The organism is Actinomyces lilanjuaniae (assembly GCF_003606385.1).
In the GTDB taxonomy this organism is placed as follows: domain Bacteria; phylum Actinomycetota; class Actinomycetes; order Actinomycetales; family Actinomycetaceae; genus Actinomyces; species Actinomyces lilanjuaniae.
On the sequence record NZ_CP032514.1, the window covers coordinates 2,299,873 to 2,415,215 of the forward strand.

General features: G+C 69.6%; 91 protein-coding genes, 3 tRNA genes and 3 pseudogenes (2 of these 97 only partly in view). 29 read left to right on the forward strand and 68 right to left on the reverse strand.

The features are described 5' to 3' along the window. The 6 genes in view from D5R93_RS09860 to D5R93_RS09885 are tightly spaced (at most 18 nt apart) and all read left to right on the forward strand, a layout consistent with a single transcriptional unit that may run on beyond the window. Nucleotides 1-838, forward strand: partial view of a DUF7847 domain-containing protein gene (locus tag D5R93_RS09860; protein WP_119836579.1) — the 3' portion only. Its footprint begins 344 nt before the window's first position; the window shows 838 of its 1,182 coding nt (coding positions 345-1,182); the start codon falls outside the window, past its left edge; the stop codon is at nt 836-838. Between the two features lie 3 nt (nt 839-841). After that, complete coding sequence (locus tag D5R93_RS09865) at nt 842-1,636, forward strand: DUF4129 domain-containing protein (protein WP_243106707.1); 795 nt, start codon at nt 842-844, stop codon at nt 1,634-1,636. Continuing rightward, nucleotides 1,633-2,421 (forward strand): DUF4350 domain-containing protein, encoded by a 789-nt coding sequence (locus D5R93_RS09870; protein WP_120204986.1) that lies wholly within the window; start codon nt 1,633-1,635, stop codon nt 2,419-2,421. The genes D5R93_RS09865 and D5R93_RS09870 overlap by 4 nt, the downstream gene beginning before the upstream one ends. A 5-nt stretch (nt 2,422-2,426) precedes the next feature. Then, nucleotides 2,427-2,786, forward strand: coding sequence for a hypothetical protein (locus D5R93_RS09875; protein ID WP_120204988.1), 360 nt, complete (start codon nt 2,427-2,429; stop codon nt 2,784-2,786). After that, complete coding sequence (locus D5R93_RS09880) at nt 2,783-3,796, forward strand: AAA family ATPase (RefSeq protein WP_119836581.1); 1,014 nt, start codon at nt 2,783-2,785, stop codon at nt 3,794-3,796. The genes D5R93_RS09875 and D5R93_RS09880 overlap by 4 nt, the downstream gene beginning before the upstream one ends. An 18-nt stretch (nt 3,797-3,814) precedes the next feature. Continuing rightward, entirely contained in the window at nt 3,815-5,107 is a 1,293-nt protein-coding gene (locus D5R93_RS09885) for a DUF58 domain-containing protein (protein ID WP_120204991.1), read from the forward strand. A 110-nt stretch (nt 5,108-5,217) separates the two neighbouring features. Here D5R93_RS09885 and D5R93_RS09890 read toward each other — a convergent pair whose 3' ends face one another. After that, nucleotides 5,218-6,213, reverse strand: coding sequence for a stage II sporulation protein M (locus D5R93_RS09890; RefSeq protein WP_120204992.1), 996 nt, complete (start codon nt 6,211-6,213; stop codon nt 5,218-5,220). 143 nt (nt 6,214-6,356) lie between these two features. Here D5R93_RS09890 and D5R93_RS09895 point away from each other — a divergent pair, with 143 nt between their 5' ends. After that, a complete protein-coding gene (locus D5R93_RS09895) occupies nt 6,357-7,184 on the forward strand; it encodes an RDD family protein (RefSeq protein ID WP_243107078.1) in 828 nt (275 codons plus the stop codon). Nucleotides 7,185-7,290: 106 nt separating this feature from the next. Here D5R93_RS09895 and D5R93_RS09900 read toward each other — a convergent pair whose 3' ends face one another. Further along, nucleotides 7,291-7,731 carry a DUF3499 domain-containing protein gene (locus D5R93_RS09900; RefSeq protein ID WP_120204994.1) on the reverse strand — a complete coding sequence of 147 codons (441 nt, stop codon included), beginning with the start codon at nt 7,729-7,731 and terminating at the stop codon, nt 7,291-7,293. 59 nt (nt 7,732-7,790) lie between these two features. Here D5R93_RS09900 and D5R93_RS09905 point away from each other — a divergent pair, with 59 nt between their 5' ends. Continuing rightward, the gene (locus D5R93_RS09905) at nt 7,791-8,249 is read left to right on the forward strand and encodes a metallopeptidase family protein (RefSeq protein WP_119836586.1); all 459 of its coding nucleotides are present in this window, start codon (nt 7,791-7,793) and stop codon (nt 8,247-8,249) included. Between the two features lie 141 nt (nt 8,250-8,390). Here the strand turns inward: D5R93_RS09905 and D5R93_RS09910 are convergent, their stop codons facing one another. From D5R93_RS09910 to D5R93_RS09920, 3 genes are read right to left on the reverse strand one after another with little or no spacing between them, the layout of a single operon-like run. After that, nucleotides 8,391-10,118, reverse strand: a complete 1,728-nt coding sequence (locus D5R93_RS09910; protein WP_120204996.1) for a DUF5719 family protein — start codon at nt 10,116-10,118, stop codon at nt 8,391-8,393. Continuing rightward, on the reverse strand, nt 10,115-14,056 hold the full coding sequence (locus tag D5R93_RS15045) for a glycosyltransferase (protein ID WP_120204998.1): 3,942 nt from the start codon (nt 14,054-14,056) through the stop codon (nt 10,115-10,117). The genes D5R93_RS09910 and D5R93_RS15045 overlap by 4 nt, the downstream gene beginning before the upstream one ends. Next, a complete protein-coding gene (locus tag D5R93_RS09920; RefSeq protein ID WP_119836589.1) occupies nt 14,053-14,373 on the reverse strand; it encodes a WhiB family transcriptional regulator in 321 nt (106 codons plus the stop codon). The genes D5R93_RS15045 and D5R93_RS09920 overlap by 4 nt, the downstream gene beginning before the upstream one ends. A 337-nt stretch (nt 14,374-14,710) precedes the next feature. On the opposite strand from D5R93_RS09920, the gene D5R93_RS09925 reads away from it, so the two are divergent. Beyond that, nucleotides 14,711-15,496, forward strand: a complete 786-nt coding sequence (locus D5R93_RS09925) for a TIGR03089 family protein (protein ID WP_120205001.1) — start codon at nt 14,711-14,713, stop codon at nt 15,494-15,496. Between the two features lie 10 nt (nt 15,497-15,506). Here D5R93_RS09925 and manA read toward each other — a convergent pair whose 3' ends face one another. Further along, nucleotides 15,507-16,697: a mannose-6-phosphate isomerase, class I gene (manA, locus tag D5R93_RS09930; RefSeq protein ID WP_119836591.1), complete on the reverse strand. Its 1,191-nt coding sequence runs from the start codon at nt 16,695-16,697 to the stop codon at nt 15,507-15,509. 194 nt (nt 16,698-16,891) lie between these two features. Here manA and rfbA point away from each other — a divergent pair, with 194 nt between their 5' ends. Further along, a complete protein-coding gene (gene rfbA / locus D5R93_RS09935; RefSeq protein WP_120205004.1) occupies nt 16,892-17,767 on the forward strand; it encodes a glucose-1-phosphate thymidylyltransferase RfbA in 876 nt (291 codons plus the stop codon). Nucleotides 17,768-17,897: 130 nt separating this feature from the next. On the opposite strand, the gene D5R93_RS09940 is transcribed toward rfbA, so the two are convergent. From D5R93_RS09940 to D5R93_RS09950, 3 genes are all read right to left on the reverse strand, one after another. Then, the gene (locus D5R93_RS09940; protein ID WP_119836593.1) at nt 17,898-19,424 is read right to left on the reverse strand and encodes a sugar nucleotide-binding protein; all 1,527 of its coding nucleotides are present in this window, start codon (nt 19,422-19,424) and stop codon (nt 17,898-17,900) included. A 137-nt stretch (nt 19,425-19,561) separates the two neighbouring features. Beyond that, nucleotides 19,562-20,974, reverse strand: coding sequence for a glycosyltransferase family 2 protein (locus tag D5R93_RS09945; RefSeq protein ID WP_120205007.1), 1,413 nt, complete (start codon nt 20,972-20,974; stop codon nt 19,562-19,564). Nucleotides 20,975-20,978: 4 nt separating this feature from the next. Continuing rightward, complete coding sequence (locus D5R93_RS09950; RefSeq protein ID WP_120205009.1) at nt 20,979-21,395, reverse strand: hypothetical protein; 417 nt, start codon at nt 21,393-21,395, stop codon at nt 20,979-20,981. A 120-nt stretch (nt 21,396-21,515) separates the two neighbouring features. Between D5R93_RS09950 and D5R93_RS09955 the strand changes: the two genes are divergently transcribed. The 3 genes from D5R93_RS09955 to D5R93_RS09965 all read left to right on the forward strand — a co-directional run bounded on the left by D5R93_RS09955 (nt 21,516) and on the right by D5R93_RS09965 (nt 26,196). Continuing rightward, nucleotides 21,516-24,203, forward strand: coding sequence for a glycosyltransferase (locus D5R93_RS09955; protein ID WP_162933916.1), 2,688 nt, complete (start codon nt 21,516-21,518; stop codon nt 24,201-24,203). 436 nt (nt 24,204-24,639) lie between these two features. Next, nucleotides 24,640-25,365: a DNA-methyltransferase gene (locus tag D5R93_RS09960; protein ID WP_205570039.1), complete on the forward strand. Its 726-nt coding sequence runs from the start codon at nt 24,640-24,642 to the stop codon at nt 25,363-25,365. A 3-nt stretch (nt 25,366-25,368) separates the two neighbouring features. Beyond that, entirely contained in the window at nt 25,369-26,196 is an 828-nt protein-coding gene (locus D5R93_RS09965; protein ID WP_120205014.1) for a hypothetical protein, read from the forward strand. A gap of 52 nt (nt 26,197-26,248) precedes the next feature. Here the strand turns inward: D5R93_RS09965 and D5R93_RS09970 are convergent, their stop codons facing one another. Genes D5R93_RS09970 through D5R93_RS09985 form a run of 4 tightly spaced genes read right to left on the reverse strand, consistent with a single transcriptional unit; the run spans nt 26,249 to nt 30,719 of the window. Further along, nucleotides 26,249-27,202 carry a glycosyltransferase family 2 protein gene (locus tag D5R93_RS09970; RefSeq protein WP_119836687.1) on the reverse strand — a complete coding sequence of 318 codons (954 nt, stop codon included), beginning with the start codon at nt 27,200-27,202 and terminating at the stop codon, nt 26,249-26,251. Further along, on the reverse strand, nt 27,199-28,623 hold the full coding sequence (locus D5R93_RS09975) for a glycosyltransferase (protein WP_119836599.1): 1,425 nt from the start codon (nt 28,621-28,623) through the stop codon (nt 27,199-27,201). The genes D5R93_RS09970 and D5R93_RS09975 overlap by 4 nt, the downstream gene beginning before the upstream one ends. Further along, nucleotides 28,613-29,887 carry an ABC transporter ATP-binding protein gene (locus tag D5R93_RS09980; RefSeq protein ID WP_119836600.1) on the reverse strand — a complete coding sequence of 425 codons (1,275 nt, stop codon included), beginning with the start codon at nt 29,885-29,887 and terminating at the stop codon, nt 28,613-28,615. Before D5R93_RS09980 ends, D5R93_RS09975 begins: the two co-directional genes overlap by 11 nt. A gap of 1 nt (nt 29,888) precedes the next feature. Beyond that, nucleotides 29,889-30,719: an ABC transporter permease gene (locus tag D5R93_RS09985; protein WP_119836601.1), complete on the reverse strand. Its 831-nt coding sequence runs from the start codon at nt 30,717-30,719 to the stop codon at nt 29,889-29,891. Between the two features lie 365 nt (nt 30,720-31,084). Between D5R93_RS09985 and D5R93_RS09990 the strand changes: the two genes are divergently transcribed. The 3 genes from D5R93_RS09990 to D5R93_RS10000 all read left to right on the forward strand — a co-directional run bounded on the left by D5R93_RS09990 (nt 31,085) and on the right by D5R93_RS10000 (nt 34,461). After that, nucleotides 31,085-32,287 (forward strand): glycosyltransferase family 2 protein, encoded by a 1,203-nt coding sequence (locus tag D5R93_RS09990; RefSeq protein WP_120205017.1) that lies wholly within the window; start codon nt 31,085-31,087, stop codon nt 32,285-32,287. A gap of 93 nt (nt 32,288-32,380) precedes the next feature. Continuing rightward, a complete protein-coding gene (locus tag D5R93_RS09995; RefSeq protein WP_205570040.1) occupies nt 32,381-33,517 on the forward strand; it encodes a glycosyltransferase family 4 protein in 1,137 nt (378 codons plus the stop codon). Further along, complete coding sequence (locus D5R93_RS10000) at nt 33,514-34,461, forward strand: lysylphosphatidylglycerol synthase domain-containing protein (RefSeq protein ID WP_119836604.1); 948 nt, start codon at nt 33,514-33,516, stop codon at nt 34,459-34,461. The genes D5R93_RS09995 and D5R93_RS10000 overlap by 4 nt, the downstream gene beginning before the upstream one ends. On the opposite strand, the gene D5R93_RS10005 is transcribed toward D5R93_RS10000, so the two are convergent. The 4 genes from D5R93_RS10005 to D5R93_RS14175 all read right to left on the reverse strand — a co-directional run bounded on the left by D5R93_RS10005 (nt 34,357) and on the right by D5R93_RS14175 (nt 39,383). After that, on the reverse strand, nt 34,357-37,284 hold the full coding sequence (locus D5R93_RS10005; RefSeq protein ID WP_120205021.1) for a YfhO family protein: 2,928 nt from the start codon (nt 37,282-37,284) through the stop codon (nt 34,357-34,359). The genes D5R93_RS10000 and D5R93_RS10005 overlap by 105 nt on opposite strands. 86 nt (nt 37,285-37,370) lie before the next feature. Next, nucleotides 37,371-37,652, reverse strand: a complete 282-nt coding sequence (locus tag D5R93_RS10010; RefSeq protein ID WP_120205024.1) for a hypothetical protein — start codon at nt 37,650-37,652, stop codon at nt 37,371-37,373. 94 nt (nt 37,653-37,746) lie between these two features. Next, nucleotides 37,747-38,703: an N-acetylmuramoyl-L-alanine amidase gene (locus D5R93_RS14170; RefSeq protein ID WP_243106708.1), complete on the reverse strand. Its 957-nt coding sequence runs from the start codon at nt 38,701-38,703 to the stop codon at nt 37,747-37,749. Continuing rightward, the gene (locus D5R93_RS14175; RefSeq protein WP_243106709.1) at nt 38,685-39,383 is read right to left on the reverse strand and encodes a hypothetical protein; all 699 of its coding nucleotides are present in this window, start codon (nt 39,381-39,383) and stop codon (nt 38,685-38,687) included. The genes D5R93_RS14170 and D5R93_RS14175 overlap by 19 nt, the downstream gene beginning before the upstream one ends. A gap of 534 nt (nt 39,384-39,917) precedes the next feature. Between D5R93_RS14175 and rfbB the strand changes: the two genes are divergently transcribed. Continuing rightward, nucleotides 39,918-40,913 carry a dTDP-glucose 4,6-dehydratase gene (gene rfbB / locus D5R93_RS10020; protein WP_119836607.1) on the forward strand — a complete coding sequence of 332 codons (996 nt, stop codon included), beginning with the start codon at nt 39,918-39,920 and terminating at the stop codon, nt 40,911-40,913. Between the two features lie 173 nt (nt 40,914-41,086). Here rfbB and D5R93_RS10025 read toward each other — a convergent pair whose 3' ends face one another. The 12 genes from D5R93_RS10025 to D5R93_RS10080 form a co-directional block, all read right to left on the reverse strand. Further along, nucleotides 41,087-43,000 (reverse strand): DUF6541 family protein, encoded by a 1,914-nt coding sequence (locus D5R93_RS10025; protein WP_162933917.1) that lies wholly within the window; start codon nt 42,998-43,000, stop codon nt 41,087-41,089. Nucleotides 43,001-43,161: 161 nt separating this feature from the next. Continuing rightward, on the reverse strand, nt 43,162-45,354 hold the full coding sequence (locus D5R93_RS10030; protein ID WP_162933918.1) for a DUF6541 family protein: 2,193 nt from the start codon (nt 45,352-45,354) through the stop codon (nt 43,162-43,164). Beyond that, nucleotides 45,351-47,339, reverse strand: coding sequence for a DUF6541 family protein (locus D5R93_RS10035; RefSeq protein ID WP_310732079.1), 1,989 nt, complete (start codon nt 47,337-47,339; stop codon nt 45,351-45,353). Before D5R93_RS10035 ends, D5R93_RS10030 begins: the two co-directional genes overlap by 4 nt. Before the next feature lie 223 nt (nt 47,340-47,562). Then, nucleotides 47,563-49,257: a glycosyltransferase gene (locus tag D5R93_RS10040; protein WP_162933919.1), complete on the reverse strand. Its 1,695-nt coding sequence runs from the start codon at nt 49,255-49,257 to the stop codon at nt 47,563-47,565. A gap of 487 nt (nt 49,258-49,744) precedes the next feature. Continuing rightward, nucleotides 49,745-52,519, reverse strand: coding sequence for a glycosyltransferase (locus D5R93_RS10045; RefSeq protein ID WP_120205034.1), 2,775 nt, complete (start codon nt 52,517-52,519; stop codon nt 49,745-49,747). Further along, a complete protein-coding gene (locus tag D5R93_RS10050) occupies nt 52,516-54,432 on the reverse strand; it encodes an ABC transporter ATP-binding protein (RefSeq protein ID WP_119836613.1) in 1,917 nt (638 codons plus the stop codon). The genes D5R93_RS10045 and D5R93_RS10050 overlap by 4 nt, the downstream gene beginning before the upstream one ends. Before the next feature lie 91 nt (nt 54,433-54,523). Next, on the reverse strand, nt 54,524-55,840 hold the full coding sequence (locus tag D5R93_RS10055) for a nucleotide sugar dehydrogenase (RefSeq protein ID WP_119836614.1): 1,317 nt from the start codon (nt 55,838-55,840) through the stop codon (nt 54,524-54,526). A 184-nt stretch (nt 55,841-56,024) separates the two neighbouring features. After that, the gene (locus D5R93_RS10060) at nt 56,025-57,425 is read right to left on the reverse strand and encodes a glycosyltransferase (RefSeq protein ID WP_120205036.1); all 1,401 of its coding nucleotides are present in this window, start codon (nt 57,423-57,425) and stop codon (nt 56,025-56,027) included. Further along, the gene (locus D5R93_RS10065) at nt 57,422-58,645 is read right to left on the reverse strand and encodes a glycosyltransferase (RefSeq protein ID WP_243106710.1); all 1,224 of its coding nucleotides are present in this window, start codon (nt 58,643-58,645) and stop codon (nt 57,422-57,424) included. The genes D5R93_RS10060 and D5R93_RS10065 overlap by 4 nt, the downstream gene beginning before the upstream one ends. Before the next feature lie 84 nt (nt 58,646-58,729). Then, on the reverse strand, nt 58,730-59,038 hold the full coding sequence (locus tag D5R93_RS13360; RefSeq protein ID WP_139738509.1) for a hypothetical protein: 309 nt from the start codon (nt 59,036-59,038) through the stop codon (nt 58,730-58,732). A gap of 614 nt (nt 59,039-59,652) precedes the next feature. Beyond that, entirely contained in the window at nt 59,653-59,964 is a 312-nt protein-coding gene (locus D5R93_RS10075; protein WP_119836617.1) for a hypothetical protein, read from the reverse strand. A gap of 85 nt (nt 59,965-60,049) precedes the next feature. Further along, complete coding sequence (locus tag D5R93_RS10080) at nt 60,050-61,180, reverse strand: glycosyltransferase family 4 protein (protein WP_119836689.1); 1,131 nt, start codon at nt 61,178-61,180, stop codon at nt 60,050-60,052. A gap of 127 nt (nt 61,181-61,307) precedes the next feature. Here D5R93_RS10080 and wecB point away from each other — a divergent pair, with 127 nt between their 5' ends. After that, entirely contained in the window at nt 61,308-62,393 is a 1,086-nt protein-coding gene (gene wecB / locus D5R93_RS10085) for a non-hydrolyzing UDP-N-acetylglucosamine 2-epimerase (protein WP_120205041.1), read from the forward strand. Nucleotides 62,394-62,426: 33 nt separating this feature from the next. On the opposite strand, the gene D5R93_RS10090 is transcribed toward wecB, so the two are convergent. The 3 genes from D5R93_RS10090 to D5R93_RS10100 are packed head-to-tail and all read right to left on the reverse strand — an operon-like array spanning nt 62,427 to nt 65,225. Continuing rightward, nucleotides 62,427-63,470 (reverse strand): Gfo/Idh/MocA family protein, encoded by a 1,044-nt coding sequence (locus tag D5R93_RS10090; protein WP_120205043.1) that lies wholly within the window; start codon nt 63,468-63,470, stop codon nt 62,427-62,429. Between the two features lies 1 nt (nt 63,471). Next, the gene (locus D5R93_RS10095) at nt 63,472-64,593 is read right to left on the reverse strand and encodes a DegT/DnrJ/EryC1/StrS family aminotransferase (RefSeq protein WP_119836620.1); all 1,122 of its coding nucleotides are present in this window, start codon (nt 64,591-64,593) and stop codon (nt 63,472-63,474) included. Beyond that, entirely contained in the window at nt 64,593-65,225 is a 633-nt protein-coding gene (locus tag D5R93_RS10100) for an acyltransferase (RefSeq protein ID WP_119836621.1), read from the reverse strand. The genes D5R93_RS10095 and D5R93_RS10100 overlap by 1 nt, the downstream gene beginning before the upstream one ends. Before the next feature lie 155 nt (nt 65,226-65,380). Between D5R93_RS10100 and D5R93_RS10105 the strand changes: the two genes are divergently transcribed. Together D5R93_RS10105 and D5R93_RS10110 are read left to right on the forward strand one after the other, a co-directional pair. Further along, entirely contained in the window at nt 65,381-66,109 is a 729-nt protein-coding gene (locus tag D5R93_RS10105) for a glycosyltransferase family 2 protein (protein WP_119836622.1), read from the forward strand. A gap of 29 nt (nt 66,110-66,138) precedes the next feature. Continuing rightward, complete coding sequence (locus D5R93_RS10110; protein WP_120205046.1) at nt 66,139-66,549, forward strand: DUF2304 domain-containing protein; 411 nt, start codon at nt 66,139-66,141, stop codon at nt 66,547-66,549. A 21-nt stretch (nt 66,550-66,570) separates the two neighbouring features. Here D5R93_RS10110 and D5R93_RS10115 read toward each other — a convergent pair. Beyond that, nucleotides 66,571-67,595: pseudogene (locus D5R93_RS10115) on the reverse strand (glycosyltransferase). 112 nt (nt 67,596-67,707) lie between these two features. Here D5R93_RS10115 and D5R93_RS10120 point away from each other — a divergent pair. Together D5R93_RS10120 and D5R93_RS10130 are read left to right on the forward strand one after the other, a co-directional pair. Beyond that, a complete protein-coding gene (locus D5R93_RS10120) occupies nt 67,708-69,024 on the forward strand; it encodes an LCP family protein (protein WP_243106711.1) in 1,317 nt (438 codons plus the stop codon). Nucleotides 69,025-69,039: 15 nt separating this feature from the next. Next, a complete protein-coding gene (locus D5R93_RS10130; protein ID WP_243106712.1) occupies nt 69,040-70,521 on the forward strand; it encodes an LCP family protein in 1,482 nt (493 codons plus the stop codon). Between the two features lie 111 nt (nt 70,522-70,632). On the opposite strand, the gene galE is transcribed toward D5R93_RS10130, so the two are convergent. From galE to D5R93_RS10145, 3 genes are all read right to left on the reverse strand, one after another. Further along, a complete protein-coding gene (galE, locus tag D5R93_RS10135) occupies nt 70,633-71,622 on the reverse strand; it encodes a UDP-glucose 4-epimerase GalE (RefSeq protein ID WP_119836626.1) in 990 nt (329 codons plus the stop codon). Nucleotides 71,623-71,666: 44 nt separating this feature from the next. Continuing rightward, nucleotides 71,667-72,155 carry a 5-(carboxyamino)imidazole ribonucleotide mutase gene (gene purE / locus D5R93_RS10140; RefSeq protein WP_120206001.1) on the reverse strand — a complete coding sequence of 163 codons (489 nt, stop codon included), beginning with the start codon at nt 72,153-72,155 and terminating at the stop codon, nt 71,667-71,669. Nucleotides 72,156-72,430: 275 nt separating this feature from the next. Next, a complete protein-coding gene (locus D5R93_RS10145) occupies nt 72,431-73,804 on the reverse strand; it encodes a 5-(carboxyamino)imidazole ribonucleotide synthase (RefSeq protein ID WP_119836627.1) in 1,374 nt (457 codons plus the stop codon). A gap of 30 nt (nt 73,805-73,834) precedes the next feature. Here D5R93_RS10145 and D5R93_RS10150 point away from each other — a divergent pair, with 30 nt between their 5' ends. Next, nucleotides 73,835-75,136, forward strand: a complete 1,302-nt coding sequence (locus D5R93_RS10150) for a hypothetical protein (protein ID WP_423243298.1) — start codon at nt 73,835-73,837, stop codon at nt 75,134-75,136. 117 nt (nt 75,137-75,253) lie between these two features. Next, nucleotides 75,254-75,847 carry a GtrA family protein gene (locus D5R93_RS10155; protein ID WP_396027238.1) on the forward strand — a complete coding sequence of 198 codons (594 nt, stop codon included), beginning with the start codon at nt 75,254-75,256 and terminating at the stop codon, nt 75,845-75,847. Between the two features lie 130 nt (nt 75,848-75,977). Here the strand turns inward: D5R93_RS10155 and D5R93_RS10160 are convergent, their stop codons facing one another. From D5R93_RS10160 to D5R93_RS10175, 4 genes are all read right to left on the reverse strand, one after another. Beyond that, nucleotides 75,978-77,057, reverse strand: coding sequence for a sensor histidine kinase (locus D5R93_RS10160; RefSeq protein ID WP_119836629.1), 1,080 nt, complete (start codon nt 77,055-77,057; stop codon nt 75,978-75,980). A 140-nt stretch (nt 77,058-77,197) separates the two neighbouring features. Continuing rightward, entirely contained in the window at nt 77,198-77,869 is a 672-nt protein-coding gene (locus D5R93_RS10165) for a response regulator transcription factor (RefSeq protein WP_120205051.1), read from the reverse strand. A gap of 187 nt (nt 77,870-78,056) precedes the next feature. Further along, nucleotides 78,057-79,121 (reverse strand): adenylate/guanylate cyclase domain-containing protein, encoded by a 1,065-nt coding sequence (locus D5R93_RS10170; RefSeq protein WP_396027239.1) that lies wholly within the window; start codon nt 79,119-79,121, stop codon nt 78,057-78,059. Between the two features lie 85 nt (nt 79,122-79,206). Further along, nucleotides 79,207-80,142 carry a biotin--[acetyl-CoA-carboxylase] ligase gene (locus D5R93_RS10175; protein WP_120205054.1) on the reverse strand — a complete coding sequence of 312 codons (936 nt, stop codon included), beginning with the start codon at nt 80,140-80,142 and terminating at the stop codon, nt 79,207-79,209. A gap of 102 nt (nt 80,143-80,244) precedes the next feature. Between D5R93_RS10175 and D5R93_RS10180 the strand changes: the two genes are divergently transcribed. Beyond that, nucleotides 80,245-80,886, forward strand: a complete 642-nt coding sequence (locus D5R93_RS10180; protein ID WP_120206005.1) for a Maf family protein — start codon at nt 80,245-80,247, stop codon at nt 80,884-80,886. Next, nucleotides 80,883-81,476, forward strand: a complete 594-nt coding sequence (locus D5R93_RS10185; RefSeq protein ID WP_119836694.1) for an NUDIX domain-containing protein — start codon at nt 80,883-80,885, stop codon at nt 81,474-81,476. Before D5R93_RS10180 ends, D5R93_RS10185 begins: the two co-directional genes overlap by 4 nt. Before the next feature lie 100 nt (nt 81,477-81,576). On the opposite strand, the gene D5R93_RS10190 is transcribed toward D5R93_RS10185, so the two are convergent. The 5 genes from D5R93_RS10190 to D5R93_RS10210 all read right to left on the reverse strand — a co-directional run bounded on the left by D5R93_RS10190 (nt 81,577) and on the right by D5R93_RS10210 (nt 83,020). Further along, nucleotides 81,577-82,152: a MarR family winged helix-turn-helix transcriptional regulator gene (locus D5R93_RS10190; RefSeq protein ID WP_243106713.1), complete on the reverse strand. Its 576-nt coding sequence runs from the start codon at nt 82,150-82,152 to the stop codon at nt 81,577-81,579. 260 nt (nt 82,153-82,412) lie between these two features. Next, on the reverse strand, nt 82,413-82,583 hold the full coding sequence (gene rpmG / locus D5R93_RS10195) for a 50S ribosomal protein L33 (protein ID WP_119836633.1): 171 nt from the start codon (nt 82,581-82,583) through the stop codon (nt 82,413-82,415). A 55-nt stretch (nt 82,584-82,638) separates the two neighbouring features. Continuing rightward, nucleotides 82,639-82,712 (reverse strand) — tRNA-Met (locus D5R93_RS10200). A 40-nt stretch (nt 82,713-82,752) separates the two neighbouring features. Beyond that, nucleotides 82,753-82,825, reverse strand: a tRNA-Thr gene (locus D5R93_RS10205). A 113-nt stretch (nt 82,826-82,938) separates the two neighbouring features. Next, a tRNA-Tyr gene (locus D5R93_RS10210) sits at nt 82,939-83,020 on the reverse strand. Nucleotides 83,021-83,243: 223 nt separating this feature from the next. On the opposite strand from D5R93_RS10210, the gene D5R93_RS10215 reads away from it, so the two are divergent. Continuing rightward, on the forward strand, nt 83,244-83,741 hold the full coding sequence (locus D5R93_RS10215; RefSeq protein WP_120205057.1) for a YajQ family cyclic di-GMP-binding protein: 498 nt from the start codon (nt 83,244-83,246) through the stop codon (nt 83,739-83,741). A gap of 132 nt (nt 83,742-83,873) precedes the next feature. After that, nucleotides 83,874-84,569 carry a hypothetical protein gene (locus D5R93_RS10220; protein WP_162933920.1) on the forward strand — a complete coding sequence of 232 codons (696 nt, stop codon included), beginning with the start codon at nt 83,874-83,876 and terminating at the stop codon, nt 84,567-84,569. 181 nt (nt 84,570-84,750) lie between these two features. Here the strand turns inward: D5R93_RS10220 and D5R93_RS10225 are convergent, their stop codons facing one another. From D5R93_RS10225 to D5R93_RS10330, 21 genes and pseudogenes are all read right to left on the reverse strand, one after another. Further along, nucleotides 84,751-85,908: a phosphotransferase gene (locus D5R93_RS10225; RefSeq protein ID WP_243106714.1), complete on the reverse strand. Its 1,158-nt coding sequence runs from the start codon at nt 85,906-85,908 to the stop codon at nt 84,751-84,753. A 93-nt stretch (nt 85,909-86,001) separates the two neighbouring features. Then, nucleotides 86,002-86,871 (reverse strand): zinc metalloprotease HtpX, encoded by an 870-nt coding sequence (gene htpX / locus D5R93_RS10230; RefSeq protein WP_119836636.1) that lies wholly within the window; start codon nt 86,869-86,871, stop codon nt 86,002-86,004. A gap of 199 nt (nt 86,872-87,070) precedes the next feature. Beyond that, on the reverse strand, nt 87,071-88,336 hold the full coding sequence (locus D5R93_RS10235; RefSeq protein WP_120205061.1) for a TrpB-like pyridoxal phosphate-dependent enzyme: 1,266 nt from the start codon (nt 88,334-88,336) through the stop codon (nt 87,071-87,073). Nucleotides 88,337-88,405: 69 nt separating this feature from the next. Continuing rightward, nucleotides 88,406-89,536, reverse strand: coding sequence for an alanine dehydrogenase (gene ald, locus D5R93_RS10240; protein WP_120205064.1), 1,131 nt, complete (start codon nt 89,534-89,536; stop codon nt 88,406-88,408). A 108-nt stretch (nt 89,537-89,644) separates the two neighbouring features. Continuing rightward, nucleotides 89,645-91,159 carry an FAD-dependent oxidoreductase gene (locus D5R93_RS10245; protein WP_120205066.1) on the reverse strand — a complete coding sequence of 505 codons (1,515 nt, stop codon included), beginning with the start codon at nt 91,157-91,159 and terminating at the stop codon, nt 89,645-89,647. 375 nt (nt 91,160-91,534) lie between these two features. Beyond that, entirely contained in the window at nt 91,535-92,644 is a 1,110-nt protein-coding gene (locus tag D5R93_RS10255; RefSeq protein WP_120205071.1) for a polyprenyl synthetase family protein, read from the reverse strand. A gap of 17 nt (nt 92,645-92,661) precedes the next feature. Continuing rightward, nucleotides 92,662-94,212, reverse strand: a complete 1,551-nt coding sequence (nuoN, locus tag D5R93_RS10260) for an NADH-quinone oxidoreductase subunit NuoN (protein ID WP_120205074.1) — start codon at nt 94,210-94,212, stop codon at nt 92,662-92,664. A 1-nt stretch (nt 94,213) separates the two neighbouring features. Continuing rightward, nucleotides 94,214-95,788 carry an NADH-quinone oxidoreductase subunit M gene (locus tag D5R93_RS10265; RefSeq protein WP_120205076.1) on the reverse strand — a complete coding sequence of 525 codons (1,575 nt, stop codon included), beginning with the start codon at nt 95,786-95,788 and terminating at the stop codon, nt 94,214-94,216. 14 nt (nt 95,789-95,802) lie between these two features. Beyond that, nucleotides 95,803-97,881, reverse strand: coding sequence for an NADH-quinone oxidoreductase subunit L (gene nuoL / locus D5R93_RS10270; protein WP_120205078.1), 2,079 nt, complete (start codon nt 97,879-97,881; stop codon nt 95,803-95,805). Between the two features lie 19 nt (nt 97,882-97,900). Next, nucleotides 97,901-98,206 (reverse strand): NADH-quinone oxidoreductase subunit NuoK, encoded by a 306-nt coding sequence (gene nuoK, locus D5R93_RS10275; protein ID WP_119836644.1) that lies wholly within the window; start codon nt 98,204-98,206, stop codon nt 97,901-97,903. Then, on the reverse strand, nt 98,203-99,369 hold the full coding sequence (locus tag D5R93_RS10280; RefSeq protein WP_120205080.1) for an NADH-quinone oxidoreductase subunit J: 1,167 nt from the start codon (nt 99,367-99,369) through the stop codon (nt 98,203-98,205). The genes nuoK and D5R93_RS10280 overlap by 4 nt, the downstream gene beginning before the upstream one ends. Further along, a complete protein-coding gene (gene nuoI, locus D5R93_RS10285; RefSeq protein WP_119836646.1) occupies nt 99,366-100,097 on the reverse strand; it encodes an NADH-quinone oxidoreductase subunit NuoI in 732 nt (243 codons plus the stop codon). The genes D5R93_RS10280 and nuoI overlap by 4 nt, the downstream gene beginning before the upstream one ends. Beyond that, nucleotides 100,090-101,550, reverse strand: a complete 1,461-nt coding sequence (gene nuoH, locus D5R93_RS10290) for an NADH-quinone oxidoreductase subunit NuoH (RefSeq protein WP_119836647.1) — start codon at nt 101,548-101,550, stop codon at nt 100,090-100,092. The genes nuoI and nuoH overlap by 8 nt, the downstream gene beginning before the upstream one ends. Further along, entirely contained in the window at nt 101,547-104,369 is a 2,823-nt protein-coding gene (locus D5R93_RS10295) for an NADH-quinone oxidoreductase subunit G (protein ID WP_120205083.1), read from the reverse strand. The genes nuoH and D5R93_RS10295 overlap by 4 nt, the downstream gene beginning before the upstream one ends. A 3-nt stretch (nt 104,370-104,372) precedes the next feature. Then, nucleotides 104,373-105,697, reverse strand: a pseudogene (nuoF, locus tag D5R93_RS10300) (NADH-quinone oxidoreductase subunit NuoF). A gap of 32 nt (nt 105,698-105,729) precedes the next feature. After that, nucleotides 105,730-106,524, reverse strand: a complete 795-nt coding sequence (nuoE, locus tag D5R93_RS10305; protein ID WP_120205085.1) for an NADH-quinone oxidoreductase subunit NuoE — start codon at nt 106,522-106,524, stop codon at nt 105,730-105,732. Then, a complete protein-coding gene (locus D5R93_RS10310; protein ID WP_119836651.1) occupies nt 106,524-107,906 on the reverse strand; it encodes an NADH-quinone oxidoreductase subunit D in 1,383 nt (460 codons plus the stop codon). Before D5R93_RS10310 ends, nuoE begins: the two co-directional genes overlap by 1 nt. After that, nucleotides 107,906-108,702: pseudogene (locus D5R93_RS10315) on the reverse strand (NADH-quinone oxidoreductase subunit C). Before D5R93_RS10315 ends, D5R93_RS10310 begins: the two are co-directional and overlap by 1 nt. Next, nucleotides 108,699-109,313, reverse strand: coding sequence for an NADH-quinone oxidoreductase subunit B (locus D5R93_RS10320; RefSeq protein WP_396027240.1), 615 nt, complete (start codon nt 109,311-109,313; stop codon nt 108,699-108,701). The pseudogene D5R93_RS10315 and the gene D5R93_RS10320 overlap by 4 nt, the downstream one beginning before the upstream one ends. Before the next feature lie 21 nt (nt 109,314-109,334). Then, a complete protein-coding gene (ndhC, locus tag D5R93_RS10325; RefSeq protein WP_119836654.1) occupies nt 109,335-109,694 on the reverse strand; it encodes an NADH-quinone oxidoreductase subunit A in 360 nt (119 codons plus the stop codon). Then, entirely contained in the window at nt 109,691-111,061 is a 1,371-nt protein-coding gene (locus D5R93_RS10330) for a geranylgeranyl reductase family protein (protein ID WP_120205087.1), read from the reverse strand. The genes ndhC and D5R93_RS10330 overlap by 4 nt, the downstream gene beginning before the upstream one ends. Before the next feature lie 295 nt (nt 111,062-111,356). Between D5R93_RS10330 and D5R93_RS10335 the strand changes: the two genes are divergently transcribed. Next, the gene (locus D5R93_RS10335) at nt 111,357-112,076 is read left to right on the forward strand and encodes a demethylmenaquinone methyltransferase (protein WP_119836656.1); all 720 of its coding nucleotides are present in this window, start codon (nt 111,357-111,359) and stop codon (nt 112,074-112,076) included. 64 nt (nt 112,077-112,140) lie between these two features. Here the strand turns inward: D5R93_RS10335 and D5R93_RS10340 are convergent, their stop codons facing one another. Next, nucleotides 112,141-113,976, reverse strand: coding sequence for a S1C family serine protease (locus D5R93_RS10340; protein ID WP_120205089.1), 1,836 nt, complete (start codon nt 113,974-113,976; stop codon nt 112,141-112,143). Between the two features lie 438 nt (nt 113,977-114,414). After that, nucleotides 114,415-115,343, reverse strand: the 3' portion of a protein-coding gene (locus D5R93_RS10345; RefSeq protein ID WP_243106715.1) for a hypothetical protein. It continues 37 nt past the right edge of the window; 929 of the gene's 966 nt are visible here — the last part of the coding sequence; its start codon lies off the right edge, out of view; it ends in the stop codon at nt 114,415-114,417.

The window sequence follows — 115,343 nt, forward strand, 5'->3', positions numbered from 1 at the left end:
GAGCGTCATCGGAGTCCTCACCGCCGTCATCGGCGTCCTGGCGGTACAGGAGCTCGACCTGCTCGCCCTGGAGGAGGAGAGCGCGGCAAGTGCCACCGGCTACCTGTCCGGGTACATGTACGGCACCACCTTGAGGAGTGTGCCGGTGAACCTGCTGAGCTACCTAGCAACCATAGTCCTCAACGGGCTGCTCATCGTGCCGGTGTCACGTATGGTCCTGGGGCATGTGATCACCCCTGCGGAGCTGTGGCGGCGCACCAGGGGAAGGATCTGGGCGCTGATCGGGCAGAGCCTCTTGATCACCGCCGTCATCGGCGCCTGCGGCCTCCTGGCCGTCGCGCTCGTGGGAGGCCTGACCTACGTGGTGGTCTCAGCCGCAGGCGGTACCAGCCTCCCGGTGACCCTGCTGGCCGCAGCCGCCACCGCCCTGGTCGCCCTGTTCCTCCTTCTCCTCGTCCCGGCGCTGGCCGTCATGCTGTCCCTGGCCCCGGCCGCCCTCGTCCTGGAGAACGCCGGCGTGGTGGAGAGCCTGCGCCGCTCCTGGAGGCTGGTCCGCAGCAACTTCTGGCGCGTCGCGGGCATCCTGGTGCTCACCCTGCTCATCATGACGGTGGTCACCAGTGTGGTCTCGGTACTGCTCGGCCTGGTGTCAAGCCTGGTCATCGGGCTGGCCCCGCAGGCGCTGACCGTGCTCACCGCGGTGATGGGACTGGTCAACGCCCTGATCAACGCAGTCATCATCCCCTTCTCCGCAGCAGTGGTCGCCGTGACCTACACCGACCTGCGCATGCGGGCCGAGGGGCTAGACGTCGAGCTGCGCCGGGCTACAGGGGCCTGAGCCGTGCCACCACCCCACCTGACCGAGACTCCCAGCACCGTCCCGGCTTCCCCGCTCCTCCTGCCGTCCCCGCTCCGCCCGGCCCGCTGGTCCCCGTCGGTGGCCCTCGCCGCGGGCCAGGCCGTCATGAGCGGTGCGCCGGCGACGCCGGATGCTGAGGAGGCGCGACGGGCCGCCCAGGAGGAGCTGTCCCGCCGGGTCTACGACAACCACCCAGGTCTTGCTGAGAGGCTGTGGACATGGGTGAGCACCCGCCTGGACGTGACAGCGGTGGTGCCCGGGGCACCACCGTGGGTGTCAGTGGCTGTCGTCGTACTGTGCGCCACGGCTGCCGCCTGCTCCCTGCTACTTCTCCTACGCCGCGTCGCCGTGGTACGCCGGGTCCACGGGCTGGAGGACGCTGTCCTCAACGACGACCGGGACTCAGCCGCCCTGGCCCAGGCTGCTGACCAGGCCGCCACACAGGCCGACTATGCTACCGCCGTCGTCGAGCGGTTCCGTGCCGTGGTCCGCTGCCTGAGCGAGGTCGGCATGCTTGAGGAGTACCCGGGAATGACTGCAGCCGAGGCTGCTCGCGCAGCCAGCACCTCCCTGGGCAGGCTGGACAGGCACCCGGCAGGCGGCACGGACGCCAGCCGCCTGCACAGGGCGGCCAGCCTCTTCGACGGCGTCTTCTACGGCGACATCACTCCCACCCCCAGCCAGGACACCTGGATGCGGCAGCTGGCGGCCGACGTGGCAGACCTGGTCGGCAGCACGCGGACGCGCACAGCCTCCCTGGTGAGGGAGGAGTCATGACCACCGTCACCTCCCGGGAGAGCCATGTGGAGGACGTCGGTGCCCGGCTCCGGCAGTGGCGCCCCCTCGTCCTGGCAGCCAGCCTGCTCCTGGTCGTCACGCTGGCCGTCATCTGGCTGCGCCCTTCCCAGTCCGAGGTCACCCGCGCACCGGACAACCCCGAGGCAGAGGGAGCCATGGCGCTGGCGGAGCTCCTCCGCGCCGAGGGGATCGAGGTCGCCAGGGCGGGCACGCTCGCCCAGGCCCTGGATGAGGTCCACGACGGGGCCACCGCTGTTGTGGTCAGCCCGGGAAGGCTGACCACCGCCCAGCGGGAGTCCCTGGCACAGGCGGGAGGAGACGTCGTCGTCATCGGCGACCTGGAGGACGGCCTTGAGGGGCTGACCAGCGCCCGCGCCGATACCTCCGCATCCACGGCGTCCATCCTGGCCCCGGGGTGCGGGGAGGAGGACGCGGCCGTCGCCGGGTCCCTGGCCAGGTCCGCCACCTCCATCGACCTGTCCAAGGCACCGCAGGCCACCGGCTGCTTCCCTGTGGCCCAGGACCGGTTCGCCTACGCGACCGAGCCGTTGCCCAGCGGGGGGACGCTGCGTCTGGTCGCCGACGGGTCCCTGGCAACCAACGCCCACCTGGCCGAGGCCGGGCACGCCGCCCTGGCGGTGCGTGCCGCAGGCCGTCACGAGCACGTCACCTGGATCGACGACCAGACCGCCACCTCCCCGGGGCCTGGGACTCACCCGCCCTGCCTCCCTGGCTGCCTCTCCTCACGCTGGACCTCGTCCTGATCACGGTGGTGCTGGCGCTGGTGCGAGGACGGCGCCTGGGTGCCATCGTCACCGAGGACCTGCCAGTCGTGGTCTCCTCCACCGAGACCACCCTGGCCCGGGGGCGCCTCTACCGGCGCGCGGCAGACCGGCAGCGCTCCGCCGCGGCCCTGCGGGCGGGCACGGCGAGACGTCTGGGGCGTACTCTCCAAGTGCCTCCGGAGGCAGGGCGGGAGCACCTGCTCGACGCACTGGAGGGGCTGGCTGGTGTTGACCGCCGACAGGCGGACATGCTGCTCTACGGCCCTGTGCCCCCTGACGACAAGGCTCTGGCCTCCCTGGCCATACGGCTTGACCACCTTGAGAGCGAGGTTCGTTCCAGATGAGTATTGTCGACCCGCCCGCCGTGACGGGCTCCTCCCCCGCAGCACCGGTGGAGGACACCACCGCAGACCCGCGCGAGCGCCTGGTGGCGGTACGCACCCAGGTAGCAAAGGCCGTCGTGGGGCAGGACGCGGCAGTGACCGGACTGGTCATCGCCATGCTCGTCGGCGGCCACGTCCTGCTGGAGGGCGTGCCGGGAGTAGCCAAGACGCTCCTGGTACGCACCCTGGCCACCACCCTGACACTGGGTACCAAGAGGGTCCAGTTCACTCCGGACCTCATGCCCGGAGACGTGACCGGCTCCCTGGTCTACGACTCCCGTTCCGCACGGTTCTCCTTCCGCGAGGGCCCGGTCTTCACCAACCTCCTGCTGGCTGACGAGGTCAACCGGACGCCACCCAAGACCCAGGCAGCGCTGCTGGAGGCCATGGAGGAGCGACAGGTCTCCGTCGACGGCGAGTCCCGCGCCCTGCCGGAGCCGTTCATGGTCGTCGCCACCCAGAACCCTGTGGAGTACGAGGGCACCTACCCGCTGCCCGAGGCCCAGCTGGACCGCTTCCTGCTCAACCTCGTCCTGCCCAGGCCCGACCGCTCCCAGGAGATTGAGGTCCTGTCGCGCCACGCCGCCGGCTTCGACCCGCGCAACCTGCCAGAGGCCGGGGTCCAGGCGGTCGCAAGCGGACAGGACCTGGTTGCAGCACAGGAGCAGGTGCACACCGTGGGGGTGACACCGGAGGTACTGGGCTACATCGTGGACCTGGTCAGGGCCACTCGCGCCATGCCCTCGGTGGCCCTGGGCGTGTCCCCGCGCGGTGCCACAGCCCTCCTGGCAGCCTCACGCGCCTGGGCGTGGCTAGCCGGACGCTCCTTCGTCACCCCCGACGACGTCAAGGCCCTGGCTGTCCCGGCCCTGCGACACCGCATCCTGCTGCGCGCCGAGGCGGAGATGGAAGGGACTACCACCCGGGCCGTGGTCGACTCCGTCCTGCGATCAGTACCTGTCCCCCGCTGAGGAGCCCTGAGGAGCCAGATGTTCCTGACGATGCGCACGCTGTGGGCAATGGTCCCCAGTATCGTGGTCGTGGTGCTCCTGCCCCGCCCGGCACTGCTGGCTGCCTGGACCGGCGTGGTGACGCTTCTGGTGGCCGCCGACGTGGCAGCGACACCGTCGACACGGCACCTGAGCGCGCAGCGGCGCACAGCGCGGGCGATCCGCCTAGGAGCGTCAACAACCTCCACCGTGACCGTCACCAACAGCGGCCCGCGCGCTGTCACACTGTCCCTACGAGACGCCTGGCCACCCAGCGCCGGAGCCAGCAAGGAGTACGGGGACCTGACCGTCCCGGCCGGGCAGCACCGGCAGCACGTCACCACGCTCACCCCCTGGCGCCGGGGCTACCGTCAGGCAGGCCCGCTCACCGTACGCTCGACAGGACCGCTGGGGCTGGCCGGCCGACAGACCTCCTTGCAGGCAGAAGCGACACTGCGTGTCCTTCCCGCCTTCAGCTCCCGGCGACACCTGGCCTCCCGCCAGGCGCGCCTGCGTGAGATGGATGGACGCAGCGCGGTCATCACCAGGGGGGAGGGCACTGAGTTCGACTCTCTACGAGGCTACGTGGTCGGGGACGACGCGCGCTCTATCGACTGGCGCTCCTCCGCCAGGCGCAGCGAGGTGGTGGTACGCACGTGGCGCCCCGAGCGAGACCGGAGAGTCCTCGTCCTGCTGAGCACCGGTCGGACGTCCGCCGTGCGCCTCGGGGACGAGCCCCGGCTTGACCTCCAGATCGAGGCTGCCCTGCTCCTGGCCGCTCTCGCCTCCCACGCCGGGGACAGGGTCGAGGTGGCCGCACTGGACAGTGCTGTCCGTCTTCAGGTCCGAGGCGAGTCAGGACCGGCACTGATGAGCACCCTGGCTAACGGCCTGGCCCCCGTGGAGGCACGGCTGGTGGAGCCGAACTGGCCTCTCATGGCCTCGGTGGCCCGCTCCTCGCTCAGCCAGCGTGCCCTGGTCGTGGTGCTGGCAGCGCTGGACGGTGCCGGTGCTGATGCAGGGATGCTGCAGGCACTGTCCGCCCTGGCACACCAGCACACGGTCGTCCTCGCCTCCGCCACAGACCCCTCCCTGGAGGAGCTACGGGCCCGGCGTGACGACACCGAGGCGGTGTACACCGCCTCCGCCGCGGAGATGGACCTCATCGAGCACGACGCGGTGCGACGGTACCTGCACAGAGCCGGTGTCGTCGTGGTCGAGGCCAGCGGGAGCAGGCTGGCTCCCGACCTGGCCGACACCTACCTGGACCTAAAGATCGCAGGACGCCTGTGAGCAGTCAGAACCCACCACAGCTACCGGAGTCACCGGAGTCACCGCCCTCCTGCGGTCAGCCCCCCTCCCGCGGAGCCTCCAGTCTCCCGGACCGTTCAGGCCCCCACGAGCTACCCGGCCTCCGGGGCGGAGTAGCCCGCCTCCTGAGGTCCCAGGTCACCTGTGATATCAGCCTTGACGGCACGGCGTCCCAGGACAACCGTATAGACCCACAGGAGCGCCACCGCCCCGAGACCTACGGCGATCTTGAGCACCCACGGGATGGGAGCAGGGGTCACGAACGCCTCGATCAGGCCCGCCACCACCAGTGCCATGGTCAGCCCCACAGCAGCTGTCACCAGCACGCGGCCCTCGACTGCCAGGGCGTTGGCCCGCGACCGCCTGCCCGGAACCAGCAGCGTCCAGAACAGACGCAGCCCGGCTCCGCCCGCAGTCAGCACGCAGGTCAGCTCCAGCAGGCCGTGCGGGAGGACCAGGGCGAGGAACTGCCCCAGCAGGCCGTGGTCGGCCATGACCGCGCCTGCCTGTCCCAGGGCTACGGCGTTGACCCACAGCACGAGGGCCGGAAGCACGCCGGTGACGCCTCCGGCCACGCAGACAGCCGCGAGACGGGCGTTGGATGTCCACACCTGGGCGGCGAACTCCACCGGGGCGTACGCGGTGTAGTAGGCCTCAAAAGCCTCGTGGGCGTAGGCGTGACGCTGGCTCGGGGTCCCCAGCAGGCTCATCGCCTCCGGGCTACGCAGCGTCCAGACCCCTACGACAAGGACCAGCGCCACCTCTGCCACCGTGACACCCAGCGTCCACCAGCGAACGCGGTACAGGGCAGCGGGAACAGCCTGGAGCACAAAGCTCCTGGCCGTGCTCAAAGTCACCTCACGCGTTCCAGCCAGGCGCTCACGTGCTGCCGTTACACGCACGGACAGCTCGGCGACCAGCTGTGGGTCCGGGGCTGCCGAGCGCACCTGGGACAGGTGACGGGCGCACATTCGGTAGAGCATGACAAGCTCGTCAGCCTGCGCCCCTGTCAGTCGTCTGCTGGAGACGAGCCGGTCAAGGCGGTCCCACTGGTCACGGTGTGCCGCAGCAAAGGCGTCAAGATCCACAACGGGAGTCTGCCATGACAGCCACGCCAACAACGACAAACGCGACCACCACGGCAGCACTGTCCTCATATCCTGACCAGTCCGGGCGCCCCGGGACCGCAGGCGACATCACAGGCGACATCGCAGGTGACATCGCAAGCGACATGGTCGTCACCGCCGAGGCCGTCGCCCTGGAGGCACTGCCCGCGACCGCCGTCTCACGACTGCTGTCAGGTGCTGTCGACTACGGCATCTACGCCGTGGGAGCGTTACTGACTCTTACCACCATCGGCCGTCTCTCCGCTGCCCGCATACTGCCCTCTCCCTCCGGCGCCCTCCTCAGCGTCAGCCTGTCCCTGACCGCCTTCACCTGGATCGTCGTGGTTCCGATAGCGGTCGAGATCCTCTCTCGTGGCCGCAGCGCGGGCCGCCTGGTCACAGGGGCTCGAGTGGTACGCGACGACGGCGGCGCTGTCAGGCTGCGGCACAGCCTCGTCAGGGCGCTAGTCGGTGCCGTCGAAATCTGGGGCACCGGGGCGCTCCTGGCACTGGTCAGCTGCGTGGTGACCAGGCGAGGCAAGCGCCTGGGAGACCTGCTCGCGGGCACCTACGTGGTGCGCGACCACTACGACAGCCTTCACAGGGCACCGCTGCTCATGCCTCCCGAGCTGGCGGCGTGGGCAGCTGGTGCCGACCTGGGAAGGCTTCCTGGCAACGTGACGCTGGTAGCCCGCACCTTTCTTCAGCGCTCTGCCGGGCTGCGGGAGCCCTACCGGCAGCAGCTAGGCACGCACCTGGCCACCCAGGTCAGCGAGTACGTCTCTCCTCCCCCGCCGCCAGGCACCCACCCGGAGCGCTTCCTGGCTGCGGTACTGGTGCAGCGGCGCGACCGGGAGCTGGCCCTGGAGCTGGAAAGACGTCACCTGGAGGAGACAGTACGTCACAGCATGGCACGGCTACCTTTTGAGGTCGGCAGCGGCGACGCCCGGTGACGCCCGGGCAGGGTGACGCCCGGGCAGAAGACTCCCGCGAGCCCAACAGGCAGCAACTGCTCCGAAGCCCCCTCTCCTCGCCCCTCCTGGGCTCCTCAGCCTCCTCCTAGTCCTCAGCCTCCTCCTTCTCGCCACGCAGGACCCTCAGGTGGCCGCGACGCAGGATCTCTCCCTCAGCCACCTCCGGCAGCGGAGGCAGCGGAGCCGTCACAGGCCCGGGTATCACCCCGCCCGGACGAGGACGACGCTCAGCGGGCGGAGGAGCCGGGCGGGGAGCACGCGAGGCCTCCCGCACCGCGTCCGCCAGCGCCAGCAGGTCGTCCTCGCTCGGTGGGGCGGGCGTGAAGTCGGTCGCCAGCCGAATCACCTGCCAGCCTCGGGGTGCGGTAAAGGAGGACACGTGCTTCTCGCACAGGTCGTAGGCCTCGGGCTGCGCCTCAGTTGCCAACGGCCCCAGGACGATCGTGGAGTCCGCATACACGGAGGTCAAGGTGGCCACGGCGGGACGCTCGCAGCCGGGCCTGCGGCAGTGTCGGACTCTTCTCACGCACGCAGGCTACCGTGCCGCTGCCCCTGACGGGGAGGAATCCCGCATACGCTGGCGACGTGACCTCCCCGTTCTCCCCCGTCGCCACCTCGTCGCACTACCCCGGCAGGCGGCGCAGACGCGACCGGCACGGACGGGGACAGCGCGGGCCGCTGCTCCCACCGAGCCTGCCAGCGTGGCGGACGCGCGCTGAGCGGTTTGACGAGCTGGTCATCGCCGCTGCGCGGGACCTGGCCACCCGGTGGCCCCAGGTCAAGGATATCCAGTTCGCGGTGGAGGAGGTCCCGCCCTCCGACCCCGCCCCCTGGGAACGGTCGGTAGTCCTCGGGAGAGGGTTCACGGCGGAGCCACGAGCGGGCCTGCCTGCACGCGTCATCATCTACCGGCGCCCAGTGGCCTCGCGTGTGGTCGCGAGCCAGGCGGGACCCACGGCGCTGGCCGAGCTGGTACGCCAGGTGGTCGTCGAGCAGGTGGCTCTCATGCTGGGGCGCCGTCCCGAGGAGATCGACCCCGGCTGAGACAGGGGCCGCCGACCCCCACCAGCAGCCCTCACCAGCCCTCCCGTCCGCACCCCAATCGTCACTCAGTCCTCGCACAGCCCTTGCTCGAGGAAACCCACGGGGTTACGCCGGAGAACGCGGCTCACGTGCGCACAGCCCTTAGCTGAGGAGGATCCTGTGCGCAGCCGCTGCCGCTGCGTCAGGCTCGGCCGGGACGACGGAGAGCAGGACTCCTGCGGCGTCCCCGGACACACGAGCAGCTACCACGGTCGCAGCAGCCACCGCGCCCCTCTCCCCCGAGGTAGTCAGAGTCACAGCCGCAACCTCATCGGGGACATCGACCCTGATCGCCCCTCCGGCGGGAACCGCTACCTCCTCCTGCCACGACCCGTCAGCGCTGGCAAGAGCGACAGAGGTCTCCCGGCCCCCGTTGGCCAGGGTGACCACGGAGTTCAGGCCCTCGCCCCGGGGAACCGCCAGGACGCTGGCAGCCAGCGCGTCCTGGCGGCTGGCCTGAATCCATGCCTTGTCATGCACGAGGGCACCCGAGCGCTCCGGGTACTCCCCGCCGCTTCGCACCAGCTGTACCGCCGCCGCGACGGGCAGGTCCGAGGTCACCTGCAGGCCGTAAGTACCCGGCGAGACTCCCTCCAGGGAGACGTCGAAGACGCTGCCCGGGTCAATGACGACGCCCTCGGCTCCCGGAAGCGGTACGGACCCCTCCTCGCCGAGCATGGCCACGTTGACCGACGCGGGCTCGTTGCCTGGATTGACCACTCTTACGACAGGCGAGTCGGAGGAGACCGCCCCCGTGGAGTCCTGTGCCACCTCACCCTGCTCCTCGGGGCTGGCAACCTGGACCCCGGGGACCACGAGGTCCGTGGCTGGGGCGGCACCACCCGTAAGGACGTCGGTTCCCGCCGCCGTCTCCCCGTCAAGCTCCTCAGTGACCAGCGCCACGGCAAGGCTGCCTCCCTCCGCTTCGACCGACACCGCCAGGCGAGGGTCGTTGGCACTGGCGGCTTCCAGGAGCAGGGACGTGTCGGAACCAGCCGGGACCGTGACCTGGCCGTTACTGGGAAGATCGAGCTGTCCTGTGGACCCGTAGACTGCGACGTTTGCTGTCACGTTGGTGACTCCGGGATTCTCCAGCCGCAGCTGTGCAGAGGCTCCCGGCGCCGTAGAGCCTCCCACAATCCAGGATGTCGCGGAAGGCTGGACACAGGGGGCGGCAGTCAGGCCCCGAAGGTCTCCGCCGGAGGCCAGGGTCGTGACAAAGGCCGCAGCAGACGCGACCTGCCCTTCCTGCCCAGGCTCGACCACAACAACGCCGCCTTCCGCGCTGTCCATGGTCGTGGCCGAGTCCTCCCGGAGGGGCTCGTCAGCGTAGGAGAGCGAAGCGCTCTCTCCAACCGGCACCACAGTCGTGGACGTCGTCATCGACGCCACCTCCACGGCCTGCAGCGTGTTCGTGGGTGAGCTGGGGCACACGTACACGCTCTGGGCCCCGCCCTGGGTCACGGTCACGGGGGCCAGCCGGGGCGTGGCTGCCAGAGGGTGGACCTGTCCCCACCACGTCACGCCGCCAACGGCACAGGCCAGGACCAGCGCGCACACCAGCGCCGCCCCACGTCGCGCGACACCACGCCACGACCGCCGCGCAGGACGCGGTGTCGACGCTCCAGAGGCTCCCGACGTCTGGGCAGGAGGCTGCGGACGGGCTGCCTCCTGCGTCTGAACAGCGTCTGCGTCAGCCTCTGCGTCGGTCCCTGCATCAGTCTGAGCAGGCTCTCGGTGCTGACGGCCCTCCGCCTGCCGACTTCCAGGACCGTCCCCGGGGTCTCCTGCCCCCTGAGAGGACGAGGCCGTGCTCTCCAGCTCGCTCACACCGTCTCCCTTCCGCGTCGCAGGGGTAGGGCGGCCACAGCCGTCACCACCCATGCACCCCAGATCCCATAGGTCAGCAGGGTCGGGACGAGCCCGCCCCTATAGGTGATCTCCAGGATCCCCTCGTCGGCGGGTAGCACAAAGGCCTGCCTCCACTCTCCGCCCTCGCCGGGCAGGGTCGTGGGCTCCAGCGGCGTCCCGTCCAAGGAGGCGCTCCAAGAGCTGCTAGCGCGCTCAGCCAGGACCAGGGTGCGTCCGTCCTGGCCCCGGGGCAGGCGCGCACTCGCGGCAACCTCGCCACCGTCAGAGGACAGCGGCACGCTGCGACCGTCGGCATCCACGACCGTCAGCCGTGAGGCCTCCTGGCCCTGCTGCGGTGCCACACGCCAGGCGGTACCGGAAGCAGTCTGCGCCAGCTGGTCCAGTCCCGGGGTCGATGCCAGGCCGGAACGTGTCTCAGCAGTCAGCTCGTCTCCTGGAGTCTCGGCCAGGACGACGACAGCGATCCCGTGCGCCGCCAGCTCGGCAGCAGCCTCCTCGTCCTGCCCGGAGACGGCCCGGGCGACCAGGTCGGCCAGGGCGAGGTCCGCGTCGTCGCCCAGCACCATGGGGACGTCATCGGGAAGAGCTCCCTCAGCCGCGACCAGCCCATGGTCCCAGACGTCCGGCACCCGGGTACGCAGCTGGGCGCTGAGCACCTCTGGCAGGACGTCGGTCACCTGGGTACCAGCATGCCGCCAGATGGTGACCTGCAGGCCCGCGGGAGAGGCTGCCAGGTGCAGGACCCGGCCCTGGGTACCAGAGGACTGGAGCTGGGCAGCAATCAGCGGAACCTGCTGCCCAGCGCTGCGCAGGGCCACGGCCTGCTCGGACCCCGCACGAGCCCGCCAGGCCCAGGCCGCACCCGCTGTCAGAGGACCGGCTGCCACGACGAGGCACAGGACCGCCACTACCCACGGCCGCCAGCCACGCGCCCCTGCCCTCAGGACCGCGTCCGCATCCAGGAGGGCGAGGCAGGCGTCGCCAGCAACCAGGCCTGCCAGGACAAAGCCAGCCAGGGCCACGGACAGCCCGGCCCCGGCCCACCCGGTGACAAGCACGCTGGTGTCCTCACCTGGGCTGGTCCCGACAGCGGTGACAGTGCGGGAGGACAGGGCCGCCAGCGCCAGGCCGCCAAGCGCCAGGAGGACACCGGTCCGTGCCCTGGCTCCCTGCCGCCCGGACACCAGCAGGCTCGCTAGCGCCGCGGCCGGAACGACAGCCAGAAGGATCTTGCCAACCAGGGCCAGGGCGCCGTCAGCCAGGACAAGGTCCAGGTCCGTGGGCGAGCCCAGGAGCAGGTCCACCCCGCTGGGGGAGCCGACTGCGGTCGGCACGCCGGTGTCAGTTAGCAGCAGGCGCAGCCCCTGCGACCAGGTCGTGGTCGAGCCCACCTGCCAGGCGCGCCACCAGGCCGGGGCGGCTGTCAGCACCAGCGGCACCAGCGTGAGAAGCAGTCGGTAGCCCCGTGAGGACCTCAGGGCCAGCACACCGATCACAAGAAGCAGGAGCGGAGCCGTCGCCGCGGACGCAGCCACCACCACCGAGGCGAGGAGGCCAGCCGTGGCCGCAGCAGCCGCCGAGCCGGGGCCGTACCGCACGGGCATCGGCACCCGGTGAGACGACGTACCGGCCACGCCGCCTACCGCCCCTTCCGTGTCCGGGCCGCTGGGGTTCAGGTCCTGGGCAGGAGGGTGGTCCTGCACGCCTGTACCATCCTCGTCCTGGGAGCCGGGGCTGTCCTGGCTGCCCCGGTCGCCCTCCTGGCTATCCTCTCGGCCTGCCTCACTGCCCTGAGCGCTCTCCTGCTCCTGGCCGTCCTGGTGTCGACCGTCCTGAACGTCCTCTGGCATCCCGGAGCCAGCCACGGGGTCTACCACGGGCTGGAGATCCTCACCGGGCGCGTCCTGGTCAAGATGCGCCAGGTCCTCGACGCGTTCCTGGGAGAAGAGGTCCAGCTCCTGACGCTCCCTGTCTGTGAGCAGGTGCGCACCCACAAGACCGGAGACAACCACATCGCGACGGTCCGCCCCCAGCGCACGGGCCACGGCAAGAAGCATCCAGGGCAGGGCCAGGTGGACCAGGACAGCCGTCAGGCGCCCCTGCCCCACTGCCGTGAGGAGGTTCGGAGTGAGCGCCCACACGAGCCCGGCCGCCCAGCGCAGCCCCACCCGACGCGTCACCGTCCCGGCAGCGAACCAAGCCCCCAGGGCGGCCAGAGGCACAGCAGCCAGAAGAAGAGCATGGACCCCTACGTCACCGTCAACCCCGACCAGGCCACCCAACGCCATCGGCAGCGCCATCACCGCCAGAAGAGGCGAGGGCCCACCGGGGTAGCCGTCGCCAGAGGGGATCCAGGCGGCCCAGGCAGTCTCCCACATCTCACGCCAGCTGGTGGAGAGGAAGGCGGAGGCACCACCGCTGACAGAGCGGGTCAGCACCACGCCCGACAGCCCGGCAGCCGTCACAACGAGGACAGGTAGCACCAGGGCGACCAGCACCCTCCTCCTGGTGCGGGCCAGGGCGGCCAGCTCACGCACCTCCAGCTCGCTGGGCGCTCTGGAGCGCGCCGAGCGCTCCCGCTCCTGGCGCACCTGGTCCCTACGCGCCGCACGAATCCGGGATGCCGGAACGTAGAGCCTTCCCAGGGCGGAGCGCGGCACCTGTGCGTACCGAGACAGACGACGACGACCTGTCCTGATACGACCGGCATGCCTGAGGACCTCACAGGCGGCAGCCACCTCGTCGCGGGCGAGCGCAGGAACCTTGGAGACCAGCCGCCACAACCCGCGAGCCAGCCCCAGAAGCAGGAACCACCCTAGCAGCAGGACCACGGGACGAGAGGAGAAAGCACCCCAGTTGGTCAGCTGGGCGACCCGACGCTCCCGAAAGGAGCGCTCAGGGGCAGGATCCGGCAGGTCGGTGACCGGAGCGTCACTCTCCCGGCGAACGGCCTGCCGAGCGGGCCGCAGGCCAAGGTAGGAGGCACGACGATGACGCAGGACGGCCTGGGGCTCGACGACAACCCGGTAGCCGCACAGTCGGGCAGCACGCGACAGCTCCAGACCGTCCCCGAAAGGTCCCAGCCACGGTGCGATGCCACCGACCTCGTCCCACACGGTACGCGCTACCAGGGCACCGGCTGTCCCCACCGCGAGTACGTCGCTGCGGTCGTCGTACTGGCCCTGGTCCACCTCACCGGGGACAATGGCGTTGTCCCTGCGCGCCGAGGCCGTCGTGCCCAGCCCGACCTCCAGAAGCTGGTCGGGATGGTCCCAGGAGACCTGCTTGGGGCCGACGACACCCACGGACCGCGCGTTGGCCGCCGCCGCCAGCAGCGCGCGCAGGCAGCCTGGCTGCGGTGCGGAGTCGTCATGAAGCAGCCACAGCCACAGCCTTCGTGACTGCTGCTCCTCGGGATCAGGGACGATCAGACGTCGCTCCTGCCGGGTCACCGGGGACAGCGCCCCGACGACCGGGTCAGGAGCCACCCCTCCGGAGTGCGCCCCCTCAGGCACGTCCCGGCTCCCACCGGATCGACCACGGCGACGCCCCCCTGAGGCCACGAGGTCGGTATAGGCGGCAAGCCCCGAGGCGATCGCGGCTCCGAAGGTAGCCACCTCCCCGGCACGTACGATGCGCACCGCGCTGGAGGCATCAAGCCCGCAGGCCTCCACGACCTCCTCAATCGGCGTGCCGTCCCCCAGCCCGTTAGCCCGAGAGGCGACGTCAACAACAAGGACGATCTCCGCCTGACGCACCTGGGACGCCAGGCCGCTGAGCGTCTCAGCCAGAAACGGGGTGTTCCCGGCCGTCACGACGACGGCCAGGACACCCGCGTCAGCCTCCGGCTGCGACCTGTCCCTCGCGGTCCCGTCGTCAGGGCCCGCTGGCGTCATACCGCGCGACGCTTGAGCTTGCGGCGTTCACGCTCAGACAGTCCGCCCCAGATACCAAAGCGCTCGTCGTTGGCGAGAGCGTACTCAAGACACTCCTCACGCACCTCACAGGTCGCACAGACGCGCTTGGCCTCACGGGTGGAGCCGCCCTTCTCGGGGAAGAAGGCCTCAGGGTCCGTCTGGGCGCACAGAGCACGCTCCTGCCACGCCAGGGGACCCTCATCAAGATCATCACCACCGCCGAAAAGGAACAGCAACGCCTCGGTGTCAGGCTCCTCTGGGCGCGTCAGTGGCCCGTCGCCGAGGATGTTCCACATATTCGGCCTCCCTTCAACTTACTTGCTTGCCAGTAAGAATTACATGCGCGCCGGACCGGGCGAGTCAAGCCCGAGAAGGAAACTACACCCTCTCGTGACCATCGACACCGCTCGTTGACAATCCGCGAACCGCCTCGCACTGCGGGTACTATATGGCGACTTCCTACAAGACACCTGAGAAGAGACCAGGGCTACGCTGACAGTACCTTCGTACCAAGTTTCTGGCGGAATCGCGGGCAGTGGCGCAGCCCGCGGCACTGCCTCACCGCGCCGCGATACCGTGATAATATCCCACAACCGCGCCACCACCTCAGTAGGTCTGACTCAATTCTCCAACATGTATACGCAACTTCTTGAGACCCTTCCCGCCGCCCACGACTCAGACCGGCCGTGGCTGGTTTGTTATGGCCTTGACCAGCGAATCGAGCTCACCGGGCGCGTGCTGTCTATGTGGCACGCCAAGGTGGCGGGACTGATTACTAATGAGGTGTTTTCCGGAGATGGAATTCACATAGGAACCGGGGTGCACTGGCGAGGGGTGATATGGGCCTGTGGAGCGTGGCTCGCGGGTCAGCACGTCCTGGTCGGCACAGCGGACACAGTCCGGGCAGCGGGCCTGTCGCCAGGCCTCAGCGTTGCCCTGGATGATGAGCAGCTGTGCCCCGACGCTGAGGTCCAGGTGCTGGCACCGCCCCAGTCACTGGCGCTGCGGTGGCCCGCACAGCTGCCACCACTGGTGCTCGACGGCGCCGCCGACCTCATGGCCTACCCGGACCACTACGCCCCGGTCTCCGAGGCGAGCACCTCATCCGTGCCCCTGACTGAGCTGGACCGACAGGGCAGACACACCTACTGGTCTGAGGACGACCTCCTGGGTGCCCTCTACCACCCGGGCAGCCGCCCTGCCGGGGACAGAGTCGGCGCTCAGGCGCCAGGTCCAGAAGCGACAGCACGGTCTGCTGAGGGTCAGCAGGCCGTGCTGGTACACGAGAACGGCCTGGCACCGGCACTGCGCGGCGTCCTGACCACCTGGCGAGCAGGTCGCACGGCAGTGCTGCTCATGGAAGGAGCGGGAGAGGACGTCGCGCAAGCAGCCGCACGCCAGGAGGGGGCGACCTGGTAGGCCGCAAGGGTCAGGGGACGTCCGCCTGGACCAAGGTCCCCTCTCCTTCCACCGAGAGGGTCCGCTCGTCGGCACCGACGAAGACAGCCTGTCCACGGGCGAGCCCCAGCTGTCCCGCTGCCGTTGTCAGTGTCGTGGAGCCCTGGACCGCCAGCACGACCCGCGGTCCCCGACCAGGTATCTGAAGGCGACCGTCTGCTGGCACGACAGAGGTGACCATGAGCTCGAAGTCGTCCACGGGAGCGTAGTAGGCGCGGGTCGCGCGCGACAGGTACTCGGGAGCGGGGCGTACTGGCGGTGCAGCCACGTAGCTCACGCAGGCCAGGACCCCGGCGACGTCCACGTGCTTGGCAGTCAGACCAGCCCGCAGCACGTTGTCGGAGGAGGCCATGACCTCCACCCCCAGGCCGCTGACATAGGCGTGGACGCTGCCCGCAGGGACGAACAGCGCCTCCCCGGGCTGAAGAGTCACAGGGTTGAGCAGGAGCGCCGCAGCGATACCCGGGTCACCCGGAAAGCTGCGGGACATCTCCAGCACGTTAGAGTCCACCCTGGGGGACGGGGAGGCTCCGGCCTCTACCCGCTCGGAGATCTCCTCGACAAGAGCAGCGACCGCCTCTTCCTGGGGCCGAGTACCGGCCGAGACCAGGTCCGTAAAGACCTGGCGGATGCCGAAGCGGGTGGGATTGAGCCTCAGCGTGCGCCGCATGCGCCGCGCCAAGGGGCTGTCCAGGTCGGCAAGGACCTCAGCGGCACGCCGAGGCGCCCGAAACCCTGCCACCGCCTCAAACTGCGTCAGCGCCAGCACCATCTCCGGCTTGTGGTTGGGGTCCTTGTAGTTACGATCCGGACTGTCCATTGCCACGCCAGCCTCCTCCTCCAGGGCGTAGCCCTCAGCCGCCTGCTCCTGGCTCGGGTGGACCTGGAGGGACAGGACCCGGGCCGGGGCGATGAGCTTGACGAGGAAAGGCAGCTGGGCGCCGAACCTGCGGATGACGTCATCACCCAGCAGCCGGACGGGCTCACGCCCGAGGACCTCTGCCAGGGGGTGTCCTCCTGCCACCAGCGTCGGTCCCGCCGCGTGGGCGCCGTACCACGCCTCAGCCCAGGGACAGCCGTCAGAGGGCACACCGAGCAACCTGGGAATGGCTGTGGCAGAGCCCCAGCCATAACGCTGCCGGGCAGCCTCGAGACGCATCATAGGGGGCACCGTACCGGCGGCAGCGCACAGCTGGCTACACGACGTCCTTGCGACGCCTCACAGGCCGGGGCCAGCCGGAGCTCCCGGTGTGCTGCGTGGTCGCAGCCGCACGCACCCGTACCTGATCCGCAACGTCCACGACAAATCAGCCCCGTCGCCCCGCCAACTCGTGCTCGGTAGGTCAGACTACGTGCATGCGAGGCATCATCCTGGCCGGAGGCTCCGGTACACGACTCAACCCGATCACCCTGGGCACCTCCAAGCAGCTGGTTCCGGTCTACGACAAGCCGATGATCTACTACCCGCTGAGCACCCTCATGCTTGCGGGCATCCAGGACGTGCTTGTCATCACAACACCTCACGACGCCCCCGGTTTCCACCGCCTGCTGGGTGACGGCTCACAACTAGGCGTCAGCCTCTCCTACACGGTGCAGGAGGTTCCCAACGGGCTGGCACAGGCCTTCGTCCTGGGAGCAGAGTTCATCGGCGAGGACAGCGCCGCACTGGTCCTGGGTGACAACATCTTCTACGGCCCAGGCATGGGGACCCAGCTGCGTCGCCACACCAGCCCGGAGGGCGGGGTCGTCTACGCCTACCAGGTAGCCGACCCCTCCGCCTATGGCGTCGTGGAGTTCGACCAGGACCTCAGAGCACTGTCCATCGAGGAGAAGCCACCGCACCCGAAGTCGGACTACGCCGTGCCCGGACTGTACTTCTACGACAACGACGTGGTGGAGATCGCACGCAGCCTCAGGCCCTCGGCACGCGGAGAGTACGAGATCACCGACATCAACCGCACCTACCTCGAGGCCGGTCGTCTCAGCGTCGAGGTCCTGCCACGGGGCACAGCGTGGCTGGACACCGGGACCTTTGACTCCCTGGCAGACGCCACGGCCTTCGTACGCACTGTCGAGGCGCGCCAGGGAATGAAGGTCGGCGCCCCTGAGGAGGTCGCCTGGCGCATGGGCTTTATCGATGACGAGGGGCTGCGCCAACGTGCTGAGCCGCTGGTGAAGTCCGGCTACGGGCAGTACCTGCTGGACCTGCTGGAGCGTGAGCGTCGCGGCTAGGCGCAGAGGCCGCGACGGCTACGCCAGCACCGGAGCGCACCTGCGGCAGATATACGGCAGGCACTCATGCGGCAGGTACTCAGACCTGCACACCACAAAGCCAGAAAAGCCAGAGCAGGCCTACCCAGGCCTACAGGGACCGGACGTAGTCCTCCAGGCGCTGCATCGAGTCGGCGGGGACAAAGCCTGTTGACTCGATCTTGGTCAGGTCCAGTACGGACACGAGGGGGCGAGGTGCCACGTCCTGGTCCGCGAAGTACTCCTCCGTGGTCACCGGGGTGACCTCCTGGGCGCTGTGCCCGGTCAGCTCGTAGACCCTCCTGGCCACGTCAGCCCAGGAGACCACCGCCCCCTCGCCAGAGAGGTTGTAGGTCCCGTAGGGTGCCCCCGTCTCCAGGAGGTGGATGATGCCCGCCGCCAGGTCGGTGGTGAAGGTCAGGCGTCCTACCTGGTCGGCCACGACCTTAGGCTGCACCCCCTGGGCGGCCAGCCGGGCCATCGTGCGCACGAAGTTGCCACCCTCACCCACCACCCAGGAGGTACGCACCAGGTAGTGGCGCGTGGTGGCAGCCACGGCAGCGTCACCGCCGGCCTTGGACTGCCCGTAGACGCCCAGGGGGCTGGCAGGCTCGTCCTCTGCGTGGACCTGGGCCGTCCCGTCAAAGACGTACTCGCTGGAGACGTGCACCAGTACCAGCCCGTGAGCGGTGGCGGCCCTGGCCAGGTTGGCCGGACCGGTGGCGTTGGCCCTCCAGGACTGCCTACGCCCCTCAGAGGTCTCGGCGCCGTCCACGTTCGTCCACGCCGCAGCATTGACGACGACGTCGTAGTCACCCCACGGGAAGCCCTCCAGGGCAGAGGCGTCAGAGATGTCCACCTCGGGAAGGTCCACGCCCGTGGCCTCGTACCCGGCCTCAGGCAGCTGACGCATGAGCTCACGACCGAGCTGGCCGTGCGCACCGGTCACCAGGACCCGACGACCCTGCCTGCTCCCGCCGTGAGGACCGGAGACGTGCGGCTCGTCCCCGGGTGCCGTGGCACCGTCGCTGTGCGCACCACGGGTGAGGGGAGCGGCTCCTGGCAGCGACGCCCCCGGCGCCGGAAAGGGAGACACCTCCTCCAGCGGCGGGTGCGAGCGGTCCTTGTCCGACAGCACCGCCTTCTCCAAGGGGATCGGCCAGGGAACGGCCACCGAGCTGTCGGCAAGGTTGAGGAAGGTGTAGCGGGCGTCGGGCAGCCAGTGGTCGTTGACCAGGTAGGTGTAGGCGGTGGCAGGCTCCAGGGTCTGGTAGGCGTTGCCGACGCCGCGAGGCACGTAGACCGCCACGGAGGGATCGATCTCACAGGTGTAGAGCGTCCCAAAGGTCGGCCCCTCACGCAGGTCCACCCAGGCCCCGAAGACGCGTCCTGAGGCCACCGAGACGTACTTGTCCCACGGCTCCGCGTGGATACCCCGGGTCACCCCCACTTCGTGGTTGAAGGAGATGTTGTTCTGCACCGGGCCAAAGTCCGGCAGCCCCAGGGCAAGCATCTTCTCACGCTGCCAGTTCTCCTTGAACCAGCCTCTGTTGTCCCCGTGCACAGGCAGGTCTATCCGCAGGAAACCAGGAATCGGTGTGGTCTCGACCCGCAGGGGCCTGGAGGTCTCAGAAGTCATGGGCTCACCTATCTGGAGAAGTCGCAGTCCGGAGGAGTCAGGATACGCAGGAGAAGTATGTCGTAGAGCGGCCCCGTGCCGTCGGGTCGACGTCCCGGGGACGCCCGGGCCGTCCCCGCACTACCGAGGCACCGGGGTCAGCCCCAGTACTCGATGTGGGGGTCCGTAGCCGTCAGCGGGTACCAGCCCTCCACAGCCGCCCTCTCCTCCGGGAGGATCTGGGGACGGCGGGTCGAGGACTCGCGGTGGACCATTCTCACACTGTTGACGCACACGACGCTGCCGCCCCGGGCCACCATGCGCAGGCACAGGTCGATGTCGTTGAAGTTCAGCGGTAGCCTCTCGTCCATGCCGCCCACGGCCTCAAAGTCCTCGCGGCGGCACATGAGGCAGGCGCCGGTCACCGCCAGGTACTCCACGTCCGCCTGGGCCATGGGATGGGAGGTCCTGTCCTCTTCGAAGACCCGAGGATGCATCGGCAGCTCCCCGGGGGGACACACCACTCCAAGGTGCTGGATCCTGCCGTCTCCCAGCAGCAGGCGGGCGCCGACCACGGCGGTGCCCGGACGTTCCAGGACCCCCAGCATCTGGTCCAGCCAGCCGCCGTGGCACGGCTCGACGTCGTCGTTGAGCAGAAGGAGGACATCCCCGCGCGAGGCAGCAGCACCAGCGTTGACAGCCGCGGAGAAGCTGAAGGGTCCCCGGGTGGTCACGACCCGCAGCGTCCCCGGCCACAGGCTCCGGCAGCGTTCCACCGACCGGGAGTCGGCCTGGTCATCCACGACCAGGACCACCTCGCAGCGCTGGGGGCCGACAGTGACCAGGACCCCCGTCAACAGGCACTCCACGAGTGTGCGTACGGTACCGTCCTCCAGCTCGCGACGGGAAAAGGCGGTCGGGACGATGACAGAGACCAGGCTGGCCTCCGTTGTGCGGGCACGTACCTGCGGCATACCTGTCGGACCCGCGCTGGCCACCTCGGCGCTCCTGCCTGTGCGGGCGAGGTGGGCCTGGACGCTAGTGACCCGGTCTGCCAGGCCCCCGGCACGCACCGGGGTGGCCTGGTTGACCGCCACGACCGGGCAGTGGTCGGCACCAGCCGCCGCGTCAACCAGACGCAGCTGCATGTCCCACTCACTGAGCGGCTCCTGAAGGGCGGTGGACACCACCTGGGCCAGCACCGGGGCCTCCACCAGCATGAGGCGCCCAGTGTAGGGGAACTGCTCGAACAGGGTCGGGGACCAGCGCTGGCAACGACGGATCTGGCCGTCCTCGATCCGGTCGGCGGTCACCAGGCGGACCCGGCGCGCCCGGGCGAACTCCTCCAGAGCGCGCAGCGCGCCCGGCTCAAGCGTGTCACCAGCACGCAGCAGCAGGGCGTAGTCGGTCTCTACCTGGTCCGCACGCTCCCACCACGACCCCACGAGCAGGCGGTCCCCGTCGGAGGCGACCTGACGAAAGCTCTCCACGGTCGCCCCGGTGGGGCCTTCCGGCTTCTCCCGCCTTGCGTCCCAGACACCGTCGGCGACAATGACGGTGACACCACCCATGACCTCAGCCTCTCAACCGACGTAGAAGCGCCGCAGCGCGCCTTCTCAGGCCGCCCAGGGGCAGCCTCCTCAGCGTCCGCGGGGCGGCGATCGCCCGCACGGCGCTGACTGCGGCGGGCTGACGGGCCTCCAGGCGGGCGCGCGCCTGAGTCAGGCGCTCCTCGTTCTCCTGGATACGGGCAGCCTGGTCCTCAATGATCCCGGCGCGCACCACGGCCGCAGCCTGGAGGGAGACCACCTGGGCACGCAGCTCGTCGCACCGCCTCTCCAGCGCCTCCAGCGCCCTGGCGGGAGGGGCGGCCTCTGTCACACCGTCAGCACCGTCACCGCTCAGCACGCTGTCCGCCTCCTCCACGGCGCCCGGGGAGTCCTGCAGGCCGAGGGGACGCCGGGCGGGCACGTCCACGTCGCTGTCGCTCATGGTCCCAGCATAGGGCCACAGGCAGAGGAGGAGCCCGGCACAGACACCCGGAGAGGCGCTCAGAGGTGCCCCAGGAGCGTGGACCAGCAGGCGGGTACAGGTACCGGTAGCATCGGCCTCATGCGGATCGTCCAGGTTTCTGCCCACTATCCCCCGAACTTCGTCTCCGGGGGCACGCTCGTGCCGCAGAGGATAGCGCGCCTGACGTCCGCGCAGGGCCACGACTCCTACGTCTACGCCGGCTACCTGGACGACCAGCGCCGCCCCCTGGAGACCTGGACCGAGACCGACGAGGCCGGGGTGGCGGTGACCTGGCTGGTCACGACTCCGTGGACGGGCTGGGACGACCCGTTCAACTACGACAACCCCGGCGCGGCTCAGGCCTTCGCCCGGTGGCTGGAGGGGGTCCGGCCTGACGTGGTGCACGTCCACTCCCTGCAGACTCTCGGGGTCGGGCTCGTGGAGGCCGCCAGGGCGTCGGGCGCCCGGGTCGTGCTGACTATGCACGACTTCTGGTGGTTCTGCTCCCGGCAGTTCCTAGTCGATCACCAAATGCACCCCTGCTCCCTGGTCGTGGAGTGCGGCTCCTGCGACTGCGACTCCCACCCGCGCCTGCGGGGACGGCGCGAGCGGCTTCGCCGAGCCCTGGAGGCTGTGGACCTCGTCCTGGCGCCCTCCCGCTCGGCGGCACGGGTACTGGTTGCCAACGGTGTTGACCCGGACAGGGTACGAGTCAACGAGAACGGCCTTCCTGACGCCCAGCTGGAGCGCCTCGGCCCCGAGCCCCGGCCACGAGTCGGTACGGGACCGCTGAGGGTCATGTACGCGGGCGGGGACCAGGAGATGAAGGGTGTCGACGTCCTGACCCGTAGCGCCAGGCTGGTCGGCGAGCACAGCGGGCTGCTCCTGGACGCCTACGGGGTCGAGAGGGCACGACCTGGCCTGCCCTCCTGGTTCCGCCCCCGCCCGTCCTTCAGCCCCGACAGCCTCCTGGAGGTCCTGGAGGACCACGACCTGCTGGTCCTACCCTCCGTCATGCGCGAGTCCCACTCCATCCTCACTCGCGAGGCGCTGGCCGCCGGCCTGGGCGTGGTGTGCACCGACACCCTCGGACCGGAGGAGGCTGTGACCGAGGGTGTCAATGGCCACGTCGTCCCTGCTGGGGACGCCCAGGCGCTGGCAGAGGTGCTGCACCGCCTCGCCCAGGACCCACAGCGGGCACGGAGACTGACCGGTCAGGGCTCTGCCTCGCCGATCCGCTCCGTCACCCAGCAGGGAGCCGAGCTGCTCAGTACCTACGAGGAGCTGTGCGACGACGCCTTCGGCTCCCCCGGCGTGGTCTGCGCGCCACAGGAGCACCGCGACATCGCGCGGGCGCAGGCACAGCTGCTGCGACGGGTGCTCTTCGTCGTCGGTATCGACGGCGCGCCGCTGCGCTACCGCGCTTATCTTCCCGCCGAGGCCTTGCGGATGCGAGGCCACGAGGTCGAGGTGCGCCACTACCGCGACCCGCGCCTTCGCACGGAGGTCCTCCAGGCGGACGCCATCGTGCTGTACCGGGTGCCGGCAACCACCCAGGTGCTGGACCTCATCGCCGCGGTCAAGGAGCGTCCGGCAGCGGTCCCGGTCCTCTACGACGTCGACGACCTCATCTTCGACCCCTCCCTGCGCGGTCAGCTCGAGGGCCTGGAGGGCCTGTCCGCCCGGGAGGAGCGGCTGTGGTGGCACGGCGTCGAGCGCTACCGCACCACCCTGGAGGCATGTGACGGGTTTATCGGCTCAACCGAGGTGCTGTGCCAGGAGGCGACCCGCCTGGCCCACCTCCCCGCCTACCGTTACGCCAACGGGGTGGGAGCCCTCCTGGCCCGGGCCTCGGACAGAGTGGTCCGGGAGGACGACATGGCAGCACGGGGAGCCCGCACTCCTCCGGCGCGCGTCGTGTCGGCTCGCGCCACGAGGGGGATACCCGGGGCCACAGGCGCGCAGGCTGCCGGTACCGCCGAGCAGGACAGGAGCGGTACGGGCAGCGGGGACAACGCAGGCCGTGGGAGCAGCGAGACCACTGTCTCTATCGGGTACTTCTCCGGAACAACGACGCATGACGCGGACTGGGCGGCGGTAGAGCCCGCCGTGGTCGCTGTCATGAGGCGCCACCCACATGTGCGGCTTGTCCTGGGCGGCCACCTCCGCCCGACAGAGGCCCTGTCGCCACTGGCCGAGCGAGTCTCCACGGTCCCCTTCACCTCCTGGCTGGAGCTGCCACGGGTGCTACGAGACACCGATATCTGCCTGGCGCCCCTGACTGGGGACTCAGTGTTCAACGAGGCCAAGTCAGCCATCAAGTGGCTGGAGGCCGCGCTGGTGGGTCGTCCGGTCGTCGCAGCTGCCACAGGTCCCTTCCAGGAGGTGGTCGACCACGGCCGCACCGGGATGCTGGCCACGACCACCGAGCAGTGGGAGGAGGCCCTAGAGGATCTGGTCGGCTCCCAGGCCCTGCGCTCCCGGATGGGGGCGATGGCCCGGCGGGAGGCCCTGCTGGAGCTGTCACCGTTGACCCAGGGCCGCGCCTACGAGAAGATCCTGGTCCAGGCCGCGCTGCGCCTGCGCCTGGAGGGCCGTCGGCAGCCCTCCTCCTGGGTCCCTGTGGCAGATGACGAGCCTTTCGCCGCAGCCCCCATCGCCCTGGACCCTTACGGTGAGGACCAGCCCCCGCAGCCGTGCCCACCCCGGCTGCTGCCGCCCGTGCCAGCCGGCTCCTGTGGCAGGCCAGGGCCGTGGCCCGCACGGAGGGGGCTGGCACCGTGGTGAGACTCGCTGCCACACACGTAGCCAGGCGCACCGCCCGGGCCTGGCCCGCTACCTGCGCAGCTAGCACCTGCTGCGGGCACCCCCGGACAGCACTGGCACCCACCCAGTTGACCGCCTGTCGAGGCAGGGAGGCGTCGTCGATGTAGTCGGGAGCGGCTGCCGACGGGCCGGGAACATAAACGGACCGGGAACATAAGTGGTCGCGGCGCCTCACGATGGATGTCACACCGTTACGGCAGGATGGTTGTGTGACGCTTCATCCTGTCCCTGCTCCTGCCCCCCCGGTCCCCGAGGACCCCGCTCGTGCGCTCGCCCTCCTCCTTGGGGAGGGCGTGACATGGGGTGACTCCTCGCAGTGGCTGCCAGCGCTGCCCGAGGGCAGCGTCGACCTGTTCTTCACCTCCCCGCCCTATGCCGACCAACGGCCTACAGCCGTGTGCACCCGGACCGCTACGTCGAGTGGTTCCTGCCCTTCGCCCGATCGATGTACAAGGCCACGAGCGAGACGGGCTCGCTCGTCATCAACATCAAGAACCGCGTCGCCAAGGACGGGCCGCTCAAGGGGCAGCGTCACCCCTACGTGTTCCAGCTCGTCCTGGCCCTCCAGAACATGGGCTGGCGGTGGATCGAGGAATACATCTGGTCCAAGCCCAACGCGATCCCTGGCAGGTTCGGCCCCCGCACAAAGGACGCCTTCGAGCACGTGTTCCACTTCGCACGCGGTCCCAGGCCCTACTTCGACCTCGACGCGGTCCGTGTGCCCTACAAGACGACACCTGAGGAGATCAGGCGGCGCATGCAGGACACCCGTGGTCGTCGCTCCACCGAGGCAGGGTTCGGCCGCAACCGAGTGACGACCTATGCCCACGGCGGAGCCGATCCCGGTAACGTCATCCCGGTGAGTCAGACCTACAACCAGCACAGGGGCGTCACTCACACGGCCCCCATGCCCGAGGGCCTGGCCGAGTTCTTCGTCAAGGTCATGACGCCTGGCAACGGCGTCGTCATCGACCCCTTCGCCGGCAGCGGCACGACGGCAGTCGTCGCCCGGCGCCTGGGGCGTCAGGCCGGAGGGCTGGAGCTGCACGAGCAGTACGCGCTGGCCGCCCGCGAGCGTATTGCCGCTGATGCGACGCTCCTCGACCCGGTACAGGCAGGCTAGAGCATGGCAACCGTCGAGGAGACCGTCAACGCGATCATCAGCACCGGTTCATGGGACGAACGTGTGGCGCAGATGCGTCTGGTCGCCCAGCGGCACGGCACAGCCGAGCACACCAGGATCTACGCCGAGGTAGCCAACCAGGTCTACGTTCCTCATCTCGCACCGGACTTCGCCTACGTCCACTCCATGGACTTCTACGAGCTGTCCACCTTCCAAGCCAGCTACCGCGCGACCCTAGAAGCCACGCAGGGCTTTACTGACATGAGTCAGGAGACGGTGACGCGCGCACTCCTTGACCAGCCCCGCTCGCTGCTGACCTTCCGCACAGTTCTGGGACTGCTCACCAAGGAACTGGCAAGCGCGACAACGCTCGTCAGCTCCTCGTCGTCACCCAGGAGAGTCTCGCCCGGTGTCATTGAGGGGATGGAGCGTCACGGTACCAGGCCGTCGGAGGACACTGCCATGACGCTGGCCCTGACGATTGTCAAGGCTATGGACGGCACGCTGTTCGGGGACCCGCCCGACGGCCTGCGGACCAAGCAGGACAAGTTCGACACCCGCGACGGCTGGGCCACCGCAGCAGCGCTGGCCCGCGACGGCGGCACCGCACGCGACAAGGCGCACCGCTTTGAGCGTCTACGCGCTGAGTCCGTCCGTCTCGGCGGAGTCCCCCTGCTGGGTGTGCTTGCCGGACTGGGGTGGGCGCGCGTCAACGACACCCTGGGGCCAGTTATCCGGGACACCGACGGGCGGGTCTTCACCCTGTCAAACCTCACGCAGATGCTGACCGTCTCCCCCTTCCCACAACTGATCGGCGCAGCACCTGCCTAGGACGTCTGCCTAGGTCTGCCCTGGCACCCGGACTCAGCGCCGCACGCCAGGCCTAGGGGCGCGGCCCGCCCCGTCCCCGCAGCCCGTCCACCAGCCCGTGGGCCAGCGCCGAGGCCCGCTGCCGACGACGGTCAGCCAGGGCCGCGTTAAAGGCCGTGTACTTGGCGAGCCAGACGGTGTAGCCGACCCTCCACGCCACCGGGAGCAGGCCCGAGCGCAGCAGGCGCACCGTGTTGCGCACCAGGTAGTAGCTGCGCACAGGGGCGTGGACGTGCACCGGCTGACGACGCCCGGGCAGCCGGACCACCTCGTCACCCAGGCGGTGCGTCATCGGCGTACCGGTCGCTACCACCAGCCGGTAGCCCGCGCGCCGCGCCCTCAGGCCCCACTCCAGGTCGACGTGGTCGATGAAGAGGTCCTCCCTCATGGGGCCGACGCGGTCCAGCGCCTCCATCGACACCAGGCACCCGGAGGCGATGAGGAAGGCGACCGTCAGATAGGGCTGCGCCAGCTCCTCGGGCGTGGCCCGGCGCGGCCCCCAGCGGCGCGCCACGTAGACGAGCTGGTCGCGACCCTGGCGGTCCTCCCCTACCAGAGGTCCGGCTGCTGCGACCCCGCAGCTGTCACTACCGGGGTCGTCCCGCTGGTCGGCTCTGAAGGCCGCCAACAGCTGGTCGACCATCCCGGGTGAGGGAACGGAGTCGTGGTCCGACAGCAGGACCCAGTGTGCCCCCAGCTCACGGGCCCGCTTGATGCCAAGGTTCTGGGCGGCAGCGATCCCGAGGTTGCCGCCCATCTCCGCCAGGTGCGCACCGGTGCGCGCGCACGCCTCCCGCAGCGGCTGGAGCTCCTCGGGAGAGGAGCCGTTGTCCACGACGACGACCCACTGGCACTGGGCGGACAGGGCCGTAACCAGGTCGGCGCAGGAGGGTGCCGGGTGGTAGGTGACGACCACGGCGGCCACCTGGTTGGCCGCAGTCTCGCCGGTTGAACGCCCCCCGGTCATCGCCTCAGCCTTGACAGGCGCCACTGCACCTTAGCTGCCACCCCGCGCGCTCCCGAGGTCCTCAGGGTGCGGGAGACGGCACGCAGGTCCCGGCGCAGGGCCGTCAGCAGGGACACCTGCCCCGCAGGCCGGTAGGCGGCGACACGCTCGTGGTCGGCCGCCCTGTAGGGCTGGGCGCAGTACCTGATGAGAGGTTGCAGCGTACGCTGCCACGTGAGCTCCCGCGCCGTCCCCCTGACCGCCTCCCGTGCCGAGCGCGCTGCGGTGTCGTCGCTCAGGAGAGTGATGATGCTGCTGGCCAGGGCGTCCGTGTCACCCACGGGGACACTCGCCCCCAGGCCGTCGCGCTCCACCAGGGTGGCGAAGGAGTCCCCTGCCGAGCACACGATTGGCAGGCCTGCCCACAGGTAGTCCAGGATCCTGGTCCTGAAGGAGAAGGCGGTCTCAATGTGGTCAAAGTGGGTGGACACCCCGACATCAGCGTCCATGAGGTAGTTGACCCGGTCCTCGTAGGCCACCCAGTCCTCGTGGAAGAACACCGTGGTCCCCGTCAGTCCGAGCCTGTCCGCCTCCTGACGGGTACGCACGGCCATGTCCATCTCCGGGACGTCCGGGTTAGGGTGGCGCATACCCAGGAAGAAGAGCCTCACGTCCGGTACCTGGCGTCGCACCACGTCGATGGCTCTGACCACGGACAGCGGGTCGAACCAGTTGTAGACGCCTCCGCCCCAGATGACAACCGGGTCCTCAGCCCCGATCCCGGGCACGGTCCCCTTGACGGGGTGGCGGGTCTGGACCGCCTCGTCGTCGGAGGTGCCGAAGGCGACGACGTCAATGAGGCTGCGCAGCGAGGGATCGGCGTCGTAAGTGAGCGGATTGACTCGCCCTGAGCCTGCCAGGTGCCCCAGCCACAGGTCGCGCTGCTTCTCGGAGGCGCAGATGAAGAAGTCCCCCCGCAGAACCTGGGCGTCCAGCTCAAGCAGCGCCCGGGACAGGGCGGCGTCACGCTGGTCCAGCGGCTGGTACCTCTCCGCCTCCAGGGACTCCAGGTGGAAGGGGTCGTACAGGTCGATGACGATCTTCTGGGGGACCTCGTGGAGCCAGGGGAAGGTCGCCGCGATGTAGCCCTGGATCACCACGACGTCAGCACCCTCGACCTCACGCCTGAAGCCGTCGACGTCGGTGCGCGCGGCCTGGAAACCCGCGCCCTGGCGCTGGCAGGCGGCAAAGGTCAGCAGACGCACCCGGTGGCCCTGAGCAGCCAGGTGGGAGGAGATCTCCCAGGCCCGGATCGCCGGGCCGGCCATCTTCTCCCCGAGAGTGTCCAGGGTCGCCACCACGATCCGCTGGGAGATCCGCTGAGAGGACTTCTGGGACCGCTCGCCGGACCTGTCGGCTCCCGGCGTCTCCTCACAGCCCATCCTTACCTCCTGTCCCCGTGCCCAGAGCCGAGACCACCTCGACCGCCGTACGCGTCTGCCCGCTCATCCTCCACCGGCCCGCCATGGATACCGGCCCACCGGAGTCCCGGGGGTCGCTGGTGCCCACCTGCAGCCAGGCGATCTCCCGGACGAAGTCGAACACCTCCTCCGGTCCCGCCCCGAGCACACCGCCGTGAACCGCGTAGAGGCCCTCCTGGAGCGGCAGGTGGGGGATGACGAGGTCAACGCTGCCCCGCCCCTCCAGGTAGTCAGGGCTGAAGCCCTGGTCGCGGGAGAAGCTGGCCCACAGGTAGCTGCCCTGTGCGCTGTCCATCGTGAGCCCCAGGCTGGGGCGCTCGACCCGCCTGGTGGCGTGGTAGTGCAGGCGCAGCACGACCTGGTCCCCCGATACCAGGCCCTCCTCGCCCACCGGGCCTTGAGGGCCGATGACCTCCACACGCTCCACGACGACCTCACCTGTGCCCCAGCGGACCCGGCCGTTGTCGTCAGTACGGATATTGGTGCGCTCCGCGTCCGCGTACTGCTCCAGGACGACCCGGGCCGGGCCCACAGCCTTGAGGCGACCGTGGTCGAGGTAGGCCGCCTGGTCCGCCATGGAGCGCAGCTGGGGCAGGGAGTGGGAGACCACGACGACGGTACGGCCCTCATCGCGCAGGTCGGCGAACTTCTGAGCGCACTTCTCCTGGAAGGAGGTGTCGCCCACGGCGAGGATCTCGTCCACCAGGAGGATCTCCGGCTCCGTGTGGATGGCCACCGAGAAGCCCAGGCGCACGTACATACCTGAGGAGTAGTTCTTCACCGGTTGGTCGATAAAGGCCTCAACCCCGGAGAAGTCCACGATCTGGTCCAGCTTGGCATCGATCTCGCTGCGGGACATGCCCAGGATCGAGCCGTTGAGGTAGATGTTCTCCCGGCCGGAGAGCTCGGGGTGGAACCCGGAGCCGACCTCCAGCATCGCCGCCATCCGGCCTCGGCGGCGGATGGTCCCGGAGTCGGGAACCAGGATCCTGGCGATGCACTTGAGCAGGGTGGACTTGCCCGACCCGTTGTCACCTACCAGGGCAAAGGTGGACCCCTGGGGAATCTCCAGGCTCACCTCCTCCAGCGCCTGGAAGTCCTGGTAGGAGGAGGAACCGCGTCGCATGAGCGCGGACTTCAGCGTGTTGTTGCGCTCCCGGTAGACCCGGAACCTCTTGGACACTGCCTCCACGCTGACCGCGGCAGAGCCGACCGTCGCAGACATCTCAGAGCACCTCCGCCAGACGGGACTGGTGGCGGTCGAACACCCACCACCCGACAAGGAACACCCCCAGGGACAGGGCCAGCACGACCAGGCTGGTGGACAGCGCGGGAAGCCGGTTGTCGTACAGCAGGTTCCTGAAGGCCAGGATGAAGTGGTAGAAGGGATTGAGCCGGTAGACGTCAAACACTGTCATCCCCAGGAAGGACCCGACGCCGCCGGAGACCTCCTGGACCATCGTGGCCGGGTAGATGATCGGGTTGGCGTAGAACCAGATCTGGAAGACGATACCCATGAGGTACTGCGTGTCGCGGAAGTGCACGTTGGCCACGGACAGCATCATCGCCACCCCCGTCGAGAACAGCGTGAGCAGGACCATGAGCACCATGGCGGGCAGGACGTAGAGGTAGGGGGCACCGCCCAGCAGGATGACAGCCACCACCAGGACCACCATCTCGATCGACCACGAGTAGAGCCACGCCAGGGAGTTGGAGACCAGCAGTGCCGAGCGGGGGAAGTAGACCTTCTTGATGAGGTTCTCGTTGCCGACCAGTGCCGCCATGCCGCCGTTGACCACGTTGGAGAAGAAGGACCACGGCAGCAGCCCGCACATGAGCCACAGGGCGAAGTAGTCCAGGCCTGAGGGGTCACCCGGCGCGGGCTGGACGCGGATGACGATGCTGAAGACGAGGGAGTACACCACCATCAGCGCCAGCGGGTTGGCCAGCGACCACAGCTGCCCCAGGGCGGTCCTCTTGTACTTCCCTTTTACCTCACGCATCGTGAGGTTGTACAGGAGCTCTCGCGACTCCCGCAGGTCACTGATAATCGGCAAGGCACGTCCTTTGCTCAGGCTACGCAGTGGGCACGGTCCAGGCACCGTGGCAGGAGGGCTGACAGGACAGCGGCCCGGCTGGTGCGCCCCCACCATCATAGGCAGACCCGCAGGCGCACCCGTACAGGAGGTGGGGCACATCCCACCTGCGCCCGGTCCGTACCCCTGGCCGGGGGCAGCAGCGCCAACCTGCCCGGCTGCCCTACACTGTGGCAGCGACGACCGGGGAGCGCTGCCCGGAACGCGGCTGCCAGAGCCGACGCCCGGCTCAGAGGGCAGACGCCCGTGCCCATATGCTCCCCGGGCCTGCTGTACCACGGCCCTCGCGCCCCGGCGTCCGCCCCGTCTACCGAACACAGGACACCATGAAGCTCTTTGTCCAGATCCCCTGCCTCAACGAGGAGAACACCCTCGGCATGGTGCTCGACACCATACCGAGGCAGATCGACGGCGTCGACCAGGTCGAGGTCCTCGTCATCGACGACGGCTCCACCGACGGCACCGTGGAGGTAGCCCGCGCCCACGGCGTGCACCACCTGGTCCGCCACACCCGCAACATGGGACTGGCCCGCTCCTTCAGGGACGGTGTCGACTACGCCCTCGCTCATGGAGCCGACGTCGTTGTCAACACCGACGGCGACAACCAGTACAAGCAGGAGTACATCGGCGACCTGGTGGCGCCCGTGGTCAGCGGCCAGGCCGACATCGCCATCGCCGACCGCCAGACCGCCCGGATCGCCCACTTCTCCTGGTTCAAGAAGCGTATGCAGCGCGTGGGCTCCCAGGTCGTCAACTACGCCGCCGGCACCACCCTGCCCGACGCCGCCTCGGGGTTCCGCGCCTACTCCAAGAGCGCCCTCATCAGGCTCAACGTGGTCACGCAGTTCTCCTACTGCATGGAGACCATCATCCAGGCAGGCAACAAGCGCCTGCGCATCGCCAGCGTGCCTATCACCACCAACCCCAAGACGCGCGAGTCACGCCTGTTCACTAACATCTTCCAGCACATGGCCAAGTCGGGCTCAGCCATCGCGCGCTCCTACCTCATGTTCAAGCCGCACGCGGTCCTAGGATGGCTGGCAGCCGTGCTGGGGGTCCTGGGGCTCGTCCCCTTCATCCGCTTCCTCGTGCTGTGGCTCGTGGGGCAGGCGGGAGGGCACGTCCAGTCCCTCATCTTCGGCGTCACCATGCTCGTCGCCTCCCTGCTCAGCGTCGCGCTCCTGGTCATCGCCGACCTGCAACGCACCAACCGCATCCTGGTCGAGGAGGCGCTGGAACGCCTGAAGAACCTGGAGTACGGGCGGCCTGACACCGCGGATTCCGGCCATGCCACCACCGGCGCCACTGCTGCTGCCACGACCGCTGCCACCACCCCGGGCCGCACAGGGCAGACCTCTGCCAGCGCGAGCAGCAGCGGTGCAGCCAGCACAGGCGGTACGAGTAGCCCAGGCAGCACAGGCGGTGCGGCCCCGCCACGAGCGGCGCCCAGCTCCCGGTGGGACGCTGATGCCTGCCGCCACAGGCGCGCCCGGGTGCGCACAGCCTGCGCGGCCTGCCGCACAGCCTGAGGGCACCGCCACGGCCCCCACCAGGACAGCCTCCCCAGGACCCGGGTCCTGGGGTTCGGCACCTACGACGCCAGGGCGCACCCCCGGGTCGCCGTGCTCCTGGAGGGCCTGCGGGGCAACGGGCTCACGGTGCGCGAGCTGGACCGGCCCCTCGGCCTGGCAACGGCGCAGCGGGTCGCTATCCTCCAACAGCCCTGGCGGCTTCCCGTCCTTGCCGGGAGGCTGGCCGCCCGCTGGTCGGCCCTGGCACTGGGCAGCCGCCGCTTCCGGGGTGCTCATGCTCCCGACGTGCTGCTCGTGGGCTACATGGGACACTTCGACGTCCTGCTGGCCAGGGCGCTGTTCCCACGTACCACCATCGTCCTGGACCACCTGGTCTTCGCCTCGGGTACGGCCCGGGACCGGGGCGAGGCCGGCACCAGGGTACGGTTGCTTAAGGTCCTGGACACCCTGGCCACCAGGACGGCCGACGTCGTGGTGGTGGACACTCGCGAGCACGCGGCCCGCCTGGAGCCAGGTGCGCGCGCCCGCGCCGTCGTCGTCCCCGTGGGTGCCCCCAGACAGTGGCACGACTCCGGTCAGCGAGAGCTGGAGAACCAGCTCGCCCGGGAACGGGACCGAGACCACGCGGCCGGTCCCGGCAGCCCCCCGGCCGCCGCACCGGCCCGTGCGCTGTCCGTCGTCTTCTACGGGATGTTCACCCCGCTTCAGGGCACGCCCACGATCGCACGCGCGCTGCGGATCCTGGCCGACCGCGCAGACAACGTACGCGCCACGCTCATCGGAACAGGACAGGACCGCTGCGAGTGCGAGCGCGTCCTACGCGGGGTGGACACGGTGGAGTGGCACGACTGGGTGGAGCCTGCCCGCCTGCCCGACCTCGTCGCGCGCCACGACGTGTGCCTGGGAATTATGGGGACCACGAGCAAGGCTCTCGACGTCGTCCCCAACAAGGTGTACCAGGGGATAGCTGCCGGGTGCGCGGTCGTCACCTCGGACACTCCTCCCCAGCGACGGGCGCTGGGGCAGGCGGCCGTGCTCGTTCCTCCCGGCAGTGCTGAGGCCCTCGCCCAGGCCCTGGAGACGCTGGCCAGCAGCCCCCAGGCCCTGGAGCAGGCCAGGTGCCGGGCCGCCGCTGCCGCCCAGACCTTTACCCCTGTACGAGTCGTCCGGCCCCTGGCGCACATGCTTCCCGTCCCCGGTGGCACCCGTCGGCGGGAGGCCTCGTGAGGGCGGTGCTACAGCTCCTGCGCTCCCCGTGGCTGCGCACGGTCTTCCTCCTGAGCGCCCTGTCCCTGGCCCTCTACGCCGTCGCCTCCCAGTGGGCGCAGGTGCGCGCCGCCATGTCAGGCATGAGCCCGTGGCTCCTGGGCGGTGCGCTGGCCGCCGCCCTGGCCTACGTGGTCCTGACCTGGCTGGCGTGGCGGTCGCTGCTGTCCGACATGGGGACCTCCTTACCCCGCGGGCCGGCCTTCCGCGTGTTCTTCGTCTCCCAGCTGGGCAAGTACCTGCCCGGAGGAGTGTGGAACATCCTGGCTGCTGCCGAGCTAGGGGCGGACCACCAGGTGCCCCGACGCAGGTCCGTCTCGGTCATGGCTGTCAGCGTCGCCATGTCAACCGTGACGGGGCTGGCTCTGGCGGTGGGGACCATGCCCTTCGCCCCGCGGCAGGTCGCTGCCACCTACTCCTGGAGCCTCGCCATGCTCCCGGCCCTGCTGCTCCTGCTGGCGCCGCCCCTCCTCAACCGCCTGCTGGGCACCGCGCTGCGCCTGGCTGGGCGGCCCCCGCTGGAGGGGGCGGTTAGCTGGACCGGGGTGCTGGCCTGCGCCGCCTGGAGCCTCCTGGCTTGGACGGCCGCCGGGCTGCAGGTGTTCCTCCTGGCCGTGGGCACCGGGATGGAGGCCAGCACCTCCACGCTCGTGCTGTGCGTTGGGGGGTACGCCCTGGCCTGGAGCGTGGGATTCCTCGTGGTCCTTGTCCCCGCCGGGGCCGGGGTACGTGAGGCGGTGCTTGCCCTGGTGCTGGCCGGATCCCTGTCCAGCGGCGGCACCGTGGTAGTCGTGCTGCTGTCACGCGTGGTGCTGACCGTCGCCGACCTGGCCCTGGGAGGCCTCGGCCTGCTTGCGGCGCGCACGCACCGGAACCACCGAGGCCACGGCGCGGGCTCGCCGTAGGAGGCCCGGCAGGCACGCCACAAGCACCACCGCCCAGGAGAACCCGGTGACCAGCAGCCCCGCGACCAGCCACGGGGCGGTGTAGTCCAGGCGAATCGTGTGGTTGCCCGCCTGAGGGACGTAGACCGCCACGGCGGCGTTGTCCGCCTCCACCAGCTCGACCTGCCTGCCGTCCAGGGTCGCCTGCCATCCTCCGTCGCGCAAGGGGTCGGCGATGACGACCCACCCCGGGCCGTCGGAGTCCACGGCCAGCTCCACGGTGTCGGTGCCGAGGTCCTTCTCCGTGACGGTGGCCGAGGTCCCCTCCGTCATGGCCTGGACGTCAGAGGCGTCCTCCAGCACGACGGTGTCCTCGGCCAGCTCCCCCTCCTCCAGGACTGCCAGCCGCTCCTGCTCGTCCTCGACAACCGTCTGGGTCGAGGCCCAGCGCACCCGGTCCAGGGCGCTCAGCCGCTCCAGGACGATAGCGTCCCCGGCGTGGACGAGGCGCAGGTCGTCGTCGAGAGGGCGGTAGGGGTCCAGCGCCAGGGTACCGTCAGCCCGTGTCCCCAGGTCCAGGCTGCCCTCGGTCTGGGTCAGTGCCACCTCTGCGTGCCAGGACTGGTTGTCAGGAATGTCCTCCCCGGCTACGGCGACGTACCCGTCAAGACCCGGTGCCCCGTCAATGTCCGAGGTGGAGGTGGCCAGCACGCTGCCGTCGTCGTCGCTGAGGATCCTGACCGTCAGCAGCCCGTCGTCCGTCTCCAGCGACTCGTAGGAGGAGGCGGTGACGACGATCCCACGCACGGCTCCGGCGAAGGACCCTGAGGCCAGGACCATCCCGTCGGCGCGCAGCGTGGTCGCCTCCGTCGCAGCCGCTCCCTCCTCCCGCTGACCAGGGAAGTACTCCGACATCGGGGCCACGACGTATCTGGCTGCGTAGCGGTCAAGGACCCCGCTGTCAGCGCCGTCGAGCAACGAGCCCACGGGCAGCATGGAGTAGGTGGAAGTCTGGAAGAAGCCGTCCTCGACCTGGGACATGGTCTCACGCCACTGCGGGGAGACAAAGGCGTGCCCGCTCAGCGCGCGCTGGCGGTAGAGGGTCGAGGTCCCCGGCATCATCGCGGTGTACACCGACACGTAGCGGTTACCGTCGAGCCTGTCCTCCAGGAGCTCGTGGGTCGGGGTCCTGGCGTAGAAGGTGTCGGAGTCGCTCAGCGGCCACCAGCGCCGGGCCGTGTCCACCGAGGTGAGGGTCGTCAGGACCAGGGCCACGACAACGGCAAGCACCGCCGTCGAGCGCCGGGGCAGCACCCAGGCCAGTCCCGCCGCCGCCGTGCAGACCCCCATGAGCACCAGCGTGGTCCCGATGAGCCGCCACGAGGTCTGCGCGTCCTGCGGGTCCCGGTAGCGTATGGCCAGGACCACCATGACCCCCACCAGCCCGGCTGCCACCACCAGCGCGCCCCCGGCCACCACCCGTGACCGGACGGGCCGGGCGACCCCCCACAGCCTGCCCAGCTGTGCCCTCAGGCCCTCGGCCTCGTAGACCGCCGCCAGACCGCACGCGGCCAGGACAGCTACCAGGAACCCAAGGACCGAGCGCATGCGTCCGATAGGGCTGCTTCCCACGCCCGGCACCTCCTGGAGCAGCCGCAGCAGCGGACCGCCCAGGTAGACGGCGACCAGGAGCACAACAAGCGCGGCGATAAGGAAGGGCAGCACGCCCCGGGGAGGTCGCCGCCGGGAGGTGACGAGCAGGGCCAGTGAGACCAGGACCAGGGCGGCAGCACCGATGTAGGAGAACCCCTCTACCGGGTGGGCGATCCACCGGCCGGTATCGGCAGCGGGGTCGCCCAGCAGCGAGGGGACCAGTGCGGAGGCCAGGCTCTGCAGCGGCAGGGGCTGGGTGTTCTCGGCCGTGCGCGACTCGAAGTTGATGTAGTGGAGGCTCTGCCACACGAAGGGCAGCAGCTGGACAGCTGCCAGGCCGGCGCCCAGGAGGACGCCTGCGGCGGACCTCAGCAGGCTGGCCGCCACCTGGGTCGGCCGCAGCCCGTGAGCCAGCGCTCGCACCAGAAGGTAGCCCGCCGCCGTCAGCAGCGAGTAGACCACGATGGCGGGGAATCCCCCTAGCAGCATGGAGGCGATGACGAGTGCCCCGGGCAGCACGTCGCGCCACCTGCGTTCCACGGCAAGCCTGTCCGTGGCCCAGAACAGCAGCGGGATCATCGCGGCGACCCTGGTCTGGGGCCAGTTGGTCCAGGCCACCATGAAGCCGCTGGTGGCGTAGACCAGGGTGGCCAGGGGCACCGTGAGCCGAGGCAGGCCCCAGCGCCGCCGCAGGAGGCCGTTCATCCCCAGGGCTGCCGCCGCTACCTCCATGATCTTGACGCCCGCAGTGGCAGCGGTCGGCGGCAGGACCCACCAGGGCAGGGACAGCGGGGACAGCAGCCCCGAGTTGGGCAGCGCCGCCAGCGTCGTCCCGCCGTTGGTGTAGGGGTCCCACAGGGGTACGTCCCCGGAGCGGACCGACTCCACAATGAGGACCGCCATCGGGGTGGCAGAGTCGATCGTGTCCCAGCTGAGACGGTTGGTGACCTCGTTGCCGTCGGCTACGGCCCAGGGGTCCATGACGCTCAGCAGGTCGGTCGCGAGGAAGACGCGCGAGGGCAGGAGCCCAGGGACGACGACCAGCGCCAGGAAGACCAGCACCCCCAGCCAGCCCAGCCTGGCCAGGGCGGTGTCCACCGCGTCAGCACCCAGACGGTGGGGCCAGGTCCGCAGCCGGGACGGAAGGGAGCGTGCCCGGTGCACCAGGCGTGCGGGAAGCACAGGAAGCATCGAGAAGGGTCTCCTGGGAGCTCAGAGGTGCCAGGCACCGTGCACCCGGCACGATGCACGGCCATCATGCCGCATCCGGGGGGCTCTCAGCGAACGACTCCTAGTGTGTCATCACGGTCACCGTCCCAGTCACCGACCAGGACCTTGTCGCTCGCCCGGCCGTAGGCCTGAGTTATATCAGCCTGTCCTCCGGCGATCGTGTTCTTGACGTAGTAGGTGTTGCCTCGGCGCACCGCCAGGGTGTCCCTGCCGTCACCGTCCCAGTCACCCGACAGCACGGTGTCGCTGGAGCGGCCGTAGGGGACGACCCTGTCCGCAGCCCCGGAGCTGATGGAGTTCTTGATGTAGTAGGTGTTGCCTCGGCGCACCGCCAGGGTGTCCCTGCCGTCACCGTCCCAGTCACCGACGACGACCTCGTCATCGGCCCTGCCGTAGGAGATGGTGACGTCCGCCTGTCCCCGTTCATGGAGTTGCGGAAGTAGTAGGTGTTGCCTCGGCGCACCGCCAGGGTGTCCGTCCCGTTGCCGTCCCAGTCACCGACCAGGACCTCGTCGTCGGCCCTGCCGTAGGTGAAGGTGCGCAGGCTGCCCCGGTGGAGTTGGTGTTGCGGAACCCGACCTTGTTGCCGTCGCGGCGGGCCAGGGTGTCGATGCCGTCACCGTTCCAGTCCCCGGAGAGCATCTGGGAGGTTGACCGACCGTACTGGAACTCGATGTCGGCCCTGGCCGACCAGGAGTTGTTGAGGTAGATCGTGTTGATGCTGCCGACCGCGGAGCCGATGACGCCCTGCGCGATCGAGCGGATGGTCCCCAGCCTGGAGTAGCCGACGTCGCCGGGGCAGGTCGTGTACCCCACGTCGCGGTGCCCGATGATGCGGGGCAGGGACACCGTCGTGCCCGCCCGGTAGCGCGCCGTGGTCCTGATAGCGAGGTTGGCGGACCCGGTGGCGCTGGACACGCCCGCGCGTCCCAGGAACCAGCCCGCCATCTTCCCTACAGCCTGGAGCTGGGTGTCCGTGGGGGCCACGGAGCTGTAGGTGCCCAGCATGGACAGCCCCATCGTGCCGGTGTTGACGCCCAGGGCGTGACCTCCTACCACCATCTTCCCCGCTGCCGCGCTGGTGGACCCGTAGCGGCCCTCAAAGACCCGGCCGTACTTGTCGATGAGGAAGTTGTAGCCGATGTCGCCCCAGCCCAGGGTCACGGCGTGGTAGTAGTAGATGCCGTTGACGATCGATGCAGACTGGCTCGAGGTGTAGCTATTGGTTCCTGCGGTGTGGTGGACCACGACGTGCGAGGCCGAGGCATAGGTCGGGGTCCACGTCATGTAGGCGGAGTTGGCACCCCACTCAGCACGGGTGGTCACCTCCACCGGCAGGCCGTTCGCCGTGGTCGTAGCCCCTAGCACCGCAGGGAGCACGCCGGCTCCCGCCGGGTCGGAGGAGCTGGCGACTGGCTGCTGGGAGACCTCCTGAGAGTCAGGGGTGCTCGCAGCGCCGCCGCTCTCACCGGAGTCCTCACCAGAACCGCCGTCCTGGGACTCCTGCTCCTCGGTACCGGTCTGCCCGGGCTCGGGGACTGCGGCGACACCGGAGTGGGGTCGGCCTCGGCGGTGTCCACGTCAGAGTCCTCCAGGACCTGCTCGCCTTCCGGGTTACCGGGGACCAGCGCCAGCTGGAGGTCGGCCGGGAGATCCTCCGGCGCCCCCAGGACCGCAGCCTGGACGGCGTCGGCGCCGCCGGTGATGAACTCCCCGGTACCACCCACCGCCACGTCGTCAGGACCGGAGTCGACCGACTCGTTGAGGTACCAGTCCGACCACTGGCTGCCCTCGCGCACCCGCAGGTAGATCTGCGTCCCCTCGGGCAGGCTGGCGTCTCCTGCCCAGGTGAATCCTGCCACCAGGAAGTCAGAGACCTCCAGCGGCTCAGTCAGCAGCACGGCGTCAGTCTCCGGGGTAGCAGACTCCGTCTCCGCCGCAGGCACCACCTCAGCCGAGCGGGCAGTGCTCCCCGCCGGTGTCACGGAAGAGGGCTGACCTGTGCCGCCAGCGGAGTCCTGGGCCTCTGCCTGGGCCTCGCCAAGCCCCGCCTCGGCCATGTCGGTAGCCTCCCCGCCACCGTGGTCAGACTGAGGACCTGGACCGGTGCAGGGGCCTCCTGCTCCGAGCCAGGGTCCGCCTCCGCCGTGGGAACCGCTCCCGCCAGCAGGGCAAGGGGACAGCGACGACCGCCTGGAGAAGACGAGAGGCGGGCATATTGCTCCTTTCGACGTGGCCGGACCGGGACCTGCGCACGTACATGCCACACAGAACCCGCGTTGCCACCGGGGAGACTACCTGCCCACCACTCGTTAAGGAAGAGCCATGGGTCTCACCACCGAGCACACAGTCCTCTCTCAGCGCACGGGGACGGCCCTTGGGCTGTCATCGCAGCGCCGCGCAGGGAGACCACTTCTACGTCACAATCATATGACAGGCCGTGTCGTGCTGTCCGACGAGCGCTGACCGCCCGGTGCTGCCGCCCGGTGCTACTGCGACGGCTCCTGCAGGCCTGTGGCATGATGTCAGCGGTCAGCAGCAGCCGACGGCCTCATTGTCCTGACCGGCCCAGACACGTTCGGAGACCCAGACACATGCACGTCCTCATCACCGGTGGCGCCGGCTTCATTGGTGCCAACTTCGTCCACCAGACCCTCACGCGCCACCCCGACGCCACGGTCACGGTGCTCGACAAGCTCACCTACGCCGGGAACCAGGGCTCCCTGGCTGACCTGGGCGAGCGCGTGACCCTGGTCGTGGGCGACATCGCCGACACCGACACGGTCGACCCGCTGGTAGCCGGAGCCGACGTCGTCGTCCACTTCGCCGCCGAGTCCCACAATGACAACTCCCTGCGGGACCCCTCCCCCTTCATCCGTACCAACCTGGTGGGCACCTTCACGCTGCTGGAGTCCGTGCGTCGCCACCGGGTGCGCTTCCACCACGTCTCCACCGACGAGGTCTACGGCGACCTAGAGCTGGACGACCCGGCAAAGTTCACCCCGACGACCCCCTACAACCCCTCCTCCCCCTACTCCTCCTCCAAGGCGGGCAGCGACCTGCTGGTACGCGCCTGGGTGCGCTCCTTCGGCGTGGAGGCCACCATCTCCAACTGCTCCAACAACTACGGCCCCTACCAGCACGTGGAGAAGTTCATCCCCCGCCAGGTCACCAACCTCATCGACGGCGTACGCCCCAGGCTGTACGGCGCCGGCCAGAACGTGCGCGACTGGATCCACGTCCTCGACCACAACGACGCCGTGTGGGACATCGTCGAGAAGGGCCGTACCGGTGAGACCTACCTGATCGGCGCCAACGGGGAGAAGAGCAACAAGGAGGTCGTTGAGCTGATCTGCGAGCTCATGGGGCACGAGCCCGACGACTACGACCACGTGGCGGACCGTCCCGGCCACGACATGCGCTACGCCATCGACAACACCAAGCTGGTCGAGGAGCTCGGTTGGACGCCCCGCTACACCGACTTCCGTTCCGGCCTGCAGGACACCATCGAGTGGTACCGGAACAACGAGGCGTGGTGGCGGCCTCTCAAGGCTGAGGTCGAGGCCAGGTACGCGGCCCAGGGGCAGTAGCAGTAGCCGTCGAGCAGCGACCGGCCGCCTGGCTGCTGACAGGCAGGCGCAGCCTGCTGGCCAGAAGCCGACCAGGACAGCTGCCCGGGCAGCTGAGCGCTGATCTGGGCAGGGCTGCCCGGCAGCCAGTCGGTGAGCAGTCTAGGTGTCGGCCCGCCCGTCGCAGGCTGTGACTAGCCAGAGGCTGGTCGTCCCCTCGGATGCCAGGAGGCTGAACCCCCGGGAGGTGTCCACGTTGACGTACCCGGAGAAGTCAGGGGAGATCGCGTCGGACGGGATGCTGGTGTCCTGGTAGTACACCGGGGTCCCGCCCGGGCGCTGACCAGTCGGCAGACAACCGGGTCGGTGTGGATGAGGTTGAACTGCCTGGCCAGGTAGACCTCCTCGTAGGGGGCGCCCCGGGAGGTAGAGGTACGATGAATGCTGTCGGTACCTGCCATCACGGGAAAGAGCCCCGCGCCAGAGGCGGGATACCCGTAGACTACGGCGTCGGCTGGAAGGCCCCGGGCGGCATCTTGTATAAAGCGGGTCTCCTCGGTCGTGACCCACGGCAAGTGGATGAGTGCGGAGACGTCATAGCCGCGACGTGCCCAGGTCGTGGTGTCCCCGACCGCCGTGCCCACCGACACCCAGCCCGCCGCTGCCACCGTGCTGGCGACAAGGAGCGCGCCCGCCACAGGCACGAGTCCGCCCTGGCGCAGCCGAGCCATGCACCAGCTCAGGACGGCCTCCACGGCACAGGCCGCCAGGACCCCGGACAGGACTGCCAGAAGGCCCAGGTACCGGTTGTCATCACGCCACCACCCGCCGACCAGGGCTCGCCACCACCCCTGCGGGCTGGCGGTCAGCACGACCAGGAGCAGCACGGTGCCCCAGGCCGCCGCCACCTCCCAGCGGCGGCGGTACAGGATGAGAAGCACGCCGCACAGGGCGGCTAGGGCCACGGGCCAGTAGCGCCACGTATCGCCGTCGCCCTGGAGCGGAGCCAGGGTCAGCGCCCCGAGCAGGACCTCGCCCATGCTCCGCGGCTGACGGTCGTAGCCGCTCATGGCCCCCAGGGCTGGTAGTGAGCACATGGCCCACAGCGCCAGGACCGCCAGGCCCACCAGCAGCAGGGAGCGCAGCCGTGCCACCCCTCGGTCCCGTACAGCCAGCTGGGCGGACCACAGCAGTGTCAGCGCTGCCACGACGACCACAAGAAGCTGGCCCGCCCCCGCGTGGGCGACTCCCGCACCGACGACCCCCGCCACGACGGCAAGCACGGCAGTGACGGATCTCTTGCTCCTGTACCACTCCAGGACCGCCGCCAGGGCGAAGGGAACCAGCGCCACCGACAGGGCGGTAGGGGCCTGGCCGTGGAAGTAGAGCGGAAACCCGGGGAACCACATGGTGGCGGCTCCGGCGGAGGGGGCCAGGGCGGTAGTGACAGGACCGCCCCCCGCAGCGCGCCCCAGCACCACGCACCCCAGGGGGGCCAGGAACAGCACGACCATGAGTACGACGACGTTGAAGGCGGTGGGCACCTCCGCCGTCGGCACGAGCGCGGCGAGCGTGTGCCACAGGTTCGGGTAGTACCCGCCCCCGTTGACCGGCTGCGAGGAGCCCAGGGGGGAGGCGTTACCAGACTCCATGATCTCGACGATGTAGTTCAGGTGGAACATCACGTCGTGGTTCTGCAGGACCGCTGCGGGACTGGCAGCCGCGCGGACCAGGACAGTCAGCTGGAGCAGCGCCGCTACCCCCATCCCCACAAACGCTGCCCAGGTCGTGGGCGAAGCGAGCAGGCCGCGCCAGGACCCGTCGGCTCCGTCCCTGCGGCGAGCACGACGGCTCCTGACCAACCAGGTCAGCCCGGCCGGGAGGCACACCAGGAGCAGGAGCACGGCAGCACCCGGCCGGGTCCACCTCAGTCCGAGCAGCGGCATAACGACAGTACCTGCGGTCACCACGATAATGCCCGTACCGGGCGCCCCCGCCACGGCCAGGCGAGGCCCCGCCCCGAGGGACCCGAGGAAAACGAGGCCGGGAAGAAGCAGAAGCAACAGGGAGATGGCGGCCAGGAGCACCGCAGCAAGCCATTCCAGCACCCCGCTAGGCTAGCCCAGCGGCGCGCAGACAGGCGGGCCCGTACCACCGGTTATGCCGAGATGTTGCCAGCGCTCACCCCCTGGCGGGTGACCTCACAGACCCCGGAGGCACCGGAGGCAGCTGTCACGGCCCCGCTCGGCCTCGCAGCAGCACAGCACGTCTAGTCGCAGGCGGTGATACGCCACAGGGCGTAGTCGCCGTCACTGGCCACGAGCTCGATGTCCTCCAGGGGGACCTGGGCGAACCCGACGTCCCAACGGTAGGGGGGCTGCCCGTGACGAGCCCCCTCCGCGTCACGGGAGTAGTCCGTGTACAGGTAGAATGCCCCGAGTTCCCTCAACAGCCTGCACACCTCCTGGCTCCCGGTCCCCTTCTTCAGGCCAGGCCAGGCATCCGCGAGCTGGTGCTCAGCACTGTGGGCCGACGGCCTGGAGCGGGAGGGGTACACCACGTGGACACCACCAAGAGACCACAGCATTGAGGCCCCCCGCGAGGGAGGTCCCACAACCACTGCGTCAGGTGGAAGCAGCGAGGAGGCCCCCTGGATAAAGTCGATCTCCCTGGCCGTGACAAGGGTCCCGTACTGGACCTGCTCAGGATCGTGGACACTGGCGACCAGGTCCCGCTGCAGGGGGAGCCTGCCCCCGGCGAGCACCACAACCAACACGGCAGCGGCCACGCCGGGCAGCACGCGCCGGGAGCCACGGCGCCCACCGGGTCGACCGGGCCGACCACCCGGCCGGCCACCATCCCGGGCAAGAAGGCGGCCGCTGTCCCGGCCACCGAAGCGGCGCTGCCTGGAGGTCCGCACCCGTGCCAGCAGGTGGGAGCAGGCCAGCGCGGCCAGGACCAGCGCGGGTAGCAGGACCAGCGGGACCAGCCGGGCCTTCTGCAGGTACCAGGGTGCTCCCAGCTGGCGTCCCCACCAGGACGGCCCCCCGACCATGACCGTCAGCAGCAGTGCCGCCACCCATGCCCTGAGCCAGGAGCGCGCTGCCGGCTGCCGCCAGGCCAGCCACGCACCCAGGAGGGTCAGCGACGCCGTCACCAGTCCCAGGAGGGAGGTCCAGCCCCAGACCGTCCCATAGGCGGGTAGGTCCGCCAGCGCCTGTCCCAGTGTCGCGACCAGGCCTTCCCAGCCGCCGTCGGGACGGGAGTACCCCAGGACGCTGCCCAGTGGACGGCGCACGGCCCACAGCCCCCCCAGGGCTGCCACCACCACGACGGCAGTCGCCCGGACGCGGGCGCGGACCCCTGCCGTGGCCACCCGCCACACGGCGGGGAGCCATCCAGCCCCCAGGACCATCACGCTGAACACGGCAACGCCGTGAGCTGCCGCTGCTCCCACGGTGCACATGACAAGCAGGAGCACCAGCGGCAGCACCCCGGGACCAGAACGACACTGCGGACCACGATCCAGCCCCGGGCCGCTCCCCTGCGTTCCGGGGTCCTGTCCGGGCACTGAGGGGGAAACGGGCAGGACCCTGGTCGGGACAAGCAGGTGGAGCGCCAGCAGGACCCCGGGCAGCGCCACGACGCTGAGGGCGTAGGGCCACACGGCCAGAGACGTCAGCAGCATGGTGAAGGCGATGGCGGTGCCGCCCAGGAGCACTGTCAGCGCGACACCCCACTCACGCACGGGCCCAGGACCCGGCAGCAGGTCTCGCACTCCGGTGAGCATCCCTGCCAGGGCGCTGGGCCACACAAGCGCCCCTGTTCCCAGCAGCGCCGCGTTGGTGGCCTGGACGGGACCCGCGGGCAGGAGGGAGACCATGGCGTGCCACGGTGTCGGGTAGTAGACGGACTGCCCCTGGTAGAGCGCCTCCAGCCCCCCCAGCAGGGAGGCGTCTCCTCCTTCCCGGACTGCGGCGACGGCACTGAGGTGAAAGACCGCGTCAAAGGCCTGTGCGGGCCACCGGGGGCTGACGGCCCCCCACCCGTAGGCCGTCGTCCAGGCGACGGCGGTGAGCAGGACGGCAAGGAGGACGGGACCGTGCGACCTGGCCAGGTCCCCGGGACGGTTGCGCCCCCGCAACCAGCCACCCGTCTTTCTCCAGCCCCCGAGCCGACTGGCGGTGCTGCCTGGCACCCGTGACAGCACCACCACGAGCCCGGTGAGTACCGCAGTCAGCACCCCCAGGAGAGGCAGCGCGGCCGTGCCCCACCGCCAGCCGAGTGCCTGGGCCACAGTAGTGGCCACAGCAACCAGTGCCACGGTGAGCCCGGGAGCCAGCGCCAGCGCCGACCACCCGCGCACACCTGCCGCGCGGGTCAGGCACCACCCCGGGACCCACAGCAGAAGGGCAAAGAGGACAGCCAGCCCGCAGGTGCCAAGAAGGTCGGGAAGGCTCACGGGCTCCATCCACAGGCGCTGATGACGTACAGCGTGTGGACACCGTCGCTGGCCACCGGGGTCAGGGCCTCATCGGGTATCAGGTTGAGCTGGTTGTGCCACTGGGGCGCCTTGCCGCCCCCCGGAGGGTCACCTTCCGTGGGGTCGGCGTCGTAGTAGTAGTAGTGCGCCCCGAGGCGGTCCAGAGCCTGGCAGACCTCAGGGTCAACCTGGACGTAAGCGGCTCGGGCAGCCACGTAGCGCCGGTCCTCCTCGGAGTAGAAGCGCAGGGTGGGAAAGACCACCGGCGTCTGCGTCAGCGACCAGAAGTAGGCCGACCCGTTGGTCGGCTGCCCCAGGACGACGGCATCGGGGGGCAGCTGGCTCGCCGCCTCCCGGATAAAGTCCGCCTCCCCTGGGGAGAGCATGGCTGTCCAGGTGAGGTGCTGAGGCTGGTAGGCCACAGCAACCACCCTCTCGTGCATCCCGGCCCGGCCGACGGCGTTGACGACCAGTGCCACTGAGCAGACCAGTGCCACAACGCTGGCGACAGCCCGCGGTGCTCCTGAGCGGCTCCGGGCCAGCCCCGCAAGCCAGTCGATCGTGGTGGCTGCCAGCACCAGGGTGGATATCTCCAGCAGCGGCAGGATCCGGGCCCGCTGAAGGTACCAGGGCGAGGCCAGCAGGCTCAGCGGAGTCCAGGTGAGCACGGAGGCAGCCAGGAGCACCAGCACCAGGGGCAGACACAGCGCGGCCCAGCGGTGGCGGCGCGTCACCAGGGAGACGAGGAAGCCGACACCGGCAAGCAGGGTGAGTACCGTGGCTCCCAGGGAGCGGTCGGAGATGTTGGCAAGCATGGGGCTGTCCCGCCACGCCTCAATAAGCATGGTGGTCACCATCGCCCCCGGCCGGGTGAAGCGGGCCAGCATGATGAGCTGGTCGGCGAAGAGGACGGCGCCCACGACGACTGCCAGGACCAGGCCTCCAGCCAGCGCCAGCATGCTGGTGCGCAGGCGCCCGCCTGCCCGCCAGCGGCGTCGCACCTCGTGAAGGAGGACCAGGAGCAGTGCGGGCACGGCGATGACAGCCAGGTTGAAGACCGAGGTCCCGTGGACGAAGACCAGCCCCAGAGCGGCCAGGACCCCACCGGCCACGGTCCCGGGGAGCCACGTAGTGGTCCTCCTGGGGGCAGGACCCCGCTGTGGGCGGCACACCAGGACAAGAGTCACCGCCCCTGGCAGCAGACACACTGCCCAGGCGTAGGGCCACAAGGTGGTCAGCATGGAGAACGGGCCTGAGGCGATGGCGGAGGCCACGGTACCTGCTAGCAGCGGCAGCCCGTCACGGACGCGGCGTGAGGCCACCGGGAAGAGGGCCGACAGGAGCGAGGCGCACCCCAGGGGCCAGATGACGCAGGCCCCCAGCAGGGCCACCACGTTAGCGGCTACCGGGACAGAGGTCGGCACCACCGCCACCAGGGCGTGCCACCCCGTGGGGTAGTAGTGCGTCTCTCCCCAGTACATAGGGTCGAGGGAGCCCACCGGGTAGGCGTTGGCCTGGCTGCGCACGTAGGTCGCCGCGTTGAGGTGCCAGACCCCGTCAGAGGCCTGCATCGGGGTGTCGATTCCGCCGAAGCCGCGCAGCACCGCCTGCGCCGACAGCAGGCAGGCCAGGGCCAGGGCTGCGACAAGCGGCCACCAGATCCTTGGTGGAGGGGCCTCCGGCGCTCCAGGCCAGCGTCGACGCACCAGCCTGGTCACAGCCAGGACCGCCCCCAGGAGCACCAGGAGCCCGAGGCTGGCCGTCAGCGTGTTCCAGGGCAGGGAGAGCAGGTGGTAGAGGACCACCAGCGCACCCATGCCCGCAGAGGCGACTGAGGGAGCGGCTGCCAGCGCCTGCAGGCGCAGCACCCGCAGACCCCGCAGCAGGAGGTAGCCGGGGACGAACAGGATGATCAGGACGAAGAGGGCGGCGGTACACGCCTCAGCCCAGGTCGCGGTTTCCAGGAGCTACGCCTTTACGTTGAGAATGACTGTCAGGACAGTGCCGCACGGCAACCGCACCAGCATATGTCCGCGACACAGGCGTGGACGAGTGGTAGCGGACGATATCGACGAGGTATCGGGCTCACCTGCACCGCCCTAGTCATGCTCGTCGTCCTCTGCTCTGGTTGTCTTCGCCTCCTTCTGCCTGCTCCTGCCAACGGCCCCGGCAGTACCGTCATCGTCGTCAGACCGCCCTCCCGGCCCCGCCCAGGAGCAAGGCGTCGTAGCGGGGGCGGACCGCGCTCCAGTCCGCGTGGGAGACCATCCACTCAGCCTGCTGCACCCGGTAGGCCTCGTCGTCGCCCAGGGCGAGGATGCGCGCAGCAGCCTCCTGGGGTGTTGCCACGACCCACTGCGCGGGGAACAGCGCGCCGGGCCCTCCCCACCGAGCGACGTCGGGCCAGTTACGCACCACCGGCAGCGCCCCGGAGGCGGCCCCCTCAATGAAGCCCTCGTGCGTCCCCTCACGGCGGGAGGAGGACAGGATGACCCCCGCCTCCCTGAGAAAGGCCGGGACCTGGCTGGTGCGCCCGGTGATCCTGACCGAGGAGCCAAGCGCCTTGATCCTGGCCCTGGTCGCCTCCGCATAGGCTGCCTCAGCCTCCGACATGTCCTCAGGAAAGTCGGGACCGATCAGGAGCAACGACCAGGAGGGGTCATCCTGACGCACCAGGTCCAGGACGTCGAGCGCCCATGCGGGGTCCTTGCGCCGGGCGGCCCAGCCGACCAGGGCGATTGTCCTGGCCGACCCGGCGGTCTTGGGCAGACGGAAGCGGGTGAGTAGCGCCCGGTTGGGGACCGTGGAGACCACGACGTGGCCAGGCAGCCTCACCGTCGTCTCCAGCATCCTGCGGATCGCCGGGGACACGGTCACCAGCTCGCTGACCGCGTTCCAGTCAACGAGCTGGGGCATCGCGGTAGACGCCTCGTAGGAGTGGATGCGGATGAGCAGCCGGGCCTGGGGAGCCAGCAGCGGGACCACGAGGCTGGCCCAGACCGCGGCAGCGCTCCCCCACTCAACGAAGACGGTGTCCGCCCAGGCGAGGTCGTCAGCGACCTTCTGCGGTACCGCAACCCGGTGACCCCGACCACGCGCCAGCTCCACACGCAGCGCCAGGACGGTGCTCTGCTCGGGGACGACAGGCAGGTCTCCCAGATCCTGACACCGGACCTCGAAGCGCTCGTCAGCATCGTAGTCCGCGATGATGTCTGTCACGAAGTTCCAGTTCTTCAGGGACAGGAAGAGGACCCGGCGCGGACGCTCCCGGGTGGCCGAGAAGGCCGCGTTGTCGTCGTTGTCATCGTTGTCGTCGTCCAGAACCGCAGACCCACGCTGCTGCTCAGCCACGACGGCGACAGGGCGAGTCACCTCCTGGAAGGCCCTGGAGGCACGTAACGGGGCCAGGAAGCCGTGGGGATCCACCGACAGGGCCGAGTCCGTGGCGCCAAAGTGCAGCTGGGGATGGAACATCAGCCGCAGCACCAGGTCGAGCAGGCCCACCACACAGGCGTCCTCCTCCGCCGCCCAGGCCTGGTCCGCCAGGTCAAGGACGTACTGGGCGGCTGTCGCGGCACGACGTGAGTCACCGTCGTCGACGTCCAGGTCGATGATGCAGTCCTCCAGGCGCAGCACCGAGACCTCAGGACGCTCACCCATCTGGGAGGCGGCCCGGCGCAGCAGCCTGCGCGCCTGGGGGAAGCGGTGACGATCAGCCAGGAAGCGCGCCCGCCGGGCGACCTCCAGCGCACCCGCCAGGGCGTTCCTGCGCAGCGAGACGTCGAGCCTGGACAGGACGACAGTCTCCAGGACAGCCATCCCCGGCCTGGTGGTGGCGGCTCGGGCCATGAGACCCACAAGACCAGTAGCGTTGCGTGCCATCAGCGCCCCCAGGACTCGTCGGCGGAGAAACCGAGGTATACCCCAGCCCCGGCGGACGTCCTGGTACGCCAGGACGAGGCGAACCACACCGTCGGCGCCCCCGGAGCCGTGTCTGTGGCCGACTGCCCGAGGTTGCCGGAAGCCGCAGCTACCACGGCACCGTGACCGGCTGCCCACGAACAGGTCAGGCATGTCCTCATCACGGCGACCTCCTCCCCTTGCGGCGCTCCCGCACTGGATCCGTTCCCGCGAGGACCTGAGCACCGTGGCACAGCGCAGCCTAGACGGTGCCGCGCGCACGGACGCGGGTCCCGTGCCCGGAACACAAGTCTCCTGCCGCCCGCGCGGACGCCCAGGAGCCTTGGACCACGACGGGCTACTACCGTACCGGGACGACCCGCTCCAGGCGGGGCAGCCGTGCCGGTGTCACGCCACCACCCACCCGCTGACAGCACAGTGACCTGGCCGACGGAGGTTGTCGTCGCTCTCATCGGTCCTCCCCTTCCGCTAGCCCGGCCAGGCCGGAGGACGGTAGCAGCGACGGGTCCTGGGCGCGAGCACGTCGTTCCAGCACCGCAACGGCCTGCGTCCAGCCAGCCATCTGCTGCTCAGCGCTCAGCAGGCGAGCCGCCTGGTCGCTCGCCCGCTTGGCCCGGGCCACGTCCTGGTCCGTCAGGGTGTCCAGAGCCTCAGCCAGGGAGGAGGCGGAGAAGTCTTCCGTGACGACGCCCAGACCGTGCTGCCTCACCACCTGAGCCATCTCCGGGCTCGGGGACACGACGACGGCCAGACGTGCCTGGACGAAGTCGAACAGCTTGTTGGGCAAGGCGTGCTTGTAGTTGAAGGACACCGGCGGTAGGCAGAAGACACCGACGTCGTAGCCCGAGAGAGTCTCCACCAGCTGGGAGTAGGGAACCGGGTCCAGGACCCGCACGCGCCCGGGCGGCAGCTCCGCCGCCTGCTGGCGCAGTCGCTCGATCAGGTCGGGGTCGTTCCTGGTGAGGTAGAGGTCAAAGGTTACCTCCCTGCGGGTGCGCCCCACCGCCTCGATCATGCGGTCAAGGTGGCGGTCCGGCAGAGCCGCTCCGGAGTGGACCAGCCGCAGGGGACGGGAGGGCGGGGTCACGACGGTGTCATGATAGGGGGTGGCGTTAGTCACCACCCCGGCCCGTATGCCGTACTCGCGCCTGTAGGCCTGCGCCAGCCCCTGGGCCACAGTGGTCACGGAGTCCGCCCGGGCGACGTAGCGTCGGCACAGCCAGCGCACGTAGGGAGCCACGAAAAGCCGCCAGCGCAGCACTCCCTCCTTCTGCCGGGGCGCGTACTCGTGCAGGTCGGCGTGGACACCCCCCAGGGGACGCAGGGACAGTGCCAGGGGGACGGTCTCTGCGTCGTTGGCCAGGACCACGTCCCAGGCTCCCACCGGCAGGTGCTTGCGCGCCCAGGAGACCACCTCCTGTGTCGCCTGCACCCGGGAGAAGCGCCGGGCTATCAGGCTGGCGCGGTCCAGGCGCCACGAGACCAGCTCGTCAGGGATCTGCACGTGGGCAACCACACCCTCAGGGGCCTGTCCGTAGCCACAGGTGGTGACCTCGTAGGTGGGCGACAGCAGGCGCACCTGCTTGAGCACACGAGCGTCGGAGACGATCGGGGAGAAGGAGAGAATCAGCACCCGACCGCGCCGGGAGCCTGACGAGGACCTGCTGTCCAGCCGGGCACGGGCCGGCCCCAGAAGCGCCCGGCGGTAGGCGCCGAGCAGGGCGACGCTCTCGCTCTGCCAGGTCAGGTGCTGCCCCGCCGCCAGGGCCGCATCCCGGTACCGCTGCGGGTCCGCCAGGATCTGACGGATGGTCAGGGCGAGGTCCGCCGGATCCTCACCGCTGAAGACCTCGCCGACCCCGAGGCGCTCGACCACCGAGCGGATGTCCGGCAGGTCAGCGGCGGCCACCGGCACACCTCCTCGGATCGACTCGAAGAGCTTGTTGGGCAGGGCGTAGCGGTAGGACAGACAGGTGGGACGGACGTGGACTACAGAGATGTCCGCGTCGGACAGCGCCTCGGAGACCGCGTGGGGAGCCACGGGCCCGACCTGGTGGACCCGGTGGGTGACTCCGTGGCGGGCCGCAAGGTCCCACAGCGTGGGCAGGTAGTCAGGCTCCCCGTATCCCAGCATGACCAGGTGGACGGTCTCTGGGAGCGCGGGCAGAGCCGCGATCGTCTCCTCAATGCCCCGTGAGGTGGTGATGCGTCCCCCGTAGGCGATGACCTGCGTGTCAGGTCCCAGCCCGGCGAGCTCGCGCAGCCGTCCCCGGGAGCGGTCCGGGGCGGGGCCGGCCACCGGGACGTTACGCACCAGGACCGGCGGCGAAGGCATCTGGTAGTGCTCCGCCATCCAGCGCACGATCGAGGGGGACACGGTGATGACCGCGTCAGCGCGCGCGACCCCGCGGGCCTCGATAGCCGCCTCGACCCGGGGGGCAAGAAGACGGTCAGCCCGCACGTTGCGGTCCAGCCACAGCTCGTGGGCGTCGTAGACGAGCCTGGCGCCGCAGCGCTCCACGATCCACAGTGCTGGAGCGAGGGTGTTGCCGTCATTGGCGTGCACCACGTCCGGAGACCAGTCCAGGGCGGCGCGGGCAGTACGAAGCCAGTAGGTGGACAGGGCAAGGGTCTTGTAGGCGCGCATCCCCATGTCCGCCTGGAGCGCCACCACGGAGGAGGAGGTCTCACGCAGCACCCGGCGCGCCCGGCCGAGCAGAGAGGAGGTGCCCGGCACCCTGCCCGTACCCGAGGGGGCCGACGCCTCCTTCTGCTGCCCCATCGTTGCGGACCCGAGACCACCACCGCTACCACCAGTGCCGTGCCCGGAGTCGGGCGCCACCGCAGACAGCGCACCAACCGCCTCCACGGCCGCGGCCGACGACACGCCCCCTTCGTGGACGCCCTCGGCAACGCTGTTCCCGTTCAACCAGGACCGCATCCGAGCCACACCCGGAGCCACTCGCTCCAGTGAGAACTCCTGGCTGCGGTGGATGTCCACCCCGGAGGAGACCGGCTCACGTCCCTCGGAGAAGCCTGCGCTAGCACGCGAGACGGCAAAGATGCGCACCGTTGCCCCGGCGTCCCTCAGGGTCGCGGCCTCCTTGAGCACCCGAGAGTCGTTGTGGGCGTCATTGAAGACAAGCATGGCCACACGTGGCCCCCGTCCGCCCCGGGTAGGCAGGCGCAGGCTGGCCGGTGCCGATCCGGTCTGGCGGTTCATACGTTCTCCTCCTGGGCGTGACCCGGTTCCGAGACAGCGGCGGACACAGCAACGTCGTCTGGCACAGCGGACGGCACGGCCGACGCCGACCGACCTGGGCTCACCGGACCCACCGTAGCGGCGGAACCGTTGTCGAGCAGCCCGGCCAGCGCCGCCTGCTGGGCAAAGTCCGGAGCGGAGGCCACGACCTCGTCAAAGGTACCGCAGGCCACGAGCTCGGCCTCCCGCATAAAGCAGACCTGGTCGCTGTGACGGATCGTGGCCAGGCGGTGGGCGACGACGATGACGGTCACCTCGCCCGAGAGCCCCGCGACGGCCTCGGTGACCGCGGCCTCGGTGGCGGTGTCCAGAGCAGAGGTGGCCTCATCCATGATGAGGACAAGAGGCTCGGAGTACAGAGCCCGGGCAATTCCCAGGCGCTGGCGCTGGCCCCCGGACAGCTTCATACCGCCCTCGCCGACCTCCGCCCAGATGCCTCCTGGCCGTTCCTCGATGACGTCGAGGAGCTGCGCCCGCTCCAGGGCGCGGCGGACACGGTCCTCGTCGATAGAGTCAGTGTCCCAGGACAGAGCCACGTTGTGGGCGACAGTGGAGTCAAACAGAGAGACCTCCTGGGGGACGTAGCCCACGCGGGATCGCCAGGAGCGCAGGACGTCGCTGAGAGGGACGTCGTCGACCCGCAGCGTCCCCGAGGAGGGCTCCTGCAGCCCCAGGATGATGTCCACCAGGGTGGACTTGCCCGATCCGGAGGCACCCACCAGCGCCATGGAGGAGCCAAAGGGCAAGGTCAGGGAGATGTTCCTCACCGCAGGCTCCTCGGAGTCCGCGTAGCTGAAGGTGACGTCGTCGACGACGAGGGCGCGAGCACCCTGCGGCAGGTCGGCTCCAGCGTTCATCTCGGCGTGGCGCTCCCGGTTGGCCCGGCCCTCCTCGATCTCGGCGAGGACCCGCTCGGCATGGGGGATGTTGGAGCCGGTCTGTCCCATGATCGTCTGGAAACGAGTGATGGAGGGCACGATACGAAAGCCGCAGACGCCGAAGAGCGCCAGGGAGGACAGCGCCTCACCCTGGCCACCCTGCATGAAGCCCATGACCGCAGCGATGACGAGCCCCCCGATCAGGGCCATCTCCAGCATGTAGCGCGGGACCGCCCCCAGAAAGGCCTGGTCCGCACGGGCGCGGGAGGCACGGCTGCGCTCTGCCAGCACCACGCGCTCCAGCTCGGCAGCCTTGTCCCGCAGGGTGATCTCCTTGAGCGAGTGGACCATCTCGGTGACCAGTCGCACTGCCTTGACGGAGTAGACGCGGTTGTCCTGCCCCGCGGCAAAGGCCCGTCGCAGGACCCACAGGTACATGATGACGGCGACCAGGAGGAAGTAGACCACCGTGACCGCGGCCATGACCGGACGTGACACGAACAGGACCGCCATCACCGCGACGAAGGTGCAGATCTCACCAGCAAGCTGGGTGAAGGGGATGAGGACGCCGGAGACCGTGGAAGCCACACCCACGTCGGTGGAGCGGACCAGGTCCGTGGAATGGCGCTTGAGGCGGTCAGCCCAGGGCGCGTAGAAGAAGGAGTCCAGCAGCTGGGCACCCAGGTCCTGCTCAAAGCTGGCGAAGCGCCTGGTGGAGATGCGCTGGAGGACAATCGCCAGCAGTCCCTTGGTCACGTAGAGAACGCAGACAACCACCAGGAGCCAGACCAGCATGCTGGGCGGGACAGTGACTCCCAGTAGGGGGATAGTCATGCTGGTCCCGGACATGAGCGGTGTCAGCAGGAGAGCCAGCAGCCCCATGGCCGCCACGTCCAGGAGGGCCAGCGCGGAGAACAGCCCCGCGAACGTGAGGATGAATCTCTTGGCCCCTGGTGGCAGGACGCCCAGGAGGTCTCTGACGGTACCCAGCAGCATGCTCACGCCGCGAGTCTAGCTGGCACGAGCGTCCTCGGCCTGCGGCCAGAGTGTGGGCAGAGCCAAGTTCCGCGCCGTGCCAGCGGGTGGGCTACTGCCCCGTGCGCTCCCCGCCGCCGATCGTCAGACGGGGCGTGCCAGCCCACCGGGCGGGATCCGTAGCGCGCCGCCCGTCAAGGAGGAGCCTGGTGCCAGGAAGGTCCTCCGGGGAGAGGTCCCGGTACTGCGCGTGGTCAGCCTGGACGATCACCACGTCCGCTGGCTCCCCCAGGTGGTAAGGGGTCCAGCCGAAGGCGGACAGCTCCTCGTCGGTGTACATCGGGTCCTGGACGCTGACCTCGGCACCGGCCTCACGCAGCGCCTCTACCGTGGGGAAGACCCCGGAGAAAGCTGTCTCCTTGACCCCGCCGCGGTAGGAGGCGCCCAGGACCACCGCGCGCAGCCCCTCCAGCGAGCCGAGGACCTCGGTCGCCCGGTCCACCACGTAGCGGGGCATGGTGGCGTTGAAGGTCCGTGCTGTACGCACCACCGAGGCGTCAGGGTCGGTGGACAGGTACAGGCGCGGGTAGACGGGGATACAGTGCCCGCCCACCGCGATACCGGGGCGGTGGATGTGGGAGTAGGGCTGGGAGTTGCAGGCCTCAATGACCTTCTCGACGTCAAAGCCCGCCTTGTCCGCATAGACCGCGAACTGGTTGGCCAGGCCGATGTTGACGTCACGGTAGGTGGTCTCCGCCAGCTTGGCCATCTCAGCGGCCTCGGCCGTGCCCATGTCCCACACTCCGTTGGGGCGAGGCAGGTCGTCACGCTCGTCGAAGTCCAGCACCTGCTCGTAGAAGCTGATGCCAGCGCGCGTGCCGTCCTCGGTGAGCCCTCCCACCAGCTTGGGATAGCGGCGCAGATCGGCGAAGACCCTCCCGGTCAGCACCCGCTCGGGGCTGAAGACGAGGTGGAAGTCCCTGCCCTCGGACAGCCCGGAGATCCTCTCGATCATGGGCTTCCACCGGCCACGCAGGGTCCCCACCGGAAGAGTGGTCTCGTAGGAGATGAGGGTGCCGGGAGTCAGGTGCTCGGACAGGGACGCCGTCGCTGCGTCCATCCAGGCGAAGTCAGGCTCCCAGGTGGCGTCGTCCACGAAGAGCGGGACCACCAGGACAACGGCCTGCGCGCCGGGAATGGCCTGCGCGTAGTCGGTGGTGGCGCGCAGGGCGCCCGAGCCGGTAGCCGGGCTGAGGGCGGCCAGCTTCTCTCCCAGGTGCGCCTCTCCGGGGAAGGGCTCGCGACCCGCGTTGACAGCCTCGACAGTCGTGGGGTTGACGTCCACCCCAATCACCTCATGGCCCTTCTCAGCGTACTGGACGGCCAGGGGCAGGCCGATCTTGCCCAGGGCGACGACGGCGATACGCATGCGCGGGTTCCTTCCTCTCAACGTCTGCCGGACAGCAGGCAGGTCCCGTCAAGAATAGCCGCCTCCTCCCGGTGGGGGCACCCGTCCTCCCGATGAGGAAGGACATACTCCCCAAGGACGGACGGCCCGGCCGGACCAGGAGGGCCCAGGACTGTCCGGCCTTCCGGGCGGCAGAGCGGGCCGGTCAGCGCGACAGGCTCCGCGCGTCCAGGACCACGGTGCGTAGAAGATCAGCCACAGCACGACCGGTGGCTGACATCGAGCGGTACTCCTCCACCCAGCGGTGCAGGCGATGTGCCCTCCCAGCGCGCTCCTGCGTCGACGCCAGACGCGTGTCCTCCTCCAGCGCCTCAGCCATGGCCGAGGCCACCGCCTGTGGATCGTGGTCGCAGGCCCACCCCAGGTCGTGACCAGTCACGTCCTCGACCACCGGCCCCCGGCCGGCGTAGAGCACCGGCGTGCCGCACGACAGGGCGGCCAGGACCTTCGTCGGGTAGGCGAAGTCGTAGCCCAGCCCGGGCCTGATCGACACCAGACAGGCCACGGCGCCCCGTTGCCAGCGGGCTGCCTGGGTCGGCGGCATGAGAGGGTGCATAACCACGGCAGGGGCACCGTCCGGGCCGACCGGGATCGTCGCGGCCGTCTCGCTGATGGCCTCCCAGTCGGAGCCCTGCCCCAGGAAGAGGACCTGGGCCGTGGGGTGCACGCAGCGCACCCGGGCCACGGCCTGGGCAAACACACCTGCTCCCTGCCACTCCGAGGCGGTCCCCGCGTAGACGAAGTAGGGGCCGGTGATCCCCAGCTCCTCCTTCTCCTGGGGGGTCGGGGCAGGGCCGTCAGCGCTGAACACCGAGGTGTCGACACCGTTAAGCACAACCCTGACCTGTCGGGCGCCCAGGTCGCGCACTGCCTGCGCCACGTCCTCGTTGACGGCCACGACGCTGCTGGCTCCCTTCACGGCGAAGGACTCCAGGGCACGTACCGCCCGGACCACCAGCCCTGGTGCACCGGTGGAGGCGGCTGCGGCCGACCACACGTCCGGGGCGTACCAGACGTAGGGCAGGCGGCGCAGGGCGGAGACCAGGCGCACGACCGCACCAGTCGTCGGAGGCGGCTCCACCAGGACCACGTCGGGACGGGGGGCGGTGAGCGCGCGCAGCAGCAGAGGCACGTCGAAGGACATGTAGGGCAGGTAGCCGCGCAGGTAGCCCGAGCGGTCCCGCAGGGCGGGCCAGCGCGAGACAGTAACACCCTGAGGGTCGGGGGGAGCAGGAGTGTCAGCCACTCTGGCAGGGGCGGAGCCGAGCGCCCCGCCGCCCTGGTTCCCAGCGGGCTCCTGGCTACCAACTGCCCCGGGCCGGGGAGGTGTGGTAGTCAGTACTCGCACTGGCACTCCCCGGCCCGCCAGGGCACGCTCGACCCCGTCGAGCCGGAAGGACGCGGCAGCGGCCTCGGGAAGGTGGATACGCGAGGCCAGGAGCACTCCCCCGCGGCGCACCGCTGGTCGAGGACCGGCTGTGCGCGCCCGGGCGCCTCCTCCCAGTCCCCGGCCGATAATACCGAGAAGACCGATGACAAGAGTCATACCTTCTCCTTACTCTCCCCGCTGTCGGGGCTGTCGAGCAGGTCCAGGCTGCGCGGGGACAGGTCGGCGGCAACCTGCCGCGCCCGGGCCTGCCAGGTCTGCTGGGCCAGGACCTGACGCATCCTCTCCTGGACAGCCAGCCTCTCCCCGGGGTTGTCAGCAAGACGACGCAGCAGAGCGGCCAGGGCCTCAGCGCTGTAGGGCAGGGTCCAGCCGATCCCCAGCTCCTCGACGATGCGCCCGGTCTCGGTACCGGCGGTGGCCACCACCGGCAGCTCGTGGGCCAGGTACTCGTAGAGCTTGTAGGGCACGGCAAAGTCCCAGTAGGGGCTGGGCTCCACCAGGAGCACGCCCAGGCTGGCCCTCTCGTAGAGCGGCTCCAGGCCCTGCCTCTCGGTATGGATGACCTCGTGACGCCCCGGAGGCAGGAGAGGCGCGTAGTGGTCCGCCGTGGCCTGCCAGGTCTCCTGGCGCACGCACAGGGTGAGCCGGACCTGGGGCACCTGTCCCACGGCCTCGGCCACGGCGTCCAGGACGTAGTTGTCTCCCAGGACACCGATGAAGAGGAGCTCTAGGCTGCCGGGGCGGGGCCGTGACACCTGGGACACAGCCTGCGGGTCGGCTCCAGGGGGCAGCGCCTTGATGCGCTCCGGCCGGATCACCGGCAGGTGGGGGGCCATCGCCTGGCTGGGTAGGTAGACCTGCACTCCTAACCGTCTCCAGGACCACAGCTCGGCGGTGTAGGCAGCCTTGAGCGCGTTGTCCACCGCCGGGTGGATCCCCTGGCGGAACCGGGGAAAGCGCCAGTACAGGTCGCGGTAGAAGGAGCCTACTGCCACGCCCCGGCGGATGAGCCGGGAGAAGAGTGCCGTGTCAAGCCGAGGGTGCACCGGCATGTGCCGGGGCTCGGTCAACGCGCTGGGGATGGTCGCGTTCTCCGAGTAGAGGAAAGGCATAGGGGACGCCTGGACGTCGTCAGGCAGGTGCCCACACACGGACAGGTACTGGTCTACCCGGTGCAGCGCACGCCTCATCGCACGCCGCCGCTGCGAGGCGTAGCCCGCGACGGTCACCACCTCGAAGCCCAGGGCCTCAAAGGCCTGGCGCATGCGCACCGGTCGCAGGCGGGAGGCAGCCGCCCGCTCCACCAGCGGGTAGGGGGCGTGGAAGATCATGAGGGGGCGGGCGCGGCCCTCTGGTACCTCCCGGTAGTCCTGCACAGTGCTCCTCCGCTCCTCCCGGCTGGTTGCGACGACGGCCAGCGGCGGCGGGGCCGCCGGGCAGGCAGTAAGGCAGACAGTACGTCAGAGGAGCAGCGCGGGCGAGCCGGGCGACTGCGAGGACCGCGATGCCCCTGGCCCGGCTGGCCCCTCATGGTGGACGCCGGCGCCCCGCCCAGCGATCCACCGCTCGATGTCGTCCTTCATCGAGTCCATGACTGCGGACGCCGTCTCTATCGCCCACCGCACGACTGTGTCTTCACCACCATTGACCCGGTCAACAAGGGACTCGTCAATAAAGTTTTCATCAAGAGTCTCGACGGCAACCGCCCCCATTGGGCGGTCAGCGTGCTCCATGCGCACAGCCAGCATGGCGCGACTCTTCATTGCCATTCCCCGGCACTCGTGCTTGCTGATCCCGTAAGCGCTCACGTTATACCTCACCCATTCCTCATCGTCAGACGGAAAGCGCTCAAACGCGACACGCCCCTTGGTGTAAGCGAATCCAATACACCCCTCGCCGGGAGGATACGAGAGCCTCCCTGGTCTGTCCAACTCCAAGTTCCGAGAGAATCGCGCTACCGCGTAGAGCCGACTATCATAACAGTAGTAGAAGGTAACGCGTGACGCCGAGAGCAGCACGTCCTCGCGCCCGCCCGAATCGCTCTCCAGCACCAGAAGACGCAACAGACGGTGCGCCTGAACCTTCATAACAGCGCCAATCATCTGGTGGTACTGTTTCTCCCGCTCCTCGGACCACCGGATCTCCTTCCGAAGGTCGTCGTGACGAGCCCCTGCGACAACTCCCCAGACCAGCGACACGACTGACATGCCAGCACCGACGACCAGAAAGGTGTAACCGGGCAGGAACAAGAGCGGCTCCGTCTGAACGGACCAGATACCGAGCAGGATCGCACCGGCCCCTTGGCCCAGGGTTGGCCAACTCCGTCTGAGGAGGGCCATCCACTCCCTGGGTGTGCGCCTGCCCGTAACCATGACGGGGCGGCTCAGGCGGTCGCGTACGCGAGGCGTCTCTTGTCCTTGGCTACCGTCAGATCCACTCTGCCGGAGAGGCTGACAACAGCACCGTTCATGAAGGACTCGGCGACCTCGGCTGCCGCAGCAAAACCCTCTGCCTCAACGACCAGCTCTACCCGGACGGAGTGCAGGGTCGGCGCCTTGCGGATCTCGATGACATCGACGTCAGGCCGCTGCTCCTCAAGCCGACGAGCAGTATCACGCAGCAGGTCTGCAGCAGCGTCAAGATCCTGCCCCTGAGCGAGACCGAGATACGTGGCAGCCTGGTACTTCCTCGCCATGGCCTCCCCTAAATTCTAACTGGTCACCCGGGGGGACATCCCGGCTACCTCGCAGTGTAGCAGGAGCGCACAGGCTCCTGCCGCCTCAGGACCCCACGACCTGCTCGTGGACAGCCCGGTAGGCAGCCCCGACCACGGGTGTGGAGAAGCGCTCACCGATCGTGGCGGCGACCTCGGCCGCACTGGCACCTGCCAGCCGGTCACGGGTCTCCACCACGGCGTCGGCCCAGGCGGCGGGAGCCGCCCCCGCCGCCACGATGCTGCCGTTGCCCTCCTCCACGTACTCCGTCTGCCCCCCGGCGTCAGAGACCACGACGGGACGCCCCGCGACGATGGCCTCGGCAGCGGAGACGAAGAAGTTGTCCCCCCTGGTGGGGCCGAGGAACAGGTCAGCCCGGGCCAGCTCCTCACGCACCCCGGCAGCGTCCAGCGTGCCGGTCAGGCGCACCCGCCCGGCCAGGTCAGGCTGGGCGGCCCGGGCCTCGATCGCGGCCCGCAGCGGCCCCTCCCCCACAAAGGTCATGGTGGCCTCCACGTCCCGGGACACGAGCCCGGCGAGGACCTCCAGGCAGGCAAGAGGGTCCTTGCGCTCCACCAGTCCGCCCACGGTCACCAGGCGCAAGGTCCCGTCCAAGTCCCCGCCCGGACGCTCCCCCCGGCGCGGCACGGGCTCCCCCTGGGGATCCACGATGCAGGGGACAACGACCACGGGGGCCTCCGCCCGGCAAGCCCGGACCGGGGCGGCAAGGTACTCGCACACTGCCGTGACGACGTCGGGACGGCGCAGGGCCGAGGAGACCAGGACCCGCCCCGCCCTCAGCGGCAGGCTCAGCGTGCCGGGGTTGGTCAGGCCCGACCAGTGCTCGGTGTGGACCCACGGCGCAGTCAGCACCCCGGCACAGTCCAGCAGGGTCAGTGGCAGCAGGGAGCTCATGGCCATGGAGTGCACGACGTCAGTGCCCTCGACCAGCCGTGGCAGGGCAGCCGCCGCCTTGGCGACCGAGGCGGGGCTGGCGGGCCGCATGGGCACGCGGACCACGGGAAGCCCCTCGACGGTGACGCGCCGGGTACCGTCGTCCTGGTGGGGCGGCACAAGGTGGACGATGCGAACCTCCTGGCCCGCCCGGGCGATCGCACGGCAGTCCCTGACCACGAAGGAGCCGGAGGAGGGGGCGACGGTGGTGGGCAGCCAGGTCGTCACAACGGTCACACGCATGGGGCTACTGTAGGGCGAGGACGTCCCAGGACGCATGACAGGACGCCGCGACGGGGCGCTGGCTGCCTCCTGCGCGGCTCCCGCACCAAGTCGGCGCCGGGTCCGCACGTGCGGATACCCTGGTCCCATGCGTGTCCTCTCCGTGGTCGGGGCCCGGCCCCAGTTCGTCAAGCTCGCTCCTGTCGACGCCGCCTTCCGGGCGGCGGGCATCGACCACCGGATCGTCCACACCGGCCAGCACTACGACCCGATGCTCTCCGACGTCTTCTTCACCGACCTGGGGATCGCCTCGCCCGACGTGCACCTGGGGGTGGGTTCAGGCACTCACGGACGCCAGACGGGAGCGATGCTGGCAGCCATGGACGAGGCCATCGAGTCCCACCGCCCCGACTGGGTCCTGGTCTACGGGGACACCAACTCCACCCTGGCCGGTGCCCTGTCCGCCGTCAAGCTGCACGTTCCCGTCGCCCACCTGGAGGCAGGCCTGCGCTCCTTCAACCGCTCCATGCCTGAGGAGGTCAACCGGGTCGTGACCGACCACGCGGCTGACCTGCTGCTGACCCCTACGGCGGTGGGCGCCGACCACCTGGCGGCCGAGGGGCTCGCCGAGCGCACCGTGGTGGTGGGTGACGTCATGACCGACGTGCTTCTCCAGGTACGTGACCGTGTGGCTGACGCCCCCTCCCCGGTCATGACCCGGCTCGGCCTGGAGGAGGGCGGGTACTCTCTGGCGACAATCCACCGGGCTGAGAACACCGACGACCCCGAGCGCCTGGCCAGCGTGCTTGACTCCCTGGCCAGCGTGGACCACCCGGTGGTGCTGCTGGCGCACCCGCGCCTGGCAGCCAGGTGCGCCGCCCACGGCCTGGATCTGCCAGTGCAGGGCGTGCGCGGCTCCCTGCTGGTGCACCCGCCGCTGGCCTACCCGGACCTTATCGCCTCCGCCCTGCACGCGCGCGGGGCGGTGACCGACTCCGGCGGGCTGCAGAAGGAGGCCTTCCTCCTGCGGGTTCCCTGCACCACGGTCCGTCCGCAGACCGAGTGGGTGGAGACCGTGGAGCTGGGGTGGAACGTGCTGGTCGAGCCCGGACCGGACCTGGTCGCGGCGGCCTCACGTCCGCGCCCGGCAGAGCCGCTCCCGGACCAGGCCCACCCCTACGGGGACGGGCACGCCGCCCAGCGGGTGGTCGAGGCGCTGCTGGAGAGGGCCTGAAGCGCAGCAGGCGCCGACATCACAGCGACAGCGTCACAGTGTGATGACCTGGCCGCTGTCCGCCGAGGCCAGGACCGCCTCGACGACGTTGAGAGTGGCCACGCCCTCGTCCATGGTGACGTGCCTGGAGCCGACGCCCCGCACCGCGTCGCGGAAGGCCTCCTGCTCCACAGCCAGAGGCTCACGCTTGGCGATGGCGTAACGGATGACATCGCCCTCACTGACCCCGCGGAAGGCCGCCACCTGGTCCCAGGTCGAGGGAACGGTGCCGTTAGCATAGAAGGTCAGGTCGCCGGTCAGGGTATCCGCTACGAAGGAGCCCTTCTCCCCAGTGACGATCGTCAGCCGCTCCTTGAAGGGCGTGAGCCAGTTGACCTCGTGGCACACGATGACGCCGTTGGTCAGGCGACCGGTCGCCACCACCATGTCCTCGGTCTCCCTGCCTGAGCGGTGAGCCACCTGCGCACTGATCTGCGCGTAGGGCGCCCCCGCCACCCAGGCCGTCAGGTCGATGTCGTGCGTGGCCAGGTCCTTGACCACGCCCACGTCGCTGATCCGGGCCGGGAAGGGACCCTGTCGCCGGGTGATCACCTGATAGACCTCCCCCAGGTCGCCACGGTCGAGCCGCTCCCGCAGCGCCCGCAGGGCGGGGTTGCAGCGCTCCACGTAGCCCACGGCTCCCACCAGCCCGCGGGAGGAGAACGCCTGGGCCACACGACGGCCAGCGGCGGCGTCGTGGGCAATGGGCTTCTCCACCATTGTGTGGACCCCCGCCTCTGCCAGGGCCAGGGCCACCTCCTCGTGGAAGACAGTGGGGACAGCCACCATAGCGGCGTCCAGGCCGATGTCGATGAGCGCCTGGACGCTGTCCAGGAGCGGCAGGTCCCCGGCGACCCCGAAGCGGTCACCCCCGGGGTCGGCCACGGCCACCAGGTCCATCCCCTCCGTAGCCCGGATGACCCGGGCGTGGTGACGGCCCATGGAGCCCAGGCCGATGAGTCCCACACGTAGGGGGGCCTGCCCAGCAGGCACCGCGTCACTCACCGCGTCACTCGCTGCGTGGCTCGTCGCAGTCATCTCAGGCACCTGCCTTCACGGTCTCGCTCACGGCCTCCACGACGCGGGCGAGGTCGCCCTCAGTCAGCGAGGGGTGGACCGGCAGGGACAGGCACTCACGGGCCGCCTTCTCCGTCCCCGGCAGCTCCAGCCCCGGGGCGTAGGGGGCCAGGGACTCCAGCCTGTGGTTAGGGATCGGGTAATAGACGCCGGTCCCTATCTGCCACTCGTCTCGCAGAACCGCCTGGACGCGGTCCCGCTCCGCGGCCTCGGCCCCCTCCAGGCGGATGGTGTACTGGTGGTAGACGTGGGTGTAGCCCTCAGGCACGTGCGGGGTCACCACCCCGTCCACTCCTGACAGCCCCTGGTTCAGGGCAGCCGCATTGTCCTGGCGGGCGGCGGTCCACTGCGCGAGCCTGGTCAGCTGGACCCGGCCGACGGCCGCCGACACGTCAGTCATGCGGTTGTTGAGTCCCACCACCTCGTTGGCGTACTGCTTCTCCATGCCCTGGTTGCGGATCAGACGGCAGCGGCGGGCCAGCTCGGGGTCCGAGGTGGTCACCATCCCGCCCTCGATACTGGTCATGTTCTTAGTCGGGTAGAAGGAGAAGGAGCCCCACGCCCCGAAGGTCCCCACAGGCCTGCCGTCGATGGCTGCCGCGTGCGCCTGGGCGGCGTCCTCGAAGACCTGCAAGCCATGACGCCGGGCGATCGCCATGATCTCCGGCATGTTGGCGGGCAGACCGTAGAGATGGACCACCTCGATAGCAGCGGTGCGCTCGGTGACAGCCGCCTCCACCGATGCAGGATCCAGAGTGAAGGTGACGGGGTCGATGTCGGCAAAGACCGGAGTGGCACCCGCGACGGCGACCGAGTTGCCGGTGGCGGCGAAGGTGAAGGAGGGCACGATCACCTCCGCGCCCTCGGGCAGCCTGCTGGCCAGGGTGGCCACGTGCTGGGCGGAGGTGCCGGAGTTGACGGCCACCGACTCCGCCCCGGGTGTCACCTGAGCAGTGAACTCCTCCTCGAAGGCCTTGACCTGAGGACCCTGAACCACCATGCCAGAGGCGATGACGGCGTCGACGGCGTCACGTTCCTCCTGACCGATAAGCGGCTTGGCGGCGGGGATGAACTCGCGTGGCATCAGTGGCTGACCTCTCGAATAGTGTTGTCGGACTCTTCATACAGGGTTTGGGTGGCGGGGCAGCGCCACAGGACGGTGTCCCGGGAGGGGACCCCGCCGGGAAGGTCAGCAGGATCCACGCGCTCCAGCGGCTGACCGGCACGTCCCACCCAACCGACCCGGCGGGCAGGCACGCCGGCCACGAGGGCGTGGGCCGGGACGTCCCTGGTCACGACAGCGCCTGCGGCCACAGTGGCCCAGGCACCGACACGCACCGGGGCCACACACACAGCACGCGCACCGATGGAGGCCCCCTCCTCCACGGTAACCCCCACAGGCTCCCAGTCGCTGGCCGACTTCACCGACCCGTCCGGGTTGACCGCCCGTGGGAAGTGGTCGTTGGTCAGCGTCACGGCGGGGCCGATGAAGACGCCGTCGGCAAGGACGGCGGGCTCGTAGACAAGGGCGTAGTTCTGGACCTTGCAGTGGGCACCCATGGTCACGCCCTCGCCGATGTAGGCCCCGCGCCCCACGACGCAGCCCGCACCGAGGACGGCGTTCTCGCGGACCTGGGCCAGGTGCCAGATGCTTGAGCCCTCACCGATCGTCGCCTCCTCGGAGACGTCGGCGGAGGGGGCGATACGTGTTGCCACGGCGGCTCCTTGCTGAGACGGCAGCCCGGAGGCTGCAGGTACTGTCCGGACCGCCCGCACGGCGCAGGTACCGTCGACCGGGTGGCCGGTGCCCATCTAAGCATGTCCAGGCCGGATCGTCATAGGCGTAGGCACGAGCATGCAAGAATGCAGCAGTGAGCCCCTACGACACCGCCAGCCGGACCGCACCGGCCCAGGACCTTCCTGAGGCCGCCCCGGTCACCGACGCCTGGCTCGTCATCCCCCTGTTCAACGAGGCCCCGGTCGTGCGCGAGGTCGTCACCCAGGCACGCAGCGTGTTCCCCCTCGTGGTAGTCGTGGACGACGGCTCGGCAGACGCCTCGGCAGACGAGGCCGAGGCCGCAGGGGCCGTAGTCATACGCCACCCCATCAACCTGGGCCAGGGCGCAGCGCTCCAGACGGGCTTCAGCTACCTGCTGGAGCGCACCGACGCCACCTACGCGGTGACCTTCGACGCCGACGGCCAGCACTGCGTGACCGACGCGGCCGCGATGGTCCGCGCCGCCCGGGAGGAGGACCTCGCCGTCGTCCTGGGCTCACGGTTCCTGGCGGGAGCCTCCTCGGTGGGCCTGGTGCGGCGGCTCATCCTGCGTACTGCGGCGCTGGTCGGCTCCCGGACCTCGGGGATGCGCCTGACCGACGCCCACAACGGGCTGCGGGTCCTGCGCCGCGACGCCCTGGCCCGCATTGACCTCACTCAGAACCGCATGGCCCACGCCAGCCAGATCGTGCGCCAGATCGGCACCATGTCGCTGCCGTGGCGGGAGTTCCCCGTCACCATCACCTACACAGAGTACTCCCGGGCCAAGGGCCAGTCCCTGTGGAACTCCGTCAACATCCTCGTCGACCTGCTCTTCTCCTGAGCGCCTGACCCTGCAGAGGACGCGGCACCGTGAACCCCCAGATCATTATCCAGTCCCTTCTCATCCTGGCTGTGGCAGCCGTCGGCTGGATGATGCTGCGCACCCCCGGCGGCGCCAGGAACCAGGCCGCCCGCCGCCTGGTCACACTCGCCTTCGTGCTGTTCGCCGTCGCAGCGATCGTCACTCCCTCCCTCATGACCCGGGTCGCGAACATGGTGGGGGTCGGGCGTGGCACCGACCTGCTCCTGTACGCCCTGGTCGTGGCCTTTCTCGCCCAGGTCCTGTCAGCCTTCAGGCGCAACGCAGCCAGAGAGAGGCAGATCACCCGACTGGCGCGCCGGATCGCGCTGGACCAGGCGCCGCAGCCACCAGGCACCACCTCGATCAGCCCCGGGGTCGACCCCGGGGCGGCACCGAGGAGCCCGACCCACGACACCTGAGGCGCCGCCGAGGTAGCGAGGCTAGCGCCGCCGCCTCCCCTGCCTCGCGACTATCTCCTCACGTAGGCGCAGGCCACCAGTAACGGCCCATCTCACCGGCGCCTGCCAGGGGGCTGTGTACTGCCCAGCCATGTAGCGGCGAGCCGACGCGTGGTGGGCGCGGATCATGCGCTCGGGCCGGGACCTCCAGCTCGCGCCCTGCTCATGGACCACCTCGCAGTCCAGCACCTGAAGGTTGACCCACCCGGCCGCGCTCACACGCCGCCCGAGGTCGACGTCCTCAAAGAACATGAAGTAGCTCTCGTCAAAGCCGCCCAGACGTTGCCATGCCGCAGCAGGAAGCAGCAGGCAGGCACCGGAGAGCCAGCCCACCTCCCTCACCATGAGCGCCGACCTGCCGCCCGGAGCAGCGCTCTTGTCGGCCTCGGTGCCCTCAGACCAACCGCTCACCCCGGTCCTGGGCTCAGCCTGGCTATGCGGCTGGCTATGCGGCTGGCTATGCGGCTGGCTGTGGTAGGCCGCGGAGAACGGGTTGGAGGGCCAGAGCCTGCTCAGGAGGGCGTGCCCCGCACCCCCTACCAGCGAGGGCAGCGCCCGTCCCGAGGGGTAGACGGTGCCGTCAGGGTTGAGTATCCGCGGCCCCAGGCACCCGGCACGGGGGCTGGCCAGGCTGGCGTCCACCAAGGCGTCCAGGCTGCCCGGCTGCCAGACCAGGTCCGGGTTGGCCACCACGATCCAGTCCTCGGTCAGGTCAGCAGCCGCGAGGTTCGCCCCGCCCCCATAGCCCCGGTTGGTCCCGTCCCCACTACCCGCGCCCCGTGCGCCCTGGCAGCAGCCTCGACGACGTCGTGGTCCTCGCCGTTGTCGGCGATAACGGTCCTCACCTCCCGCCTGGTCGCGGTCCGCAGGGAGGTGAGGAAGCGGTCCAGCTCCTCCCCGGGGTTGTAGGCGACCGTGACGACACGGACCGTCCCACCACCCGGCGCGGTGGCGGGGTCGTCGGACGCAGCGGGCTGAGGGACAGTTTCAGGTACGGTCACGACCAGGAGCCTAGCGTCACGGGAGCCGTGAGAGGAGTCACTGAGGTCGGACGAAGATCATCGTCAGGATCCTCCCCCAGGAGGAGTAGGAGCCCGGGAGTCCACCTATGATCGCACTGTGCCCAAGGTCGCCCTGCCGCACGCGCGGCACTCGTCAAAGGACCTCGGCCGCCACCTGGCGCGCCGGGTCGCTCTGTGCGTCCTGGCAGTGGTCCTGTTCCTGGTCTCGGGAGTCGGCTTCGCCTGGCAGGACCTGCAGTCTCGAATCAACATCTTCGACGCGGACAGCATCCTGGGGCCTAACCGTCCCGGTGACGACCTCCCGGACAGTTATGAGGGCCGGGCCGTCAACCTCCTGGTCCTGGGGTCGGACACGCGCTCCGGCGACAACAACGTCGACAACTCCCAGGGCAGTGAGGACGTGGCTGTCGCCCGCTCGGACACGGCGATGGTCATGCACATCTCCGCCGACCGCAGCCGTATTGACGTCGTGTCCATCCCCCGCGACACCCTGGTGGACATCCCCTCCTGCACCACCCTGGACGGCGAGACCACGCAGGCCGTCACCAACGGGCAGTTCAACTCCGCCTTCGCCAACGGCGCCGGCACCGGCACCGACCCCAGCTCGGTGGTCTCAGGGGCCGCCTGCGCCCAGAGGACCGTGGAGGACCTCACCGACATCCGCATCGACGACTTCGTCGTGGTGGACTTCGACGGCCTGTCCACCATGGTTGACGCCCTGGGAGGAGTCAACCTCTACGTCGAGGAGGAGATCTCCGACCCGGACTACACCGGCCTGGAGCTGACTCAGGGATGCCACACCCTGGACGGGGCCACGGCCCTGCAGTACTCGCGCGTGCGTCACGGTGTCGGGGACGGCTCCGACATCTCCCGCATCAGTCGTCAGCAGAACCTCATGAGCGCCATGGCGCGGGCAGCCCAGTCCAAGAACCTGCTCGGCGCCAACGAGCTCTACGACTTCGCCACCAGCGTCCTGGAGGCCCTGACAGTCTCCAAGGGCCTGAGCCTGGGGGCACTGGCAGGACTGGGCTCCAGCGTCCAGCAGGTCGGCATGGACAACATGAACTTCGTCGCAATGCCGACCGCAGAGGCCCCCTGGGACGCCAACCGCGTGGTCCCCACCGACGAGGCCGACGACGTCTGGGAGGCGCTGCGCAACGACCAGCCGGTGCCCGATGGCTCCGAGGGCTCTGACGGCACCACAGGTGGCGATAGCGCCACGCCCTCGGCCACCGCCTCACCGGACACTGGCAGCACGGACGGCCCCCAGACGGAAGAGGGCACCGACGGACACGACGCTGCGGACGCCGACACGCCCACCCAGGCTGCCACACCGACGCAGGACCCCCAGGCACAGGCCTCGCAGTCAGCACAGGCTGCGGCAGTCGCCTCCGCCGCACAGCAGTGCGAATAGGGCAGGATCGACCGCGTGACTTCCAGCGACGACTCCCTGCCTCCGTCCATCGCTCCCGGCTCCGGGCAGCCCAGTCAGCCCCGTAGGCAGGTGCGGCCTGCAAGTACCCGTGGCGGCGGCGCCTCCTCACAGCCCCAGCCCGGCGCCTCCTCAGCCCGCTCCAGACGTCCTCACGGGCAGGAGGCAGGAAGCAGCCGCGCAGCAGCACAGGCACAGTCCCCTGCCGTCCAGCCCCCTGGCTCCGGGGAGCCCGAAGCAGGCAGCGCCCTGGGGCGTCAGCCTCGTCGCCCGCACCCGGCCCCTGGAGCCAGCGCGGGCTCTGCTACAAGCCGCAGCAGAGCCCGCGCTGGCTCCAGGGCTGTCCCGCTGAGCAGTGACGCCCCCAGCCAATCGACCCGCCCCGGCATAGCACCTGGACGCCGCCCTGCTGCCACCAGCGCCGCGTCCAGCGACCCGGGCACCCGGGTGATGCCAGCCAGCATGCCCACTGACGTCGCAGGTGACGCACCCTACGAGGCTGGCCCGCCACAGGAAGGAGACACCACCAGGGGGAGACGTCACCATCCCCTGCGCTGGGTCGCGGCCGTCCTCGCTCTTCTCCTCGTCCTGGCGGGTGCCCGAGCGGCTTGGCTGTGGCACGGGGTCTCCTCCGGCCTGCAGAGAGTGGAGGCGCTCTCAGGTGCTGGTGACACCCCCGGCGAAACCTGGCTCGTCGTCGGCTCGGACTCCCGGGCTGACGGCGCGGTCCAGGACGGCACCGAGGGAGCACGGGCCGACTCGATCATGCTGCTCCACAGGGCGGACAACGGGCAGGCCAGCCTGACCACGCTCCCCCGCGACACCTACACCGAGATCCCCGGCTACGGCGGGAACAAGATCAACACCGCCTACGCCTTCGGTGGGCCTCAGCTGCTGGTGGAGACCGTCGAGTCTCTGTCCGGGCTAACCGTGGACCACTACGTCGAGGTCGGGATGGGAGGCGTCTCCCAGATGGTGGACGCGGTCGGCGGGGTCGAGGTGTGCATGGACTACGACGTCGACGACGCTGACTCCGGCCTGGTCTGGGACACCTCACAGGGGACCTGCCAGGAGGTGGACGGGGCCAAGGCCCTGGCCTACGCCCGGATGCGCAAGTCCGACCCCACCGGGGACATCGGGCGCGGCCTGCGTCAGCGTGCGGTTATCTCGGCAGTGGTGAGCAAGGCGGCCTCTGCCTCGACCCTGGTGAGCTTCTCACGACAGGACGCACTGGTGGACTCCGGGACACAGGTCCTCACGGTGGAGGAGGAGGCCGGGGTGGTCGACCTGGGGCAGATGGTCCTCGCCTTCCGCTCTGCCTCAGGTGAGGAGATGACAGGTGCCCCGCCGATCGCAGACCTGGCCTACGCCCCTGGCGGCATCGGTGAGTCCGTGCTTCTCCAGGACACGACGGCGCCGGAGTTCTTCACAGCCCTGCGTGACGGCGAGTTGACCCCACACAGTTTTAACCAGTCGTGACAACACGACCGTCGGCCCGGAGCTGTCGCTCCGGGCCGACGTAGACGGCCTTACCTAGCGGCGCGCGCCCAGGAAGAGAGCCAGCAGGCGGGTCGGGTCAGGCCCAGAAGGTCAGGAGAAGTGGGGGCGGTCCGGGTCCGCCTGCCAGGCAGCGAAGGCCGAGGCGACGATGTCGTCAAGGTCGTGCTCAGCCCGCCAGCCAAGCATCGCCCTGATGCGCTCAGGGTTGCCGATGAGCTGGGGCGGGTCGCCTGCTCGGCGTTCCAGCTCCTCGGGAACGATATTCAGGCCCGTGGCAGCAATGACCCGACTCACCACCTCACGCACGGAGGACCCCTGGCCCGTCCCGACGTTAAAGACGTGCTCGGTCATCTCCTTGCCAGTGACCATAGTGTCCAGCGCGGCGACGTGGGCGACAGCAAGGTCCTGCACGTGGATGTAGTCGCGGATGCACGTGCCGTCAGGGGTGGGGTAGTCGGTGCCGAAGATCTTAGGGGCCTCCCCCTTGGCGAGCCGCTCCAGCACCATGGGAATAAGGTTGAGAGTCGCCATGTCCCCCAGGTCCTCCCATCCCGCACCAGCCACGTTGAAGTAGCGCAGGCCTACCCAGCGCAGCCCCCAGGCCCGCTGGGCGTCAGCCAGCATCCACTCCCCGATAAGCTTGGTCTCACCGTAAGGGTTGATGGGACGGCACTCGGTCTCCTCGAGCACGACCTCCACCGGAGGCATCCCGTAGACCGCCGCCGAGGAGGAGAAGATCATCTGCCTCACGCCCGAGCGCTCCATAGCGACCAGCATGTTGGCCAGGCCACCGACGTTCTGCTGGTAGTACCAGGCAGGGCGCTGTACCGACTCCCCAACCTGCTTGCGAGCGGCAAAGTGGACGACGGCGGTCACTGCCCGGGAGGCCATGAGGTCAGTCAGCGCATCCTCAGCCTCACCGTCGGCGACGTCCAGAGTGACCAGAGACGCCCCCTCCACCCGCGACGCCGCCCCGTAGGAGAGGTCGTCCACGACGACGACGTCCTCACCACGCTCAAGAAGAAGTCGGACGACATGGGCACCGATGTACCCGGCACCACCGGCAACAAGAATGCTCATACCAGCATGTTACACAGCGATCCCCGGAAAACGGTAAACCCCCGTCAGCGGGACGGGCTGGGCTCCCGCAGGGAGGCGCCCTTGGCCCGGGCCTCGCGCCTCATGCGCTCCTGGTAGTCCCGCATCGCCGCGCGCAGGCGCAGGGCCTGCGGCCCCTCGCCGGCTCCCAGGATCCGGGCCGCGAGCAGCCCGGCGTTGCGGGCTCCACCCACCGACACGGTGGCCACCGGCACACCAGCGGGCATCTGGACGATCGACAGCAGTGAGTCCAGGCCGTCCAGGTGCCGGAGCGGAACCGGCACGCCGATGACCGGCAGCTCGGTGACGGCCGCCAGCATTCCTGGAAGATGAGCCGCTCCCCCGGCCCCGGCAATGATGACCCTCAGCCCGCGTCCTGCGGCGTCCTGACCGTAGCCGAGCATATCGACGGGCATCCGGTGGGCGGAGACGACGTCGGCCTCGTAGGGGACACCCAGCTCGTCAAGAGCCTCTGCGGCAGCGCTCATGACCGGCCAGTCGGAGTCCGAGCCCATGACGACACCAACCAGTGGCGCCCCAGCGGCCGGACCAGCCGCTGACGCCTGCCCCCCGGCCGACGTCCCTGGCGCCTCCCTCTGCGAGCCACCCGCCGGGCCGTCCTGCGACCCACCCGTGTGCTGCGCCTGCGCAGCCTGTGCTGTCGTGCCTGTCATCGGCCTTCCCTCCTCACACTCCAGGCCCCACACTACAAGCCGCATCGGGTCGCAGCACCCGGTAGCAGCCCCGGTCAGCCCTCGCTGTACTTCCCTGGGAGCCGTCCAGGAGAGGCTCAGCCCTCGCCACGCAGGACGGCGACGACCTCACGAGCCCGCTCCAAGGCGTCCTGCGGAGTCTCGGTCGGGGCCACCGTGAGGTTGACGTGCCCGAGCTTACGACCCGGTCGCCAGCTCTTTCCGTAGAGGTGGATGCGGGCACGAGGCTCCAGGGCCAGCGCCCGGGCCAGGGCGTCCTCTCCCGGAGGCTGAGGTCCCCCGAGGAGGTTGACCATGACAGTAGCCGCAGCCGTGAGCGCGGCAGACCCGAGGGGAAGGCCGAGCACGGCACGCAGGTGCTGGGCAAACTGGCTGGTCACGGCACCGTCCTGCGTCCAGTGTCCGGAGTTGTGAGGCCGTGTGGCCAGCTCGTTGACGTAGAGACGGGCAGGCCCGTCCGGCTCCTCCACGCAGAACATCTCTACAGCAAGCACCCCGGTAACCTGGAACTCCTCCGCCACCGTACGCGCGATGCGTTGCGCCTCCTCGGCAGCAACGGGGTCCAGCCCAGGAGCGGGAGCCACGGCCTCCACACACATACCTGAGGCCTGGACGGTCTGAACCGCTGGCCAGGCCTCCACCTGCCCTCGGGGGCTGCGAGCGACCAGCACGGCCAGCTCCCGGGAGAACGGGACTGCCTGCTCCACCAGGAGGCTGGTGACCGCGCCTCCTCCCAGGCTGCCCCCGCCTCCGGTCGAGGACCCGGTGTCGCCAGCGGCTGCCGCGGCCACGGCTGTCAGCCAGTCACGGGCAGGCCCCTCATCCAGGGCTGCGGCGTCGTGGACCAGCAGCACACCGTGGCCGTCGTAGCCGCCACGAGGAGTCTTGAGCACCACCGGCCACCCGTGGACCTCGGCGAAGGCACGTACGTCAGCAGCCATCGTGTCCGCTGTCACCCCAGCCGTCGACTCAGGCACCGCCTCAGCCGCCGACGTCCCCGCACGGCGTACCGTCCCACCAGCCATGGCCCCGACCTCGGCCCAGGCTGGCTGCGGCAGCCCCGCCCTGGCCACGGCCTGACGCATCACACGTTTGTCCTGGGCTAGCAGGAGCGCCTGGGGCGAGGGCTGGACACTGAGCCCCTCGGACTGCAGAGACGTCAGGAGGGAGGTGTCCTGGTGCTCGTGCTCAAAGGTGAGGACATCGGCGGCCTGTCCCGCGCAGAAGCCACGGGCGCCCTCGGCCTCCTCGCCGTGGCGACCTGAGACGAGCCTGCGCAGCGCGGTCGCGTCATCGGCCGCACCAACCGGGGCGTCCACGGTAACCTGACCCGCAGAGCCCTCACCGGACTCGACCAGTACTCGCAGGTGGATACCGAGGGCACTGGCCTCCTCCTGCATCATGCGGGCCAGCTGCCCGCCCCCGACAACAGCTACGACAGGTGTGGTCACGCCCCACAGGCTACCCGTAGGGTGTGCCTGGTGACGTCACCTACCCGCTCCCACACGGATGAGGACCCTGCCGACGCCGTCCCGTCCGGTCCCGCCGCTTCCCAGGCGCCCTCGGCAGCCAGCAGGCTCGCGGGCCACCTGGTGGGCCTACCCAGGCCCGCTCAGGTCCTGGCGGTGTGGGCGGCCTGCTCCACCCTGACCTTCCTCGTCCTGAGGCTGTCCGCACAGGACACGCCCGCAACTGCCTGGGCCGGGGCTGCTCCCGGGTGGCAGGAGCACATGTCCTTCTGGGACGCGGGCTGGTACGAGAGGATCGCCCGAGAGGGCTACCCGCGTCGCCTCCCTGTGGATGCCCAGGGAGACGTGACACAGAACACCTGGGCCTTCATGCCGCTACTGCCCACGCTGGCCCACGGGCTGACCTGGGTGACGGGCTGGTCCTTCTACACCTGTGCCGCGCTCATCTCCATCGTCGCCTCTGCGGCAGCAGCCCTGGCCATGGACTGGTGGCTGTCACCCCGCACGGGCAGCCGGGCCTCGTTGTGGGCGGTGGCGCTGCTGTGGGGCTCCCCCTGCGCGCCCGTCCTCCAGGTCCCCTACGCAGAGGCACTGACCTTGCTGACGGTCTCCCTGGCACTAGGCCTGACAGACCGTGGGCGGCCGCTGGCAGCGGCACCGTTCACCGTCCTGGCCGCCTTCTCCCGTCCCGTGGGTGTCCCCCTAGGAGCAGCCCTCGGCCTGTGGTGGGCGTGGCAGGAGGCGTGCTCTCACGGATGGATCCCGCGACGGAGCCTGAGCCTGCCGGTTGGGGGACCTTCCGACGAGTCACCGTCACGGCACAGCCTGCTGGCCCTGAGCCTGCTGTCCTGCGCCGCCTCCCTGGCCTGGCCCGCCCTGGCCTGGGCCTCAACCGGGCGGGCGGACGCCTACACGGCCACGGAGACGGCCTGGCGCGGCGGAGACCTCGTCCCCTTCACACCCTGGCTGACACGCTCAGGGTGGTGGGTGGGTCACCACCTGTCCTGGCTGCTTCTCCTCCTGGTCCTGGCAGGCGCGGTCCTTCTCCTGACCGCACCTGCGCTGCGCCGCCTCGGGGCTGCGGCCTGGTTCTGGTGCCTGGGCTACATCCTCTACCTGCTGGCCTTCTTCGACCCGACGTCCTCGGTACTACGAATCCTCCTACCTCTGGCTCCCGTGGCCTGGAGCCTGGCACGACGAGCACGGACCACGCGCGCGCGTGCGGCACTCCTGCTGGCTGGCCTCGTCGGCCAGTTGTTCTGGGTGTCCTGGGTCTGGGCCCTGGGCAGCGTGGAGATCCAGTGGGTCCCCTAGAGCAGCCTCACCGCCCCGGTGAACCCACCTGTGCCACGTGCCGCTGTGCCTTCCGACAACACGGCACCCACGAGCAGGTGGCGCACGGTCCACCAAATCTTCCCTAGGATGCCCTCCATGTCCGCAGCACCTCCCCCTACCTCAGCCAGGGACCGGGTGGTGGCGTGGGTGCGCGAGCTTGTCCAGTTCGGTCTGGTGGGCGCGTCGGCCTTCCTTATCGACATCAGCCTGTTCAACCTGCTCCAGCGCGGCCCCGTCGCGGTCCTGGCCGGCCACCCCAACACCGCCAACGCGGTTGCGGCCGCAACCGCGACCGCGTACTCCTGGGTAGCGAACCGGATGTGGACCTACCGTGGCCGCACTCAGGACAACCTGGCACGCGAGGCGCTCCTCTTCGCCAGCGCCAACCTCGGGGGCCTGGTCATCACCCAGTCCTGCCTCCTGGCGACGCACCACCTCCTGGGCCTGACCTCCGCGCTGGCGGACAACATCGCCGCCTACGTCGTCGGTTTCGTCCTGAGCACAGCCTTCCGGTTCCTGTTCTACCACTACGTCGTCTTCACCGGGACACCGCAGCGCCCCGGCCCGCCGACCTCAGCCGACGCCACGCCCGCCAGCACCAGACCATCCGACGCTACACCGGTATCGGCCGGCACCGCTGCCAGCCAGCAACCCAGCGGCGCAGACCACCTCTCACAGGGCACCTCATAGAGCCTGCTGCCTCGCCATAACCTCGGCACCGGGGGCACCGGTGAGGTAGCCGTCGGAAAACCGTGCTCATGAGGAGCCCGGCACCGACGCGGAGCCGACGGCGGACTCACCGGGCCCGCGACGACGACGCTCAGAACCGACGTCGACGTCCCACTGAGACCAGCGCGCCCTGCGGCAGCACGTTGTTGGGGTCCAGCGACTTGGGCACGGCGTTGAGGAGGACGGAGAAGACGGCTGGGCACCGCCGGGAGAGCTCGATACGGCCACCGTCGGCCTCCACAAGGTCTTTGGCCAGAGCCAGCCCCACCCCGGTGGAGCCGTGGCCGGAGACGTTCCTCTCAAAGACGTGCTGGGCGATGTCCTCCGCCACGCCCTCACCCTGGTCGGCCACGTCGATAAAGACGCCGTGCCCGCCGTTAGCGCTGCGCACGCTGACCTCAGTCGTCCCGGCCCCGTAGCGCAAGGAGTTCTCAATGATGGTGGCCAGCACCTGGGCCAGGGAGCCGGGGGTCGCCAGGACAGGCTGGCGGACCTCGTCAACGAAGGTGAGGCTGCGTCCCGCCGCCTCAAAGGCGGGACCCCACTCCTCCTCCTGCTGGGCAAAGACCTCGCTGAGATGGAGGGCCTCCGTGGTCCCGCCCCCGGTACGGCGGGAGACCTGCAAGAGGTCCTCCACCACTCCCGTCAGACGCTCCACCTGCTCCAGGCAGGCCCGGGCCTCCTTGCGTACCTCCTCCTCCGAGGCAAGAAGCTCGATCTCCTCCAGCCTCAGCGACAGGCTGGTCAGCGGGGTGCGCAGCTGGTGGGAGGCGTCGGAGGCAAACTGCCGCTCGGCGGCCAGGCGCCCCGCGACACGCTCGGCGGAGCGCACCAGCTCAGCCTGGACCAGGTCGATCTCCTCGATCCCGGAGGAACGCAGCCGGGGCCGGACCTGGCCGCTGCCCAGCTGCTCCGCCTCGGCCGCCAGGTAGATCAACGGCGCTGAGATACGCCGGGCCGCCTTGGAGGCCACGACGGAGGCCGCCGCTACGGCCACCGAGCTCAGGGCGACCAGGGTGAGCAGGACCGTAGCCACCACCTGGATCCGAGCGCTGCCGCCAGCCGTGGTGCGCAGGGCGATAATGACCCAGGCACCCCCCAGAGGCACCCCCAGGAGGATCACCGCCACCAGGACCGTCCTCATAGTCATCGCCATTGCTCGACGGCGCATGCGCGTCCCCTCCTCTGTGGCTCGGCAGCCCTCCCAAGGCGATTATCCGCGAACCCTGCCCGCCCCAGCAGGACGCCCGCAGGGCGGGTTGCCCGCCCCGGACGGCCTCACCACCCGCCAGCACGTGGCCGGGACACTGCTCACCCCTCGGCCAGGCAGTATCCCTCGCCCTGGGCGAGCAGCCGACGCGGGGCGTCCTCGTCGTCACCCAGCTTGCGCCGCAGCCAGGCGACGTGCATCTGGAGCGTCTGGGGAGTCCCCGTGGGGTCCTCCCCCCAGACCTCCTTGAGGACGTCCTCAGCCTGGACGACCGCACCGCCGCCACGCACGAGCACCCGTAGCAGCTCGAACTCACGCGTGGTCAGCTGCAGCTCGCGAGAGGCGACAAAGGCCCTGTGGGCGGCAACATCCACCCGGATGTCCCCGATGGTCAGCTCGTCCTCCGTGGCCTCCCCGGAGGCGCGGCGCACCTGGGCACGCACTCGGGCCAGGAGCTCGGCGAGGCGGAAGGGCTTGGTGACGTAGTCGTCGGCACCAGCGTCGAGCCCAACCACGAGATCCGTGTCCTCGCTGCGCGCTGTCAGCATCAGGATAGGAATGGTGAGTCCCTGGGCGCGCACCTGCCGGGCGACGTCCAGGCCGTCGACGTCAGGCAGACCGAGGTCAAGCACGATGATGTCAGCGCTGGCAACCTCCTCCAGGGCACCCTTGCCGGTGCCGTGAGTGAGAACGGCGTAGCCCTCCCGACCGAAGGCCCGGGCGAGCGGCTCGGAGATAGCGGGGTCGTCTTCGACAAGCAGAACTGTGGTCACGCTAGTGATCGTAAGCGACAACGGGGCGTGACGTCATCATCCTGGAGACGGATAAAGACACACGTGGGTCGCCTCACGGCAGTGGGAACCGGATTGCCCGCGCAGAATGTGCCAGGAGCCCACAGGACGCCCGGCATCAGTACACGCGCGGGTCAGGCCCCCGGGCCGGGCAGACGCGGCCTCGCGCTCAGACCCGCTCCAGGGACCAGGGAATGATCTGTCCCAGGCCCTTGGCAACAACCTCGTGGCACTGCCCCACCCGGTAGCGGGAGGCCACCGGGCCGTGAAGAATGGCCATGGCTGTGGCCTCGTCCATGCGTATCCCCCCCGGCTCCGCAGCGTCCACCAGCCGGGAGGCCAGGTTGACGGTAGGGCCGAAGACGTCCCCGGAGCGTGAGACCACGCGTCCCTGGACCAGGGAGGCGCGTACACGGATCGCCTCGGGACCGCTCTGGAGCTCCTCGACCAGGGACGTGACCACGTCCGCCGCAGTAGGCAAGTCGTCTGAGATATACATCACAGCATCCCCGATAGTCTTGACCACCCTGGCCCCACGGGAGGTGACGACATCGCGCGCCGTGTTCTCAAAGTCCTCCAGCATGAGGGTGAGGTCCTGCTTACCCATCCGCTGGGCCCGCTGGGTGAAGGACACGATGTCGACAAACCCCAGGGAACGGGTCAGAGGGTAGAGATCAGGACCCGCCTCCTCCTGGCCGCGGGTAGCGACCTCCGCATCGGTGCGGCCGATGAGGGAGGCCAGGTGGCGCCGCCAGGCGTAGGTCAGCTGGCGGGAGAGGATCTCGATCATCTCCCCGACACGGTCCAGCGCAACCAGCCGCGCCGAGGTGTCGTCCAGCCTCAGCCGGTCGCCGATGTCAGCCACGAGAGTCTCCAGCTCCCACAGGACCAGCCTGTCCATCGTGTAGGACTGCGCGCGCAGCAGCTCCAGGGCGCTGGGCAGCCGCATCCGGAAGGAGCCCTCCTCGTTGATGAGGGCAAGCGTGTCACGCAGGGCGTCGACGTCATGGCGGGTAAAGCAGACCTCGTCGGGGGCGACGTCGGCGAACCCCATGGCCCGCCAGAAGCGCTGGGCTGTCTCGAGGCTGGCGCCCGCCTGCTCGGCGACTTGCGCGAGCGTCAGGCTGGGGCGCTCACCCAGCAGCAGCCTCTCGTGGCCCGCAAGGGTGGCCCAGTCCTCAGCCCTGGAAAGTTGCGGCTGTCGGCCCCGGGGGCTCTGTCCGTCCCGTCTCACCACGACAGAGTAGCGCGGGTCACACGGCGATGCTTGTCATCGCCACAGCCTCACAGTACGTTATCCAGAATTTCGCCCGTGGCGGTCACAACGTGGTTTCCGAGAGGTCCTGGCGCCGTACTGAGACCTCACCAGCGCGAAGACACTGCGGCCCGTCGGGGGTGTCCACCACCAGCTCAGGAGTGACGTCCCTGGCGGTACCACGTACCACCCCCGCAGGAGACCGGACACTGACCTGCTGACCCAGGGTCGTGCAGACCGCCCGCAGCTCCCGTCCCAGGTGGCCGTCACCGGCGTCGGGGTCCCCTCCCGCATCCTCCCACTGCCCCACACGGGCCGCCAGGGTGCGACCCAGCAGCGCCATTACGTCCTCAGGTCGTGCCGAGGAGCCCAGTAGGCGCAGAGAGGTCGCCCAGGGCACCGGCAGGCCTTCACTGTCCTGGCCGACGTTGACCCCAATCCCCAGGACGACACCAGGCGCCTGCACCCGGCAGGCCGCGGCCTCGTCCGCGGCAGCGCCCTGCGAGCCGTCGCGCCCGGCAGCCGCTCCCTCAGCGGAGGAGGCCGGGCCGACGCCGGGGACCACCAGCTCCGCCAGGACCCCGGCGACCTTGCGCGTGCCCGCCCACCCGGGCACGTCAGGGACGTCAGCGCCCTCGGGAACGGCAACGACGTCATTGGGCCACTTCAGGCCCAGCCTCCACGGCACGCCCTCCGTCAGCGGCAGCAGGCTCTCACGCACGGCCAGTCCCGCCACGAGCGGCAGCCAGTCCAGCCGGTCCGCTCCCACCAGGGGCCTGAGGACCACCGAGACCGTCAGCGCCCCCTCAGCCGGCGTCTGCCAGGAGCGTCCCTGGCGCCCCCTGCCTGCGGTCTGCCGGAGCGCCCGTAGCGCAGACAGGTGCGGCCACCCCTCCTCGCCGCGAACGAGCGCATCATGCAGGTCGTCCTGGGTGGAAGCGGTCTCCGGCACCGTCACGACCCGACGAAAGCCTCTGCTGCCTGAGCGGTCATGGTCCACGGCACAACCTTAAGCGCCTACCTCCCCACCGGGAAAGTCCCACCGAGAAAGTCCCGCCGGTGACGTGGCCGCCAGCGGCAGCGGGCCGCTAGAGTGGACAGCGTGATCCTCCTGGCCTCCCAGTCCGTCGGCCGCCTGAGCACCCTGCGCGCCGCAGGGGTCGACCCCCTGGTGCGAGTCTCCCACGTGGACGAGGACACGGTGCTGGAGGAGCTGCGAACCACCTCCCAGGGCCGGGCACACCCTTCCCCCGCTGCCCAGGTCCAGGCCCTGGCCCAGGCCAAGGCGATCGAGGTGGCCGCGCGCACGCTGCCGCAGGAGGCCCAGGTCGTCGTGGGCTGCGACTCCATGCTGGAGATCGACGGGGCCGTCGTCGGCAAGCCAGCCGACGCGCACGTGGCCAGGGACCGCTGGCGCTCCATGCGGGGCCGTAGCGGGGTTATCCACACCGGCCACTTCCTGGTACGCACCTGCGACGGCGCCACGGCCGGCGCGGTGGGCTCGGCCCTTGTACGCTTCGGCTGCCCCACGGACCAGGAGATCGACGCCTACGTGGCCTCCGGCGAGCCGCTGGACTGCGCCGGGGCGTTCACTATTGACGGCCTGGGCGGTGCGTTCATCGACAGCGTCGAGGGCGACCCGCACGCCGTCGTGGGCATCTCACTGCCGCTGCTGCGTCGGCTCCTGGCCGGGCTAGGGGTGACCTGGACGGACCTATGGGAGCGGCAGGCAGCACAGGGATGAGTGCCTCCGGTGCGCGCCACCCCGGCGACGGGTGGGTCCAGTGCCGGTGCGGACAGCGCCACTGGGGCGTCAATGGCGCTGCGGGCCTGCTGGTCTGGCGCCTGGGCGCCGCTACCTCCGGCACCCAGGGACTGGAGGTCCTGCTCCAGCTGCGGGCACCATGGACCCACCACGGCAGTGCCTGGGGACTGCCTGGCGGTGCCGTCGCTGACGGCGAGTCACCCGCGCAGGCGGCACTGCGGGAGTGCCAGGAAGAGACCGGGCTGCCTGCGCAGCTCCTGGTTCTCGGCGGGTCACAGACCCAGCGGCACCCTGACTGGTCCTATACCACCTTTGTGGCCCAGGCGCCCTCAGACCGGGCCTGGGACCACCTGACCCCGGCGGACGCGGAGTCCGTCGCCCTGGCGTGGAGCCGTCTGGAGCCCCGGGAGGACCGCACCACCTGGAAGGTGCCGCGCCCGGCACGGACCTGGGGTGACATGCCTGTGCTGCCTGCCCTGGCCGCCGTGTGGGACCAGCTCGCCTCCCTCCTGCCGCCACCGCGCGCCTCACAAGGCACACACGACAACCCGACAGCGCAGTCCCCGTAGCAGCACGGCACCCGTGGCGCGCGCAGCTCGTCACTGCGACAAGACGTCACCCCTTCCCCGGTGCCCTGCGCTCGGGCCCCGGGAAGAGCGGGCGGGCACCTCAGGAGACGTCGGCAACGGCGCCCATCAACTCAGCCATCAACGTCAGCTGGTCCCGGCTGAGGCGGTCCAAGAGGTGACGGCGAACCCCGTCGAGGTGGACCGGGGCCACCTCGCGCAGGAAGGCCAGCCCGGCCTCTGTCAGTTCGCAGTTGACGCCGCGCCTGTCCGAGGGACAGGCGACGCGCACCACATAGCCCTCCTTCTCCATCCGCCTCACAGTGTGCGTCAGACGCGAGCGGGAGTGACTGACGTCGTCGGCCAGGGCCGACATGCGCATCGAGCGGTGAGGGGCCTCGGACAGACGCACGAGGATCTCGTACTCGTGCATGGAGATGCCGCACTCGGCCTCAAGGTCGTGGTTGAGTCGGGCGATCACCAAGGTCGAGGCGGCTAGGAAGGAGCGCCACGCCCCCATCTCCACCCCGTCCAGCCGACGGTAGCGATGCTCGCCCTGGCCCCAGGAAGACGGGGGCTGCTGGCCACAGGACTCCTCTGGCTCATGTACCTCCTGGTCAGAGGACTCAGGGGGCGCAGGGGACTCTGTCTGCGTGGTCACTGTCTGGGTCGCGACCAACGTACCCGCTCCTCTCCCGCTCAGCTCCCGCTGCAGCCCCTGCCGGAGCGCGCCCGGAGCCGAGCATCCATTCCTACCTTTATAGCACCTGCTACCTGCGTGAATGTGTTCTTCCAGCCACGCGGACGTGCACCCGAGCACAGGGGGAAAGGGAGACAAAAGCTCGCAGAAACAAGAACGGCCCCCAGCCTGGGGCTGGGGGGACCGGTCCCACTTACCCGCCGCCCCGGCAGGGGGCGAAGGACGGTACAAGAACGCGCTCAGCGGGTCTCCCGGTGCTGCGTGTGCCGTCCACACCGGGAGCAGAACTTGGACAGGGTAAGGCGGTCTGGCGTGTTGCGTCGGTTCTTCTTCGTAATGTAGTTGCGCTCCTTGCACTCCGAGCAGGCCAGAGTGATCTTGGGGCGAACGTCGGTGGACTTGCTGGCCACGGCTGTCTCCTCTGCATAGATCCTCGAGCAGCTGCTGACGCGCTCGAAGCTGACGTAGCGGGGGAGGGACTCGAACCCTCGACCTCACGATTATGAGTCGTGCGCTCTAACCAGCTGAGCTACCTCGCCAATCGGACACGGACGGGAGCCCTCCGCCCCGCCGCGCCAGAGCCCCGAAAGGGAATCGAACCCTTGACCTTCTCCTTACCATGGAGACGCTCTGCCTACTGAGCTATCGGGGCAACGAGCCGAATCGTAGGCAGACCAGAAACGCTCGCGCAATCCAGCCCCCGTGGCTTCGCTCACTGCTGCACCACCTCACCCGGGTGGCTCATGACCACCGAGGTGGCCACAGTGGCGGGTGAGGGATTCGAACCCCCGTAGCATTCCGCGGCTGATTTACAGTCAGCTCCCATTGGCCGCTCGGGCAACCCGCCGTCACCCACGCTCCCCTGAAGCAGGTCACGTGGTGCTGTGGAAGGATAACAAGGTCGGCAGACGCGGCGCCAATCAGCGCTGTGGGACCCTTCTCACACCCGCCAGATCCATGGCACGATGGCCCGACCAGCCCGGGCCGCCCCACGGCACCACCTCCCGGGAGAGGCCCGCAACCGCCACAGCACAGGCTCCGCACCGTCCCCGCAGAAAGGCACTCACACCATGGCATCCGAATCCTCCTTCGACGTCGTCTCCCGCCTTGACCGCCAGGAGGTGGACAACGCCGTCAACCAGTGCGCCAAGGAGATCTCCCAGCGCTACGACTTCCGTGGCGTGGACGCTTCTGTCTCCCTGGACGGAGACGTCATCACCCTGGAGGCCACCAGCCCCGAGCGCGTCCTGGCCATCCTGGACGTCCTGGAGTCCCGGCTCTTCCGCCGCGGGGTCTCGCTGAAGGCCCTCGATCTGGGGGACCGCGAGCCCCGCCCCCAGGGCAGGCTCTACCGGCTGGTCTGCCCGCTGCGGGAGGGGCTGAGCCAGGAGGTAGCCAAGCAGGTCACCAAGGCCGTGCGCGACCAGGGCCCCAAGGGGGTCAAGGCCACCATCCAGGGCGACGAGGTCCGGGTCTCCTCCAAGTCGCGCGACAGCCTCCAGGCAGTGATCACCCTGCTCAAGGAGCTCGACGTGGACGCCGCCCTGCAGTTTGTCAACTACCGCTGACAGTGAGGGGCACCTCACAACCACACGTCGAAACCACTAAGCAGAGGATGATCCTTAGAGATAACCTCTAAGCGGTTCTCGGCGTCAGGCCGAGCCCTCTGTCCCTACTCAGCATCAGCAGGTAGATCCACCATGACTCACCCCACTCCCCCAGGCTCTCCCAGCCCGAGCGGCCTTCCTCCCTACACCGCCAGCCAGCCCTCTCCGGCAGCCGCTTCGCCCAGGAGGCGCCGCAGGCTGTGGATACCTGTCACTCTGGTAGCCGTGCTAGTCCTGGGGGCAGTCGCCGCAGGCGGCATCTACCTGGCTACCCGTACCCCCTCCGTGCCTGCTACGGAGGCGCAAGCCGACCAGTGCATCGACTCCCCCTCAAACGAGAAGCCCGTCGTGGTTGACTGCGACTCCGAGGACGCTGTGTACCGGGTGGTGGCCAACCTCTGGTCAGAGGGCATGACCGACTGCGTCGACGCCCCGGGGACGGAGGCCGTGTTCGAAAAGCTCTGCCTCATCCCCAAGGACAACGACCCCGAGCAGGCGCTGAGCACCGTGGAGGAGGGGGGCTGCCTCACCATTGATGACATTGAGGCAGACTCCCCTGACGCTACCAAGAGCGACTGCGTTCCAGGCGCCTACCCGGTGCAGGCTGTCCTCCACCACATCGACCAGTTCTCCCTGGCGACCGCAGGCATCACCACCGAGCACCCATGCGCTGAGGCGGGAGTCGAGTCGGGGAGCTCCTTCGCGTGGTCGTTCAACCACTACACCATGTTCGGCATCTCCCAGACCGACTACGACTTCGTCTTCTGCCTGGGTGAGCCGCAGGACTAGCCCGTCTGGCTGCAGTGGCGCCTGGGCGTCCCCGGCGCTGTCCCCGGTGCTACTGCCCCGGCCTCTCTCTCATAACAGCTGAATCCTCACAGGTGTACCGGGTCCTTACAGATGACTGACGTGCTCGTCGTTCTGTGAGGACCCGGTACACCTCGGTGCAGCATGTAGCCAGTCCAGACCCTCAGCCTGGGGGCTCGTCCGGCGGTGCCGTCAGGCGAGCCCCCAGGCTCTCTGCCAGCTGCCCGGCCCACCGGAGGTAGTCCTCCTGCCCTCTGCGGCTCAGGCAGTACAGCAGGTTGGACAGCCGGTCCACCAGCTCCCAGGCGTCACGCCGAGCCAGCAGGCGGCGCACTTGCTCGTCATGCTTCTCGCCACTGCCCCCGGCGCCCTCACAGTCCCTGACCAGGTTCCTGCCCTTGTCCGCGGCCTGCGACCGAGCCAGTCGGCTGCGAGCCGCCACGTAGCAGGAGACCATGTCCGTGACTGCCTTCCGGGACAGGTGGGCGTACCAGGGCCCGCCCGTCACCTCTCCTCCGATGAGGGCCAGGTCCTTGGCTGGGTCCCCTGGCCCTGCCCACTCCCAGTCAATAAGCCGGGGGATACCACCGGTGCCCACGACCACGTTGGTGACCACCAGGTCCCCATGGATGAGCGGGTGCAGGGGCACCCCCACCGTCACCGGGTCGAGGGTGACCAGCGCCCGCCACCACGGGGCAAGCAGACGCGAGACCCGAGGCTCCTCCAGCACGTCGGGGTGGTGGGACCGCCACCACCCCAGGACCGCCTCGGCCTCTCGCAGGGCACCGGGGTGACGAGCCTGACCGGGCTGGAGCCGAGATCCAGCCGTCCCCTCCCCGGCCGTCTGCGCCCCTCCCAGCAGGTGGTGCAGACGGGCCACCTGCTCTGCCAGGGCACAGGCCAGACGGGGTGTCCACTCCTGCCCAGGTACGACCCGCCCCGGCACGTAGGTGGTCACCACATAGGGGGCACCCAGGGCGTTGTCACTGTCCTCCTCCAGGGCCACACCGTGCGACCCCAGGTCCGGTGGCACACGTGACAGCGCCTCGTACTCCCCTCTCAGGGAGCGGGGCCGCTCCTCGGCGGGACGACGCACCACTCGCACCACGCGTGGCGGTTGGCGCGCTCCCTGCGCAGCCTCCTCTGCCCGTAGCAGCCAGGCGGTGAAGCTCTCGCCAGCCCCCAGCCGGGTGACCGACACGGCTGCGGGCTCCACGCCTGAGACTCGCCCCGCCCTGACCTCGCGCTCAAGACGTGAGGCGAAGTCAGCAGAAAAGTCAGCAGAGCCTGTCAGGGCTGGCAGCGTCCGGGCACCATCCACCCACCCTGTCCTACCACAGGCCCACCACGGCCCCGCCGTTTATGCCAGGCAGGCACGCGGGGAGGCCTCCGCCGCCTTGCTGTCAGTACGCTGTCAGTACCCGGCCATCCTCTCCAGTCGAGCGATGCGCTGGTCCATGGGCGGGTGGGTGGCAAAGAGGTTGCGCACGCGCGAGCCAAAAGGGTTGGCAATCATCATGGCCGAGACCGGCTCGACCTTGGGGCTGGGGGCCAGCGGGGCGGCGTTGACGCCGGTCTCCAGCTTTCGCAGGGCACTAGCCAGCGCCAACGGATCGTGCGTGAGGACGGCACCGTCGTGGTCGGCGTCGAACTCGCGCGTGCGCGAGATGGCAAACTGCGTGAGGGCGGCGGCCATCGGCGCGAGGAGGGCCAGCAGCATGACGACGACAACGTTGCCGCCGTCACGGCGGTCGCGGCCTCCCCCGAACCACAGCGCCATGGTGGAGACCGAGGAGATAACTCCCGCGATCCCCGCCGCCACCGAGCCGGTAAGGATGTCCCGGTTGTACACGTGGGACAGCTCATGCCCCAGCACCCCACGCAGCTCGCGGTCGTTAAGAAGCTGAAGGATGCCCTGGGTACAGCACACAGCGGCGTGCTGGGGGTCGCGTCCGGTGGCAAAGGCGTTGGGGCTCACCGTGGGCGCCACGTAGAGCCTGGGCATCGGCTGCCCGGCCGAGGTGGACAGCTCACGCACGATGGCGTACATCTGCGGGTACTGGGCCTCGGAGACCTCAATCGCCCCCATGGAGCGCACCGCGATCTTGTCGGAGTTCCAGTAGGCGTAGACCGTCTGGGCCACGCCGATAAGCGGCATGACGAACAGCCAGACCGACGACCCTGTGCCCTGGGCCAGGACGTACCCGATCAGAATGAGCAGACCCCACATGCCACCCAGGAGGATGGCGGTCTTGAGGCCGTTGTAATGGCTCGTCCCGTTCATGGTTGAAGGCTATCAAAAGCCTGTACGTATATCCTGACCCCTCCCTGTGAGCCAGCAATGTCCGAACCTCCGGCAGGCTCCTAGGCACCACCTGCCACGCCTCCAGGAACAGGTTAAAGCAGCGGGTCCAGGTGGGAGTCCTCGACAGGCTCCTGCCGAGGGACAGCGGCCAGGAATACGCCGGTCAGGAGCAGGCCGGTCAGAGATAGGCCTCGTAGGCGGGCAGGTCAAGGACCCCGTTTCCGGACAGGCCGATGAGAATGACCTCGCCCTGCCTCGCCTCGCGGGCGTACTCCACAGCGGCTGCTACGGCGTGGGTGGACTCTGGGGCCGGGACGATTCCCTCGCTGCGGGCAAAGAGCAGGCCTGCGGCGAAGGCGTCCTCCTGGGAGACAGCGACACCGTCCATGAGGCCCAGGTGGACCGCGTGGGAGACCATGGGGGCCATGCCGTGGTAGCGCAGGCCCCCGGCGTGGATGGCAGGCGGCACGAAGTCCGCCCCAAGGGTGTACATCTTCATCATCGGGGTCGTGCCAGCGACGTCTCCGACGTCGTAGCGGTACTCCCCCTGGGTGATCGTGGGACACGCCGCGGGCTCGCAGGCGACGACACGGCTGCTGGCGCCCTCGGTGAGGTTGCGCCCGATAAAGGGGAAGGACAGGCCCGCCAGGTTGGAGCCACCACCAGCGCAGCCGAAAACGACGTCGGGCTGGTCCACCCCGGCCTGGCGCAGCTGGGCCACAGCCTCCAGCCCGATCACCGTCTGGTGCAGCATGACGTGGTTGAGTACCGACCCCAGGGCGTAGTGGACGTCATCGCTGGCCGCAGCCACCTCGACCGCCTCGCTGATGGCCATGCCCAGGCTTCCAGTGGTCTGCGGGTCCCGGGCCAGGACGTCCCGGCCCGCCCGGGTCAGGTCAGACGGTGAGGAGTGGCAGGTCGAGCCGTAGACCTCCATCTGGTAGCGCCGGTAGGGCTTGGACTCGTAGGAGGAGCGTACCTGCCACACCTCACAGCTCATCCCGAACAGGGAGCAGGCCAGGGCCAGGGAGGCGCCCCACTGCCCGGCCCCGGTCTCCGTGGTCAGCCGGGTAGTTCCCTCCTGGGCGTTGTACCAGGCCTGGGCGACAGCGGTGTTGGGCTTGTGCGAGCCAGCCGGGCTGACCCCCTCGTACTTGTAGAAGATCCTGCCCCGGGTACCCAGTGCCCGTTCCAGGCGGTCAGCGCGGATAAGCGGGGAGGGACGCCACTTGGCGTAGACCTCACGCACTGCCTGGGGGATCTCGATGAAGCGCTCGGTGGAAAGCTCCTGGTTGATGAGCTCGCGAGGAAACAGGTGCTCAAGGTCCTCCGGGCGCAGCGGCTCACGCGTCCCCGGGTGCAGGGGAGGTGGCACGGGCTCAGGGAAGTCCGCCGCGAGGTTGTACCAGTGTGTGGGGGCAAGGGAGCCGATCGGTGTGGTCATCAAGGTCTCCTGAGTCTTCAGATGCGACCTGGCACCCTGAGGGGATCCTGGTGCGCGGGCAGAAAGCCGTCAGGATACCTCTGTACCCTCGAGCAGGTCGGCCACGGAGCCGGTGGCCATCCCCAGCGCCTCGCCCACGCCACGGGTGTAGAGGACGCCCCCGTAGGTGGTCAGGCCCCGGGCCAGGTCCGGCCGGGCTGTACAGGCCTCCCGCCAGCCCCGGTCCGCCAGGACGGTGACGTAGGGCAGGGTGGCGTTGGTCAGCGCGTAGGTAGAGGTATGGGGGACGGCCCCGGGCATGTTGGTCACGCAGTAGAAGGTGACCTGCTCCACCTCAAAGGTGGGCGCGGCGTGCGTGGTCGGGCGGGAGTCCTCAAAGCAGCCTCCCTGGTCAATGGCGACGTCCACCAGGACACTGCCCGGGCGCATGGCAGCCACCATCTCACGGGTTACCAGGTGGGGTGCCCGCCCCCCGGGCACCAGGGCGGCGCCGATGACGAGGTCTGACTCGGCACAGGCCTGGGCCACGTCCAGCGCCGTGGAGAAGCGGGTACGGATCTGTCCGCCGGAGACCTCCTCGATGTAGCGCATCCTGGTCGGGCTGATGTCGAAGACGGTGACGTCGGCACCCATGCCGTGGCTGACCTGGGCCGCGCACAAGCCTGCGGTCCCACCTCCCAGGACCGCTACCCGTCCCCGACGCACCCCCGAGGCACCGCCCAGGAGCACCCCGGAGCCCCCGCTGGGCCGCAGCAGCTGGTCCGCACCGACCTGGGCAGCCAGGCGCCCGGCGATCTCGGACATGGGGGCCAGGAGCGGCAGGGAGCCGTCGTCAGTCTCGACCGTCTCGTAGGCGACGGAGGTGATCTCGCGAGACAGGAGCTCCTCGGTCAGCCGCCGGTCAGCGGCCAGGTGAAGGTAGGTGAAGAGCACCTGCCCGCGACGCATGTGCTCGTACTCGCACGCCACCGGCTCCTTGACCTTGAGGACCAGGTCCGACTCCGCCCACACCCGTGCAGCCCCCTCTACCAGGACCGCCCCTGCCGCAGCGTAGTCCTGGTCCGCGATCGCCGATCCCAGGCCCGCACCCGTCTGGACACGGACCTCGTGCCCGCGCTGGACCAGCGCGTGGACACCGGCCGGAGTGATCGCGACGCGAAACTCGTTGTCCTTGACCTCAGTGGGGATACCGACTCGCATGGGCCTGCCTTCCGTCAGCGGGGGGCAGCCGACACCCGGCCCCTGCGGCCAGCGCGGCTGGATGACGCGTCCTGACCGCGCACCGGCCGCCAGGCGGCCGGTGCGCGGTCAGGTAGCCGATTCTACGTTGTCCTGGAGACGGTGGGCGACGCGGTGAGGTACACGGTCAGCCTCCGGCTGGCCGATCAGGTCGTCAGGGACCTCCGTGGAGCGCGAGACCGCGGTCATAGCCTCTCGGGCGACCACCTTGACGCGCTCGCGCGGGCCCCGGCCACCCTCGACCTCACCCCAGGCACTGCCAAGCTCGCGCTCGTAGGCGTCCAGCAGTTCCCACCCCTCCCACGTGGTATAGGGCACGCCGCGCTCCTCCAAGAGGGCGACCAGGGCGTCGTGGCCGACCTGGGAGTCCTCCTGCGCGGTCGCGTGGAGAAGCCCGGCGCGGGCATCGGCCACCAGGTTGGCGACAGTCTCCTGGGCGTCAGACTTGGTGGAGCCAATAAGACCCACCGGCCCGCGACGGATCCACCCGGTGGCGTAGACACCGGCGAGCGGCTGGCCGTCCTCTGCGATGACCCGTCCACCCTCGTTGGGCAGCACATGGCGCTCGCGGTCGAAGGGCAGTCCCTCCACCGGGGAGCCCGCGTAGCCCACGGCCCGGTAGACCGCCTGGACCGGCCAGTCCCGGAACTCGCCGGTTCCCACGACGCTGCCGTCCCCGGTCAGGCGAGTGCGCTCGGTACGCAGACCAGTCACGTGCCCGGCCTCGTCGGTAAGAACCTCAGTGGGAGCCTGGAAGAGGTGGATGTGGATCCGGTGGGGGGCAGTGAGGTCCTCCGGCTCCTGCATCGCGTAGCCCTCCAGCGCCTTGACCACCTGGCGCTGCTGGTTGGAGGCGGCCAGGGCAGCCTGGGAGCCCTCGTCGTACTCGAAGTCCTCCTCGTCGACGAGGACATCGACGCCGGGCTGCTTCCCCAGCTCCCGCAGCTCCAGGGGGGTGAACTTGACCTGGGCCGGGCCACGGCGCCCAAAGACATGGACGTCCGTGGTCGGCGCCTCCCGGAGGACCTCAGCCACGTTCTCCGGGATCTCGGTGGTCATGAGGTCTGCCGGGTGCTTGGCCAGCACCCGGGAGATGTCCAGGGCGACGTTACCCACCCCAATGACCGCAACCTCCGTGGCACTGAGGTCCCAGGTCCGGGGGTGGTCCGGGTGCCCGTCGTACCAGGAGACGAAGTCCGCGCCCCCGTAGCACTCAGGAGCCTCCACGCCCGGAATGTCCAGAGGGGCGTCAGTGTCGGCCCCGGTGGCGAAGATCAGGGCGTCGTAGTGCTCGTGCAGCTCAGCCACGGAGACGTCCCTGCCGACCTCCACGTTGCCGATCAGGCGGATGTCGCCGCGTTGAAGAATCTTGTAGAGCGCCACGATGATCTGTTTGATCCGGGGGTGGTCCGGGGCGACCCCGTAGCGCACGAGGCCGTAGGGCGCGGGGAGACGCTCGAACAGGTCGATGGACACGTCCAGCCCAGACTTGACAAGAATGTCTGAGGCGTAGATGCCGGCGGGGCCTGCGCCGATAACGGCAACGGAGAATGGGCGTGGAGTCGGTGTCGTCGGTGTCGTCAATGTCGGTTTCCTGTCAGGTGGGACGGGGCCAGGGTCCTCACCGTCCTGGGGCAGGTACCCGGGGCACAGACCTGTCTTTCCTGTCCTTGCGCCAGGTCAGGGGCTGCACAAACACGTCGAACGTGTCACGAGGGCGGTACCGCGAGACGGCTCGGAGGCCTCCCTAGTGTAGGGACTGACCCGAGCTCAGGACAGCCTTACCCGGACAGGTCCCCGTCACACGGCCTGCAGCCCGACACGGCCAGTGCCACAGGCGCATAGGCAGTCGAGCCGCCTCCGGAGGCCGGGTCCACCAGGGTGAGAGCAGGCGGCGGGACCGGCAGTGCTGCCGACGGTCGCTGCCGATAGTCGCCGCTGACGATACCGGTGAGGATGCTAGGCGGCTCGGTCCACCAGGAGCCGGGCAAACTGCTCCATGCTGTCGCGCACATGGCTGACCCGCTCCTGGGCGTCAGCCACGGCAGCCTCCACGGCGCGGGGGTCGGTGACCTGGCCGGCAGCCAGTCGCTGCCTGGTGCCCTCCAGGACGGCGTCGTGCAGCCCGCCCAGGACCTCCACGGCGTCCCTGGCCCACTCCATCGCCATGCTCCGTGTGCGCTCAAGGACCGGGTGGCTGCGCAGACGCATGACGACGTCGGCCAGCACCGTGTCGTCACCCAGGTCGGCGGTGGACAGGGTGGACAGGATCGACTGCCCGGCGGCATCGAGCTCGCCTGCGGCCAGCGCCTGGCGCAGGAGCAGCACGGGCATCGTGTCCACGCCCTCGCGCAGGTCCGTTCCCGGGGTCTTGCCGGTCGTCTCCGAGTCGCTGATGATGTCAATGACGTCGTCAGCCAGCTGGAAGGCCACCCCGATCTTCTCACCGAAGGCCTCCACCACGTGCTCGGTGCGCCTGCCGGCGCGGGTGAGCATGGCACCGTAGCGGGCGGAGACAGCGATGAGGGAGCCGGTCTTGTCGGCCAGGACCTGGACGTAGTGCTCCACCGGGTCGGTGCCGGCGGGGCGGGGCAGGGTCTCGTGGAGCTGTCCCATGCACAGGCGCTCAAAGGTCTTGGCGTGGGCGAGCACCGCCCGCGGTCCCAGGCCGGCCACAAGCTGGGAGGCACGCGCCACCAGCACGTCCCCGGTCAGGATCGCGGCAGAGTTGCCCCACACCGTCTGAGCGCTGGGGGCGCCCCGTCGCAGCGGCGCCTCGTCCATGACGTCGTCGTGGTAGAGGGTAGCGATATGGGTCAGCTCCACGGCGACGCCTGCGTCGCGGACCTCGTCACCCGCCGCCAGCCCAGGATCCCCCAGCTGTGCGGTGAGGAGGGTCAGTACCGGCCGCAGACGTTTGCCCCCCGCCTCCGCCAGGTGGGAGGTAGGCGGGTTGATCGTCTCGTCTGCACTGGTGACTACCTCTAGGAGGCGGTTCTCGACAGCCTCCAGGGCCGGGGTGATACGTCCCTCCAGCTGGGGGGCGCTCAGGGGCATCGATCCGATCACAGCAGGAGCATAGCCGCCTAGGCGAAGAGTCCGAACGCTGCCTGCGGGAACACGCCCAGCAGCACCGTGACCACCACGGACACGGTCACCGCCGTGGTCACCATCCCCTGGCTGTCCACCACGACCGTGTCCTGCCCGTCCTCCCCCCGGGGCGCGTGGAAGAACATGAGCACGACAAGACGCGCGTAGAAGAAGGCCGAGACGGCCGAGCAGGCCACGCCCACGACGACCAGCCAGGTGCCCCCGCCCAGGACACCTGCGGCGAAGAGGTAGAACTTGGCCATGAACCCGGCGGTGAGAGGAATTCCGGCGAAGGACAGGAGGAAGACCGTCATCGCCCCGGCAGCCCACGGGCTGCGCCGGGCGAGTCCCCTGAAAGAGTCCAGGTCGCTGGCCTCGGCACCCACCGCACCGTCATGACGTGTGCGCACCAGGGAGATGAGGCCAAAGATACCCACGGTGGACACCCCGTAGGTCAGGGCGTAGAAGGTCAGCGGCGCGACAACCAGAGGATTGTCGGTAATGACAGCGATCAGCATGAACCCGGCGTGGGCGACGGCCGAGTAGGCGAGCATGCGCTTGACGTCCTTCTGGACGACACCGACCACGGTCCCTAGGACCATCGTGGCTACTGCAACCGTCCACAGGAAGGGGGCCAGCTGTGCGCTCAGCGGACCCACCACCATGTAGAAGAAGCGCAGCAGCGCGAAGAAGGCCGCCGCCTTGACCCCGGCGGCCATAAATCCGGTAACCGGTGTCGGTGCACCCTGGTAGACGTCGGGGCTCCAGGCGTGAAAGGGCACAGCCGCGATCTTGAACAGCAGGCCCACACAGACCAGAACCAGTCCGGCCAGGAGCAGCCACCCCTCCTGTGCACCCGCCTCGCCCTGGGCGGCTAGGGCGATCGTCTCGTAGTCCACGGCGCCGGACAGCCCGTAGAGAAAGGCGGCCCCCAGTAGCAGGAAGGCAGAGGCGAAGGCGCCCAGGACGAAGTACTTCAGCGCCGCCTCCTGGCTCAGCAGACGGCGGTGCCGGGCCGTGTCCGCCATGATGTACAGCGGCAGGGAGACCATCTCCAGGACGACGAACAGGGTGATGAGGTCGCTGCTGGCCCCGAAGAGCATCATCCCGCCCAGCGAGAGCAGAGCCAGCGGAAAGACCTCGGTCGTGGTCCAGCCCGCGTGCAGGGACTCTGACTCCTCGGCGCTACCGGGACGATCCGCTGCCTGGGCGGCGAAGGCACCGTCACCGACCTCGGTGCGGTCAGCCATGACCAGGACGGACAGGAACCCGATGACCAGCAGAACCGCCTGACTGGACAGGGCAAAGGGGTCCTCAAGGAGCCCGGCCGCGGTGCGGGAGGGACCTTGGAGGTTCATCTGCTCGAAGCGCAGGGTCAAAGCAGCCCCGGAGGCCAGGACAGCCGCCACGCTGAGCAGGGTCTGGGTGGCCAGGCGGGCGCGGCGTGGCACGAACGCCTCCACCAGGACCCCCAGGACCCCGCCGCCAAGGACGATGAGGACCGGGGTCAGGGCTCCCCAGCCGATTACAGGACCGGTGAAGGTCACGTCAGGCTCCCTTCCGTGGCTCGGGCAGCGGTGCGTGTTCGTGCAGGGGCTGCTGCCCCGCGGAGGCCGTGACCTGCGCCGTCGGCTGGCTCACGACCGTGCTGGCCTGCTCCCCGACGTCGTCGAGGAGGTCGGTCAGCGGTGCCGGGACCAGGCCCAGGGCCAGCATGGCCCCCACGACCGGGACCAGCACCAGCCTCTCACGGCCCTCCAGGTCCCCCAGCCCCGTCCTGTCCGGGGAGGGGGCGCCAGTGAAGACCCGCTGGTAGGGCAGCAGGACGTAGACGGCCGCGATGACGACACCGGTCACCGCTGCCACCCCCAGGGGCACCGACACGGAGAAGGTCCCGGTCAGCACCATCCACTCCGGGACGAAGCCGGACAGTCCCGGCAGGGCGATCGAGGCCAGCCCGGAGACCAGGAAGGTCCCCGCCGCCACTGGCATCACACGAGCTAGCCCGCCGAGCTCGGAGATGTTGACGGTCCCGGTGCGCCGGGCGACAAAGCCGGTCACCAGGTAGAGGCCGGCGATGCTCAGGCCGTGGGCGACCATGTAGACCATGGCCCCGGTGGCGGCCACCTGGCTCCCGCTGAAGATACCCAGCACCATGAACCCGAAGTGGCTGACAGAGGTGTAGGAGATGAGGCGGTAGAGGTTGTCCTGGGCGACAGCGGCCAGGCCGCCATAGATGATTGAGACCAGGGCCAGCACCACCACGACCGGGGAGGCCCATCGGGAGGCCTCAGGAAACAGGGGCAGGACCAGGGTGACCATCCCGTAGGTGCCGATCTTGTCCAGCACCCCGATGAGAAGGACAGAGGTGCCGGGTGTGGCCTGCTCGGCGGCATCAGGCAGCCAGGTGTGCAGGGGGACCATGGGTGCCTTGACAGCGAAGGCGATAAAGAAGCTGAGGAACAGCCAACGGGACATGGTCGGGGACAGGGTCAGGTTGCCCGCCATGGTGTCGATGAGGAAGCCGACCTGGTTCTCGGAGGTGTAGATAGCCAGCATGACTACGCCCAGGAGCATGACCAGGCCCCCCGCCAGGGAGTACAGGAGGAACTTCAGGGCTGCGCGCTGACGCCCTGGTCCGCCCAGGCACCCGATGAGGAAGTAAACCGGTACCAGCATCGCCTCGAAGCAGACGTAGAAGAGGAACAGGTCACGTGCGCTGAAGATGACCACCACGAAGGCCTCCAGGGCCAGGACCAGGCCAGTGAGAAGGGCCTGACGCTCCTGGGGGACCTCCTTCCAGGAGGCCAGCAGCACCACCGGTACCAAGACGGCGCCCAGAAGGAGCATGGACAGGCCCAGACCGTTGACACCAAGAGCCCAGTAGGCACCGAAGGAGGGAATCCAGGGGGTGGTCTGCGCCAGCTGGACCGTCCCCGCCTGGGACAGGTCGAACATGCTCAGCGCCCACACCCCCACCGCGAGCACGGCCAGGGACACGGCCAGGCCCAGGAGGCGGGCGTAGCGGCGCAGAGGAGGCAGGAGCCACAGGAGGGCAGCGCCTGCCAGGGGCAGGACCGCCATGATGGTCAGGACGGGCAGCGTTGCGGGAAGAGTCTGCATGTGGCGGTGTCCTCTCAGAGCCTGCTTGCCAGGACGGCGGCCAGGGCAAGGACGGTCCCGCCCAGCATGTACCCGGCGTAGGAGCGCACGTACCCGGACTCGGTACGCCGGAGAAGGCTGCCCGCGGCCGAGGCGGTGACGGCGGCCCCCTCCACGGCCCCATCGACGACGTAGCGCTCGGCGGCCCGCGTGGCCGCGACGAGCCCCTGGCCCGGGCGCATCGCCACGGCCTCGTTGAGGGCGTCCTGGTACATGTCGTGGCGTGCCGCCTCCACCAGGACGCTGCCCGGCTGGACCACGGTGGGCACCTCACGGCGCGCGTACATGACCCAGGCGACCAGCGCCCCCAGGAGCACCAGCGCCAGAGTACCTCCCATGATGAGCGTCACAGGAAGGACCGGCTCGTGGGCGGAGTGGTCCACGTGCCCGGTGACCGGTTCCAGCCAGGTGGTGAAGGCCTCCCCCTGGCTGAGCAGTCCTCCCAGGCCCAGGGAGAAGACCGACAGGACGATAAGCGGGAGGGTCATGAGCCATCCGGACTCATGAGGGTGGACCTCTCCCTCCAGGTCGCTGCTCGTGGTCCACCGGGCCTTGCCGTGGAAGATCATGAAGAAGAGGCGGGACATGTAGAAGGCGGTCAGGCCCGCGCCCAGCAGTGCGACCGTCCCCAGGACCCAGGGCTGAGCACCCTCCCCGGTAAAGGCGGCCTCAATGATCCTGTCCTTGGACCAGAAGCCTGAGAAGGGAGGAACTCCCAGGATGGCGAGCCAGCCGATACCCATCGTCACCCAGGTGACCCGCATAACCCGGTACAAGGCGCCAAAGCGCCGCATGTCCACCTGGTCGCCCATGGCGTGCATGACGCTGCCGGCACCCAGGAAGAGCTGCGCCTTGAAGAAGCCGTGGGTCAACAGGTGGAAGACGGCGACGGCGTAGCCGGCGGGTCCCAGGCCTGCCCCCAGCATCATGTAGCCGATCTGGCTCATCGTGGAGGCCGCCAGGACCTTCTTCATGTCGTCCTTGGCGCAGCCGATGACGGCTCCCAGCACCAGGGTGAGGGCGCCGACAGCGGCTACGGCCACCTGCACCTGCGGCGCCCCCTCCAGGATCGGCCCGGAGCGGACCATAAGGTAGACCCCCGCGGTGACCATGGTGGCAGCGTGAATGAGGGCGGAGACCGGCGTAGGGCCGGCCATGGCGTCGCCCAGCCAGGCCTGGAGCGGGAACTGGGCCGACTTGCCGCAGGCAGCCAGGAGGAGGAACAGACCGATCGCCGTCAGCCACCCGGACGAGACCTCTCCTCGGGCTGCGGCAGGCAGGACGGTGTCGAAGGCGACCGAGCCTACCTGCGACACCAGGGCCATCATGGCCAGCAGCAGGCCCAGGTCGCCGACACGGTTCATGACGAAGGCCTTCTTTGCGGCAACAGCGTTGTCCACGGCCTTCTCCCGCTGGGCACGGGGGGCGTCCGCCTCTGCGGTGTTCCAGAAGCCGATGAGCAGGTAGGAGGCCAGTCCCACGCCCTCCCAGCCGACAAACACGACGACGTAGCTGTCGCCGAGCACCAGCGTCAGCATCGCGGCGACAAACAGGTTGAGGTAGGCGAAGAACCGGCGCCGGTCGCGGTCGTGACCCATGTAGGCCACGGAGTAGAGGTGGATCAGGAAGCCCACAAAGGTCACCAGCACCACAAAGGTCAGGGACAGGGGGTCCACCCGCAGCCCGACGTCCACGGACAGGTCCGCGGAGGAGAACCAGTGCCACAGGCTCACACTGAGGACACGCTCCTGGGAGGGCAGGGCCAGGACCTGGGCCAGGAGCCCCAGTCCCAGGCAAGCGGATACCAACGAGGCCAGAAGACCCAGCCAGTGGCCCCAGGAGTCACTGCGCCGTCCTGCCAGCAGGAGCACCGCGGCGCTAGCCGCCGGCACGGCGACGAGAAGCCAGGCCAGCCCAGCCAGGCCGGTGGCCGGCTGGGCCACGGCCACCGTGTCCGCCGCCAGCACCGGAGAGACCGGGGTAAGGACCCGGGGGGGCACGGGGACGCAGGCAGCCGCGGACGCCGCGGAGGCGATACCGGTCGCAACAGTCATGTCAGTCCTCTCAGCCCTGTCAGCTCTTGAGCAGGTTGACGTCGTCAACCGACGTGGACCTGCGGGTACGGAAGATGGACACGACGATGCTCAGGCCCACTACGACCTCCGCCGCAGCCACGACCATGACGAAGAAGGCGAAGACCTGGCCGGTGAGGTCGCCGTGAAGACGGGAGAAGGTCACCAGGACGAGGTTGACGGCGTTGAGCATGAGCTCGACACCCATGAGCTCGATGATCGCGTTGCGCCGCAGCAGCACGGTCAGCGCACCCAGGGTGAACAGGACGCAGGCCAGGACGATGTAGGCAGCGATAGGAAGAGTCACTGGTCCCCCTTCTCCTTCTCCTCGGTGTCCTCCTCGGCGGCCTCAGCACCCTCGGCCGCCTCCTGCCCGGATGCTGGGCTCTGCGAGGTGTCACGCAGCACAGGTGAGGGTGCCACCGGCTGCTCGACGACAGGCGGGGCCTGGCCCGGCATAGAGGACATCCCGGACCGACCCACTGCTGAGCCGTCGCCAGAGCCGCCTGCGGCCTCCTTCCCTGTGGTCCGGGAGCCGGCCTGGCGTTCAAGAACCTCTCCCGCGCGCTGGGCCACCCCCATCTCAGGGGAGACCTCCGACAGCTCCATGCCCTGGCCACGGGCCCGTAGGACGCGCGGCACGGACTCAGTCACCTCCTGACCGTCAGCACCCAGCGCCGGGGCGGCCACGGTGTTGGTCGAGGCGTAGACACCCGGGACCGGCTTCTGCCCCGGGTGCGCCCCGGTGGCGGCGTAGGCCCGCATCTTCTCCTCGGCTATCTCGGCCTGGCCGCGTCGGGCACGGACCCGCTGGCGGTGCGTCAGCGTCAGGGCGCCCACGGCAGCGACAACCAGGAGGATCCCCGTCAGCTCCATGGTCACCACGTGGTCCCCGAGGAGGACCTCGGCGATCCGGTCCGGAGTAGAGGCGTCTCCACCCTGCAGGCCCGTCGCAGCCGGGAGGGGGGAACGGTGCAGGACGGCAGCCAGGAGGGTCGCCAGCCCCAGGCCCAGCAGGCCGATGAGAGGGAGCTGGTAGGAGCCCCCGGCACCCGCCACAGGCTCCTCCCCGCCCACGCCCACCAGCATGATGACGAACAGGACCAGGGTCATGACCGCCCCTGTGTAGACCACCACCTGGGTCATGCCCAGGAAGGGCGCCTCGTTGGCGATGTAGAGGACGGCCAGAGAGATCATGATGCCGATCATGTTGACAGCCGCCACCACGGCACGCCTGGCGGTGAGCACCCCCAGGCCGCAGGCCACCGTGACCAGGGCGACCACGACAAGCAGGACGCTCTCCCCTACCGACAGGGTGCCAGCCTCGCTCAGGGCGGTAGGTACTGCGGCTGAGACAAAGGAAGGCACCGTGACAGAGGCGGTGACGGCGGTGATAGACGACACGAGGGACGAGGCGGCAGACGGCACGGCAGCTGCCAGGACCAGGGCTAGGACGGGAAGGAGGCTCATCGCGCGGCCTCCCTGGCCACGTCGGACCCGCTGCCAGGACCGTCACCGGCGACCGGGCGGGCAGTGGACAGGGTGGGGTCCTGGGGGCGGGCCTGTCTCACCCAGTCGATCTGCGCCTGGGTGGGACCGGTGACCGCGCCCCGGTAGTAGTCGCCGTCCTCGGTCCCCTCCACCATCGGGTGCGGAGGTGCCACGGCGCCTGCGGGCACGGGAGCCAGGAGGTCGTCCTTGTCGTAGATGAGGCCGGTGCGAGTGGGGCCGACAAGCTCGTCGAAGTCGGTGGACATGGTCAGAGCACGCGTCGGGCAGGCTTCGATACACATGCCGCAGAAGATGCAGCGCAGGTAGTTGATCTGGTAGACGCGCCCGTAGCGCTCTCCCGGCGAGTACTGGGCCCCCGGCTCGTTGGAGGCCGCCTCCACGTAGATGGCGTCGGCCGGGCAGGCCCAGGCGCACAGCTCGCAGCCAATGCACTTCTCCAAGCCGTCGTCGTAGCGGTTGAGCCGGTGGCGCCCGTGGAAGCGGGGCATGACCTGGGCCGGCTCACGGGGGTACTGCTCGGTGACGACCGGGCGGAACATGGAGGAGATCGTGACCCCGTACCCGGCGACGGGAGCAAAGACCCGTGCCAGGAGGGAGGGGGCGTCACGCTGCCACCGGTCGTGGTCGGAGCCGCCCTGGGACTGCGGGCCGGAGGGGCCGCGAGGGGCGGTGGGCTGGTCAGTCATCAGGTCCCTCCTGGGCGTCGGCCGTGAGGTTGGTGGTGGACGACGGCAGTGCCGCTGCGTCCTGGGAGGATCGGTGCGAGGAGAGGTGGCCGTCCTGGTCCCGCACCCTGCCACGCCGGGCTCGCGGGGATGGCGGAAGGTGCTGGCCGGGCAGGGGCGGCACAGGGTAGCCGCCGACAAAGGCCAGGTGCTCCTCCCCGGGGACAGTCACCTCGGCCAGGTCGCTGTCATCCCCGGTACGCGCACCGATGAGCTGCGGCTCCTCAGTCCCGTCCTGCTCCTGGCTGTCAGGCAGCAGGAAGAGAACCACCATGGCCACGAGGAAGACGACGGCGAGCACCAGCAGCAGCGACTGCACCGAGACGCCGGAGAAGGTGCGGTAGGCCTGGACCACGGCTACGAGCACGAACCAGGCCAGGGACACCGGGATGAGGACCTTCCAGCCCAGCCTCATGAACTGGTCGTAGCGGATGCGCACCAGGGTTCCACGGGTCCAGATCATAAAGAACATGACCACCCACACCTTGGCAACGAACCAGAGCATGGGCCACCACCCGCTGTTGGCCCCCTCCCAGAAGCTGGCCAGGAGCACCGACCTCCAGCCTCCCAGGAACAGGGTGACGCACACCGCCGAGACGTTGAACATGTTGATGTACTCCGCCAGGAAGTACCAGGCGAACTTCATGGAGGAGTACTCCACCATGTGCCCGGCCACGAGCTCACCCTCCGCCTCTGGCAGGTCAAAGGGGAGACGGTTGACCTCTCCGACCATCGAGATCACGTAGATGACAAAGCTGGGGAGCATGGCCACCGCCCACCAGACCCTCTCCTGCGCGGAGACGATGCCGGAGGTGGACATCGTCCCCGAGACCAGGAAGACAGTGAGGATAGACAGGCTCATGCTCAGCTCGTAGGAGATGACCTGGGCGGCGCTGCGCACAGCCCCGAACAGGGGGTAGGTGGAGTGGGCAGACCACCCCCCCAGGATGATGCCGTAGACCCCGAAGGCGGTGATAGCCAGGATGTAGAGGACGGAAGCGGGGAAGTCGGTCAGCTGCAAGGGGGTGGTGTGGCCGAGGATGCTCACCTGGGGTCCGAAGGGGATGACCGCGTAGACCATGAAGGCGCTGAACGCGGCAATGACGGGAGCCAGGAGGTAGATGGCTCTCTCGGCCCCCCGCAGCCAGAAGTCCTCCTTCAGGATCAGCTTGCCCGCGTCAGCGACCGCCTGGAGCAGCCCGAAGGGGCCGTTGACGTTGGGACCCAGCCGGGTCTGCATCCGGCCGAGCCCGCGCCGTTCCACCCACAGGACCATAAGGACGCTGAGGATGAGGAAGGCGACGATGAAGACCGCCTTGATGACGGTGAGCCACCAGGTCTCCTGAGAGAAGTCGGCGGCCACGCCTCCGGCACCCGGCTGGGTGGCAGTCGCGAGGAACTGGGTCGTAGTCACCTGGGGACCTCCGCACTGGTTGAGACGCTCACGTAGGAACCGTGCCCTGCCGCCAGGGTCTGGTGCACGACAGAGCCTGCTGAGCACTCCGGCAGCCACACGGAGCCGTCAGCCACACCACCCACGACAGCCGGCAGCGTGACCGCCCCCGCCTCCGTGGAGACCGTGACAGGCTCGCCACCGACCAGCCCCAGCCCGGCAGCAAGATCTGCCCCCACGCGTGCCACCGGGCGCATGGCGGTGGCAGCCAGGAAGGGCTCGCCCTCCAGGAGGCGCCCGGCGTCCAGCATGGGCTTGTGCGTGGCCAGCACCGCAGGCAGGGCGTTGCCTGGCGCCACGTCTGCTGAGACCTGGTCCGCAGCGTCCACGGCGGCGGGAGCCGACGACGCCGAGGAGGAGCGGGAGGCGCCGTCCCCCGGCCGCCCCTGGGTTTCAGGGACGCTGACAGTGTCAGGCCGTACCCCGTCCCACAGCCCCAGCTCGGCGTAGGTGGCGTGGACAGCCTCCAGGCTGTCCACGCCCAGGTCCGAGCCCATCTCCGCAGCCAGCATGCCCAGGACCTGGCGGTCGGTACGCGCGCGAGAGACGTGGGCCTGGCCGAAGGGACGCACTCGCCCCTCCCAGTTGACAAAGGTCCCGTTCTTCTCCACGGCCGGCGCGACGGGGAGGACGACGTCGGCGTACCTGCTGACCTCGGTGCGACGCACCTCCAGCTGCACCAGGAAGCCAGCACCGCTCAGGCCCCTGTCAGCCAGACCGGGGTCGGGCAGGTCCCGCAGGTCCACGCCACCGACGACAGCGCCCTTGAGACTGCCGTCCTCCAAGGCGGACAGGATGGCTCTGGTGTCACGTCCTGGTGCACAGGGAAGGTGGTGGCCCTGCTCCAGGCCCCACGCCTGCTCCACCTGCGTCCGGGCAGCGGTGTCGTCCACGGGCCTGCCCCCGGGCAGCAGGCCCGGCAGCAGGCCTGCCTCCACACCACCACGCTCGCCGGAACGACGCGGGACCCAGGCCAGCCGGGCACTGGTGGCCCTGGCCAGGGTATCCACGGCGGTGAGCAGTCCCGGTACCGCAGCGGCCCGCTCCCCCACCAGGATCGTGGCGCCCTCGGACGACAGCGCCTCTACCAGCCCTGGGTGGCTGGTACTAAGGCCCTCCACCACCCGGGTCTCCTGCCCGGGAGCGCTAAGGACCACGGTCGCGTCCAGCTTACGGGTCCCCCTGGTCAGGCTGGTCGCCACTGTCGCCACCGCGACGCCTCCGGAGCGCACCCCCTTGCGCAGTCGCAGGAACAAGGCTCCGCACTCGTCCTCGGGCTCCAGCGCCACCAGAAGCACCTGCCCGGCCGTCTCCAGGGACCGGTAGGTCACCGCTCCCAGGCCGGTGCCTGCCACCCGGGCGGTCAGGAAGGACTCCTCCTCGGCGCTGTGGTCGCGCACACGCTGGTCGATGTCGTTGGTCCCCAGGACGGCCCGGGCGAATCGGGACCAGGCCCAGCCGTCCTCCAGGGTCAGGCGCGCCCCGGGCAGCAGCCCCACACCGCCGTCGGCCACGGCCTGGGACAGGCCGCGGGCGGCCACGTCCAGGGCGTCAGACCAGGAGGTGGGGACCAGCTCGCCGGTATCCTCCTCGCGCACCAGCGGCACGGTGAGACGGTCCTCCTGGGAGGACCAGGGGAAGGCAAAGCGGTCCTTGTCGGTGATCCACTCCTCGTTGACCTCAGGGTCATCGCCTGCCAGGCGCCGCAGCACCACTCCGCGCCGCATGTCCACCCGGATAGCGGAGCCGGAGGCGTCGTGCTCGGTCACCGAGTCGGTAGAGACCAGGTCCGTGGGCCGGGCGCGGAAGCGGTAGCGGGCGCTGGTCAGCGCGCCGACAGGGCAGATCTGGATGATGTTGCCTGAGAAGTAGGAGGCGAAGGGACGGCCGGAGACGTCCAGCTCCTCAGCACCGTGACCGAGCCCAGGACCTGCGGCCAGGCCGCCGACCACGGCGGGGTCTCCCCCGGGGCCCGTGGCGGAGCCGTCCCCGGCCAGCCCGTGCGCACCGCGGATGGTCTGCTGGTCCGCCTGGCCCGTGTCCCCCGGCTGCCCGGCGTGGTGGGGGTCGTGGAAGTCGAGCACCTGGGTGTCGAAACGACCGATCTGCTCAGAGTACAGTCCCCCGGAGTGCTCGGCACGGCCGTCCATGTCCACGCACGGGTGCCCGCCGCCACGCCCTTGCAGCGCGATAAAGGGGTCGCCGGGAATCTGGTCGGCGAAGCGCACGCAGCGCTGGCACAGGATGCAGCGGTCCCGGTCCAGCAAGATGTTGCTGGTCAGGCGCAGGGGCTTGGGGAAGGTCCGCTTGACGTCAGTAAAGCGAGTGGCCGACTGGGCACCCGAGGCCATGAGCTCTAGGGCCTGGTTCTGCAGCGGGCACTCCCCGCCCTTGTCGCACACGGGGCAGTCCAGGGGATGGTTGACCAGGAGGAACTCCATGGTCCCGGCCTGGGCCTTCGCAGCGACCGCGCTGGTGGCCTGGGTGGAGATCTCCATCCCCTCCATGGCGGTCATGGCGCAGGAGGGCTGGGGCTTGGGCATGGGGCGCACGACCCCGTCGCGCCCGGGCATAGCCACCTCTACCAGGCACTGACGGCAGCTGGCGGAGGGAGCCAGCAGCGGGTGGTCGCAGAACCGGGGGATACGCACCCCCACCTTCTCTGCCGCGCGGATCAGCAGCGTGCCCTTTTCCACGGTCACGGGCATGCCGTCGATGGTTATCGAGACCATCTCGACGGCAGGCTCGCTAGCAGGCGTGGTCGCAGTCGTCTGGGTCATAGCTCACCGTGTGCTTTCGAAGGTGGAGGAGGCGGCGTAGGGGAAGAGCTCGCTGGCAGGCGTGGTGTAACCCGCCTCGAACTCTGTGCGGAACCTCGCGATACCGGACAGGACCGGAGTGGCTGAGGCGTCGCCCAGGGCGCAGAAGGAGCGGCCCGCGATGTTGCCCGCGATGTCCTCCAGCTTGTCCACGTCCCCGGGCAGGCCCCGTCCCGCCTCCAGGCGCAACATGATCTGGCGCATCCAGTAGGTGCCCTCGCGGCAGGGTGTGCACTTGCCACAGGACTCGTGCTGGTAGAACTCGGTCCACCGGGTCACCACGCGCACCACGGAGACGGTGTCGTCAAAGACCTGGAGCGCCCTGGTGCCCAGCATGGAGCCGGCACCGACGACGGACTCGTAGTCCAGGGGGACGTCGAGCTCCTCAGGACCGAAGATCGGGGTCGAGGACCCTCCCGGGACCCAGAACTTCAGCTCGTGGCCGGGACGGACACCGCCGGAGAGCTCGATGAGCTCACGCATGGTAATGCCGAAGGGGGCCTCGTACTGGCCAGGGCGGACGACGTGCCCGGAGACGGAGAAGATCCCGTGCCCCTTGGACTTCTCCGTGCCCATGGCCGAGTACCACCGGGCTCCCCGGGCCAGGATCCCCGGGACAGAGGCAATGGTCTCCACGTTGTTGACTACTGTGGGCCTGGCGTACAGGCCCGCCACCGCCGGGAAGGGGGCTTGAGGCGGGGGTGGCCCCGACGCCCCTCCAGGGAGTCCAGCAGGGCGGTCTCCTCACCGCAGATGTAGGCTCCCGCGCCCGCGTGGGCGGTGATACGCAAGGGCTGGTGCCCATCCAGCCCGAAACCCGTCTCCAGCAGCCCCGCCTCGGCGGCCTCGCGCACCGCAGCCAGGAGGCGACGATAGACATGGGAGACCTCTCCGCGCAGGTAGATAAAGGCGTGGTCGCAGCCGATGGCGCGCGAGGTGATGGCCACGCCCTCCACCAGCGCCTGAGGGTTGGCCATGAGGGTCGGGATGTCCTTGCAGGTCCCCGGCTCGGACTCGTCGGCATTGACCACCAGGTAGCGGGGACCCCCGTCAGGCGGGGGCAGGAAGGACCACTTCAGCCCGGTGGGGAACCCCGCGCCCCCGCGCCCGCGCAGGCCGGACTCCTTGACCAGCTCTACCAGCTCCTCGGGGGACATGGTCAGCGCCCGCTCCAGGCCCTGGTAGCCGCCGTGGGCACGGTAGGTCTCCAGGGTCCAGGACTGCTCGACGTCCCACAAGTCGGTGAGCACCGGGGTCAGGGTGCCCGCAGCGGTGTAGCCGAGCTCCACGGCCTCCTCCGGGGTGCTGGCAGGCGTGTCGCTCACTTGCTGTCCTCCTCACTGGTCTCCCGGGGGGCTGTCCACCCTTGGCTGCGGGCGAGTCCCAGGCCCTGGAGAGAGGGCTGCCCCGCTCCCGGTCCCTCCTGTGCCCGGCCGTCCTCGAAGCCCGCCAGCAGCCGCTCGTTCTCCCGGAAGGTCGGCACCGTCTCGGGGCCTCGCGTGGGGGTCACGTCCTCACCCCGCTCCAGGGCCTCCACCAGGGCCACAGCGCTGGCAGGGGTCTGACGGTCGAAGAACTCCCAGTTGACCATGACCACGGGGGCGTAGTCGCAGGCGGCGTTGCACTCCAGCCGCTCCAGGCTGATGGTGCCGTCCTCGCTGGTCTCGTCGCTGCCCAGCCCGGTGTGGTCCGCCACGGCCTGCCAGACCTCGTCCCCGCCCATGACAGCGCACAGGGCGTTGGTGCACACCCCGACGTGGTACCTGCCCGCCGGGTGGCGGCGGAACTGGCTGTAGAAGGTAGCCACCGCGCTGACCTCGGAGCGGGTGAGGGCCAGGCGGTCCGCGCACAGGGCGATGCCCGCCGGGGAGACGTAGCCGTCCACGCTCTGGATGAGGTGGAGCATGGGGATAAGCGCGCTGCGCTCATGGCCGACCGGGTAGCGTGCGATGATCTCAGCGATGTCGGCGTCGAGCCGGGCCAGGACCCCGGGAGCGTAGCCCAGGGCGGAGGCCGTGACGGCGAGGTCGGCCTCCTGGCCGTCGGCCCCGGCGGGGACCTGTGGCACGGCCGCGCCTGCTCCTGCGGCACCGTTGGCGGTCTCAGTGGTGCTCATCAGCGGTCCACACCTCCCAGGACGGGGTCGATCGAGGCCAGGGCGGGGACGAGGTCGGCGATCATGCCGCCCTCCCCCATCATGGCCACCGACTGCAGGTTGGAGAAGGACGGGTCCCGGAAGTGGACCCGGTAGGGGCGGGTCCCGCCGTCGGAGACGGCGTGGACGCCCAGGACGCCCTTGGCGTGCTCCACCGTCTGGTAGACCTGGCCCGCCGGGACCCGGAAGCCCTGGGTCACCAGCTTGAAGTGGTGGATGAGGGACTCCATCGAGGTACCCATGATCTCGCGGACGTGCTCCAGGGACTGCCCCTGGCCGTCGGTGGCGATCGCCATGCGGGCGGGCCAGGCGATGGTGGGGTCGGCCACCATGGTGGTGTTGGAGGGATCGGTGCCACGAGCACTGATGTCCTCCAGGCGGTCCAGGCACTGGGAGACGATCCTGAGCGACTCGTAGGCCTCATCCAGGCGCAGACGCAGGCGGTTGTAGCAGTCAGAGCGGTCGTAGACGGGGATATCGAAGTCGTAGGTCTCGTAGCCGCAGTAGGGGCTGGTGCGCCGGATGTCTAGGGGGTAGCCAGCGGCACGCAGGCAGGGCCCGGTCAGCCCCAGGGCCAGGCCGCCCGCGAGACTGATCTCTCCCACCCCGATGAACCGGGACTTAAGAATCGGGTTCTCCATGAGCAGCAGCTCGAGCTCGTGGATGTCGTTCTTGATGTCCGGCATGACCGAGCGCACAAACTCCGTGAAGCCTTCGGGGAGGTCCTGGGCCAGCCCCCCGGGGCGGACGAAGGCGTGGTTCATCCTCAGGCCGGAGACCATCTCAAAGGCCTTGAGGATGTTCTCGCGGCACCGGAAGGCGATGGTCATGAGCGTGGTACCACCCATCTCGTTGCCCCCGGTACCCACCGCGACCACGTGGGAGGCGATGCGGTTGAGCTCCATGAGGAGCACACGGGTCACCGTGGCCTTCTCCGGGACGTCCTCGGTGATCCCCAGAAGCCTCTCCACCGCCAGGGCGTAGCCCACCTCCTGGAAGAAGGGGGCCACGTAGTCCATGCGGGTCACGAAGGTCTCGCCCTGGACCCAGGTGCGGTACTCCATGTTCTTCTCGATACCGGTGTGGAGGTAGCCGGTGCCCACACGGACCTCGGTGACAGTCTCCCCGTCAACCTCCAGCACCAGACGCAGCACTCCGTGGGTCGAGGGGTGAACCGGGCCCATATTGAGCACGATGCGGTCGTTGCGTAGACGGTCGGCCTCGTCGCGCGCGGCGATCTGGGCGGCGACCTCGTCCCAGTCCCCCCCACTGAGGGTGAACTGCTCTGCCCCTGCGGCCAGGTTGTCGGTGGCCGGGCCGGTGGCGTGAACGGTGGTACTCATCAGCGGTAGGACCTCCGGGTGTCGGCAGGCGGGGTGGTAGCGCCCCGGTACTCCACGGGGACACCGCCCAGCGGGTAGTCCTTGCGCTGGGGTGGCCCACCCAGTCGTCGGGCATGGCGGTACGCGTCAGGCTGGGGTGTCCGTCGAAGACGATCCCCATAAGGTCCCAGGTCTCACGCTCGTGCCAGTCGTTGCCCGGATAGACGGACACGACGGAGGGTACGTGCGGGTCGGCCTGGGGGCAGGCGACCTGCAGGCGCAGCTGGCGTCCGCCGTGAGTCAGGCTCATCAGCTCCAGGCAGGCGTGGAGCTCGCGCCCCGCAAGCTGGGGGTAGTGCACGCCGCTGGTACCCAGGCACAGCTCGAAGCGCAGGTCCTGGTCATCGCGCAGGGGGCGGACCACGTCGAGCAGGTGCTCCCGGGCAACGAACAGCGTGAGCTCGCCGTGCTCGACCACGACCTTCTCAACAGCCTCGGCCGGGTCCACCCCGGCAGCGACCAGGTCCTCAATGAGGTGGTCGACGACGTCGTCGAACCAGGAGCCGTAGGGACGCGTAGCGGCGGGAGCCAGGGTGGTGACCTCTCGGTGGCCCCCGTAGCCGGAGGTGTCCCCGGCGTCAGCAGCGCCGAACTGGCCCGTGCCGGTGAAGATCACCTCGGCCCGCAGCTCGGGACGCACGGGGGTCCCGGGCACAACCTCGGCAACAGCGGGAACGGCTGCCACAGCCCCCTGGCTACCCTCAGCACCCTTGCCAGCAGCGGGGTCGGCAACGGTCTTGCCAGTCGTGTCACTCATGCCAGCTGCCCCTTCATCTCGTGGAGGGGAGCGGCCTCCAGCGCGGCGGCCTCCACCGCCCGGGCAATCTCCTCACGGTGGCCGAACAGCGGCTTGCGCTCCACCTGGCGGGTCAGCTCCAGCATGGCGTTGAGCAGCATCTCGGGGCGCGGAGGGCAGCCGGGCAGGTAGATATCCACCGGGACGATGTGGTCGCACCCCTGGACGATGGCGTAGTTGTTGAAGATCCCACCGCTGGAGGCACAGGCCCCCATGGAGATGACCCACTTGGGCTCCGGCATGGAGTCGTAGACGTTGCGCACAATGGGCGCCATCTTGTGGGAGACACGGCCGGAGACGATCATGACGTCGGCGTGGCGCGGCGATGCCCGGAAGACCTCCCACCCGAAGCGCGACATGTCAAAGCGGGGGGTACCCGCCGCCATCATCTCAATGGCGCAGCAGGCCAGCCCCATGGTTACCGGCCACATGGACCGGGCCTGCGCCAGGCCTGCCAGCCGCTCCACAGTAGTGAGCAGGAAGCCGGGCGAGTCCACCTCGCTGGCTGCCTGCGCGTAGGGGTCGTCCCGCTTGGAGGGGATGGACGCCATGAAGGCGTTGTGCTTCTTCATGCTCATGACCAGCGTCCTTTCTCAGTCCCAGTCCAGTCCGCCACGGCGCCACTCCAGGACGTAGGGCACCGTGATCAGGGCGATGAAGACAAGCGCGGCACTCAGCCCGAAGAACCCCAGCCGGGCGAAGGCCGTGGCCCAGGGGTAGAGGAAGACCACCTCCACGTCGAAGATGATGAAGGTCATGCCCACCAGGTAGAAGGAGACGGGGAAGCGGCCGTGCTCGGTGTTGGCGGGGGTAGGGTCGATACCGCACTCGTAGTTGGCGACCTTGACCCGATTGCGCCGTCCCGGGCTGATGACGGCGCTCAGCGCGAGCCCCCCGACGGCGACCAGGAGAGCCACCCCGGCCATGATGAGCAGTGACGCGTACGGGTTCATGCTGAGGGCACCATCCTTGTCAGGAGCTGGATGAGGCGGTCGACCCCGTCGCCTCCGCGACGTTCCCAACCGTCCGAGAGAAGCTTGGTCACGACCCGCATGAGGCGTTTGCGCGGCAGCCCGTAGCGGGTGCACAGGCGCATCACCTCCGGGTGCTCGATCAGGGAGACGAAGACTCGTCCCAGGGTGTAGTAGCCCCCCATCTCCGCAGCCAGCGCCCGAGGGTACTGGGCCAGGGCCTGCTCCCGGCCCGCCGTGGTGGAGCGCGCCGCCCCCTGGGCAGCCGCCTCGGCAGCCAGCCGCCCCGACAGGAGCGCCTGGGCGATCCCCTCCCCGTTGAAGGGGGACACCATGCCCCCGGCGTCACCCAGCAGCATGAGGCCACGCTCGTAGTGGGGCCTGCGGTTGAAGGCCATAGGCAGGGCCGCGCTGGCCAGGCGGCCGACCTGGTTGTCCGCAGTCAGCTCCCAGGAGGCAGGGACGTTGCGCATCCAGGCGGCGAAGACTGCCCGGTAGTCGATGCTGCGGGAGGCGGCGGCCGAGGCGCTGGACGCCACCGACCCCAGGCCGACGTTGACCAGCCCGTCCCCGACCGACCAGATCCAGCCGTAGCCCGGCAGGAGGCTGCTGGACCCCGGCGGGCCGTCCCACAGCTCGAGCTGGGACTCCATCCAGGTGTCCTGGGCGCGCGGGGAGCGGAAGTAGGCGCGCACCGCCACCCCCAAGGGCCTGCCACCGTCCTTGGTGCGGCCCACGGCCGTGGCCACCCGGGCTGAGACGCCTCCCGCGTCAATGACTAGCGGGGCCGTGAAGGTGGTCGGCCCCTCAATGGCAGGCTGTGCCACCGAGCGCGAGGGCCGGGCCTCCACGCCGGTAACCTGGCCTCCCCCGGAGGACACCGGCGCGGTGACGGTGACGCCAGTGAGCAGCCGCGCCCCGGCACGCTGGGCGTGGCGGGCCAGGTCCTCGTCAAGGTCGCAGCGCCGCCTGGCCAGGCCGTAGGAGGGAAAGGAGGGCTGCTCGGGCCAGGGAAAGTGGAGCCTGTGACCCCCGCCGACGACCCGTAGGCCCTCGTTGCGCTGCCAGCTCGAGGTATCAACCCCCATCCGGACCAGCTCACGCACCGCCGAGGGGGTCAGCCCGTCTCCGCAGACCTTGTCCCGGCCGAGCCGACTCCTTTCCAGGAGCAGGACGTCCAGGCCGAGGACCGCCAGGTGGTAGGCGGCCGCGGACCCGGCGGGGCCCGCTCCGACGACGATGACGTCAGCCTCTCGCTCGTCACGGCTGACAGCACCTGCCCTCTCAGGAGCCGGGGTACCGGCAGACCGGGCGGCGCGACCGCTTAGCGCCGTGGTCGCCGTCGTCATTACGTCCCCTCTCCTGCACCTGAGCACGACACGCACCACCCTTGGGACCTTCCCCTCGGGAGACGGTGCTGGACCGACTCTACCCAGGGCGACCCTTCCATTTGACCGCACTACCGAGACCGGGGTCTTTCGTTGCCGTGCCGGGAAGACGGGGCAAGCCTCCCACAGCTTCCCCCGCCCCTGTTGCGCACGAATTACGACTTAGCGGAATGACGAATTTCCCTTCCGTCCTCCCCTCCGCACCCCGGGCCGCCCCTGGGCCCAGGACACGGCCCCGGCCTGAGATGATGTCCCCATGAGCCCAGCCTCCCGCCGAGCCAGTCTCGCCAAGGACCCCGGCGAGGTCGCCTCGATGTTCGACGCCGTCGCCCGCCGCTACGACCTCACCAACGACCTCGCCAGCCTGTTCCAGGTACGCATGTGGCGCGCCGTCACCCGCGCCGCCGTGGAGCCGGCGCCGGGCAGGAAGGTCCTGGACCTGGCTGCCGGGACGGGAACCTCCGCCGCCGGGTACGCCGCCGCAGGAGCCCAGGTCCTCGCCTGCGACTTCTCCGCCGGAATGGTCGCTGAGGGCCGACGCCGCCACCCCGGTGTCCACTTCGTGGTCGGGGACGCCATGAACCTCCCGTTCCCCGATGCCTCCTTCGACGTCTCCACGATCTCCTACGGTCTGCGCAACATCCAGGACCCGCTGCGCGCCCTGAAGGAGATGGCCCGCGTGACCCGGCCCGGGGGACGGCTGGTGGTGGCAGAGTTCTCCACACCTGTGCACCCCGTGCTGCGTCGCCTGTACCGCTCCTACCTGGGCACCGTCCTGCCTGCGGCCGCGCACCTGGTGTCCTCCAGCAGCCAGGCCTACGACTACCTGGGCGAGTCGATCCTGGCCTGGCCCGACCAGACCGGGCTAGCCCGGCTCATGCACCAGGCCGGGTGGCGCGGTGTTGGCTACAAAAACCTCTCCGGGGGGATCGTCGCCGTGCACCGGGCGACCCGCCCGCAGGACCGACAGGACTGAGCCCGACCAGTAAGCTGGTCGGCACCTGCCCCGAGCAGGACCAGCCCGGGCAGGCTGGGCGCGCTCAGGAGTCGGGGCGCTCCGCGAGCGTCACCTTCACGTCGCGCGAGGACCCGTCACGGATGACTGTCAGCGTGACTGTGTCCCCAGCAGAGTACTGGCGCACAAAACCTGTCAGGGCGGCGTCCTGGGCGGTGGTCTTGCCGTCGATGGCCACGATGACGTCACCCTTCTCCAGCCCTGCCTCGTCGGCAGGGGAGCCGGACTCCACCGAGGTGACCTCGGCTCCCCCGCGTTCCTCCCCGTCCGCCTGAGCCGTGCCGTTGGTGAGGCCCACTCCCAGGTAGGCGTGGGTGGCGGAGCCGGACTCGATCAGCTGGTCGGCCACCTTCTTGGCGAGATCGCTGGGGATGGCGAACCCGATGCCGATGTTGCCTGAGCTGTCGGCGATGCTGGCAATCGAGCTGGTGATACCGATGACATAGCCCTTCTCGTCGAAGAGGGGTCCTCCGGAGTTGCCCGGGTTGATGGCCGCGTCAATCTGAATGGCGTTGGTGTACACGTTCGCCCCTGGGCCTGAGGCGCCGGAGTCGTCCTCGGAGTTGACCACCGGGCGGTTGAGGGCGGAGATGATCCCTGTGGTAGCCGTGGAGGACAGCCCCAACGGGTTACCGATCGCCATGACGTCCTGGCCGGTGACCAACGAGTCCGAGTTGCCGAACTGGGCCACGGTCAGGTCGTCGGGGGCGTCCACGATCTGGATGACCGCCAGGTCGGTAGCCGGGTCGGTACCGGTGACCTCGGCCTCGTACATCCGTCCATCCGCGAGGGTGACGTAGAGCTGGCGGGCTGTAGAGACGACGTGGTTGTTGGTCAGGACGTGGCCGGAGCTGTCGTAGATAACTCCCGAGCCCACGCCCCCCTCGCTGTCGCCGCTCTCGAAGGTGATGGCGACAACGGCGTTGGACACTGCCGCGACAACCGCCTCCCAGTCCGGGGTCTCGCCCGCGGACTCCACGACCTGGGTCGTGTCCCCGGTGGCGATCGCCGTGGGCGCTGTCGCGGACGCGGCGGGGGAGTCAGAGCCACCGCCGAGCACGGAGCTGACGGCCGCGCCGCCTCCAGCTCCCAGCAGGACGGCCACCGCCGTGGCTCCTGCCAGGGCGCCCCACCCCGGGCCCCGGCGCCGCTCGCCGCCCGAGCCTGACGCCACGGCCGGGCCGACAGCGGGAGCGGCCAGGTCCGGGCCTGTCGTGGCGGAGGAGCCAGCGGCGGGGTAGGGCGCAGCAGCGCCGTAGGACGCCGTAGGCGCTGTGGCAGGCGCTGTGGAGGGTGCTGAGGCTGTGGAGGCCGTGGAGGCCGTCGGGGCAGCGGAGGCCGCAGAGGTAGTGCTGGTAGCGCCGATGGCACCGGCAGTACCGGTGGTGGCTGCCGAGGGGGCGGAGGAGCCGTAGGCGGGGGCGCTGTAGGAGGGAGGAGCCTGAGAAGTACCGTACGAGGCACCGTAGGACGCCCCGTAGCCGGAGCCCGTGGCACCGGCCCCTCCTGCTGTGGGCTGGGTCGCCGTCTCCCCGGAGGCGGCAGGACCAGCAGGCCGCGAGTCGCCCGGACGCGAGGAGGGCCGGGAGAAGTCGTAGCCACCGGGCTCCTGCGCGACACTGGGGCGGGCCTGCCTGGCCTGCTCAGCCCACCCAGCATGTCCGGGCGTCGGGACGCCGGAGGGAGGTGTCTCCGCCTGGTCCGGGTCCAGGGAGGACGGCACCACGGGGGAGGAGGCCGCCCGCTGCCCGTAGGGGAGGGTCTTCTCCTCCTCGGCATAGTCACCGTGGGAGACGGCCTCCTCCTGGCCGGAGCCGACCGGACCGTACCCGCTAGGAGTGGTGTCGTCGTTGCTGGTCATATATGTTTCCTCCTTGAGCCTGCGGCTCCACGGCCCGTCGCCCAGAAGCCAACACCGGCTTCCTGAGGCGCCTCCGACGCGAGCCTGGGCGTCCGCTGTGGATCGTGTAGCCGTCGCGCACCAGACACGTGGGGGAGCCGCTGGCAGGCAGCCGCGTGCTTCCTTCCGTTCCTATCCGTCCGCCCAGGAGGATACCGAAGAACCCTGGCGCACCGAAGCCTCCCGGATCACAATAACGCTGAGCCCCTGCACCGGCTGCTCCAGCAGGTCCCGCAGCTCGGCCGTGCCGGAAGGTAGAAGGGTACGGGCACCAGCGGCCCGGGCCAGCTGCGCCACGTCAACGGCCTGGGGGCGGCAAGGAGCCGCTCCAGGCGCTGGCTGTCGACGACGTCGGCGTACTCCAGGCCGCGCAGGATGCTCCCCCGGAGTCGTCGATGACTACGACCTGGAGGTCCGGCTCAGTCTCGGCGGTCCCGTGCACCAGGGACATGGCGTCGTGCAGAAAGGTAAGGTCCCCATGACCGAGCGCACCGGCGCGCGCGAGCCCACGGCCAGGCCGACAGCAGTGGCCACCGTGCCGTCGATCCCCGCCAGGCCCCGGTTGGCGACAGCGCGGGGAGCAGCCGGGGAGCCAGGCGCGGCGCCGGGGGCGCTGCGGGCGCCGTCCGGGTCGCCCTCCAGGGGCTCCTCACGGCCTGCGGGCGCGGCGAGCCGATCCAGGCGGCGCACTGTCATTGAGGAGCCCACCACCAGCAGGGGCGCCCCCGGCCTCAGGCAGGCCTGCCACACCGCCTCCACCGCCTCGTCGGCGGCACCTGGCCGCACGGCGGGCAGGGCGGACACCGCGTCGTGCCAGGAGCGCAGCCACCCCGGAGGGGCCGCGCCCAGGCCGCAGGCCCGAGCCACGAGCAGCGCCAGGGAAGGGTCGTGGGGCAGGCCAGGACTACGCGACAGCGTGGTGGGGTCGATGTGGACGACCTCGCTCGCAGTCCCGGCGACATCGGTCCAGCGGGCGCGCTCGGCCAGGACCGTCACCGCCAGGTCGTGGCGGCCCAGGAGCGCGGAGACAGGTCGGCTGAGGCTGGGATGGCCGACCACGACGACGTGTTCGGCACGGGAGGCCAGCTCCTGCCCCGCCTGGGTACCCAGGAGCTCGGCGTAGCGTGCCAGGGCGCTGGGGCCGCCCCGGGCCTGGGAGGTTGGCTCGGCCAGCAGCGGCCACCCCAGTGCCTCAGCCAGGGACCGGGCCGTGCGCCCGGTCCCCGGGTGCGGGGTGTCCCCGGCTACGACGAGCCCCCGGGTGCTGGCAGGAGCACCCCGGTCAGCCAGGTCAGCCGGGCCCGGGAGACGCAGGTCCGGCAGACCCG

What these genes read in the sequence shown, in the direction of transcription:
- D5R93_RS10295 (WP_120205083.1), bottom strand. Translation starts at nt 104,369, where the DNA reads ATGACCCAGACGACTGCGACCACGCCTGCTAGCGAGCCTGCCGTCGAG.
- ald (WP_120205064.1), bottom strand. Translation starts at nt 89,536, where the DNA reads ATGCGAGTCGGTATCCCCACTGAGGTCAAGGACAACGAGTTTCGCGTC.
- D5R93_RS09965 (WP_120205014.1), top strand. Translation starts at nt 25,369, where the DNA reads ATGGCAACCGTCGAGGAGACCGTCAACGCGATCATCAGCACCGGTTCA.
- D5R93_RS10340 (WP_120205089.1), bottom strand. Translation starts at nt 113,976, where the DNA reads ATGACCAGCAACGACGACACCACTCCTAGCGGGTACGGTCCGGTCGGC.
- D5R93_RS09955 (WP_162933916.1), top strand. Translation starts at nt 21,516, where the DNA reads ATGCGGATCGTCCAGGTTTCTGCCCACTATCCCCCGAACTTCGTCTCC.
- D5R93_RS10335 (WP_119836656.1), top strand. Translation starts at nt 111,357, where the DNA reads ATGAGCCCAGCCTCCCGCCGAGCCAGTCTCGCCAAGGACCCCGGCGAG.
- rfbA (WP_120205004.1), top strand. Translation starts at nt 16,892, where the DNA reads ATGCGAGGCATCATCCTGGCCGGAGGCTCCGGTACACGACTCAACCCG.
- D5R93_RS10185 (WP_119836694.1), top strand. Translation starts at nt 80,883, where the DNA reads ATGAGTGCCTCCGGTGCGCGCCACCCCGGCGACGGGTGGGTCCAGTGC.
- D5R93_RS13360 (WP_139738509.1), bottom strand. Translation starts at nt 59,038, where the DNA reads ATGGCAATGAAGAGTCGCGCCATGCTGGCTGTGCGCATGGAGCACGCT.
- nuoI (WP_119836646.1), bottom strand. Translation starts at nt 100,097, where the DNA reads ATGACTGACCAGCCCACCGCCCCTCGCGGCCCCTCCGGCCCGCAGTCC.
- D5R93_RS09980 (WP_119836600.1), bottom strand. Translation starts at nt 29,887, where the DNA reads ATGTCTGCGACGGTCGGCTCTGCCGCGGTCAGCGTGGAGGCAGTGTCC.
- D5R93_RS09920 (WP_119836589.1), bottom strand. Translation starts at nt 14,373, where the DNA reads ATGTGGAACATCCTCGGCGACGGGCCACTGACGCGCCCAGAGGAGCCT.
- D5R93_RS10060 (WP_120205036.1), bottom strand. Translation starts at nt 57,425, where the DNA reads ATGACTCTTGTCATCGGTCTTCTCGGTATTATCGGCCGGGGACTGGGA.
- D5R93_RS09945 (WP_120205007.1), bottom strand. Translation starts at nt 20,974, where the DNA reads ATGGGTGGTGTCACCGTCATTGTCGCCGACGGTGTCTGGGACGCAAGG.
- D5R93_RS09925 (WP_120205001.1), top strand. Translation starts at nt 14,711, where the DNA reads ATGTATACGCAACTTCTTGAGACCCTTCCCGCCGCCCACGACTCAGAC.
- D5R93_RS09975 (WP_119836599.1), bottom strand. Translation starts at nt 28,623, where the DNA reads ATGGGCTGTGAGGAGACGCCGGGAGCCGACAGGTCCGGCGAGCGGTCC.
- wecB (WP_120205041.1), top strand. Translation starts at nt 61,308, where the DNA reads ATGCGTGTCCTCTCCGTGGTCGGGGCCCGGCCCCAGTTCGTCAAGCTC.
- D5R93_RS10280 (WP_120205080.1), bottom strand. Translation starts at nt 99,369, where the DNA reads ATGAGCCTCCTTCCCGTCCTAGCCCTGGTCCTGGCAGCTGCCGTGCCG.
- galE (WP_119836626.1), bottom strand. Translation starts at nt 71,622, where the DNA reads ATGAGCATTCTTGTTGCCGGTGGTGCCGGGTACATCGGTGCCCATGTC.
- purE (WP_120206001.1), bottom strand. Translation starts at nt 72,155, where the DNA reads ATGGGCTCGGACTCCGACTGGCCGGTCATGAGCGCTGCCGCAGAGGCT.
- D5R93_RS09990 (WP_120205017.1), top strand. Translation starts at nt 31,085, where the DNA reads ATGAAGCTCTTTGTCCAGATCCCCTGCCTCAACGAGGAGAACACCCTC.
- ndhC (WP_119836654.1), bottom strand. Translation starts at nt 109,694, where the DNA reads ATGAACCCGTACGCGTCACTGCTCATCATGGCCGGGGTGGCTCTCCTG.
- D5R93_RS09950 (WP_120205009.1), bottom strand. Translation starts at nt 21,395, where the DNA reads ATGAGCGACAGCGACGTGGACGTGCCCGCCCGGCGTCCCCTCGGCCTG.
- D5R93_RS09880 (WP_119836581.1), top strand. Translation starts at nt 2,783, where the DNA reads ATGAGTATTGTCGACCCGCCCGCCGTGACGGGCTCCTCCCCCGCAGCA.
- D5R93_RS10005 (WP_120205021.1), bottom strand. Translation starts at nt 37,284, where the DNA reads ATGCTTCCTGTGCTTCCCGCACGCCTGGTGCACCGGGCACGCTCCCTT.
- D5R93_RS10045 (WP_120205034.1), bottom strand. Translation starts at nt 52,519, where the DNA reads ATGAACCGCCAGACCGGATCGGCACCGGCCAGCCTGCGCCTGCCTACC.
- D5R93_RS09895 (WP_243107078.1), top strand. Translation starts at nt 6,357, where the DNA reads ATGGTCGTCACCGCCGAGGCCGTCGCCCTGGAGGCACTGCCCGCGACC.
- D5R93_RS09870 (WP_120204986.1), top strand. Translation starts at nt 1,633, where the DNA reads ATGACCACCGTCACCTCCCGGGAGAGCCATGTGGAGGACGTCGGTGCC.
- D5R93_RS10040 (WP_162933919.1), bottom strand. Translation starts at nt 49,257, where the DNA reads ATGGCACGCAACGCTACTGGTCTTGTGGGTCTCATGGCCCGAGCCGCC.
- D5R93_RS10220 (WP_162933920.1), top strand. Translation starts at nt 83,874, where the DNA reads ATGACTCACCCCACTCCCCCAGGCTCTCCCAGCCCGAGCGGCCTTCCT.
- D5R93_RS10215 (WP_120205057.1), top strand. Translation starts at nt 83,244, where the DNA reads ATGGCATCCGAATCCTCCTTCGACGTCGTCTCCCGCCTTGACCGCCAG.
- D5R93_RS10075 (WP_119836617.1), bottom strand. Translation starts at nt 59,964, where the DNA reads ATGGCGAGGAAGTACCAGGCTGCCACGTATCTCGGTCTCGCTCAGGGG.
- nuoE (WP_120205085.1), bottom strand. Translation starts at nt 106,524, where the DNA reads ATGAGCACCACTGAGACCGCCAACGGTGCCGCAGGAGCAGGCGCGGCC.
- D5R93_RS09970 (WP_119836687.1), bottom strand. Translation starts at nt 27,202, where the DNA reads ATGACCGGGGGGCGTTCAACCGGCGAGACTGCGGCCAACCAGGTGGCC.
- manA (WP_119836591.1), bottom strand. Translation starts at nt 16,697, where the DNA reads ATGATGCGTCTCGAGGCTGCCCGGCAGCGTTATGGCTGGGGCTCTGCC.
- rfbB (WP_119836607.1), top strand. Translation starts at nt 39,918, where the DNA reads ATGCACGTCCTCATCACCGGTGGCGCCGGCTTCATTGGTGCCAACTTC.
- D5R93_RS10155 (WP_396027238.1), top strand. Translation starts at nt 75,254, where the DNA reads ATGTCCGCAGCACCTCCCCCTACCTCAGCCAGGGACCGGGTGGTGGCG.
- D5R93_RS09885 (WP_120204991.1), top strand. Translation starts at nt 3,815, where the DNA reads ATGTTCCTGACGATGCGCACGCTGTGGGCAATGGTCCCCAGTATCGTG.
- D5R93_RS10265 (WP_120205076.1), bottom strand. Translation starts at nt 95,788, where the DNA reads ATGCAGACTCTTCCCGCAACGCTGCCCGTCCTGACCATCATGGCGGTC.
- D5R93_RS10095 (WP_119836620.1), bottom strand. Translation starts at nt 64,593, where the DNA reads ATGCCACGCGAGTTCATCCCCGCCGCCAAGCCGCTTATCGGTCAGGAG.
- D5R93_RS10080 (WP_119836689.1), bottom strand. Translation starts at nt 61,180, where the DNA reads ATGCGTGTGACCGTTGTGACGACCTGGCTGCCCACCACCGTCGCCCCC.
- D5R93_RS10310 (WP_119836651.1), bottom strand. Translation starts at nt 107,906, where the DNA reads ATGAGTACCACCGTTCACGCCACCGGCCCGGCCACCGACAACCTGGCC.
- D5R93_RS10090 (WP_120205043.1), bottom strand. Translation starts at nt 63,470, where the DNA reads ATGACTGCGACGAGCCACGCAGCGAGTGACGCGGTGAGTGACGCGGTG.
- nuoL (WP_120205078.1), bottom strand. Translation starts at nt 97,881, where the DNA reads ATGACTGTTGCGACCGGTATCGCCTCCGCGGCGTCCGCGGCTGCCTGC.
- D5R93_RS10050 (WP_119836613.1), bottom strand. Translation starts at nt 54,432, where the DNA reads ATGCTGCTGGGTACCGTCAGAGACCTCCTGGGCGTCCTGCCACCAGGG.
- D5R93_RS10055 (WP_119836614.1), bottom strand. Translation starts at nt 55,840, where the DNA reads ATGCGTATCGCCGTCGTCGCCCTGGGCAAGATCGGCCTGCCCCTGGCC.
- D5R93_RS15045 (WP_120204998.1), bottom strand. Translation starts at nt 14,056, where the DNA reads ATGACGCCAGCGGGCCCTGACGACGGGACCGCGAGGGACAGGTCGCAG.
- htpX (WP_119836636.1), bottom strand. Translation starts at nt 86,871, where the DNA reads ATGAACGGGACGAGCCATTACAACGGCCTCAAGACCGCCATCCTCCTG.
- D5R93_RS09940 (WP_119836593.1), bottom strand. Translation starts at nt 19,424, where the DNA reads ATGACTTCTGAGACCTCCAGGCCCCTGCGGGTCGAGACCACACCGATT.
- D5R93_RS10160 (WP_119836629.1), bottom strand. Translation starts at nt 77,057, where the DNA reads ATGCGCCGTCGAGCAATGGCGATGACTATGAGGACGGTCCTGGTGGCG.
- D5R93_RS10330 (WP_120205087.1), bottom strand. Translation starts at nt 111,061, where the DNA reads ATGACGACGGCGACCACGGCGCTAAGCGGTCGCGCCGCCCGGTCTGCC.
- D5R93_RS10320 (WP_396027240.1), bottom strand. Translation starts at nt 109,313, where the DNA reads ATGAAGAAGCACAACGCCTTCATGGCGTCCATCCCCTCCAAGCGGGAC.
- D5R93_RS10235 (WP_120205061.1), bottom strand. Translation starts at nt 88,336, where the DNA reads ATGACCACACCGATCGGCTCCCTTGCCCCCACACACTGGTACAACCTC.
- D5R93_RS14175 (WP_243106709.1), bottom strand. Translation starts at nt 39,383, where the DNA reads ATGGCCGAGGCGGGGCTTGGCGAGGCCCAGGCAGAGGCCCAGGACTCC.